This window comes from Acidovorax sp. SRB_14 (assembly GCF_012932145.1).
GTDB lineage: Bacteria > Pseudomonadota > Gammaproteobacteria > Burkholderiales > Burkholderiaceae_C > Simplicispira.
This window is the reverse complement of the sequence record NZ_MWOK01000014.1, coordinates 1-98,458: the sequence shown is the minus strand read 5'-3', so window position 1 is coordinate 98,458 and position 98,458 is coordinate 1. Positions and strand designations below refer to the sequence as shown.

Here is a 98,458-nt window from a genome sequence, read left to right as displayed (position 1 = left end):
GCGCTGCGCCAGACTGCGCACCTCGCTGGCCACCACGGCGAAGCCGCGGCCCTGCTCGCCCGCGCGCGCCGCCTCGACCGCGGCGTTGAGCGCCAGGATGTTGGTCTGGAAGGCGATCGAATCGATCAGGCCGATGATGTCGGCGATCTTGCGGCTCGAGGCCGAGATCTCGTGCATGCTGGCCACCGCCTGCTGCACCACAGTGCCGCCGCGCGTGGCCGTGCCCGAGGCCGACACCGAAAGCTGGTTGGCCGTCTGCGAGGACGACGCCGTCTGCTGCACCGTCACGGTGAGCTGCGACAGCGAGGCCACGGCCTCCTGCGCGTTGCTGGCGGTCTGCTCGGTGCGCGCCGACAGGTCCTGGTTGCCCGTGGCGATTTCCTGGCTTGCAATCGCAATGCTGCCGCTGGCGTCGCGCACCTGCGCGACCAGCGCGCCCAGGCCCTGCTGCATGTCCGACAGCGCACGCTGCAGGTCGGCCACCTCGTCTTTGCCCTGGGCCGCAATCGGCTGCGACAGGTCGCCTCCGGCAATGGCACGCGCCATGCGCTGGGCTTCGACCAGCGGGCGGCAGATCGACTGCATGTTCAGCAGCGTCAGCGGCACCACCACCACCACGGTGAGCAGCACCGCCAGCGCAAACAGCCACAGCGTCTGCACCGACACCGCCCCCTGTTCGGCCACCACCGCATCCACCTCGTTGCGCAGGTCGGCCTGGAGCTTGGCCATCAGCTTGTCGGCCTCGGCAAATTCGGCCACGGCCTTGGCGCTCATGCGGTTGGCAATGGTCGCGGTGTCGTAGCCGCCCGCCTCGAGCTGCCGCGCCACATGGGCGAACTGGTCGCGGTAGGACTGCAGGCGCTGCGCGATGCCGCGCGCCGTGGCGGCATCGGCGGCGTTGCTGGCCTGCACGAAGCGCTCGGCGGTCTTGTCCGCCAGGTCCAGGCCGGCAAGCCACTGCGCATGGGCCTTCTGCACGTGCTCGGGGCGCTCGTACGCGATGATCATGTCCTTCTCGTGCTGGCGCACCGCACCCATGTGCCCGCGCAGTTCACCCAGGTAGCCGACCTTGGCAAACGAGTGCGCGACAAAATCCTCGCTCATGGACTGGATGCGGGACATGCCCAGCATGCCCGCGCCGCCCAGCAGGCTCAGCAGGACCAGCACGACCGCGATGGCCCCCAGCATGCGAAAACGGATGGTGAACTGCCGCATGAGCGCATAAACCGACATGGTGAAACTTCCTCGTGGTAGAGACAAAGCGCCTTGCCGCCCAGCCGGCGGCAAGTGCAACAAAACGTTGCAGTTTGCCAGACCTTTCGCGTGTTCACGTTACGTAGTTGTCACATGCGCCATTTTTTCAGCAGTAGCGCATTGGTCACCACGCTGACCGAACTCAGCGCCATCGCCGCCCCGGCCACGACCGGGCTCAGGTAGCCAAGCGCCGCGAGCGGAATGCCGGCCACGTTGTAGGCAAAGGCCCAGAACAGGTTTTGCCGGATCTTGGCGACCGTGCGGTGCGAGATGTCGAGCGCCGCGGCCACGAGCGCCGGGTCGCCGCGCATCAGCGTGATGCCGGCCGCGTGCATAGCCACATCGGTGCCGTTGCCCATCGCCATGCCGACATCGGCGGCGGCCAGCGCCGGCGCGTCGTTGACGCCGTCGCCCACCATCGCCACCGTGCGGCGCCGGCCACCCTGCCCGGCCTCCCCCTCTCCGTGCTGCAGCGCCCTCACCTGCGCCGCCTTGTCGCCCGGCAGCACCTCGGCGCGCACCTCGTCCGCGGCCGGGTCCAGCCCCAGGCGCCGTGCCATGGCCTCGGCCGCGCCGCGGTTGTCGCCCGAAATCATCACGGTGCGCAGACCCCGGCCGCGCAGCAGCGCCAGCGCCTCGCGCGCGCCGGGCTTGGGTTCGTCGCCAAAGGCCATCAGGGCGCGCACCGCCAGGCCCTGCGCGCTGCGTTCGGCCACCACGGAGACGGTGGCGCCCGCGTTTTGCCAGGCCTGGGCACGCGTGCCCAGCGCGGCCAGGTCCACCCCGAGCTCCTGCATCCAGCGCAGGCTGCCCACCAGGTAGCTGCGCGCGCCGACCTCGCCTTCGGTGCCGCGCCCCGGCACGGCGCGCACCGCGTCGGGCGCTGCCACAGCCAGGCCGCGCGCCTGCGCCGCCTGCACCACCGCGCGCGCCAGCGGGTGTTCGCTGCCGCTCTGCACCGCCGCCACGGCCGCGAGCACGGCCGCCTCGTCGTCCCCACCCTGCTGGCCCGGTTCCACGTGGAACGCGGTCAGACGCGGCTGGCCCACGGTCAGCGTGCCGGTCTTGTCGAAGGCCACCGTGTCGACCTGGTGCGCCAGCTCCAGCGCCTGCGCGTCCTTGATCAGGATGCCGTGCCGGGCCGCTACGCCCGTGCCCGCCATGATGGCCGCTGGCGTCGCCAGCCCGAGCGCGCAGGGGCAGGCAATCACCAGCACCGCCACGGCGCGGACCAGCGCCACCTCCAAGCCCACGCCGGCCCCTGGCCAATACAGCCAGCCCAGCAGCGTGGCCAGCGCCACCAGCAGCACCATCGGCACGAACACGTTCGAGACCTGGTCCACCAGCCGCTGGATCGGCGCCTTGGCGGCCTGCGCGTCCTCGACCAGGCGGATGATGCGCGCGAGCACCGTCTCGGCGCCCACCGCGCGCACCTCCAGCACCACGCGGCCCTCGCCGTTGATCGATCCGCCCGTGAGCGCCGCCCCCGCTTCCTTGGCCACGGGCAGCGGCTCGCCGGTCAGCATCGACTCGTCCACCTGCGTGTCGCCGTCGAGCAGCACGCCATCGACCGGAAAGCGTTCGCCGGGGCGCACCACCAGGCGGTCGCCGACCAGCACCTCGGCCACCGGCACATCGACCTCGCCGCCCTTGCCCAGCAGATGTGCGACATCGGGCCGCAGCCCGTGCAGCGCGCGGATGGCCGCCGTGGTCTGGTGCTTGGCGCGGGTTTCGAGCCACTTGCCCAGCAGCACCAGCGTGACCACCACGGCCGACGCTTCAAAGTACAGGTGCGGCGCCTGCCCCGCGGGCGCCGTGAGCCACAGCCACACCGACAGCCCCCAGCCCGCGCTGGTGCCGATCGCCACCAGCAGATCCATGTTGCCCGACAGCGCGCGCGCCGCGTGCCAGCCGGCCCGGTAGAAGCGCGCGCCCAGGATGAACTGCACCGGCGTCGCCAGCACGAACTGCGCCCAGGCCGGCAGCATCCAGTGCTGGCCAAACAGGTCGCCCAGCATGGGCAGCACCAGCGGCGCCGACAGCAGCAGCCCGAGGGCCACGGGCGCAAAGCCGGCCCAGGGCGAGGCGCCGTCTTCGCGCGCCTGGGCGGCGGCCGGCGTGAGCGGTGCGTAGCCCGCGTTGCGCACGGCGCGGCGCAGCAGCGCGTCGCCCGGCACGTCGCTGCCTGCGGGCACCGCATAGCGGATGCGCGCCGACTCGGTAGCCAGGTTGACCGTGGCGTCCTGCACGCCCGGCACCTTGCGCAGCGCGCGCTCGACCCGGCCAACGCAACTGGCGCAGGTCATGCCGCCGATGGCCAGATCGATTTCTTCGGTGGCTGGGGAAAGCGTGGTGGTGTTCATGGCAGCTACCCTAAACCCTGACGCCATGGCAAGGTCAAGCGCCGGGCAAAAATGGCGGGCCGCTGCCACGGCTTGACCTTGCCATGGCGTCAAGGTTCATGATGCAGCCTGTTCAGTTCCTGTCCCCTCCTCCCATCCTGAAAGGCAAACATGCAACACCAATTTGAAGTCCAGGGCATGACCTGCGGCCACTGCGAACGCGCCGTCACCCAGGCCGTGCAAGAACTCGACCCGCACGCCGTGGTGCAGATCGACCGCGCCCACAACCGCGTGGACATCGACAGCCCCCAGCCCCGCGAGGCCCTGGCCGCCGCCATCGCTGAAGAGGGCTACCAGGTCGCGCCATGACGACCGCCGCCCACGGCTGGCCCGTGCCCATCGGCGTGGCGGCGCAGCGCGCCGGGGTCTCGGCGCGCATGCTGCGCCACTACGAAACCCTCGGCCTGCTGCCCGCCGTGGCGCGCACCGACAGCGGCTACCGCCAGTACACCGAGGCCGACGTGTACACCCTGCGCTTCATCCGCCGCGCGCGCGACCTCGGCTTTTCCATGGACGAAATCGCCACCCTGCTCGGCCTGTGGCAAGACCAGGGCCGCGCCAGCAGCCAGGTCAAGCGCATCGCCCAGGCGCACATCGCCGACCTGGCCACGCGCATCGCCGACATGCAGGCCATGCAGCGTACCCTGCAAGCACTGGTGCAGTGCTGCGCCGGCGACCAGCGGCCCGACTGCCCCATCCTCGACGACCTAGCCACCGCGCCTACATCCAAGCTCGTGCGCCAGCGCGGACTCTCAAAACAATAGCTTGTAGCGCGCGTATATATTGGTTTTCAGATACAAAACTATCTGAAACATAGATACAACAAGCGCAGACAGCTCACTTTTTTGATAGCTCGGTCTTGCACGCGCGCGGCATGACAGGCACATGGCAGACTCGCAGGCTTTCCTCCGCAAACCCTGCCCCGCCCCCCCATGCTTACTGGTGAATTGAGAAACAAGGTCGATCAGGTCTGGAACGCCTTCTGGTCCGGCGGCATCGCCAACCCCATTGAAGTCATCGAGCAGATCACCTACCTGCTCTTCCTGCGCGCCCTCGACAGCGACCAGACCCGCGAAGACAACAAGGCCCTGCGCCTCAAGACCCAGCCCGTGCACCTCATCCCCGCAGGCGTAGACGCGCAAGGTCGCCCGCACGAGAACATGCGCTGGTCCCGCTTCAAAAACATGGCCCCGGCCGAGATGTTTGACGTGCTCAGCAACCAGGTCTTCCCCTTCCTGCGCGGGCTGCAAGCCTCGGGCGGCCCGGCGGCCGAATCGGCCTTTGCACACCACATGCAGGGCGCCCGCTTCACCATCCCCACCGCAGGGCTGCTGGCCAAGGTGGTCGATTTGCTCGACACCATCCCCCTCGACGACCGCGACACCAAGGGCGACCTGTACGAATACATGCTCGGCAAGATCGCCTCTGCCGGGCAAAACGGCCAGTTCCGCACGCCGCGCCACATCATTGAACTCATGGTCGCCCTCACGGCACCCGTGCCGCAAGACACCATTTGCGATCCGGCCTCGGGCACCTGCGGATTCTTGGTGGCCGCAGGCGAATACCTGCGCGCCACCTACCCCGACATGCTGCGCGTGCCGGCGCAAAACGCGCACTTTCACAACGGCATGTTCCACGGCTACGACTTCGACAACACCATGCTGCGCATCGGCAGCATGAACATGCTGCTGCACGGCGTCGAGCACCCGGCCATTGAATACCGCGACTCGCTCTCGCAAGGCGCAGCCGGCGACGCCGAGGCGTACAGCCTCATCCTCGCCAACCCGCCGTTTGCCGGCAGCCTCGATTACGAGAGCACCGCCAAAGACCTGCAAAGCATCGTCAAAACCAAAAAAACCGAGCTGCTGTTTTTGGCGCTGTTTTTGCGCCTGCTCAAAACCGGTGGCCGCGCGGCGGTCATCGTGCCCGACGGCGTGCTGTTTGGCTCTAGCAAGGCGCACAAAGAACTGCGCCGCAAGCTGGTGGAAGAGCAAAAGTTGGATGCCGTCATCAGCCTGCCCGGCGGCGTGTTCAAGCCCTACGCGGGCGTCAGCACCGCCATCCTGCTCTTCACCAAAACCATGAGCGGCGGCACGGACAGCGTGTGGTTCTACGACATGCAAGCCGACGGCTGGAGCCTGGACGACAAGCGCCAACCCCTGCTCGATACAAGCCTTTTAGGCCTGCAGCGCTTTATGGACAAGCGCAGCCAGCTATCAGAAACAGAGCACGCCAAAAACAACCTGCCCGACGTGCTGGAGCGCTGGGGCCAGCGCAACGGCACCGAACGCGACCGCCCCCGCACCGCCCAGAGCTTCTGCGTGCCCAAGGCCGACATTGAGGCCAACGGGTATGACCTGAGCATCAACCGCTACAAGGAAGTGGTGCACGAGCAGGTGCAGCACCGGGCGCCGGGGGAAATCTTGGCGGAGCTGCGGGCGCTGGAGGATGAGATTGCGCGGGGGATGGGGGTGTTGGAGGGGATGTTGAAGTGAGTTTCAAAACCTCTTCACTTGCCTCGTTGTCGTCACTGATAACGAAAGGCACCACGCCAACTACTTTGGGATATGCCCATTCGGACTCCGGCATTCCCTTTCTGCGCGTTCAGAACATTTTCAGCGGGCAAGTCAACTTCAAAGAAGACACGCTGTTCATCGACACAGACACCCATTCCGCTCGGAAACGTTCGCAAATCCAAGGTGGGGATGTACTGGTCACCATCGCTGGGACGATTGGAAGAACAGGCGTTGTGCCTTCGTGCGCACCGGAGATGAACTGCAACCAAGCAGTTGCCATCGTTCGACCAGCACAAGAAATTGAACGTAGCTACCTGCGCCACTGGCTTGAGAGCCAAGATGCGCGCAGCCAGATGCTCGGGTCAACAGTCACAGGCACGATTTCCAATCTCAGCCTGTCGCAATTGGGCGAGCTTCGAGTGCCTTTGCCCCCGCTGGAAGAACAACGCCGCATCGCCGCCATCCTCGACCAAGCCGAAACCCTCCGAACCCAACGCCGCACCGCCCTGGCCCTGCTCGACAGCCTCACCCAGTCCCTCTTTCTCGATATGTTTGGGGACCCGGTGGCGAATCCGAAGGGGTGCGCGATGACGACGAAGACGCCAAGCGCTTTGACGCCCTGCTGCTGAACACCCAGCTGGCTCTGCTGCGCAGCGAACCCGCACTGGCCCGACTGCAAACCAAGGTACAGCAACTGGCAAGCAGCCTGCTGGAGCTGGCCAACGTGCCCAGCGTGCGCGAGCACCTGCTGCTGATCGAAGCCATGGCGGGCGACGAGTGGTGGCAGGACGTGACCCTGCCCATGCTGGAGCAGGCGCGGCGCAAGCTGCGCAGCCTCATCAAGCTCATCGAGAAAAGCGGCCGCAAGGTGTTCTATACCGACTTTGAAGATGCCATCGGCGAAACCGCCGAAGTGGAATTGCCCTTGGTTACCAGTGCGGTGGACTTCGAGCGCTTCCGCGCCAAGGCCAAGGTGTTTTTGCGCGCCCACGAAGACCGACTGGCGCTGCACAAGCTGCGCCGCAACCAGCCCTTGACTGCCGCCGACCTGCAAGAGCTCGAAGCCCTGCTGCACGAAGCAGGAGGCACCGACGAAGATATTGCACGTGCCCGTGCCATCCACGCCAGCCTAGCGTTATTTATCCGCTCTCTGGTAGGCCTGGACCGCGAGGCCGCTACGGCTGCATTTGCCGACTTGATTGCCACGGGCACGGCCAACGCCAGCCAGTTGCAGTTCATTGACGAGATCGTGCAGCACCTGACCGAGCACGGCGCCATGCCAGCGAACCGACTGTATGCCTCGCCATTCACCGACATCCACTCCCAAGGGCCCGAGGGGGTTTTTGACGCGGCGAATGTGGAACGCCTGTTCTCGACGCTGGAGGCATTCGAACTACGCCAGGCAGTAGCTTGATACCGGCATCACAGTCCCCGAAATATCAATCTCAAAACGATATTTACCGACTCATGCCCTGTTTAGTTTCCGACTGAAACGCCCTGAACGTAAATTACGGCGTGCAAACCGGTCACTTTTTGGAGGTGGCTGTTGCCTTGCGCGTCCGAGGTCCCACGCGCGCCACGTCCTGCCGCCGCAGCACGCCCGCGCACAGTGTCGCAATGCACTGCTCGGCAATCTGCTCGGGCGTGTAGTCGCCGCCGCTGTGGTACCAGCGGCCGATCCAGCTGAGCGCGCCGGCGATCACGAACGCCGTCATCTTCGGGTCGCACGGCGCCAGCGACCCCTCGGCCACGCCGGCCGCGACGAGGCGGCGGAACTCGTGGTCGATGGCCGATTTGAGGCGCCGCAGCTCTTTGCGGCTGCCCTCGGGCAGTTCCTCGTCGCCCACGCGGATCAGGCACATGCCGAAATCCATGGTGACGATGTGCGCATAGACGCGCATGCAGGCCATCAGCTGGTCGATCGCCTGGCCGCCGGCGGCGCGCGAGGCCTCGATGCCCGCGATGGTCATCTCCAGACCCTGGCGCACGCACTCGATCAGGATCTGGTCCTTGTTCTTGACGTAGTAGTAGAGCGTGGGCTTGCTCACGCCCAGGCGCGCGGCGATGTCGTCGAGCGAGGTGGCATGGAAGCCGCGTTCGTTGAACAGCTGCGCGCCGGCCTGCAGCACCGCGTCGCGCTTGGCCTGGCGCTGCAGCTCGCGGTCGGGCGCGGGCGCCCAGGGCGAAGCGGGCGGGGGGCGCGGTGCGCGGGGGTTTCGGGTGGGCATGGTGGGGGCGCGTCCGCGGGTAAGTTCCGATGCCCGAGGGCCGGGACAGGACACAAACTCTACTCGTGAGTAAGCAGTTTACGTAAGAGTAATAACCGTCCGGCCCGCACAAACCCTCATACCCGAAGACCGATGGAGACCACCCCCACTGGCAGCCCGGCGGCGGCCCCCCTGCTGCAGGTCGATGGCGTCACGCTGGCGTTCGGCGGCGTGCGCGCGCTCGGCGGCGTGGGCTTTGCGGTGCAGAGCGGCTCCATCACCGCCGTGATCGGCCCCAACGGCGCCGGCAAGACCTCGCTGTTCAACACCATCTCGGGCTTCTACCGGCCCAGCGCCGGCAGCATCCGCTTCCGCGGCCAGGACATCACGCGCGTGCCGGCGCCGCAGCGCGCGAGGCTGGGCCTGGGCCGCAGCTTCCAGAACATCGCGCTGTTCCGCGGCATGACGGTGCTCGACAACATCAAGCTCGGGCGCCACGCGCACCTCCAAACCAACGTGCTCGATGCGCTGCTCTACCTGGGCCGCGCGCGCCGCGAAGAGGCGCAGCTGCGCGCCGACATCGAGGAGCGCATCATCGATTTTCTGGAGATCGACCACATCCGCCACGCCCCAGTCTCGGCCCTGCCCTACGGCCTGCAAAAGCGCGTCGAGATGGCGCGCGCGCTGGCCATGCAGCCGCAGATCCTGATGCTCGACGAGCCCGTGGCCGGCATGAACCGCGAAGAGACCGAGGACATGGCGCGCTTCATCCTCGACGTGCGCGCCGAGTGGGGCGTGACGGTGCTCATGGTCGAGCACGACATGGGCATGGTGATGGACCTGTCGGACCACGTGGTGGTGCTCAACTTCGGCCAAGTCATCGCCCAGGGCGCGCCCGCCGAGGTGCAGGCCGACCCCGAAGTCAACCGCGCCTACCTGGGCTCGGGCGATGTGGGCGACCTGCGCCGCAGGTTCCAGGCCACCGCAGGGGTGCCGTGATGGATTGGGCCTACCTGTTCGAGATCTGCCTCACCGGCCTGTCGGGCGGCGGGCTGTACGCGCTCGCGGCGCTCGCCTTCGTCATGGTCTACAAGGCCACGCGCGTGGTCAACATCGCCATCGGCGAGCTGCTGATGGCCGGCGCCTACCTGTTCTTCACCTTCGCCGCCACGTTCGCGCTGCCGCTGTGGCTCGCCATTCCGGCGGCCGTGCTCGGCTCGGGGCTGCTCGGCGCCGTGGTCGAGCGCACCATGATCCGGCCGCTGCTCGGCGAGCCGCCGATCTCGGTCTTCATGGTCACCGTGGGCCTGGGCTCGGTGCTCGTCGGCCTGGTCGAGCTGATCTGGACCGCCGACCAGCGCCGCCTGCCCGACTTCATGCCGGCGCAGCCGATCATGGTCGGCGACGCCTTCCTCGCGCCCAAGGTGTTCTGGGGCGCCATGATCGCGCTGCTCTTCATCGCCGCCGTGCTGCTGGTGTTCCGCTTCTGGCGCGGCGGCGTGGCGCTGCGCGCCACCGCCAGCGACCAGGGCGCCGCCTACTCGGTCGGCATCAACGTGCCGCGCGTGTTCTCGCTCGCCTGGGTGGCCTCCAGCATGATCGCCGCCGTCTCCGGGATCATCGTCGGCTCGATCGGCGGCATCTCCTCGTCGATGGGCGTGTTCGGCCTCTCAGTGCTCGTGGTGGTGATCGTCGGCGGGCTCGACAGCGTGCTCGGCGCGCTGATCGGCGGCCTGTTCATCGGCCTCGTCGAGGCGCTGGCGGGCAGCTACCTGGGCGGCGCCTACAAGCTGCTGGCCACCTTCATCGTGCTCGTGGTGGTGCTGATGCTGCGCCCCTATGGGCTGTTCGGCACGCGCGACATCGAAAGGCTGTGACCCCGATGCGCGCCCCCTTCCACCGCACAGCACCAGGAGAGCGCTGATGCGCATCGGAACCCTCAAGGAAAGCTACACCGCCGACGCGGCGCTGTTCGACTCGCGCACGCAAAAGGTCTGGCTCGCCGTGGCCGCCGCGCTGCTGCTGCTGTTCCCGTTCATGGCCAGCGACTACTGGATGTACCTCGCGTGCCTGGTCAGCATCAATGTCGCCAGCGCCACCGGCCTCAACATCCTCACCGGCTACACCGGCCTCGTGAGCCTGGGCCAGGCGGCCTTCATGGGCCTGGGCGCCTACACCGTGGCCATTCTGGAGCTGCGCCTGGGCACGCCGTTCCTGCTCAACCTCCTCGCGGGTGGCTTGGTCGCCATGCTCGGCGGCCTGGTGGTCGGCATTCCGTCGCTGCGCGTCAAGGGTCTGTACCTGGCGATCGCCACGATCGCGGCCTCGTTCATCGCGCACTTCCTGTTCGCCAACCTGGCGTTCACGGGCGGCACGGCGGGCCTGACGGTGCCGCCGGCCACGCTGTTCGGCGCGGCGCTGGACACCTCGTTCCGGCTCTACTGGGTGATCGTTCCGGTCACGCTGCTGATGCTGCTGGGTGCGGCCAACCTGTTTCGCACGCGCGTGGGCCGCGCCTTCATCGCGATTCGCGACCGCGACATCTCGGCCGAGGTGCTGGGCATACCGCTGTTGCGCTACAAGCTGCTGTCGTTCGGCCTCTCGTCGTTCTATGCGGGCGTCGCGGGCGGGCTATGGGCCTACTTCTTCCGCGTCGTCACGCCCGAGAGCTTTCCGCTCTTGATGTCGATCTTCTTTCTCGCCGCCATCATCGTCGGCGGCATGGGCACCATCCTTGGCGCGGTGCTGGGCGCGGTGTTCATGACCATGGTGCCCGAGCTGCTCAAGCTTGTCGTCGACCTGCTGCCCGGCGGCACCGAACTGACGGTGTTCCTCTCGCCCGTGCGCACCATCGTCTTTGGCCTGTTGATCATCGGTTTTCTGGTGTTCGAGCCGCAGGGGCTCGCAGAAGTGTGGCGGCGCATTCGCCGCTTTTTCCACCTGTGGCCGTTCCGCAACTAGCGGGGGTGCTGCCGGACATTGACATCGTGACCACCCCAAGGAGACAAGCATGCACAAGACCCTGACCTCCCAGCGCCGCCGCTCGCTGCTGCTGGCCGCCGGCGCCGCCCTGGCCACACCGCTGGCCGCGCATGCCCAGGCCGGCGGCGAAGACATCGTCATCGGCGGCTCGATTCCCATGACGGGCGTGTTCGCGTTTGCCGGCGTGGGCATCAATGCCGGCATGGGCGACTACGTGAAGATGGTCAACGACGCCGGCGGCATCAAGGGCCGCAAGCTCCGCTACGTGCCCGAGGATACCGGCTACAAGGTCGATGTCTCGGTGGCCGCCTACAAGAAGATCACGAGCCAGAACAAGGTCAACCTCTACTACGGCGACTCGACCGCGTTCTCCAAGACCATCAACCCCGAACTGCAGCGCAGCGGCAGCATGCTGATGACCGGCGCCTCGTTCGCCACCGAGCTGAACGACCCGAAGAAGTACCCGCACCAGTTCCTGGTTGGCCCCGACTACACCGAGATGTTCGGCATCCTGCTCAAGCACATCGCCAAGGAGAAACCCGGCGCCAAGGTGGCCTTCGTCTATTCCGACTCCGAGTTCGGCCGCGACCCGATCGAGTCGAGCGAAGCGCTGGCCAAGAAGCTCGGCCTCTCGGTGCCGGTCAAGATCATGACGCCGGCCGGCAGCGTGGACGTGTCCACCGAGGTCATCAAGCTGCGCCGCGCCGCGCCCGACTACACGATCTTCCACGGCTACATCCTCGCGCCGATCCCCGAGTTCATCACCCAGGGCAAGCAGATGGGCATGACCAGCAAGTGGATGGGCACCTTCTGGACCATGGACAGCTCCACGGTCATGAAGATGGGCGAGGCCGGCGACGGCTTCATGGGCGTCATGCCCTACCGCTACTACTACGACACCTCGGCCAAGGCGCCGATGCTCGACAAGATCCGCGCGCTGCGCCCCGAGTACCAAAGCACGGCCTACATCCAGGGCTTCCTCGCCGCGATGCTGTTCACCGAGGCGACCAAGCGCACGCTCGACGCGAACAAGCCGCTCACGGGCGACAACCTCAAGGCCGCGCTCAACTCCATCAAGGACTTCGACACCGGCGGCCTGATCGGCGTGCCGATCACCATCAGCGGCAACTCGATCCCCGTGGGCCGCGTCTACAAGGCCGACATGAAGGCGCAGAAGATGGTTGCGGCCTCCGACTGGATCAAGCTGTAGGCAGCCATGCACGCGCCGCGCACCGACCTCGTCCTCGAAGTCAACAACATCGAGGTCATCTACAACAAGGTGGTGCAGGCCCTGCGCGGCCTGTCGCTGGCCGTGCCGCGCGGCCAGATCGTGGCGCTACTGGGCAGCAACGGCGCGGGCAAATCGACCACGCTCAAGGCGATCTCGGGCCTGCTGGCGCTCGAAGACGGCGCGCTCGAAAGCGGCAGCGTGCTGTTCAACGGCCAGCCGACCGCGGCGCTGGCGCCCCAGCAGCTGGTGCGCCGCGGCCTGTTCCACGTGATGGAAGGGCGGCGCGTGTTCGAAGACCTCACGGTCGAGGAAAACCTCGTCGCCGCGACCTACGCCCTCACCGGGCGGAGCGGCGCCAAGCCCGACTTCGACCTGGTCTACCGCTACTTCCCGCGCCTGCACGAGCGCCGCAAGGGCCTGGCCGGCTACCTCTCGGGCGGCGAGCAGCAGATGCTTGCGATCGGCCGCGCGCTGGTCGCGCAGCCCCAGCTGATCCTGCTCGACGAGCCCTCGCTCGGCCTCTCGCCGAAGCTCGTCGAGGACATCTTCGGCATCATCGCGCGCATCAACGCCGAGCGCGGCACCAGCATGCTGCTGGTCGAGCAGAACGCCACCGTGGCGCTGGCCGTGGCGCACAGCGGCTACATCATGGAAAACGGCAAGATCGTCATCGACGGCTCGGCCGCGCGCCTGGCGAGCGACCCCGACGTGCGCGAGTTCTACCTCGGCATGGGCGGCGGCGGCGAGGCCAAAAGTTTCAAAGACATCAAGCATTACAAGCGCAGAAAGAGGTGGCTCTCGTGAGCCCGCAAGCACTCCCTGACCTGACCCTGCCGCAGATGCTGCGCGAGCGCGCCCGCAGCACGCCCGAGCGCGTGGCCCTGCGGCAAAAAGACTTTGGCATCTGGAAGCCGCTGACCTGGGCCGGCTACCACGAGCGCGCCGGCCATTTCGGCCTGGGCCTGCAGGCGCTGGGCCTGGGCCACGGCGGCCATGTGGGCGTGCTGTCCGAGAACCGCACCGAGTGGGTGCTCGCGCAGATGGGCGCCGGCCTGGTCGGCGCCGTCGCGGTGGGCGTGTACCCCACGAGCCCGTCGGCCGAGGTGGCCTATGTGGTCGCGCACGCCGACATCGAGATCATGGTCTGCGAGGACCAGGAACAGACCGACAAGCTGCTCGAAGCGCTCGACCAGCTGCCGCGCCTGCGCAAGATCGTGGTGATCGAACCGAAGGGCCTGCGCAGCTTCGCGCCCACACAGCGCGGCCTGATCGTGACCTTTGCCGAGGTCGAGCAAGCCGGCGCCGCCGTCGGCCACAGCGCCGCGATCGACGCGGCGCTGGCGCGCCAGACACTCGACGACATCGGCCTGATGATCTACACGTCGGGGTCGACGGGCAAGCCCAAAGGCGCGATGATTTCCTGGCGCAACATGCGCGGCGTGGTGCCGGGCATCGTGGATCGCCTGGGCATCACGGCGGGCACCAGCCACCTGTCGTACCTGCCGCTGTGCCATGTCGCCGAGCAGATGCTGACCACCTTCGTGCCCATCTACACCGGTGCGCAGGTGCACTTCGGCGAGTCGATCCGCACCGTGCAGGAAGACCTGCGCGAGATCGCGCCGACGCTGTTCCTCGGCGTGCCGCGCATCTGGGAAAAGATGCATGCCAGCATCAGCATCAAGCTGCAGGAGGCCGGGGGCCTGCGCCGCCGGCTGTTCGACCGCGCCTTTGCCGCCTGCCAGCCGCTGGCCGAGAAGCCGCGCAGCGCCTGGGGCCTGGCCGAGCGGCTGCGCTTCGCCGCCAGCTACTGGCTGGTGTTCCGCGCGCTGCAGAACTTCATCGGCCTGCGCCAGGTACAGGTCGCGCTCACGGGAGCGGCGCCGATCCCGCCCGACGTGGTGCGATTTTTCCGCGTGCTTGGCGTGCCGCTGATCGAGGTCTATGGCCTGACCGAATCGACCGGCATGGTGCTCGGCCACGACCCACGCCACGTCGCCATCGGCACCGTCGGCATTCCAACGTTCGGCGTCGAGCACCGCATCGCCGCCAATGGCGAGCTGCAGTTGCGCGGCGAGATGGTGTTTGCCGGCTACTACAAGAACCCCGAGGCCACGGCCGAGAGCATCGTGGACGGCTGGCTGCACACCGGCGACGTGGTGCGCGAAGAGCGCGGACAGATCAGGATCGTCGACCGCTTGAAGGACATCATGATCACCGCCGGCGGCAAGAACCTGACGCCGTCCGAGATCGAGAACACCATGAAAGGCAGCCCCTACATCAAGGAGTGCGTGGTCGTCGCCGAGGGCCGCAGGTTCGTCGGCGCGCTGGTGATGATCGACTACGACACGGTCGGCCAGTGGGCCGAGGCGCAGCGCATCGCGTTCACGCACTTCCGCTCGCTGGTCGAGCTGCCGCAGGTGCGCGCGCTGATCGACGCCGAGATCGCGCGCGGCAACCAGCGCCTCGCGCAGGTCTCGCAGATCCGCAAGTTCCATCTTTTACTGAAGGAACTCGACCACGACGACGGCGAAGTCACCGCGACCATGAAGGTGCGGCGCTCGAGCATCTACAAAGCCTACGCCACCGAGATCGAGGCGCTGTACCACTGAGCGCCACGCCGCCCGCCCCGGCGGGCATTTGTCAAAAACAGGAGCACCTGGTGCATGACCTGCAAGCGTTTCATGGCAATCTGTGCCGCAAACGCTTGCCCGGCATGCGCTATGCGCTCCCTTTTCAGGAGTCCTCCATGTCGCCCTCTTCTGCCTCTGCCGCCTCCCCCCTCGACGTCGCGCGCGAGGGCGCCGTCGCCACGCTGCGCTTTAACCGCCCCGGCGCCCTCAATGCGATCGACGTGCCCATGGCGCAGGCGCTGCTGGCTGCCGTGCGCAGCATCGCCGCCGATGCCAGCGTACGCGCCGTCGTGCTGTGCGGCGCCGGCAAGGGCTTCATGGCCGGCGGCGACCTGGCCACACTGCGCGCCGACCCGGTGCAGGGCGCGGCCGACCTGCTCGGGCCGCTCAACGAGGCCGTGCAGGTGCTGGCCACGCTGAACGCGCCCGTCATCGCCAAGGTGCACGGCGTGGCCGCCGGCGCGGGCTTGGCGCTGATGCTGCAGGCCGACTTCGTGATCGCCGCCGAAGGCACGCGCTTCAACCTGGCCTACATCAACCTGGGCACCAGCTGCGACGTCGGCGCCTCGTGGGCGCTGCCGCGCCTGGTCGGCCTGGGCCACGCGCTCGAGATCGCTCTGCTGGGCGACACGCTCACTGCGCCCGACGCGCTGCGCCTGGGCCTGGTCAACCGCGTGGTGCCGGCCGAGCACCTCGACACCGCTGCCGCCGCGCTGATCGAGCGCATCGCCCACGGGCCGACGCTCGCCTATGGCGCGATGAAGCGGCTGATGCGCGCCGCGTTTGACCGCGACCTGGCCACCCAGCTGCAGGCCGAGGCCAGCGCCTTTGCCGGCTGCGCCGCCACGCACGACATGCGCGCCGGCATCGAGGCCTTCTTCGCCAAGCAGCCCGCGCGTTTCGAAGGCCGCTGAGCCGTTTTTCTTTTGTCTCTGCACCGCTACAAGGATCGCCCAATGGCCTTTCCCGACATCTTCATCCTCAGCACCGCGCGCACCGCCATCGGCACCTTCGGCGGCGCGCTCAAGGACGTGCCCAACACCCAGCTGGCCACCACTGCCGTGCGCGCCGCCATCGAGCGCAGCGGCCTCGCGCCCGACGCCATCGGCCACGTCGTGATGGGCAACGTGATCCCCACCGACACCAAGGACGCGTATCTCGCGCGCGTCGCCGCCATCGACGCCGGCTGCCCGATCGAGACGCCCGCGTTCAACGTCAACCGCCTGTGCGGCTCGGGCCTGCAGGCCATCGTCTCGGCCGCGCAGGCCATCGGCCATGGCGACTGCGAGATCGCGATTGGCGGCGGCAGCGAATCCATGAGCCGGGGGCCCTACTTCGACACCGCCGCGCGCTACGGCGCGCGCATGGGCGACGCCCAAAGCATCGACTACATGCTCGGCATCCTGCACGACCCCTGGCAGAAGATGCACATGGGCATCACCGCCGAGAACGTGGCCGAGCGCTACAACATCAGCCGCGAAATGCAGGACCAGCTCGCCGCAGAGAGCCAGCGCCGCGCGGCCCATGCCATCGCCTAGGGGCGCTTCAAGGAGCAGATCGTCCCGGTCGAAATCAAGACGCGCAAGGGCACCGTGCTGTTCGACACCGACGAGCATGTGCGTGCCGGCACCACGCTCGACGTGCTCGCCGGCATGAAGCCCGCGTTTCAGAAAGACGGCGGCACCGTCACCGCCGGCAACGCCTCGGGCATCAACGACGGCGCGGCCGCCGTGGTTCTGGCCTCGCGCGCGCGCGTGCAGGCGCTGGGCCTCAAGCCGCTGGCGCGCCTGGTCGGCTGGGCGCACGCAGGCGTCGAGCCCGCCTACATGGGCATCGGCCCCGTCCCCGCCACGCAAAAGCTGCTGCAGCGCACCGGCCTTAGCGTGCAAGACCTCGATGTGATCGAGTCCAACGAAGCCTTCGCCGCGCAGGCCTGCGCCGTGGTCCAGCAGCTCAGCCTCGACCCCGCCCGCGTCAACCCCAACGCTTCGGGCATCTCGCTGGGCCACCCGGTCGGCGCGACGGGCGCCATCATCACGACCAAGGCGATTGCCGAGCTGCACCGCACGGGCGGGCGCCATGCGCTCGTGACCATGTGCATCGGCGGCGGCCAGGGCATTGCCGCCATCTTCGAGCGCGTATGACACGGGGGAATCGGCGGCCAGGCCAGGTTTTGGTATTTTTGGCCTCCAACCCTTATCCAGTCTTCGCAAGCAGCTACACAATCCATAGCAACACAGGGCCCATTCCATGCTGACCAACCACTTCCTGAACGCCGACGAGCGTGCCGAACTCGACCTGTTCCGGCAATCGCTCGACCGCTTCTGCGACGCCGAGATCGAGCCCCACTACCGCGACTGGGAGCGCGCCGGCCAGGTGCCGCGCGCCCTGTTCGCGCAACTGGGCGCGCAGGGCTACCTGTGCGCCGACGTGCCCGACGCCTATGGCGGCGCAGGCGCCGGCGCGCACTTCTCGTTCGCCGTGGCCGAGGTGCTCTCGCGCCGCGGCTACGGCGGCCTGGTCGGCGGCCTGCAGGTGCACAGCGACATCGTGCCGCCCTACCTGCTCAACTCCGGCACCGAGGCGCAGCGCGCGCATTGGCTGCCGCGCATGGCGCGCGGCGAGGCGATTGCCGCCATCGGCATGACCGAGCCCGGCGCCGGCAGCGACCTCAAGGCCCTGCGCACCACCGCGCGCCGCGTCAGCGACACGCTGGGCGACGGCTACGCCATCGACGGCAGCAAGATCTTCATCAGCAACGGCCAGAACTGCGACCTGCTCGTGCTCGCCGCCAAGACCGACCCCGCGGCCGGTGCCAAGGGCGTGAGCCTGTTCCTGGTCGATGCGACCACGCCCGGCTTCACGCGCGGCAAGAACCTCGACAAGATCGGCCAGCACGCAGGCGACACGTCCGAGCTGTTCTTCCACGACATGCGCGTGCCGGCCGACGCCCTGCTCGGCGGCGTCGAGGGCCAGGGCTTCGTGCAGATGATGCGCGAGCTGCCGCGCGAGCGCCTCATCATCGGCGTGCAGGCCGTGCACGGCGCCAAGGGTGCGCTCGCCGCCACGGTGCGCTACGTGCAGGAGCGCCAGGCCTTCGGCCAGCCCCTGGCCCAGTTCCAGAACACCCGCTTCACGCTCGCCCAGTGCGCCACCGAGATCGCCGCCGCCGAGGCCTTCCTGAACGCCAGCGTGCACGCCTATGAACGCGGCGAACTGACCCCCGAGGCCGCGTCGGCACTGAAGCTGCACACCAGCGAACTCATGGGCCGCGTCGCCGACCAGTGCCTGCAGCTGTTCGGCGGCTACGGTTACATGGCCGAATACCCGATCTCCCGCTTCTGGACCGACGCGCGCGTGCTGCGCATCTACGGCGGCACGTCGGAAATCATGAAAGAGCTGGTGGCGCGGGGCTTGTTGGGGCGGTGAAGCGGCGGCTGGTGCCGCACAGAACCGCCATGCATGATCGATGCACTGCGCATCGCATGGCTCAAACGATATGGGATACGGATTCCAGGGGGCAAGTTCCTCTCTGGATGGACCCTCGAGCGGCGCGCGGCGGTGGGGGATTCACGACCTGTTCAAAGCGGGTCCATGGTGCTACAACGACCCCATGAGGCAGTGAATGCCTTGCAACTTTGCGGCACCGCCCGCCCTGGTGCCGCCCGGGAGGTCGTATGGATGCCATCAGCAACTTTGCCGCACGCTACGTCCACTTGCGCGAAGAGGAAATGTCGATCGACGAATACCTCGCCCACTGCCAACGCGACCCCACGGCCTATGGCAGTTCTGCCGAGCGCATGCTGGCGGCCATCGGCGAGCCCGAGATGGTGGACACGCGCCAGGATCCGCACCTGTCGCGCCTGTTTGCCAACAAGGTCATCCGCCGCTACCCCGCCTTCGCCGAGTTCTACGGCATGGAGGACGCCATCGAGCAGGTGGTGAGCTTCTTCCGCCATGCGGCCCAGGGACTGGAGGAGCGCAAGCAGATCCTGTACCTGCTGGGCCCGGTGGGTGGGGGCAAGAGCTCGATCGCCGAGCGCCTCAAGCACCTGATGCAGAAGGTGCCGTTCTACGCGCTCAAGGGCTCGCCGGTGAACGAATCCCCGCTGGGGCTGTTCGATCCCGTGGAGGACAGCCCGGTGCTGGAGGAACAGTTCGGCATTCCCCGGCGCTGCCTGCAGCATGTGCTTTCGCCGTGGGCCGTGAAGCGCCTCGAGGAGTATGGCGGCGATATACGCCAGTTCCGCGTCGTCAAGCGCTATCCCAGCATCCTGAAGCAGGTGGCGATTGCCAAGACCGAGCCGGGCGACGAGAACAACCAGGACATCTCCAGCCTAGTGGGCAAGGTGGACATCCGCAAACTGGAAAATTTCGCCCAGGACGACACCGACGCCTACAGCTACTCGGGCGGCCTGTGCCTGGCCAACCAGGGCCTGCTCGAGTTTGTCGAGATGTTCAAGGCGCCCATCAAGGTGCTGCACCCGCTGCTCACCGCCACGCAGGAGGGCAACTACAAGGGCACGGAAGGCTTTGGCGCCATACCGTTCGATGGCATCGTGCTCGCGCACAGCAACGAGAGCGAGTGGAAGGCGTTTCGCAACAACCGCAACAACGAAGCCTTCCTGGACCGCATCTACATCGTCAAGGTGCCCTACTGCCTGCGCGTCTCCGAGGAGGTGAAGATCTACGCGAAGCTGATCCGCGAGTCTTCGCTGGCCCACGCCGTGTGTGCCCCCGGCACGCTCAAGATGATGGCGCAGTTCTCCGTGCTCACGCGGCTGAAGGAACCAGAGAACTCCAGCATCTTCAGCAAGATGCAGGTCTATGACGGCGACAGCCTCAAGGACACGGACCCCCGCGCCAAGAGCTACCAGGAGTACCGCGACTACGCCGGCGTGGACGAGGGCATGGCGGGTATCTCCACCCGCTTTGCCTTCAAGATCCTGGCCAAGGTCTTCAACTACGACAGCACCGAGTTGGCGGCGAACCCGGTGCACCTGATGTATGTGCTGGAGCGGCAGATCGAACGCGAGCAGTTCCCTGCGGAGCTGGAGACCAAGTACATCGGCTACATCAAGGAATACCTCTCGCCGCGCTATGCCGAGTTCATCGGCAAGGAAATCCAGACCGCCTACCTGGAGAGCTACAGCGAGTACGGCCAGAATATCTTCGACCGCTACGTCACCTATGCGGACTACTGGATCCAGGACAGCGAATACCGCGACACCGACACCGGCGAGGTGTTCGATCGCAACGCGCTCAATGCCGAGCTCGAAAAGATCGAAAAACCCGCAGGCATCGCCAACCCCAAGGACTTCCGCAACGAGATCGTCAACTTCGTGCTGCGCGCGCGCGCCAACAACCAGGGCAAGAACCCGAGCTGGACCAGCTACGAGAAGCTGCGTCTGGTGATCGAGAAGAAGATGTTTTCCAACACCGAGGAACTTTTGCCGGTCATCAGCTTCAACGCCAAGGCCAGCGCCGAGGATGCGCGCAAGCACGAGGATTTCGTCACCCGCATGGAGGCCAAGGGCTACACCTCCAAGCAGGTGCGCCTGCTGTGCGAGTGGTACCTGCGCGTGCGCAAGAGCAGCTGACCGGCGCGCCGGCACCATGTAACGCGTGGGAGCACAGATGGCACTGCACATCATCGACCGCAGGCTCTCCGGCAAAAACAAATCGGTGGGCAACCGCGAGCGTTTCGTGCGCCGCTTCAAGGAGCAGATTGCCGAGGCGGTGCGCCGCGCCGTGTCCGAGCGCGACATCCGCCACATCGAGCAAGCCGAGAACATCACCATTCCCCGAAAGGACATCCGCGAGCCGGTGTTCCACCACGGCCCGGGTGGCGTCACCGACACAGTGCACCCCGGCAACAGCGACCATGCGCGCGGTGACCGCATCCCCCGGCCCCGGGGCGCCTCGGGCGGGACGGGCTCCCAGGCCAGCGACAGCGGGGAGGGGGAGGACGACTTCCGCTTCACCCTGTCCAAGGAAGAGTTCATGCAACTGTTCTTTGAAGACCTGGCCCTGCCGCGCCTGCTGCGCACCCATATCGCCGACACACCCCAATACAAGACGCGCCGCGCCGGCTACAGCCACGACGGCACGCCGCACAACCTGGCGGTGCTGCGCACCATGCGCGGCGCTCTGGGCCGGCGCATCGCTTTGACCAAGGCGCCGCACCGCGAGCTGCAGAGCCTGCTGGCACAGCTCGATGTCTTGCTGGCCCAGGACGATGGCACCAGCGCGGCCGTGGCCGAACTTCAGCAGCAGATTGACACCTTGAGGGCGCGCATGGGCAAGGTGGCCTTTCTCGACCCCATAGACCTGCGCTTTCGCAACCGCACCAATTTGCCCGTGCCCAACAGCCAGGCCGTGATGTTCTGCGTGATGGACGTGTCCGGCTCCATGGACCAGGCGCGCAAGGATCTGGCCAAGCGCTTCTTCATCCTGCTGTACCTGTTCCTGACGCGCCACTACGAAAAGATCGACATCGTCTTCATCCGCCACCACACCCAGGCTGCCGAGGTCAGCGAGGACGAGTTCTTCCACTCCACCGAAAGTGGCGGCACGGTGGTCAGCAGCGCGCTGGTGCTGCTCGACCAGATCGTGCGCGCGCGCTACCCCGTGGGCGACTGGAACATCTATGTGGCCCAGGCGAGCGATGGTGACAACTTCCCCAACGACGGTGCCAACTGCCGCAATCTGCTGGTCGAAAAAATCCTGCCGCTGGTGCGTCACTTTGCCTACGTCCAAGTGGTGCAGGAGGAGCAAAACCTCTGGAGGGAATACAGCCGGCTGCTGCCGCTGTTTCCCCACTTCGCCATGCGCAAGGCGTCCGAGCCGGGCGAGATCTACCCCGTGTTTCGCGATTTGTTCAAGAAAGAGGGGGTACCGGTATGAACCTCTCCCTGTACCCCGCGCTGGAACGCCGCGTGGGGCAAAAAACCGGGAAACAGGCCGCTGGAGGAGGGCGCCAGCGCGGCGTGCCCTGTGCCCCCCTGTTGGCCGGGAAGCGCCCCATGCACCCCCTTCCCGACCCCAACGACTGGACCTTCGAGCTGATAGAGCGCTACCACGCCGTCATTGCCGCCACGGCCGAACGCTTTGGTCTGGACACCTACCCCAACCAGCTCGAAATCATCAGCGCCGAGCAGATGATGGACGCCTATGCCAGCGCGGGCATGCCGGTCAACTACCGCCACTGGAGCTACGGCAAGGAATTCCTGGCCACCGAGCGGCGCTATCGGCGGGGCCACATGGGGCTGGCCTATGAGATCGTCATCAACGCCAACCCCTGCATCAGCTATTTGATGGAGGAAAACACCACGGCCATGCAGGCACTGGTGATTGCCCACGCGGCCTATGGGCACAACAGCTTTTTCAAGAACAACTATCTGTTCAGCATGTGGGCGGATTCTGGCAGCATCATCGACTACCTGGTCTATGCCCGTGACTTCGTCGCCCAATGCGAGGAGCGTTATGGATGGGCGGCCGTGGAGCAGTTGCTCGATTCCTGCCACGCCCTGGCCAACTTCGGTGTCGACCGCTATTGCCGTCCGTCCAAGAAAAGCCTGGCACGCGAGCGCGCCGAACTCGAGCAGCGTGAAGCCTACGTGCAGCAGCAGGTCAACGTGCTGTGGCGCACCTTGCCAACACGCCGGGGCAAGGACAGCGCGGCACGGGAAACCGAGCGTTTCCCCAAGGAGCCAGAGGAAAACATCCTGTACTTCATTGAAAAAAACGCTCCCCTGCTGGAGCCCTGGCAGCGCGAGATCGTGCGCATCGTGCGCAAGATTGCCCAGTATTTCTACCCGCAGCGCCAGACCCAGGTGATGAACGAGGGCTGGGCCACGTTTTGGCACTACACCTTGCTCAATACCTTGTACGACGAGGGCTGGCTCACCGACGGCGTGATGATCGAATGGCTCTCCTCGCACACCAACGTGATCTACCAGCCGCCCCCCGGTCACCGAGCCTACAGCGGCATCAACCCCTATGCCCTGGGCTTTGCGATGTACCGCGACATCCGGCGCATCTGCCAGAGCCCCAGCGCAGAGGACAGGCTCTGGTTCCCCGACATCGCCGGCGCGCCCTGGCTGCCAGCGCTGCACCACGCCATGCAGAACTTCAAGGACGAGAGCTTCATCGGCCAGTTCCTGAGTCCGCAGCTGATGCGCGACATGCGCCTGTTCGCCATCCACGACGACGCCAGCCAGAGGGAACTGCTGGTCAGCGCCATCCATGACGAGGATGGCTACCGCTTGCTGCGCCAGACTCTGTCGCAGCAATACGACCTGGGGGTTCGCGAGCCCAACATCCAGGTCTGGAACGTGAACCTGCGCGGCGACCGCTGCCTGACCCTGCGCCATACCCAGTACCAAGGCCGGCCGCTGGCCGACGATGCGCTGGAGGTGCTCAAACATGTGGCACGCCTGTGGGGCTTTGGCGTGCAGATCGAAAGCGTCAACGGCGACGGCGAGCTGCCGATGCTGCTGCACCGCGTGCCAGCGCCCCCTATCTGAGGATGTGCGGCAGGCCGCCGAAACCTCTCTCTGCGCCCGCTGTGCTGGGAGGCAGGACAGAAAGAGCCGGCGGAGAGCCGGTGGCACGGGGTGTTGGGCGGCAAGGCGGTCGCTGTCCCGACACGGCCACTGGCGGCATCGGTCTAATTTCCCAAAAGGGACGCCTTCAGGCTACTTGGACGCAGGGACTGCCGCAGCGGGTTTGGAGGTGGTGTGTTCCGTTTGCGCCTCCGTCTTGGCTTTCTTTGCCGCAGCGTGGTGGCCGACAGCGCAACCGGCGGCAGCACCCAACAAAGCGTGGTGACCGGCGACATGCCCTGCCGCGCCACCGACTGCTGCCCCCGTCAGGCACCCTTTGGCCTGGGCCAGGGGTGCGGCAGCCCATAAGGCGGCTGTTGAAGCGGCGATACACACCACCTTCAGCATCGAGAAATTTCTGACCATGGACAATCTCCTTCGCGCAGCCAAAGCGACCGCGAGGTTTCTGGGATTCGCGGCGCAAACCAATGATTCCCGCATGTCCGTGGATGGAGACCCCGTCCTACACAGCACGGACTCTCCGTGCGTTCGGGACCGGCGCCCGACGACCGCATCGATCACGTTGCCGGCGCCCACGCTGCTGTCTCGCGGCGATGGTCCAAAAGACAGCCGTTGGCGCACATGCCAAAATCGCCAAAGCGATAGACGGCGAAAACACACCACGCATCCCCCGCTTCACCCGAGCGGGATGTTCTGCTCCAGCCGCTTGCCCATGCTGATGCGCGGCTCCACACGGTAGCCCAGCGTGGCGTAGAAGCCCGCGACGGCGGCGTTGCCTTCGACGATCTGCAGGTTGACCTTCATGCAGCCGAGCGCGGCCAGCGCCTGCTCGGCGTGGCGGATCAGCGCGGCGCCCAGGCCCTGGCCGCGGTGCGCGGGGTGCACGGCCACCGAATACAGCCAGCCGCGGTGGCCGTCGTAGCCCGCCAGGGTAGTGCCGACCACGGCGCCGTCGCCATCGTCCAGGCAGACGAAGAACAGGCCGTCGCCCAGTGCGCGCTTCTTGGCGATCGACAGCGCCGGTGCGTTGTGCCCGGTCTGCGGGCCAAACACGGTGTTCCAGAGGGCGATCACGCCGGCCTCGTGCGCGGCGTGCAGGTAAGAGCTGATGTGGGGCATGGAGGGCGGGCCGTGTGTACCGAACCAGGTCGGGTTAAGGTGGGGCCACGATAGCTGGGATCAGCGACCCAAGGCTGCGCAAGGAAAGTAGATTGTGGTCTTTTTGGCACCTATCCCTTACCCTGTATGCGCTGGAAGCTATGGAAAACTGAGCAACAAGGCACCGCAAGATGGAAACCACCCCTTCCCACAGCTGGTTCTTCTGGGCCGCGCTGTCGGCCATTTTCGCCGCGCTCACGGCGATCTTTGCCAAGGTCGGCCTCCAGGGCGTGGACTCGGACCTCGCCACGCTGGTGCGCACCGCCATCATTGTTCTGGTGCTCACGGGCTTTGTCTGGTACGCGGGCAAGTGGAGCGATCCGCTGCAGCTGCCGGGCAAGACCTGGGCGTTCCTGACGCTGTCGGCGCTGGCCACCGGCGCGTCGTGGGTGTGTTATTTCCGCGCGCTGCAACTGGGCGAAGCGTCCAAAGTGGCGCCGGTGGACAAGTTCAGCCTGGTGCTGGTGGCGGTGTTCGCCTTTGTGTTCCTTGGCGAGCGCCCGTCGGGCACCAGCTGGCTGGGCATCGCGCTGGTCGCGGCGGGCGTGCTGGTGCTGGCGATCAAGCGCTAGCGCGCCGCCATGGCGCGCCGCGCCACGGTTTTTACAGCGACAGGATCGACACCGACTTGGTCACCAAATACGACTCGAGCGCTTCGGGGCCGCCCTCGGAGCCATAACCCGAGTCCTTGACGCCGCCAAACGGCATTTCGGCCGACGCGGCCGGGCCCTGGTTGACCCAGAGCATGCCCACGTCGAGCCGCTGCGCGAGCTGCTGCGCGGTCTTGATCGACTGCGTGAACGCATAGCTGGCCAGGCCGTAGGGCAGGCGGTTGGCCTCGGCCAGCGCTTCGTCGAGCGTGTCGAAGCCGCGGATCGCGGCGACCGGGCCGAACGGCTCATTGTTGAACACGCTCGCGTCGAGCGGCACGCCGGCCAGGATCGTCGGGGCGAAGAAGTTGCCGGCGCTGCCGATGCGTTCGCCGCCCGTGAGCACCTCGGCGCCCTTGGCTTTGGCGTCCTGCAGGACTTCGGCCAGCGCCGTGAGGCGGCGCGGGTTGGCGAGCGGGCCCATGCGCGTGGCGGCGTCGAGGCCGTTGCCTACCTTCAGCTGTTCGGCGTACCGCACCATGCCGTCGGTGAAGGCCTGGCGCACGCTGTTGTGCACCAGAAAGCGCGTCGGCGAGATGCAGACCTGGCCGGCGTTGCGAAACTTGGCGCCCGCCATGGCCTTGATGGCCGCGGCCACGTCGGCATCCTCGGCGACGATGACCGGCGCGTGGCCGCCGAGCTCCATGGTCGAGCGCTTCATGTGCTGGCCTGCGAGCGCGGCCAGCTGCTTGCCCACGGCCGTCGAGCCCGTGAACGTGATCTTGCGGATGACCGGGTGCGCAATCAGGTACGACGAGATCTCCGCCGGGTCGCCGAACACCAGGCCGACCGTGCCCGCGGGCACGCCAGCATCGACGAAGGCCTGCAGCAGCGCGGCCGGCGCGGCCGGGGTTTCCTCGGGCGCCTTGACGAGGAACGAGCAGCCGGTGGCCAGCGCCGCGCCAAGCTTGCGCACGATCTGGTTGACCGGAAAGTTCCAGGGCGTGAACGCGGCCACGGGGCCGACGGGCTCCTTGAGCACCAGCTGCTGCACATCGAGGCGGCGCGGCGGCACGATGCGGCCGTAGACGCGCAGGCCTTCGTCGGCAAACCAGTCGAGGATGTCGGCGCCGGCCAGCACCTCGCCGCGCGCCTCGGCAATCGGCTTGCCCTGCTCCTGCGTGAGCAGCTGCGCAATGGCGTCGGCGCGCGCGCGCACCAGCGCGGCGGCGCGGCGCATGGTCTGCGCGCGCTCGTGGGCGGGCGTGTTGCGCCAGGCCTCGAAGCCGCGCTGCGCAGCCGCGAGCGCGCGGTCCAGGTCAACGCGGCCCGCGTGCGCCACCTGCGCCATGGCGGCGCCCGTGGCGGGGTTGACGACGTCGATGCGCCGGCCACTCTGCGCGTCCTGCCATTCGTTGTCGATCAGCAGGCGGGTGTCGGGGTAGCTGGCGGTCGGGGCGGTGGTGGAAGTGCTGCTCATGGGACCTCGCGGTGGTGATAGGCGGTGACAGGAAAAAGACCTCGGCGGCGCGCGGCGGCGGGCGGCGAGGCGGCAGGGGTGCCGGCCATTGTGCCGGCGCCGCCATCCCCGCGCTGTAGCGCGCGCGTCAGAACGGCGCGGATTCCGGGTCGGTGTCGGCGGGCGCCGTGGCGGGGCCGGTGACGGTGCGCGGCGCAGGGGCGACGCTGCCGGCGGGGGCGGCAGCCGCGCCGATGCCGCGCTCACTCTCGCCGCCCAGCGCCTCGATCAGGTCGGGGATCAGCCGGGTCAGCTCGCCCGTGGCAATCGCCACGTCGGCGTCAAAGCCGCCGTCGTCCTTGCCCTTTCCGTCCAGCACCGCATCGAGGAACGCGAGCTTCTTGATCTGCAGGCCTTCGGTCAGCAGGAACGACACGCGGTCGTCCCAGCTCAGCGCGAGCTTGGTCGGCAGCTTGCCGGCGGCAATGTGCGCCTGCACCTCTTCGATGTCGAGCGGGTGGCGCGCGTAGCGCACCACGGCTTTTTCTTCGTCTGCGGCCTTGAGCTCGCACTCGCGGTCCACGGTGAAACCCACGGGCGCCTCTTGCGTTGCCAGCCAGTGCGCCATGGCCGCCTGCGGCGAGGTCTGCGTGTCCAGCAGCGACACCGACAGGCCCGGCAGCGCCTCGACCAGCGCCGTCACCACCTCGTCGGCACGGCCCTGGCTCGACGTGTCGAGCACCAGTGTGCGCGCCTCGCGGTCGATCCACACCCACATCGAGCCCTGCTTGGTGAACGCCATCGGCAGCAGGTCGAGCTTGGCCTCGTCCTTGAGTTCCTTGGCTTCCTTCTTGCCCGGCTTGCGGCCGGTTTCCTGCTCGATGCGCGCGGCCTTTTCCTGCACGCGGCGCGCCAGCACCGAGCCCGGCAGCACCTTGGACTCGACCATGAAGCGCAGCACCCACTGCCCGCCCACGGATTCGGCCAGCGGCCCATGCGCCTCGCCGCGCGGCGGCACCCAGCCCCAGGCGCGCTCTTGCGTGGCGCCGCACTCCATGAACGGCGCCTTGGCCAGCGCCTCTTCGATTTGTTCCAGCCCGATCTGCCACTGCGGCGCGATGCGGTACACGATCATGTTCTTGAACACGGACACCCTTTATCTCTGGCGGGTCGGAAAGCAACCCCAAGCGCAGCATTGTCGGTGCAGCCCCCGGGCCGGTCGCACCGGCAGGGGCCACCGGCCCCGCAAAGCACTCTGTTTTTCATAGCTATCAGCGCTTTCTCAACAAGCGCTGGAGGCCGATTTCATGGGAAACACACAGCGCCGCATCAACGGCCGCTTGTCACAACTTTACACAGCCTCACCCATTCCTCATGGGCCCGATACAGAGCGGGAAGACACTGGCCCTCAACCGCTGGCACGGTCGTACCGGCGGGCCACCCATCGAAAGGACTTCCCCATGTCTCGCTTCAACCGCCGCCTCCTCGCCACCGCCGTGGCCGCCGCCATGGCCCTGCCGGTGCTCGCCCAGGTGCCCGCCAACAGCCCGGCACCCGCCCAGGCCGAGACCGCCCCCGCACGCAGCGCGGGTCAACCGATGCGCCCGAACGCCCAGCAACGCGAGCAGATGCGGGAAAAAATGCACGAGCGCATGGCCGCCTTCAAGCAAAAGCTGCAGCTCACCGCCGCGCAAGAGAACGACTGGAACACCTTCACGGCGGCCATGAAACCCGGTGAGCGCACCGCGCGCCTGGACATGCAAGGCATGGGCCAGCTGACCACGCCCGAGCGCATTGACCGCATGCGCGCCATCCGCGCCCAGCGCAGCGCCGAGGCCGACCGCCGCGGCGAGGCCACAAAGGCCTTCTATGCCACGCTGACGCCGCAGCAGCAAAAAACCTTTGACGCGCAAAGCCTGCGCATGGGCGGCGGGCGCGAAGGCGGCCGCTGGCACCACGGCGAAGGGCGCAAGGGCTCCGAAGGCCCTGGCCACCGCCATGGCATGCACCACGGCAAGGCGGGCGGCCCCACCACCCCGGCCCAGGCACCCGCCGCGCAGTAACACGCCGCCCTGCTCTTTCACGGCCCCTGTGCATTCGCTGCGCAGGGGCCGTGCCTTTTGGGCGCACCGCCTCTACACTGGCCTGCACGGGGTGCCCGGTGCGCATCCCGAGGAGTTGCGCCATGGTCCGTGCCTTGTCCTCTCTTGACCTGCCACCAGCCGCGCGCCATGCAGCGGCCCACGCCGCCCACAGGCGGCGGCCGGTGCAGCGGCTCGCGCGCACCGCCGCCCTGGCCGGCGCCATGCTGTCCACCGGCGCCCACGCCCAACTCCTCGAAACACCCAGCGTCTACCTGCAGGCCGGCTGGGCGGGCCACCACAGCGCGTCGCTCACGCTGGGCACCACCCGGCCCTGGGCGGGCTGGGAGCGCCGCACGGGCGCGGGCGTGCTCACCGGCCACTGGAACCTGTACGCCAGCCAGTGGCGCAGCGAGCGCGCCAATGGGCGCGAACACACCACCGTGCTCGGACTGGTTCCGACCCTGCGCCTGCACCCCGGCGGTGGGCGCTCCCGCTGGTTCATCCAAGGCGGCCTGGGCCTGGCCTTGTTCGACCGCCTCTACAGCGCGGGCGACCGCCATTTCAGCTCCCGCGTGAATTTCGACACGCACATTGGCGTAGGTGGCCGGTGGGGCGAACAGGGGCGGCACGAGTGGCTGCTGCAGCTGCAGCACGTGTCCAACGGCGGATTCAAGCAGCCCAACCCGGGCGAAAACTTCCTGCAGCTGCGCTATGCGCGGCATTTTTGACCCCTGTGGATAAACCTGGGGGCAAAAACCGGGGAAACGTGCACTTATCCACAGAAAAATGAAAGTCTCCGCACTTATGCCCAATGCACTTCGGCCATAAGGGAGCCGGGCGCACACGGTTAGACAATGCGCAAGCCCCTGTGGCGGCTGAGGAAAACGAGGTTGTCCACAGAAAAAGCCAAAGCCTACTACTACTACTATTTAAATAGAGTTAGCTTAGAGAACAACTTGGCAACGCCCGCGCCCCCGGTTTTGCGCCGCTCCGCCCCGGCCACGCGGTGCCAACGGACCGCGCGCATGCACTGATCTCCCTTCCTCGCCGCCGAAAACGCGGGCCATTTCACCCTTACGCTATCAAATATGGAGCTTCCAGCGATTGCTGCATCAGGGCCAGAGGCACTTTTTGCCGTTTCAAAGGGCGCAGGTGTGGTTTCGCATAACCCTGGGGACAGTTGGCGCACAACCGGGCACTTGTCCACAGAAAAAGGACCTGGCGCGCACTTGTCCCCGCCCGCCGGACACCGGCCGCGGGGCCCGGCGCACAGCGTTTCGTGCGCGCCATGTGGTTGATTCGCAAAGGGAAAATCAGGTTATCCACCCAAAAACGCAAACCTTACTATTACTACTATGTATTTATAGAAAGAAGAAAGAGATAACCGCCGGCACACAAGGTCCCCGAGGCCGCCCAGCGCAGATTCCCATGGCAGGGATACCCACCGCAGGTGCAAAAGGGGATGAGAAGCACGGTGGCCCGTGGCACGGATTGGGACAATGGGCGCACGAAAGCTGCAGCCAGCGCCTGGGAAGCCCGGCGGCGCGGTCTGCCGACCGGGTCCGCAAGGGCGCCGCGAGCCTTGTCCACAGAAAAACGACCCGGCTCCCGCGCTGCCCGCCGCAGAAAGGGCGCACCAGGGGCCCGCAAACCGCCGCCAGCCGCTTCGGGCAGCAGGGTCAGGGCCCCGGTGGCTGCCCCGGGGGCTGGCGCAGCAGCGGCTCGATCTGATCGCGCGGCAGCGGCGGGCTGAAAAGATAGCCCTGGTAGGTCAGGCACCCGGCGCTCAGCAGCATGTCGCGCTGCTCGGGGGTCTCGACCCCTTCGGCAATGACGTCGAGCCCCAGGCTCTCGCTCAGGGCGATGATGGTGTTGACGATGGCCGCGTCGTTGGGGTCGGTGAACAGGTCGCGCACGAAGCTCTGGTCGATCTTGAGCTGCTCGAGCGGCATGCGCTTGAGGTAGCTCAGGTTGGAGTAGCCGGTGCCGAAGTCGTCGAGCGAGAAACCCACGCTGTAGGCGCGCAGCGCCATCATGGTGGCGATGGTGGCGTCCATGTCCTCGACCCACTGGCTTTCGGTCAGTTCGAGCTTGAGCTTGCTCGACGGGGCCCCCGTCACGGCCAGGACGCGCACCACGTCGTCGACAAAGCTGGGGTGGCGAAATTGGCGGGGGCTCACGTTCACCGCCATGGTCAGGTGGCTCAGCACCGGGTCGCGGTGCCAGCGCGCCAGCAGCGCGCAGGCGGTGTGCAGCACCCAACGCCCCAGGGTGAGGATCAGGCCGGTCTCTTCGGCCAGCGCGATGAACTCGGCCGGCGGCACGGTGCCGCGCTGCGGGTGCTGCCAGCGCACCAGGGCCTCCACGCCGACGCAGCGCCCCTGGTGGTCCACCTGGGGCTGGTAGTGCAGCACGAACTGGTCTTGCGCCAGCGCCGCGCGAAAGTCCGACTCGAGCGCGGCGCGCGCCATCACGACGGCCTGCATCTGCGGGTCGAAAAACCGCAGCGTGTTGCGCCCGGCGGCCTTGGCCTGGTACATGGCCAGGTCGGCCTGCTTGAGCAGGTCGCCCACGCTGTGCTGCTCGCCCTGGAAAGGCGCCACGCCAATGCTGGGCGTGCTGCGGTACTGGTAGCCCGCCAGCGCATAGGGCGCCGACAGCGTGGCCAGGATCTTCTCGCCCACGCCGCGCGCCTGCAGTGCCAGTTCGCGCGGATCGGCGTTGAGCGATTCGAGCATCACCACGAATTCGTCACCGCCCAGCCGCGCCACCGTGTCCATGTGGCGCACGCAGGTGTTCAGGCGCTGGGCGACCTGCTGGAGCAGCAGGTCGCCCTTGTCGTGCCCGAGCGTGTCGTTGAGGGTCTTGAAGTTGTCCAGGTCGATGAACAGCAGCGCGCCGCCCTGCTGGTTGCGCTGGGTGTCGGCCAGCGCATGCTGCATGCGTTCGATCAGCAGCATGCGGTTGGGCAGTCCGGTGAGCGCGTCGTAGAACGCCAGGCGCTGGATCTCGCGCTCCGTTTCCTTGCGTTGCGAGATGTCGGTGTTGATGGCCAGGATGGAATCGGGCTGGCCGTCTTCGCCGCGCACCAGGGTCCAGCGCCCTTCGACGTGCAGCGTGTGGCCGTCGCGGTGTTTTTGCACGAGCTCGCCGGTCCACTCGCCCTGGGCCAGCACCACGCCGGTGGCGCGCTCGAAGGGCAGCGGATCGTCGTACAGCAGGGCAATGATCGACTGCCCCTGCGCCTCGGCCGCGCTCCAGCCGTACATGCGCTGCGCACCCTGGTTCCAGAACCGGATCTGGTGCTGCAGGTCGCGCACCAGGATGGCGTCCTTGGCGTTGTCCAGCAGCGAAGCCTGGCGGCGGATGCGCGCGTCCGCCTGCTGGCGCTCCAGCTCTGCCGCCGCGCGCGCGGCAAAGATCTGCAGGGTCGAGGCCACCAGATCGGTGTTCTGCAGGGGCTCGCGGAACAACACGAAGACCATGCCCAGCACCTCGCCCTGGCTGCCCACCAGCTGCTGGCCGGCATAGGCCTGCGCGCCCACCTGCACGACGACGGGCGCATGCGGGTACTGCTGGGCCAGGTTGCGCTCGACCATGTACTGGCGCTGCGTGAGCAGGGCCATGCTCGGAGCGCCGGCGAGCGGGTATTCGGCATTGGCCTGCAGCTGGCCGTCGACCACGAGCGCCAGCGACATGGCGCGCCGCTCCTGGTCTTCGCGCGCAGGCAGCAGGCGGGTCACGCAGCCGGCCTGGGCGTCCAGGGCCTCGGCCATGTTGCGTGCCAGCTGCACGAAGAACTCGGTGCCCGTGGTGGCCGACACGGCGGCGGCCACCTGCATCACCGAGGCGTGCAGGCGCTGCTGCGCGCGGCGCGTCCGCAGGCCCATGATGCCGAACGCCAGGTCGTTGGCCATCTCCTGCAGCAGGCCCGCTTCCTGGGCGCAGATCTGCAGCACCTCGGGCGCATAGAGGCAGAGCAGGCCGAAGGTGCTGCCCTCGTGGCACAGCGGCAGGCTGATGGCGCCATGGAAGCCGTGCGCGCGCATGGCGTCGAGCGCGCCGGCGTACTGCGGATCGTTCTGCACATCGCGCACGATCACGGCCTGGCCTGTGCGCACCGCCGTGCCGCCCGGCCCGCGCCCGCGCGGATGGTCCTCAGACCACGACAGCTGGAGCGATTCGACGTAGCCCAGATTGATGCCGGCGTGCGCCACGGGTTCGATGCTCTTGTGCACGTCGTCGCGCGCCAAGCCCACCCAGCCCATGCGGTAGCCACCGATGTCCACCGAGATCCGGCACACGGCCAGCAGCAGCTCTGCTTCGGAGGTGGCGCGCACCAGGGTTTCGTTGCAGGCGCTGAGCAGGTGGCGCGCGCGCCCCAGCCGCGCGAGCTCGCGTTCGGCGCGCAGGCGCTCGGTCACGTCGGTCACCATGACCTGCTGCGCCATGCCGGTGTCAAAGGCCACGCTGCGGGCCGACACCTCCACGTCCACCGCCCGGCCGTCCTTGTGCCGGTGGCGGTGCAGCGCGCGCTCGCAGTGCGGCGCTTGCCCCAGGGCCTGCGCCCCGGGATCGAACCACAGCTGGCGCATGTCCATCTGCAGCAGCTCGGCTTCGCTGTAGCCGTACATCGCCACCATGGCCTGGTTGACGGCCAGGATGCGCGGGCTCTCGCCCTGTTCGCAAACCCACATGGGCTGGGGGTGGGCGGCAAACAGCAGCTTGTACTGGGTCTCGGAGGCCAGCAGCTGCGCCGCCATGTGGCGCAGCTGCACCATGGAGCCCACCGACTCGGACAGGATCTGCAGGTGCGCCACGTCGCGCGCGCTGAACGCGTCGGCGTGCGCAGACATCGCCTTGAGCACGCCCACCACCGTGCCGTGGTTGCGCAGCGGCACGGCCAGGACCGAGCGCAGGGCTTCGCGGCCATAGGCACCGCCAAGGTCCCAGCCCGCGGCCGCCGTGTCGTTGCACAGGGCCGTCTGGCCTTCCTGGAGCGAGGCCCACAGCAGGCTGTCGTGCAGCGGCAGCGCAGTCCCTGTGGGGCGCGTGAGCGGACCTGAACTTGCGTGTGACATCAGCCGATCGCCGTGCAGCAGTTCGACCATCACGCCGTCGGCGCCGCTGCTGCGCCGCGCCGCATCGGCCACCACCTGGAGCACCTGATCCAGGCCCAGGTGCGGGGCCGACATCTGTTGCTGCACCCGCACCAGCTCGGCGTGGGTCTGTGCCTCGTGCTGGGCCTGCAGTTCGGCCTGCTTGTGCGCGCCGATGTCGGACATGCCGCCCACCATGCGCACGGCCTTGCCCTGGGCGTCTCGGAGCACGAAACCGCGGTCCAGCACCCAGGTGAAGCTGCCGTCTTCGCAGCGGAAGCGGTATTCGGCCGACCAGTTGCTGTCGGTGCCCTCGATGGCCGTGCGCAGGCTGTGCAACACCGCCGCGCTGTCGTGCGGGTGCAGGCGCGGCGCCCACGACGAACTGTCGGGCGGACGCGCATCGGGCGGAACGCCGAACAGGTATTGCATGCCCTCGTTCCACCACATGGCATCGTTGAGCAGGTCCCAGTCCCACACGGCATCGGCGGTGGCGCGCGCCACCAGGTGGAAGCGCTCGCGGCTCAGGCGCAAGGCCTCTTCCTGGGCGTGCTGCTCGGTCACATCCTGGAAGGCGCCCTGCACCTGGACCACCTGCCCCTGCGCATTGCGCACCGCCTGGCCGACGGCGCGCACCCAGATCTGCGGGCGCCCCGGGAGGACCACGGCGGCGTGCAGGTCGAAAGCGCTGCCACGGCGCATGCAGGCCTGGACGGCGCGTTGCGCCCGGTAGCGGTGCTCGGGCGCAAACAGGTCGAGCGCCTGCGCCAGGGTGCGCACGCTCTGGCCCAGCCCATGGACTTCATCCGACCAGTCCAACGCCATACTGGGCAGCCGCAGGATCCAACCGCCCACGCGGGCCATGCGACCGGCCACGCGCAGGGTTTCCGTCTGCGCCAGCAGCGCCGCCTGCATGTGATCGCGCTCGTGCGCCACCTGCTGCAGCCGGTGCTGCTGGCGGCGCAGCTCCAGCTGCGCCATGGTCTGGGCGGCGAGCGCCTGGAGCAGCGCCACCTGGTCCGCATCGGGGGCCGCGCGGGGCTGCGTGTCCATCACCGCGACGGTGCCCAGCGCCAGCCCCTGCGCATTGACCACCGGCGCGCACGCATAGAAACGGATGTGCGGCGCGCCCAGCACCAGCGGATGGGTGGCAAATACCGGATGCTGCAGGGTGTCCGGAACCACCAGGGCGTCTGGGCCACGCCCGAGCGCCTGCTGGCAAAAATCCAGCGCACGCGCGGACTCGGGCAGCTCCAGCCCGACCACAGCCTTGAACCACTGGCGCTCTGCGTCCACGAAGTTCACCACGGCCATCGGCGTGCCCATCACGCGCGCCGCCAGCTGGGCGATCTGGTCAAACGAGGATTCGGCAGGCGTGTCCACAATGGCGTACGAGGCCAGCGCCTGCAGCCGCTCGGCTTCCGGGGAGGCGGCGGGCGTGGTGTCCATGGTCATCCCTGCGGCAGCGTGCCGCAGGCAACCAAGACGGTCCTGAAGGGTCCGAACATTGGCATCGATCAAGCCCTGGGGGGTTGTGGAACCAAGGGCGCGCGGCGCACGCCATAACATTTTGTAGCAATGCTACACCGGCCCGCCTGTGTTGTGCCTTACAGGCTCACGCGGCAGCGGGTCGATCAGACGCTGCGCCATTGTGTTCTTGCGCACTGCAGGCAGGCGCGTAATTGTGCCGAAGCCGATGGCTGCCGGCGGGGTGGCGGAGGCTGCGAATGTGCGCCCTGCGCCCGACACCCCGCAGCGATGGTGTCGCTGCTGCCGGCCTGACCTATTCCGCGGGCCGGATAAGACGCACGCTCGCATCGCTGGAAGCAAAATCGCCCTCCAGCGCTTGCTGGCAAAGCGCTGGCAGCTATCTTTTTGATTTCTACGCGGAGACCCGGGTGCGCCGTGCACGCACCGCGGCGGCCAGGTGCTCGAGCACCGGAATGGTCTGCGCCATGCTGATGCAAGCGTCCGTCACCGACACGCCGGGCTGCAGGGGCTGGCCTTCGACGAGGTCCTGGCGTCCCTCGTGCAGGTGGCTCTCGATCATCAGGCCGATGATGCGCATATCGCCCGCGGCGATTTGTGCAGCCACGTCGGCCGCCACCTCGATCTGCCGGCGGTGCTGCTTGCTGCTGTTGGCGTGCGAGACATCGACCATCACCTGCGGGCGCAGACCCGCGGCCGCGAGCAGCGCGCAGGCCGCGTCCACGTCGGAGGCGCTGTAGTTGGGCTGTTTGCCGCCGCGCAAAATCACGTGGCAGTCGTCGTTGCCGCGTGTCTCGAAAATGGCCGACTGGCCCATCTTGGTCATGCCCATGAACGCGTGCGAGGCCTGCGCGGCCAAGATGGCGTCGCTCGCCACCTTCACGCCGCCGTCGGTGCCGTTCTTGAAACCCACGGGGCAGCTCAGGCCGCTGGCGAGTTGGCGGTGGCTCTGGCTCTCGGTGGTGCGCGCGCCGATCGCGCCCCAGCTCACCAGGTCGCTGATGAACTGCGGCGAGAGCAGGTCGAGGAACTCCGTGCCCACCGGCAGGCCCAGCGCCAGCACGTCGAGCAGCAGCGCGCGCGCCATCTCCAGGCCCTCGTTGATCGCGAAGCTGCCGTCCAGGTGCGGATCGTTGATGTAGCCCTTCCAGCCCACGGTGGTGCGCGGCTTCTCGAAGTACACGCGCATCACGACCAGCAGGTCGCTCTGCAGCGCGTCGGCCTGGGCTTTGAGTTGGCGCGCGTAGTCGAGCGCCTGGCCGTGGTCGTGGATGGAGCACGGCCCGACGACCACGACCAGCCGGTCGTCCTGGCCGTGCAGCACGCGCGAGAGGGCCGCGCGGCTGTGCTCGACCAGCGCCTGCGCGGTGCCGGGCGCAGGCAGCCACTCCTGCAACAGGGCCGGGGTGATGAGCGGGCGCACGGCCTTGATGCGCACATCATCGATGCGCGTGGTGTCGTGGGTCGAGAGCGCCCGGGGCGCAGCGTGGGTGTGGGGCGTGGTCATGCGCGGATTGTCGCGCGGCGGCGCCGCCGGCGTCCGCCCGCGGCCGGACCTTAGGGCCGGCGGAACGCCGGCCGCTGCGCGGCCCAGTGGCGCGCATTGAGGCGGTCCAGGCGCACCGTGCCGCCGCTCGAGGGCGCGTGCACAAAGCGGCCTTCGCCCACGTAGATGCCGGCGTGGCTGGGCGTGCGGCCGGTGCCGAAAACGACCAGGTCGCCGCTGCGCAGGCTGTCGCTGGCGATCGGTTGGCCCCACTGGTCGAGCTGCGCCACGGTGCGCGGCGGCGCACTGCCGGCGCGGCTCTGGTAGACGTAGCCGATCAGGCCGCTGCAGTCAAAACCCGCATCGGGCGTGTTGCCGCCGTAGCGGTAGGGCGTGCCGACGAGGCCCATGGCGTGGATGGCGATGTCGCTCGCGGCATCGGCCGTGAGCCGGGGGGCGGGCGGCCCGGACGCGCCGCGCGGAGAAAAAGGCGCCGTGCTGCAGCCGCCCACGAGGAGCAGCGCGGCCAGGGCCAGGCAGGGGGATAAACGCATGCCGCAAGGGTAAGGGATGTGTGGGGCCGCCCGCGCTAGCTCGCCGCGACCAGCTGGCCCAGCGTGGCCAGCGCCTGTTCGCTGCGCGCGTCCCAGGCATGGCCGTAGTTCAGGCGCAGGCAGTGCGTGTACGCGTGCTTGGCCGAGAAGATCGGCCCGGGCGCGACGCTGATGCCCAGCGAGAGCGCGCGCCGGTGGATCTCGAGTGCGTTCACGTGGGCCGGCATCTCGACCCACAGGAAATAGCCGCCGGCCGGGCGCGTGGCGCGCGTGCCCGGTGGAAAGTAGTGGCCCACGGCCTGGGCAAACGTCGACTGCTGCGTGGCCAGCGTCTGGCGCAGCTTGCGCAGGTGCTTGTCGAAGCCGCCGCGCTCGAGGTAGGTGGCCAGGCCCAGCTGCGCGGGCGCGGACGCGCTCAGCGTCGTGGTGAGCTTTTGCCGCGCCACGGCCTTGGCATAGCGGCCGGGTGCCGCCCAGCCGATGCGGTAGCCCGGCGCCAGGCACTTGGAAAACGACGAGCAGTGCATCACCAGGCCCTGCGTGTCGAACGCCTTGGCGGGCAGCGGGCGCTTGTCGCCGAAGTACAGCTCGCCGTAGACGTCGTCTTCGATCAGCGCAATGCCGTGCAGCGTCAGCAGCGAGACCAGCGCCTGCTTGTGGTGCTCGGGCATCAGGCTGCCCAGCGGGTTCTGGAAGTTGGTCATCAGCCAACAGGCCTTGGGCCGGTGGCGCACGATGGCGCGCTCCAGCGCGGCCAGGTCGATGCCTTCGCGCGGGTGCGTCGGCACCTCGATCACCTGCAGGCCCATGCGTTCGAGCGCCTGCAGCGCGCCATAGAAGGTGGGCGACTCGACGATGACCGAGTCGCCCGGGCGCGTGACGGCGGCCAGGCACAGGTTCAGCGCCTCCAGCGCGCCGTTGGTGATGACGATCTCGTCGGTGTGCACATGCACGCCGTAGGCCAGGTAGCGCAGCGCAATCTGCCGCCGCAGCGCCGCGTTGCCGGGCGTGAGGTCGTCCACGGTGGTCCACGGGTCCAGCGTCTGCACGGCCGCTGCCATCACCTGGCCCAGCCGCGCCATCGGAAATAGCATGGGGCTCGGGAACGCCGAGCCGAACGGCACCACGTCGCGCGACATGCTCGCTTCGAGGATGTCGAACACGCGCTCGCTGACATCGACTGCGGCCGAGCCGTCGGCCGGCTGCGATGCGAGCTCGGGCTCGGGCGGCACGCGGCGCACGCCCGCCGAGACGTAGTAGCCCGAGCGCTCGCGCGCCCGGATCAGGCCGCGCGCCTCGAGCAGGTAGTAGGCCTGGAACACGGTCGAGGGGCTGATGCCCCGGCTTGCGCTCGTGTGGCGCACCGAGGGCAGGCGGTCGCCGGGCTGCAGCACGCCGGTGCGGATCGACTCCGTCATGTCTTCGGCCAAGGCCTCGTAGCGCTTCATCCAAACTCCTTGTGCATGGGCCCTGCACCCACTGATGTGCTTTTTCCAACGGTCGAGAAAAATTCTGCGATGTGCATCGGTGGCACAGATCCCTGGCGTAGTCTAGGGGAATTGTCAGAAATCGCCAAAAAACGAAAAACTGATCCGGTTTTTTTGTCTTTAACTGGTGCTTATCAATCTGATCCATTGTTCCTACGATGGCCTTTGTCTGATCCACGCGCCGCAGCCCCGCCGGCCTGCGGGCGTCTGCGTCGAGGAAGCCCATGAACCCCACCGGCCTGTTGTTGGCTACTTTCATCCTGTCGATCGCGGGCCTGTTCGCGTTCATCTGGTCGCTGCGCAAAGGGCTGTTCGATGCCGAATACTCGGGCGCGCGCACCATCTTCTCGCCCGGCGAGGTGGGCTGGCCCGAAGAGCCCGCCGCCAGCGCCGCGCAGCAGCACGAGCTGCAGCAGATGGCCGCGCCCCATGCGCAGCCGGGCCTGGCCGTCGGGCCCGCCGACCTGGACGCGCGCGAGGCCGCCGACCGCTCCAGCGCCTTTCCGGCGTTTGTGCTCCTCGCCTGCGCCGTGGTGTGGCTGCTCGCCGGCTCCGCCGCCGGGCTGCTGAGTTCGCTCAAGCTGCACTGGCCCGACCTGCTGACCGACCAGGCCTGGCTGTCGCTGGGCCGGCTGCGCACGCTGCACCTCAACGCCGTGGCCTACGGCTGGGCGCCCATGGGCCTGCTGGGCCTGTCGATCTGGATGCTGCCGCGCCTGCTCAAGACGCCCTTGCTCGGGGGGCGCCTGGCCATCGTCGGCACGCTGGTCTGGAACGCCGGCCTCGTGGCCGGCCTGGGCGCGATCGCGGTCGGCTTCAGCGCCGGCATGGAATGGCTCGAAATCCCGTGGCAGATCGGCGGCCTGTTCGCCGTCGGCGGCATGCTGATCGGCCTGCCGATGGCGCTGATGCTGCAGCGCCGCCAGGTGCACCACCTCTACGTCTCGGTCTGGTACATGGGCGCGGCGCTGTTCTGGTTCCCGACGCTCTACATCGTGGCCAAGATCCCGGGCCTGCACTTCGGCGTCGAGCAGGCGACGATGAACTGGTGGTACGGCCACAACGTGCTGGGCCTGTTCTACACGCCGCTGTCGATCGGCTGCGTCTACTACTTCCTGCCCAAGGTGATCGGCCGGCCGGTGCGCTCGTACAACCTGTCGCTGCTGGGCTTCTGGACGCTGGCCTTCTTCTACGGCCAGGTCGGCGCGCACCACCTGATCGGGGGGCCTATCCCTGAGTGGCTGATCACGCTGTCCATCGTGCAGAGCGTGATGATGATCATCCCGGTGGTCGCGTTCTCGCTGAACCAGCACCTCACGCTCCAGGGCCACTTCAGCGCGCTCAGGCACTCGCACGTGCTGCGCTTCATCGCCTTCGGCGCGGTGATGTACACCATCACCTCGCTGCAGGGCTCGATGGAGGCGCTGCGCACGGTCAACGCCGTCACGCACTTCACGCACTTCACGGTGGCGCACGCCCACCTGGGCATGTACGGCTTCGTCTCGATGGTGGTCTTCGGCGGCGTGTATTTCGCGCTGCCGCGCATCCTGGACGTGCGCTGGCCCCGGCCCGCGCTGATCAGCCTGCATTTCTGGCTGGTGGTGGCCGGCTTCGCGGTCTACATCGTGACGCTGAGCATCGGCGGCATCCTGCAGGGCCTGATCCTGCTCGACCCGACGCGCCCCTTCATGGACTCGGTGGCCGTCACCATGCCCTGGCTGCAGGGCCGCTCGGTCGGCGGCGCGCTGATGACGCTGGGCCACTTGGTCTTTGCCTGGCACTTCGTGCTGATCACCGCACGCTCGGGCGTGCTCACCCATGCGGAGCGCTCGGCGCTGCGCCCCACCACTGCCTGAGGCCATGGAAAACGAAGTCAAACTCGTCAGCGGGGCCATGGTCACGCTGTCGCTCGCCACGGCGGCCATGATCGTCGTGCCCTTCCTGCAGCTCAAGGACGAGCCCGCCCCCCCGGCGCTCAAGCCCTACACCAGCCAGGAGCTGCGCGGCCGCGCGGTCTACATCGCCAATGGCTGCATCGCCTGCCACACGCAGCAGCCCAGCACCACGGGCGCGGGCATCGCCGACGCGCAGCGCGGCTGGGGCCGCGCCTCGGTCGCGGCCGACTACCACTACGACCAGCCGCCGCTGCTGGGCACGATGCGCACGGGCCCCGACCTGTTCAACATCGGCGTGCGCCAGCCCAGCGCCGACTGGCACCTGGGCCACCTGTTCCAGCCGCGCGCCTACGTGCCCGGCAGCAACATGCCGGCCTACCGCTTCCTGTTCGAGATCAAGAACGAGCAGACCGTGGCGCCGGGCGAGCGCGTGATCACGCTGCCGCCCGGCACCGTGGGCTTCACCGACATCGTCGTCGCCCGCCCCGAGGCGCTCGACCTCGTGGCCTACCTGCAAAGCCTGCAGCGCGTCTACCCGGTGCTGACCCCGGCGCAGGCCGAGGCCGCCACCGAGCGCCTGCCCGCCGCGCGCCAGGGCAGCGCGCTGCCCGGCGACGCCGCCGCCCCCGATTCCACCGATGCCCCTTCAGGACCCCGCGATGACGCAACCCCCGCAAACCCGTAAGAGCGAACACGCCGACCCGCACGAGCAGTACAACCCGGTGCCGCGCGTGGTGCTGGCCCTGGTGCTCGCGCTGGTGGTCTGGGCGATCGGCTACATCGTGCTCGCGCGCCCCGACGGCATGGCGGGCCTGGGCGACCAGCGCGTGCCCGTGGCGCTCGCGCCCCAGGCGGCGGACAGCGGCGCGTCGGTCGACGGGCGCCAGCTGTTCGTCGCCAAATGCCAGGCTTGCCACCAGGCCAGCGGCCAGGGCCTGCCCGGCGTGTTTCCGCCGCTGGCCGGCGCCGCGTGGGTCACGGGCGCGCCCGAGGCGCCGCTGCAGATCGTGCTGCACGGCATGACCGGCGCCATCGAGGTCTCGGGCACCACCTACAGCGGCGCCATGCCGGCCTTTGGCGAGCAGATGAACGATGCCGAGATCGCCGCGCTGCTGACGCACATCCGCAGCCAGTGGGGCAACGCCAGCGCCGCGGTCGACGCGGCCACGGTGCAGGCCGCGCGCCAGGCTTCGGCCGCGCGCACCGCGCCCTGGGACGGCGCCGCCGAGCTGCTCACGTTCCTGGGCGCCGCGCCGTGAGGCGCGGCCTCTCCAGGCGGCACGTAGTGCACCCGAAAGGTGAGCACGCTGCGCAGGCGGGAAGAGGGTTTCCGCATGATTTAGACGCGAAAGCACCGCAGAGCCTGCGCAAACTGCTCCTGTTTTAAGAGTTCCATGCCGCCCGTGCCCTCCGCGACCACCCCCCAACGCCCCGGCAGCGGGCGCAGCGTGCTCGCCGCACTGTGCATCGCCGCGCTGGCGCTGGCCGGTTTCGCGGCGGTCACGCACGGCTTTGCGGCGGTCACCTCCGACGGCGTGCGCCGCGCCGACATCGCACGCACGCCGCGCGCACTGCCCGCCCTGACCCTGGTCGATGCGCGCGGCCAGCCGCTGTCGCTGGCCGATTACGGCCGCGCGTCCGACGCCGTGACCTTCGTCACCCTGGTCTACGTGCGCTGCCAGAGCGTGTGCCTGACCAGCGCGGCGGGCCAGTCGTGGCTGCAGGCCGAGGTCCAGGCGCGCCAGCTGCAGGGCCGCGTGCGCCTGCTCACGCTGAGCTTCGACCCCGCCAACGACACGCCCGAGGTGCTCGCGCAGCACGCGCGCCGGCTCGGTGCCGACCCCGCGCTGTGGCGCTTCGCGGGCCTGCGCGAGGTCGGCGATCTGCCGGCGCTGCTCGACCTGTTCGGCACCGTGGTGCTGCCCGACGGGCTCGGCGGCTATGCGCACAACGCGGCGCTGTTCCTGGTCGACCACAGCGGGCGCCTGGTGCGCGCCTACGACGTGGACCGGCCCGACATCGCGCTCGCCGACGTGCTGCGCGCCCTGCCCGGCCCGTCCGGCGCATGACGCTGCGCCGCCGCCTCGGGGCCGCCGCGCGCGACGGCCGCACGCCGGCCGCGCTGCTCGCCGCGCTGGCGCTCGCGCACCCGTGGATGGAGGCGACCATGGCGCGGCACATGGGCCTGCAGCTGCCCCTGCTGTTCGTGCTCGGCTGGTGGGCGGCGCGCTGCGCCGGAGCGCGCCTCGCGCAGGCCGTCTCGCCCTGGAACGCGCACGGCGCCAACGGCCTGTTCGCGGCGCTGTGCACCACCGGCCTGTGGATGCTGCCCGCCGCGCTCGACCTCGCGGTGCTGCACGCCGGCATGGCGCTGGCGAAGGTCGTCAGCCTGGTGCTCGCGGGCCTGCTGGCGGGCCTGTCGTGGACCACGGCCGGGCCGGTGCTGCGCGCGTTCTTTGCGCTCAACGGCTTCTGGATGATGCTGGCCGCCGGCCTGCTCTACCAGGAGGCGCCGCAGCAGCTGTGCAGCGTCTACCTCAGCGACCAACAGGGCGACGCAGGCCGCGCGCTGGTGGCTTGGGCCGCCGTGGGCCTGGCCGCCTGGCTGCTGCAGCTCGGGTGGCAGCTGCACGCCCAGGACGCGCGCGCAGACCGCAGTGCACCCGGCGGCGCCGCCCTGCCGCCGGGACCGCCCACACCGCCTCAGCGCCCGTAGACCAGCACCCGCCCCTTGTAGGCGGCCATGCCCGCTTCGGCAGGGCGCTGCAGGCGCTCTTCGCGCAGGCCAAAGCCCTGCGCCGCCATGCGGCGCGTGAAGGCCGGGCGGTTGCCGCGGTCGGGGTCGATGATCCAGACCTGCCCGCCGGGCGCGGTGTGCGCGCCGATGAAGCGCGCGAGCGTTCCATCTTCGTCGCGCTCGTACAGCAGGTCGCTGCCCAGCACCAGGTCGAACAGGCCCTGCACTTGGCCGGCGGCGCCGGCGTCTGCGGGCACGCCCCACTGGCCGTGGCGGTAGGGCATGGGCGACATCCGGTTCAGGCGCAGGTTCTCGCGCAGGAAGTCGCCGGCCAGCGGGTGGCAGTCGCTGGCTGTCACATCGGCGCCGCGCCGATGGGCCACCAGGCTGGCCAGCGCCAGGCCGCAGCCGATCTCGAGGATGCGCTCGCCCGGCGTGACCGGGTGCAGCGCCATGCGCTCGGCCATGTGCAGGCCCGAGGGCCACAGCAGCCCGAAAAGCGGCCAGGCCGCCGACGAAATGCCCAGGCGCTGCGCCGCGCCCAGCGGGTCGGAAAATTGCTGGTGGTCGCGCAGCGAGCGGATCGCGAGGTTGTCCACGCCGCGCACGGCGATGCTTTCGAATTTGAGGAGGTAGCCGGGCATCAGGCCAGGCGCGGCGTGCGGTGTGCGTGTCGGAGGAGTTGGGACAAGAGGATATGCAATGAAAAGTGGCTCCGGCGCTGGTGCAGCATGCGCTGGCAGTTCACTTTTTTGATGGTGGTGGCACCCAAGATGCGCCCGCTGGGCGGGGCGCATGCCGCAGCCATCTTCGCAGCTTGGGCGCGGCCCGGCGGCGCGCGCCGCGCATGGCGCACCGCCAGCGCGGTCAATCGGGGCGCCGGGGGCCCGGGCTGATAACGCCGGTTCAGGCCGCCGCGGGGGGCACCGGCGCCGCCGCGTGGCGCGCCAGCAGCGCCCCCACGGCCGGCCGCGCGCAGCGCTGCAAGGCCACCAGCAGCGCGTGGTCGGGGGCTGCCACGCCCCAGCGCGTGCGCAGGTCGTGCTGCATGCGCGCCAGCAGCGCGGCGGCCATCTCGGCATCGGCCAGCGCGCGGTGGGCGGCGCCGGTGCGCGGCAGTCCGTGGTAGTCGACCAGTACGCCGAGCCGGTGGCTGGGCGCCTGCGGGTACAGCCGGCGCGACAGCAGCACGGTGCAGGCGAACGGCTGCGGCGCGGGCAGGTCCGCCAGCGCCAGCTCGGCCTGCCAGAACCTGCGGTCGAACGCCGCGTTGTGCGCCACCATCGGCGCCGCGCCGACGAAGCGCGCGGCCTCGCGCACCACCGCGGTCGCTTCGGGCGCGGCCGCGACCATGGCGTTGGTGATGCCGGTGAGCTGGGTGATGAACGGGGAAATCCAGGCGCCGGTCCGCATCAGGCTCTGGAAGCGGTCCACCACCCGGCCGCCCTGCAGCAGCACGATGGCCACCTCGGTGGCGCGTGCGCCCTGGCCGGGCGAGATGCCGGTGGTTTCGAAGTCGATGACGGCGATGGGTGAAGGCATGGCGCCATTGTCCCCGCACGCGCCGGCGGGCGCCCTCCGCGGGCGGCCGCGCGCGGCGCGTCACTGCGCCTTGGGGTGCTCCAGAAAGAAGCGCAGCATCTCGCGCGTCGCGTTCACGCCGCGCGGATCGGTGTGGCTGCCGCGCGCGTCGCCGCCGGCCCAGGCATGGCCGGCGCCGTGCAGCTGCCAGTGCTCTGCGACCACGGGGCCGGGAGCGTGGGCCGGGTCGCCGTCCACGTGTCGGTACACCGTGCGCGTGTAGCGTCCGCCGCCGGGCGCACGCCCGGTTTCCATCGCGTGGCGCACCGGCGTGCCGGCGCGCGTGGCCGCCGCCAGCGCGGCGGCGATCAGCTGCTCGCCGTTGCGCGCGTGCACGGTCTCATCGGCATCGCCGTGGAACACGATGATGGGAATGGCCGGGCCGTGGCTGGGGAGCCCGGCGGGGCGCGCCACGGGCCCCGGCTTGGCGCCGTTGTGCATGGCCGAGAGCGCGGCCATCATGTTGTGTGCGGCGCCGGCCTGCAGGCCCGAATGCACGCCCACCGCGGCGAACAGGTCGGGGTACTCGCGCGCCAGCAGCGCGGCCATGGCGCCCCCGGCGGACAGGCCGGCGACGTAGATGCGCTGCGGGTCGACCGCATGGCGCGCGATCACGTCGTGCACCATGGCCTCCAGCAGGGCCAGTTCGCCCGCGCCGCGCCGCTGGTTCTCGGGGCGGAACCAGTTCCAGCAGCCGTGCGGATTGGCGCTGTGCGGCTGCGTCGGGTAGAGCACCAGCGCGGGGGCCTGCGCGGCGGCCGTGTTCATGCCGGTGCCGGTGGCGAAGTCTTCGGGGTTCTGCGTGCAGCCGTGCAGCATCAGCACCAGCGGCAGGGGCGCGCGGGCGGCCGCGCCGGGCGGAACGTACAAATGGTAGTGGTGCTGGGCGCCGGCGTGTGCGAACGCCACATCGAGGAAGGTGCCCACGGGCTGGGTGGCGTGGCCCGCATCCGCCGGCCGTGGGGGCGTGGAGGTCCGCGCCGTGCCGCGCTCGATGACGACGGCGTCCTCCACGTCGGCGCTGGGCGCGCTGCGCCGGCCCTTGCGCGGCGCGGGCATGTGGGCGCCGGCCGCGGGCAGCAGGCTGCTGTGGGGCGGCGCGCCCGCTGTGGCCGCGTCCAGGGGCGCAGCGCCACCGAGCGCGCGCTGGATGGCGCGCGTGGCTTCACCGACCTGGCCGCTGCGCACGAGGGCGGTGGCGTCGTCGATCATGCTTTGGAGGTTGACATTCCAGTCCATGGCGGGCTCCTTGTCGGTTCAGCCAATGCGGCCGGCCAGCGCGGCCTTGACCGCGGGACTGGCATGGAAAGCGCCGAGCACCGTGACCGACGCAATCGTCGCCTGCGCCAGTGCGGCGGGCACGTCGGCGTCGATGCTGGCCAGGCCGAGCACGCGGATCTCCAGCGTCTCGCCGGCGGCCTGCACGGCCTCGAGGTCGGCGCGGCCAAAGCGCTGCAGGCCCAGCACCAGCATCTTGCGGGCCACCACCTGGCGCACCGCGTCCGCCTGCGTCGACAGCTGGTTGCGGATGGCCGTGCGGATGAAGTCGGTGCGATTGCTGTAGAAGCCCTCGGCCACCAGCAGATCGATGTGGCCGAGGTCGACGAAACCGAGGTTCACGGTGACCTTTTCAGATTCCGCGACCTTGCCGCGGACGCCCGCCAGGGGCAGCACATTGTTCATATAAAACTCCTTGTGCCATCCATATGGATGGTGTGCAGAGTTATTCAAGGCCATGGTGGCAAAAAAATGCCCAAATGGAACCGCGATGGCCACTGCCTTTAGCGGCCGCTTGGGAGTTGGTGTCGAGGAGCCCGTCCGTCCGCCGGAACCCGTCAGCCGGCCTCAGCCGTCCCTGCCCCGAACCACCCGGACCGGCGCCCTGCGCGCAGCCCCCTCGCACGGCCGCCTCAGCTCAGGGCAGGTCGAGTGCTTTGTGCTCGCCCAGCCCGGTGGGCGCTTGACTCGTGACGGCCGCCTTGGCCATCTTGAACAGCTGCACCATCTTGCTGTCGTCGACGTCCCAGTACTCGGCGTGGTCGATCTTGACGACCAGCAGCGCCAGGTTCGGGTCGGTCACGCCATCGGGAAACCAGGCCTTGGCCATGGGCGTCCACAGTTGCTCTTTCTTGGCCTGGTCCTCGCTGAAACGCGCGTGGCCGGACAGCGACACATAGCTGTCGGCGCCCGGGTCGGCGTACGACACGTTGACCTGGCCGTCGGTCTGCAGCTGTTCGTACAGCTCGCCCTGCTTGGGAAGGAAGAAATACAGCTCCGAATGCTCGTCGATCGCCTTGTTTTGCGTCGTCAGCGGATGGGCATGCAGCACGCCGCTGGTGCTGCGGTGGGTCAGCATGCCAAAGCGGATGTCCTTGATGAGGTCCCACAGGGTCTGCTGCGCGGGCTTGTCGTTGCTCATGGTGGGGACTCCAGAAGTTAAATGTCGGGCATTCACTGTAGGTCTGGCCCCCGGGGCGCAGGCGTCGGTAGAGCACGCGGCGCGCTGTGGGGCCTGTCCCACAGCGTGCCTGCCGGTTCCATGGCTTTTGGGGCTCCAGCCCTTGTCCCACAAGCGATGGCAGCTCTCTTTTTTGCGTTCCAGACGGGCGCTCAGGCCTTTTTCAGGAACTCGGATTTGAGCAGCAGGCTGCCCAGCTCGGTCTTGCAGTCCACGTTGTGGCCGTCGGCGCCATCGACGAGGCGGATGCCCTTGACCTTCGTGCCCTTCTTGAGCACCGACGATGCGCCCTTGACCTTGAGGTCCTTCACCAGGATCACGGCGTCGCCGTCCTGCAGCGGGTTGCCGTGGGCGTCGCGCACACCGCCGTCAGCGGCGGCTTCATCGCTGTCGGGCGCGGCCGCCTGCGGCCATTCGTGCGCGCAGTCGGGGCAGATGAAGTGGTCGGCGTCGGGGTAGGTGTTCTCCTGGCCGCATTGCGGGCAGGCGGGGGTGGTGTGGGGCATGGGGTTCCTCTCTCAGTGCAAAAAATCAGGCGGCGGCGCGCTGCACCAGCGTGAACGGCGGCAGGCCCTTGAGCAGGCGCTGGCCATAGTGGGTGCGCGTCAGGCGCCGGTCGTAGCAATAGACGTGCGCCTGGTCCTCCTCGGTGCGGATCGCGCGGCCGGCCCACTGCGCCAGGCGGATCGCCGTGGCCGGCACCACCAGCTCGCTGAACGGGTCGCGCCCGACGGCGCGCAGCCACTCGGCGCGCGCCTCGCCCACGGGGTCGTCTGGCGGCGCGAACGGCAGCTTGGTGATGAACACCGACTCGCACAGCCGCCCGGGCAGATCGAGCCCTTCGCCGAACGACTGCATGCCGAAGATGATGGACGGCTGCCCGGCCGCCACGCGCTCGCGGTGGCGCGCCAGCAGCTGGGTGCGCGGCAGCGCGGTCTGCACCAGCACCAGGGGGCGCATGGCGGTCGGCAGGGCATCGACCGCCTGGCGCAGTTGCTCGCGCGAGGTGAACAGCACCAGCGCGCCGTATTCGACCCGCGCCAGGTCGCCCATCAGCGCATCGACCATTTCGGCGGTGAAGGCCTGGGCGTTCTTCGGGTCGGCATGGGTTTCGGCGGCGATCAGCGTGCCTTGCGCGGCGTAGTCGAACGGGCTCGGCACCTCGAGCGTGGTGGCGGCATCGTCGCCGTACAGTCCCGATTCGCGCATAAAGAAGTCGAAATTACCGCAACTTGTCAGTGTGGCCGAGGTCAGCACCGCGCCGCGCACCGCGCCCCACAGGTGCTGGCGCAGCGTCGCGCCGGGCAGAATGGGGCTGGCGTGCGCCTTGACGACGATGAAGTCGCCGTCGACCTCGAGCGTGAACCATTTCGCGGCCGGCACCGCGCCCTCGGGCGCGTCCTGCAACAGCAGCTGCGCCGTGGCGTGCACGGCTTCGAGCCGCGGCGCGAGCATGCCGATCTGCGCGTACAGCGCCGACAGGCGGCGCGCCTCGTCGGGCTTGTCGCGCATCTCGGCGCGCAGCGCCTTGCTGATCGCGCGCAGGCATTCGAGAAAGCCCGCCGCATGGTGCGCGAGCTGGCCCAGCGGCTCGACCAGCGCCTCGGGCAGCACGCCGCCGGGCACGCGCACGCGAGATGGCATGCGCGCATCGGGCACGCGCGTGCGGCCCGGGCCAGACCCCCAGCCGCTGGGCGGATGGCGCAGCGCCTCGCCATACAGGTCCATCACCAGCCGGGCCAGGTCCTGCAGGCCCTGGCGCAACTGGCTCGCGTGGCGCGGAATGTCGGCCACGTCGCCGACCTCGACCAACTGGCCGATGCGCAGGCCGCGGCTGGCCAGGCGGTCGATCCAGGTCAGGCGACTCAGGTCCATGCTGCAGGCGAACTGGTCGAGCGCCGTGGCCGGCAGGTGGTGCGCCTCGTCGAGCACCAGCAGGCAGTTGTCGAGCTCGGGCAGCATGCGCGCGCCCAGCGACGACAGCAGCAGGTCGTGGTTGGCGACGATAACCTGCGCGCCGACCAGCTCCTTGCGCTTGTCGTAATAGGTGCACTGCGAAAACACCGGGCAGTGCTTGCCGGTGCAGCTCGCGCCCTCGGCTGCCACGGGGCTCCAGACCTCGGGCTCGGGCGGGGTGTCGAGCGTGTCGCGGTCGCCGTCCCAGGCGCCGTGCGCCAGCGCCCGTGCCATGCCGGAATAGAACTGGATGCGCGCCTCGGTCTCGTGCTGCGGGCGCGCGGCGGCGGCCTCTTCGGGGAACAGGTCGTCGTCGGCCTCGTCGTGCGCCTCGCCCGTGCCCGCCAGGCGCTCGAGCTTGAGCTTGCAGACATAGCGCCCGCGCCCCTTGGCCAGGGCAAACTTGAACGGCTGGGGCAGCTGCGCGGCCAGCGCCGGCAGGTCCTTGTTCACCAGCTGTTCCTGCAGTGCCACCGTGGCGGTCGAGATCAGCACGCGCGTGCCGCGCGCGAGCGCCAGCGCGATCGCCGGCGCGCAGTAGGCCAGCGACTTGCCCACGCCCGTGCCGGCCTGGATCACGGTGATCGCGCGCACCGGCTGCGTGTCCTCGTCCTCGGGCTTGCCCAGCTCGGCCGTGCTGAAGGCCTGCGCCACCTGCTCGGCCATGCTGCGCTGGCCGGCGCGGCCGCGGAATCCCTCGGTGGACTGCACCACCGCATCAAACGACTGCAGAGCCGCGTGGGCCCATTCTGTAGAAGACATGGGGCGGGAGTTTGGCATGGCCGCGCAGGGGCTGGCGCCGTGTGGCTTCTGACGAGGGGCCTGCCAGCGTGGCGGGGGCCGTCGCGCGCGCGGGCCACCGGCCTACAGTGGTGGCGGCGCTGGCCTTTTACGATGTTCCGACCATCCCCCTTCCGAGGAGCCGCGCCATGTCGCCGCAAGATCCGCACCGTCCCGCAACGCCCGCACCCGCGCAGCGCAGCGTCGACACCACGCAGAAAACGCCGGACGCGCCATCCGGCGGGGCCGACGCCACGCCCCCCGAAGGCACCCGCCTGCCCAAGCTGCCGCACGAACGCGACCAGTCGGTCGGCATGACCGACGGCATTCCCAGCGCCGACATCCAGCAGGCCTACCGCGATGTGCAACGCGGCCTGGTCGACACCGACGCCGGGCGCGAGGCGCACAACGTCGGCAAGCCCGTGCAGCCCCCCGAGCCCGCCCCACCCGGCACGCCCGGCCCGGTGGAGCCCGACCGCCCGTGAAGCGCCGGCGGCGCGGGCGCACAGCCCGTGCCGCCCGAAGATGCCCGGTTCGACATCCGCCGGCCGTTGCTCCCCACCGCACGCCATGTCGCGGGGCCCGGCGCCTATCCGGGTGCCGGCCGTCGCGCGCTCACATCGCCATCGTGACCAGCATGGCCAGCACCGCCACCGCCATCACGCCGGTGCACAGCCAGCCGAGGGCTTTGAGACCGGCACCCAGCACCAGCGCGCCCATGATGTCGCTGCGCACGGCCATCAGCATCATGACGACCATGATGGGCAGCGAGATGACGCCGTTGAGCACGGCGCTCCAAAACAGGGCCTTGATCGGGTCGATGGACGTCAAGCCCATTCCCACGCCGACCAGCGTGGCCATGGCAATGATGCCGTAGAAGCCTTTGGCGGCCATCGGCTTGCTCTCCAGGCTGCTCTTCCAGTGGAACGTCCCGGCCACCGCGTAGGCGGCCGAGCCGGCGAGCACCGGCACCGCCAGCAGGCCGGTGCCGACGATGCCGACCGTGAACAGCAGAAAGGCAAATTCGCCGGCGATGGGCCGCAAAGCCGTGGCGGCCTGGGCCGAGGTCTGGATGTCGGTGACACCATGCGCATGCAGCGTCAAGGCCGTGGTCAGGACGATGGAAAAGGCGACCAGGTTGGAGAAAGCCATGCCGATCAAGGTATCGAGCTTGATCCGGCGCAGTTGGTCGCCGGCCTGTGCCAGGGTGTCTTTCAGCGCCCGCGCGCGCGGTTGGGCGTGCATTTCCTCGACCTCTTGCGACGCCTGCCAGAAGAACAGATACGGGCTGATGGTGGTGCCGAACACCGCCACCGTGGTGGTGATGTAGTCCTGTTGCCATTGGAGATGCGGCAGGAAGGTGTGCTGTAGCACCGTCGCCCAAGGAATTTTCACCGTGAACACCGTCGCGACATAGGCCAGCAGCACCAAGGTCAGCCATTTGAGCAGCCGCACATAGCGTTTGTAGGGAATGAACACCTGCAACAGCAGCGACAGCACGCCAAAGAAAACCACATACAGGTGCCTGCTGCCACCCACCAGCAGCCTCAGGGCATCGGCCATGGCGGAGATGTCGGCAGCAATGTTGATGGTATTGGCCAGTACCAGCAGCGATACCAGGCCATAGAGCAGCCAGGCCGGGTAATGCCGCCGCACATTGGTGGCCAGGCCGTGGCCGCTGACCCGGCCAATGCGTGCGCTGATCATCTGGATGCCCACCATCAGCGGGAACGTCAGCAGCAGGCTCCACAGCAGCCCATAGCCGAACTGCGCCCCGGCCTGCGAATACGTGGCGATGCCGCTGGGGTCGTCGTCCGCCGCCCCCGTGACCAGGCCCGGACCGAGTTTGTCCAGCCAGGATGCGTCGCTGGCGGTGGGGATCGGCTGCGGATCAGGAAGGCGTGTGTCCGCCATGGCGTGGCTTTCGTGCAGTTGAAGCCCAGGGACTCTCAAGGCGCACGGCGGCAGGCCCCGCGCCATCTCTGCATTGGAGGGACAGCGGCCCGAGATCGCGGTAAGACGCAGACGCCAGCGTGCGTAAGACAAGAACAGACGCGTTCCCACGAAAGTCCGGTGCCGGGCCTCTGGTGCAAGTGCCACTGGGCCCCTGCGCCGCAGCAAGCGCTCACGCCAACGTCCTGGCTATACTGTACGAACGCCCAGCATCGGTGCGCTGGGAGCGTGCAAGCCCCGCAGCGCGGCCACTGTGGCCTCCTCGTGTTTTCCGTTTGTTTGCACCCCGACACTGGCCATGCACCGCCCCTCTCGCCGCCGTCCCGAGTTCGACGCCGCGCGCATGTACGAATACCCGCAGCATTTGCGTGCGGCGCTGGACGATCTGCCCGCCGCGCCCGGCGTCTACATTTTTCATGGACAGGAGGGCGCGCTGCCGCTCTACATCGGCAAGAGCGTCAACCTGCGCTCCCGGGTGCTTTCCCACCTGCGCAATCCCGAGGAGGCACGCCTGCTGCGCCAGACCGTGCGCATCAGCCATATCCGCACGGCCGGCGAAATCGGCGCGCTGCTGCTGGAAGCCCGGTTGATCAAGCAGCAGCAACCGCTGCTCAACCAGAAGCTGCGGCACCACCGCCAGTGGTGCGCACTGCGCGTCCAGGGCAGCCTGCCTGAGGTGGTCTATTCGAAAGACCTCAACTTCGCCACCGAACCCGGCCTGTATGGCCTCTACGCGAGCCGCCATGGCGCCCTGGAGGCGCTGCGCCAGGTGGCAGACGACCAGCGCCTGTGCTACGGCGCGCTCGGCCTGGAAAAGCCCGCTCCGGGCCGGGCGTGTTTTCGGGCCATGCTGCGCCAGTGCGCCGGCGTGTGCCGCGGCGACGAGACGCCCGAGAGCCACCGCCAGCGCCTTTTCACTGGCCTCGAAGGGCTGCGCGTGGCCTGCTGGCCGTACCCCGGGGCGGTCGGCCTGGTCGAAAGGGAGGGGGCCGAGCAGCAGATCCACGTCGTGCGCAACTGGCATTACCTGGGCAGCGCGCAGGACGCTGCCGAGGCCCGACAGCTCGGCCAGGCGGCGCCGGAATTTGATGCGGACGTCTACAAGATCCTGTGCAAGCCGCTGCTCAGCGGCCGCGCCGAGATCATCCTGCTTCAGGCGTGAGGCCGGGGCGCCATGGCAGGCGCCGTCTCCTCTGCGCAGGGTGCGAGCGCTGCCGCACCCTGTCGTGGACGCTGTAGGTTCTCCTTGAGTGGGCTAACGATCGGTAGCTCGGATAAAGCGATTCGTAGGTCTTGTGAGAACAGCGACGGTGCTCATTCTCCGCGTATGGCCAAAAATCATGGCGCTTCTGCGCGCCGGTCACGGCACATAGTCCCACGCCGATGGAGTCGAAGAGGCGCATCGGGTGCACCAAGCACACGACCAGCGGGTTTGCGACCATCGTCATCAATGCCGCGGCCATGGCAACGGCGAGGTAGCGCCAATCGGTCGGCCCGGCCGGCGGCACAGCGCCGATGATGCAGAGGTCGCCCTGCACGCCCGGCCGCAAGCGACCGTGAACGCTATGGCACGGCGCCGAACCGGTCAAGGCCGCGGTCCCTGGCAGCGACGGCACCGCCGATGGCAAAGGCGAACGTGCCCGCCAGATCAAGCCTGGTGAACAGGCGGTGGTCGTTCAGGCCGGCAATTACCAATTCGTGGACGCTCATGTGTTCGTTTCAGGCCGTGGCGCCGGGGGGCACAGCCACGCGGCAGCGGCGGTCAGCATGGCCTGCAAGCCGGTCTCGAGCGTCGGGTGGATCTGCGGCGCGAACTTCGGCGAGTGGTTGCTGGGGATCTTGTTGACGGTCTTTTCCTGTTGGGCTTTGGCATACACCACCGGGTCGGTGCCACCGACGAACCAGAACACATAGGGCACGCCCCAGCTGCGGCCGAAGATGCTGAAATCTTCGCTGGCCGACGCCGGGCTGGGCGCCAGCGAGGCGTTCTTGCCAAACTGCTGGCCGAACGCCTGCGCCACCTTTTGCGTCGCGACCAGGTCGTTCTCGGTCAGTGGGTAGCTGTTGATGGTGGTGAACTCGGGCGGCCGCTCGGCACCGGAGGCATCGCATTCGGCGCAGCAGATGCGGCGGATCGACTTGAGCATGTACTCGCGCGTGTCCTCGCTGAAGGTGCGCATGTTCAGCTTGATGGTGGCATCGTCAGGGATGATGTTTTCCTTGGTGCCGGCCTGCAGCGAGCCAATCGTGAGCACCGCCGGCTCGGTCGGCGCGATCTCCCGCGAGACGATGGTCTGCAGGCGCAGCGTGGTTGCGGCGGCCATGATCACCGGATCGATCGAGGTTTGCGGCTGCGAGCCGTGCGAGCCGCGCCCGAAGAGCTTGATCTTCAGGCTGTCTCCAGCAGAGAGTGTGACGCCGAGACGGTAACTCACGGTGCCGGCCGCACCGACCATCACGTGCTGGCCCAGGATGATGTCGGGTTTCGGAAAGCGGCCTTCGTCCCAATCGCGCACCATGGCGCTCGCGCCCTCGGCTGTTTCCTCTCCTGGCTGGAACACGATCATCAGCGTGCCCTGCCAGGCGGCGCGATTCGCGGACAGGATGCGCGCGGCGCCCATCATCCAGGTCACGTGCATGTCGTGGCCGCACGAGTGCGCGACGCCGACCTCGACGCCGTCCGCGTCGCGTGCCGTCACGCTGCTGGCATAGGGCAGCCCGGTGTTCTCGGCCATCGGCAGCGCATCCATGTCCGCGCGCAGCATCACGGTCGGGCCAGCGCCGTTCTTCATCACGCAGACCACGCCGGTCACGCCGACGTTGCGCGTCACCTCGTAGCCGAGGCCCTGCATCGCGTCGGCGGCGATCTTCGCGGTGCGGACTTCCTGCATCGACAACTCGGGGTGCTGATGGATGTCCTTGTAGAGCGCTTCGAGTTCGCTCATCAGGGCGGGTTCGGCGGAGCCGAGAGCTTGGGTGAGGGCATTCATGACAGCTCCAGAAGTGACGAAGCAAGGTTGACAGAGGTCCGACAGAAAGCGCGCTGGAGGGAATAGTCGGCGCTTGACATGACGGTTGGGGATTCAGGCCGGCGCCTTCGCTCCCTGGGGCACCGTGAGCATGATCGAGAGGATGGCCATCAAGACCATCAGCGCGTTGAAGCCCAGCGCAACGATGGCGGCCTCCCGCACGGCCAGGTTGTCCTGGCGGCCACTGAAGGTGATCACGCCATCAAGCCAGTTCATGCTCGCGCTGTCGTCGCTGAGCGCGGTGAAGATGGCGGCGGAAATCGCCACGCCGAAAGCGGCGCCGAGCGACGAAGCCATCTTGTAAATGCCCGAACCCGACCCCGCCTGGGCCGCCGGCAGGTTCGACAGCGCCGCATCGGTTGACGGGGTGGCATAGAACGCCAGACCGACACCGAACAGCGTGTAACCGACGCTTGCGAGGATCTTGTAGTCCGACAGCAGCAGATTGGCGGGCGACACCAACAGGATCGCCAGGCCCGTGATCAGGCAGCCCCAGATCATCGGCTTGCGCGGGCCGAAGCGTTGCAGCAGCTTCTCGCCCACGCGGATAAAGGCGATGATGGCAATCGCGTAGCCCAGCGTCAGAAATCCGGCCTGCTGGGCGTTCATGTTGCCGCCGAGCTGAACCAGTTGCAGCGAGACGATCAGTGTGCCGGCCGTTCCGTTGATCAGGAAGTTGGAAATCGTCGCACCGGTGTAGGTCGGGTTCTTGAACAGGCTGAAATCAAAGAACGCATTCGATGCCTTGTTCTCGATACGGAAAAACAGCCAGCCGAACGCTGCGGTTATCGCCAGCAGCCCCAGGCCCACCGGGCTGGTCCACCCCAGCTTGTTGCCCTGCGTCACCAGTACCTGCAGTGCCACCATGGTGACCATGAAAGTCAGCACGCCAGTCAGGTCAAACTTGTACCCACCCGTGGTTTCGGCCTTGCTCTCGGGCGTGCCGTGCATCATCCACAGGCCGAGCACGCTCACAGCGATGGCCACCCAGAAGATCGAGCGCCAGCCGAAGTGCTGCGACATCAAGCCGCCGAACAACGCGCACAGGCCGGAACCGCCCCACGAACCAATCGACCACATGCTGATCGCGCGCTGGCGCTCAGGACCATCCCAAAAATCCTTCACCAGCGCCAGACTGGCCGGCATGATGCAAGCGGCCGACAGGCCTTGCAGCGCACGGCCCGCGAGCAGGACCGGTGTTGCCAGTTGACCCTGCGGTGTGATGGCCACCAGCAGCGAGCCGGCGATGCTCAGGTAAAAGCCAATACGGGTGATCTTCAGCCGGCCAATGCGGTCGGCCAAGCCACCCATCACCACGATGAAGATGCCCGAGAAAAGGGAGGTGACGGCCACAGCGACGTTCGTCACGTTCGCATCCATGCCAAGGTCACGGCGCATGTCGGGCGCGATGTTGAGCGTCGTCTGGGCAAACAGCCAGAATGCGACGACGCCCATGATGATGCCGAAAAGAAGCCGGTCGTTGCCCTTGTACGCCACCTTGGGTTGAACGCTGGCATTCATCTCGTTCTCCATTGCGCCTACGAAACCGGGCTTATCTCGACGGCTGCGTCACCGCGAAGCAACGTCCGATCGATCACTGCCGCCGGCAGCGGCGGTCATGCATCGCGCGGCAGCACCGCCATGACGCGCGCGATGAACTGGTGGAAATCGGCCATGTAGTTGCGCAGGAACTCCGCCGTGCCTGCGTTGGTCACGTCGCCATCCTCGGTGATGAGGCCGGGGGTGAAATGGATGTAGGCCTCCGGCGCGTTCATCTGGGGTGCGTTGCAGAAGCCGAGCACACTGCGCAGGCTCTGCTGGGCCACCGCAGTGCCAATGGCGCCGGGCGATGCGCCAATTACGGCGCAGGGCTTGCGCGTGAACGAGTTCTTCCCCCACGGCCGGCTCGCCCAGTCGATGGCATTCTTCAGGCCGCCGGGGATCGAGCGGTTGTATTCCGGTGTGACGAACAGTAGCGCATCGACATCGGCGATGGCCTGCTTGAAGGCGCGTGCCACCGGCGGGTAGTCGGCGTCGTAGTCGTAGCTGTAGAGCGGCAGGTCCTTGATCGGTATCTCCGTGAACACCAGCGCGGGCGGTGCCAATTTCACCAGCGCCTTGGCGAGCTGACGATTGATGGAGGCCTTGGCGAGGCTGCCGATCAGGTAGCCAACTTTGTGTGTAGTCATGCGAACCTTCCTTTCAACACGAGACGTTGATGCGATCGTCCGGCCGGCGCCCGGCTTTCCGCGACAGCGCTTGCGAGAGATGAATCTGTTCCGGCGGACAGATCACGATACGCCTGTTGGCATGGGTTGAACAGGGGCGCACGGCATCAGGCGAACCTGTCCTCGAGGTAGCGACCCGGCCGGGCCATCATCAGTCCACCGACGGCCATGGGCACCACCGTTACGGCATAGACCCAAAGCGCCGCCGTCCAGCTGCCCGTCGCCGCATAGAGCCAGCCGCCCAGCAGCGGGCCCAGCGTGCCGGCGAGGTAGCCGATGCCCATCGCAAAACCGGCGATGGCGGCGGAGCCCATGGTGGTGCGGGTGCGCAGATTGAACATGGCGATTGCGAGCGGAAATGCGCCGCCGGCCAAGCCGGCAACCAGCGCCATGAGCCAAGCAGGTCCAACGCCGAAGATCATTCCTAGGTAACCGATGGGCCCAACCATGGCCAGCAGGATTGCCAATGGAATCGGATTTTTCATCCGGTTGGCAATGAGTGGCGTGATAAAGGCCATCGGAAGCGTCATGAAGGTGTAGATCGAGAAGGCCAGGCCTGCTGCATTCCGGTCCAAGCCCAAGTGCTGTTGCAGGATGGTCGGCAGCCAGGCCAGCATCGCGTAAATATTCAGCGATGCCATGGCGTAGAAAAGTGCTGTGCCCAACGCCACGGGGCTGGTGGCCAACTGGGCCAGGCCGAGCTTCTGTGTGGCGGGTGCGGTGGCAACACCGGCTTGGGCCGCCACGGGCCCGGTGCGCCGAATCTTCAGCAACTGGATGACCCAAGGGACCACGGCGACCAGCGACAACACACCCCATGAAGCCAACGAAGCTTGCCAGCCCAGAGCGTTCGCCACGGGAATGGCCGTCATGGCGGGCAACGTCGCTCCCGCCTGCATCAGCAACGCGAACACCGTCACCATTACCGCCTGCCGGTCTGGAAAATACTTCTTGACCAGCGGCGCGCCCACCACGTTGCCCAGGCCCATGCCGGTCAGCGCAACAATGCTGAGGACTATGAAGACAGCGGGACTGTCGAGGAAGGGGCGGGCCAAGGTGCCTGCGGCAGCCAGCGACACAGCCAGCAAGGCGGTGGATTCGGCACCGATTTTGCGCACGATCACGGGCGCGAGAAATCCTGCTGCGCCGAAACACAGCGTAGGCAGCATCCCGATAAAGGTGGCGCCTGCAGTGCCAATCCCCAAGGCCTCGCGCACGTCGCTGAGCAGCGGAGACAAACCGGTGACAGCATGCCGCAGGCCGATGCCCAGCAGCACGAGTCCGATCAGGACGGCCGCCCGGCCCTTCCACAGGCCTGGGCGCGGCGCAGCCGGGTGGCCGGTTTTGGGGTCAGAGCCTTCGGACGGGGCAGTGACCGTGTGGGCCATGATCAGCCGGCGGTCTTGGAGTCACCATCGATCGGGAACATCTGACCGGAGATGGTGCGCGCGTGCGGGCCCGCAAGGAAGACAGCCAACGCGGCGATGTCAGCCGGATCGATGAATTTCTTGACGGCTTGGTTGGCCATCGCCAAGTCGGTTTCTTCGTCCACGGTGCGTCCGGAGACCTTGGCGCGCCCTTCGAATACCGATTGAAGGCGCGGCCCGTCCACAGCACCCGGATGAATGGAATTGGCGGTGATGCCGTGCGGCCCCAGTTCAAGCGACAAGGTCTTGGTGAAGCCGACCAGCCCCCATTTCGTCGTGGAGTAGGCCACCCGGTTCGGATAGCCGAAACGCCCCGCCAGGGAAGACATCACAAGGATGGAAGCGGCCGGAGATGCTTTGAGCAAAGGGATGGCACGCTGGGTGACCATGAACGTTCCGGTCAGGTTCAGGTTGACGACGGCATTCCAGGTGTCGAGCGGGTAGTCGGCAACAGGCGCCGTGGCCCCGGCGATGCCCGCATTGTTGATGAGCACATCCAGCCCGCCCAACTGTGTCTGCACATTCGCAAACAGAGTGTCCAAGTCCGCAGGCTTGCTGATGTCGCCCACCGTTCCACTGATTGCGGGGTATTGCGTGGTGATTGCCTGCACAGCCTCGGCGTTGACGTCGGCGATGTGCACGCGGGCCCCTTTGGCTGCGAATGCCTTGGCAATGGCCAGGCCAATTCCGCCAGCGCCGGCGGTAATAAGTACGCGTTGGGTCATGACTGAATCTCCTCAGGAGCGTGGAGCAGAGTGCATTCTTGAAATACTCTACGCCGCCCATGAGGGAAAGACAACGCTGCGCATTCGGCGCAAGCTCTTGCGGGGGCCGCATCGGCAAAAGATAGCGCTGTGTCCTCACAAACTGGACCATGGCAGTACCCCTGAAACCGGTCATCGAACCCGGGAGGTCGCTGGCATCTGGACGACGGCAACGCGGCAGAGACCATGAGTTAGAAGCATGGTTGCCACCGACCGGAACCGCTGCGAACCGTGCCTTGATAAGAAGGTCGCTATGCGACCGGAACGGGGCGGTACCGCTAGTTCGCAGCCCGTGAGGATGGCCCTTTGACCTGCGTCGAGCCACGGACCTCGGGAGAGCTCTGTTGACTGGCCGATCCTGGCAGTGCAGCGGTCACTCAGCCAGCGAAACATCCAATGACCGGTAATGGCGGCAGCGGTCATCAATCCGCCAAAACTGGATGACGGCAGCCGGCCTGAAGCAGTCGCTCGCAAAACCCTTCTGGCCGCTACTAGCAAATTGTTAGTCGGGCTCTCTGAATGAGAAAAGCCCGGTAACACCGGGCTTTTCTCATTCGCAAAATTTGAGAAATTTGCAGGATTTTTGAGAACCTACAAAAACGCTCAGACGTCGATGTTGCCAGCGCGCAGCGCGTTGGTTTCGATGAAGTCGCGGCGCGGCTCGACCTCGTCGCCCATCAGCATGGTGAACACGCGGTCGGCCTCGATGGCGTCGTCGATCTGCACGCGCAGCAGGCGGCGCACGGTCGGGTCCATGGTGGTTTCCCAGAGCTGCTCGGGGTTCATTTCGCCCAGGCCCTTGTAGCGCTGGCGCGCGGTGGTGCGCTCGGCCTCGGAGATCAGCCAGTTCATGGCCTGGCGGAAGTCGGCCACTTTCTCTTCCTTCTGGCGCTCGCCCTCGCCGCGCAGCGCCTTGGCGCCTGCGCCCAGCAGGCCGCGGAAGGTGTTGGCGGCCTCGGCCAGCGCGGCGTAGTCGGCGCCGTTGACGAAGTCCTGCGTGAGCACGCTGCTCTTGACGTTGCCGTGGTGGTGGCGGCTGATGCGCAGCAGCGGCTTGTCGGTGCGCACGTCGAATTCGCCCGCCACCTCGGCCGGGATGCCGGTGATGTTGAGCTCGCGCAGCTTGGCTTCGAGCGCCACGGCGCTGGCCTGCGCGTCCTGCAGCGTGTCGAGCTGGAGCGCGACGCCATCGGCCACGGCGCGCAGGGCCTCGAAGTCCATGAAATTGGACAGGCGCGTGATCACGTGCTCGGCCGCCTGGTGCTTGCGCGCCAGCTCGGCCAAGGTTTCGCCCGAGAGCACGCTGGCGCCGGACTCGGCGCTGGTGACGATGCTGGCGTCTTTGAGCGCAATGCGCAGCAGGAAGCCGTCGAGCGCGGCGGCGTCTTTGAGGTACAGCTCTTCCTTGCCGGCCTTGACCTTGTAGAGCGGCGGCTGGGCGATGTAGATGTGGCCGCGCTCGACCAGCTCGGGCATCTGGCGGTAGAAGAACGTCAGCAGCAGGGTGCGGATGTGCGCGCCATCGACGTCGGCGTCGGTCATGATGATGATGCGGTGGTAGCGCAGCTTGGCGACGTCGAAGTCGTCGTTGCCGGTGCTGCCGCCGGCCTTGCCGATGCCGGTGCCCAGGGCCGTGATCAGCGTCAGGATTTCGTTGCTGGTCAGCAGCTTCTCGTAGCGCGCCTTTTCCACGTTCAGGATCTTGCCGCGCAGGGGCAGGATGGCCTGGAACTTGCGATCGCGCCCCTGCTTGGCGGAGCCGCCGGCGGAGTCGCCCTCGACGATGTAGATCTCGCACATCGCCGGGTCTTTTTCCTGGCAGTCGGCCAGCTTGCCGGGCAGGCCCATGCCGTCGAGCACGCCCTTGCGGCGCGTCATCTCGCGCGCCTTGCGCGCGGCTTCGCGCGCGCGCGCGGCTTCGACGATCTTGCCGCAGATGATCTTCGCGTCGCCCGGGCGCTCCTGCAGGTAGTCGGTGAGCAGCTTGCCGACGATGTCCTCGACCGGCGCGCGCACCTCGCTCGACACCAGCTTGTCCTTGGTCTGGCTGCTGAACTTGGGTTCGGGCACCTTGACCGACAGCACACAGCACAGGCCTTCGCGCATGTCGTCGCCGGTCACCTCGACCTTGGCCTTCTTGGCGAAGTCGTTTTCATCGATGTACTTGTTGATGACACGCGTCATCGCGGCGCGCAGGCCCGTGAGGTGGGTGCCGCCGTCGCGCTGCGGGATGTTGTTGGTGAAGCAGAGCACCTGCTCGCTGTAGCCGCTGTTCCACTGCATCGCCACTTCGACGCCGATGTGCGTGCCGGGGATGCCGCCATAGGTTTCGGACGGCCGCTCGCCCGACGCATAGAACGAGTTCGGGTGCAACACGGTTTTACCCTTGTTGATGAACTCGACAAAGCCGCGCACGCCGCCGGCTCCCGAGAAGTCGTCTTCCTTGCCGCTGCGCTCGTCCTTCAAGCGGATGCGCACGCCGTTGTTCAGAAAGCTCAGCTCGCGCAGACGCTTGGCCAGGATCTCGTAGTGGAAGTCGCTGTTTTCCTTGAAGATCTCGGTGTCGGGCAGGAAGTGCACCTCGGTGCCGCGTTTTTCGGTGTCGCCAGTGACTTTCATCGGCGAGACTTCGACGCCGTCGACCTGCTCGACGATGCGGTTCTGCACAAAGCCGCGGCTGAATTCGAGCACGTGCACCTTGCCTTCGCGGCGCACCGTCAGGCGCAGCTTCTGGCTGAGCGCATTCACGCAGCTCACGCCCACGCCGTGCAGCCCGCCCGAGACCTTGTAGCTGTTCTGGTTGAACTTGCCGCCCGCGTGCAGCTCGGTCAGTGCGATCTCGGCGGCCGAGCGCTTGGGCTCGTGCTTGTCGTCCATTTTCACGCCCGTGGGAATGCCGCGGCCGTTGTCGGTCACCGAGATCGAGTTGTCGGAGTGGATGGTGACGACGATGTCGTCGCAGTGGCCGGCCAGCGCCTCGTCGATGGAGTTGTCCACCACCTCGAACACCAGGTGGTGCAGACCGGTGCCGTCCGACGTGTCGCCGATGTACATGCCAGGGCGCTTGCGCACCGCTTCCAGGCCTTCGAGGATCGTGATGGCACCTTCGCCATAGCCTTCGCTGGCGCCCGCCTGGTGGGCATCGATCTTGGGCGCAGCGGCGCCAGCGCCGATTTCTTCGGACTCGGGCAATTGGTTTTCAGCGGTCATGGTCGGCCTTGGCAATGCATGGAAACCATGGGGTTTCCAGATTCTTTGAGAGTCAAAAACGCATCTAACGCAGGACAGGTAAGCGTTAGAAGCTATATATTAGATAGCAGTCAACGGGTTAGATGCGCATCGGCATCACGACGTACTTGAAGCGGTCGTTCTCGGGGATGGTCAGGAGCGCCGAGCTGTTGCCGTCGGAGAGTTCGACCTTCACCATGTCCTGGCCCATGCTGGTGAGCGCATCGATCAGGTAGGTGACGTTGAAGCCGATCTCGATGGCGTCGCCGCCGTAGTCGATGTCGAGCTCGTCCACGGCCTCTTCCTGCTCGGCGTTGTTGCTGGCCACGCGCAGGGTGCCGGGTTCGATGTTCAGGCGCACGCCCTTGAACTTGTCGCTGGTCATGATGGCCGTGCGCTGCAGGCTCGCCAGCAGCGGGGCGCGCCCCAGGGTCACGCTGTTGTGGTGGTTCTTGGGGATCACGCGGTTGTAGTCGGGGAACTTTCCCTCGACCAGCTTGGTGACGAACTCCATGGCGCCAAAGCTGAACTTGGCCTGGTTGTTGGCGAAGCACATCTCGATAGCGCCGTCGGCGTCGCTGAGCAGGCGCTGCAGCTCGATCACGGTCTTGCGCGGCAGGATCACTTCCTGCTTGGGCACCTCGACGTCGAGCGTGGCGCTGGCAAACGCCAGGCGGTGGCCGTCGGTGGCGACCAGGCTCAGCTGCTGGCCCTCGGCCACGAACAGGATGCCGTTCAGGTAGTAGCGGATGTCCTGCACCGCCATGGCAAACGCCACCTGGCCGAGCAAACCCTTGAGCGTCTTTTGCGGCACGCTGAAGGAGGGGCCGAAGCTGGCCGATTCCTGCACCAGCGGGAAGTCCTCGGCCGCCAGCGTCTGCAGCGTGAAGCGGCTCTTGCCGCCCTTGAGCACGAGCTTGTCCTGGCTGGACTCCACGCTCACGGTCTGGTCGCCGGGCATGCTGCGCAGGATGTCGATGAGCTTGCGCGCGTTCACGGTGGTGGTGAAGTCGCCGGTGTCGCCGCCGAGCTCGGCCGTGGTGCGGATCTGGATTTCGAGGTCGCTGGTGGTCAGCTGCAAGGCGTTGCCGGTTTTGCGGAGCATGACGTTGGCCAGGATGGGCAACGTGTGGCGGCGCTCGACGATGCCGGCGACCGATTGCAGAACCGCGAGAACCTTGTCTTGTGTTGCCTTCAGGACGATCATGTCAACCTCTTGTGGATTTTTGGAACGGGATGTGGATGGCGGCATGGGCCATGCCCCCTCGGGCCATCCAATCCGCCATTTTGCCCGCTCGCGGGGCGGGTTCGCGTGTCAAGGGGACGGGCGGCGCCATCGTCAGCCCTTGAGCGTTTGCTCCAGCACGTGCAGTTGCTGGTTGAGTTCGGTGAGCTGCTGGCGCTCGGCCGAGATCTTGCGCACCGCGTGCAGCACCGTGGTGTGGTCGCGCCCGCCAAACAGCTCGCCGATCTCGGGCAGGCTCTTTTGCGTCAGCTCCTTGGCCAGGTACATCGCGATCTGGCGCGGCCGCGCAATGCTGGCCGGGCGCTTCTTGCTGTACATGTCGGCGACCTTGATCTTGTAGTAATCAGCCACCGTCTTCTGGATGTTTTCCACAGAAATCTGCCGGTTCTGGATCGACAGCAGATCGCGCAGCGCCTCGCGCGCGAGCTGGATGGAGATTTCCTTCTGGTTGAAGCGCGAGTACGCGAGGATCTTGCGCAGCGCGCCCTCAAGCTCGCGCACGTTCGAGCGGACGTTCTTGGCGACGAAGAAGGCGACCTCCTCGGGCATCTCGGTGCTTTCGGCGCGCGCCTTGTTGATCAGGATGGCGACGCGCATCTCCAACTCGGGCGGCTCGATGGCCACCGTCAGCCCCGAATCGAAGCGCGAGACCAGGCGCTCGTGGATGTCGGCCAGGCCCTTGGGGTAGGTGTCGCTGGTCATCACGATGTGGCTCTTCTTGGCCAGCAGCGCCTCGAAGGCGTTGAAGAACTCTTCTTGCGTGCGGTCTTTGTTGGCGAAGAACTGCACGTCGTCGATCAGTAGCAGATCGAGCGAGTGGTAGCGCTCCTTGAATTCGTCAAAGGTTTTTCGCTGATACGCTTTAACCACATCCGAGACGAACTGCTCGGCGTGGATGTAGAGAACTTTGGCGTCGGGCCGGTCGGCTAGCAGTTTGTTGCCCACGGCGTGCACCAGGTGGGTCTTGCCCAGACCGACGCCGCCGTAGATGAACAGCGGGTTGTAGAGGTGCCCCGGCATGCTGGCCACGTGCATGGCGGCCGCGCGCGCCATGCGGTTGGCTGTACCCTCCACCAGAGTGTCGAATGTCAGCGCCGCATTGAGCCGGTTGCGCAGGGCGCCCCGCGAGCCGTCGTCGGCCACCGCCGCAGGCTCCGGTGCCTGGGCGGGTGCAGGCGCATTGGCGGGCACATAAGTGCGTGCGCTGGCGGCCCGCTGAGCGAGCGCTAACTCAAGGACCAGGGATTGGCCGTACAAGGACTCCAGCAGGGCAGCGATCCGGCCGGCGTACTGGGCGCGTATCCAGTCGAGTGTGAAGCGGTTGGGGACGTAGAGCGTGATGCGCGAAAAATCTTCCGCGACCTGGGCCGCCAGGGGTTTGATCCAGGTGTTGAACTGCTGTGCGGGCAGGTCTTGGGCAAGTTGTTCTGTGCAGGCCTGCCACAGTGCCTGGCCGGCGTCGGCGCCGGAAGGGGGGGAGGGAGCGCGCGAGAGTTCCTCTGTCATTTCAAGGTTTTTTTGTGGATAGAAGGAACGTTCAAGGCCCCAAATTGTAGCTTGTGAAGGAGTTATCCACAAGCTTGTCCCGTGCCGTGGCGCTGGTTTTTTGCCGATTGGCATGCGCGCCTCATTGCCTTGTGGCAGCAAGCCTGCGATAATTTCGGGTTTCCCTGAATGTGTTCAGGGTAATTGAACCCGGCCCGCGCCTGTGTGCGCCGCTGCACTGTGCCAAGATGCGGCGGCAAAAGGCGGCGATCCAGCGTGCCGGAACTGAACTCTCAAGGAATCATCATGAAACGTACTTACCAGCCTTCCAAGACGCGCCGCGCCCGTACCCACGGTTTTCTCGTGCGCATGAAGACCCGCGGCGGCCGCGCCGTGATCAACGCACGACGCGCCAAGGGCCGCAAGCGCCTGGCCGTCTGAGGCCCGCACGGGTTTTGGCTCGCTCCCCGGTTTATGCCCTCAGGCATCCAGCGGGGGCGCCTCCATGCAGCGGCTGAAAACGCGCCCGCAGTTCCAGGCCGCCATGGCCGGGGGCACTGTGGCCCGCACCGCGCATTTTGCGTTGCACCGGCTGGCGCTGGATGCTGCCGGCGCAGCGCTGCCTGCGTTGGGCACGGCCAGCGGGCCCGCACCCTCGGGTTCTGCCCAGGCCCTGTTTCCTGTCGACGGCATATGGCTGGGTGCGATGGTGCCCAAGCGCTGGGCGCGCCGCGCCGTCACGCGCAACGCGATCAAGCGCCAGATCTATGGCGTGGCCACTGCCCTGGAGCCGCCGCTTTTGCCTGCGGCCCATGTCGTGCGCCTGCGCGCGGCGTTTGACCGCAAGCTGTTTCCCAGCGCCAGCTCCGAGGCCTTGAAGCTGGCGGTGCGCAACGAGCTGCAGCAGCTGTTCCAGCGCGCCGCGCCGCGCGGGGCATCGCCGCAGGCCGGAGCCTCGGCATGATGCGCCGCTTGCTCATCGCCCTGGTCAAGGGCTACCGCCTTCTGCTCAGCCCCTGGCTGGGTTCGGCATGCCGCTTCGAGCCGACCTGCTCGGCCTATTCGCTGCAGGCCCTGGAGCAGCATGGCGCTGCCACAGGCGCTTGGCTCACGCTGGCGCGTCTGGCGCGCTGCCACCCCTGGTGCAGCGGCGGACACGATCCCGTACCCGATGGGCCGCCGCGCGCCAGCCGGTTGTTTTCGCGCCTGTTCTCGCCCGCCACTCCACCCTCCTCACCAAAGAAGTCTTCATGAACGACATCCGCCGCACCATCCTGTGGGTGATATTTGGCTTTGCCATGGTCCTGTTGTGGGACAAGTGGCAGGTGCACAACGGCAAGCAAGCCACTTTCTTCCCTGCCCCCGCTACGACGGCCGCGGCCCCGGCTGCCACGGCGCAGCCCTCCGGTGCTGCGTCCGTGCCGGCGCCCATCGCCGCAGCGCCCACGGCCGCCGTGCCAGGCACTGCGGCCGTGCCCGCCCTGACAGGCGCGCTCGCCCCTGCGGCGCGCGAGCAGGTGGTGGTGACCACCGATGTGCTGCGCCTGACCTTCGACAGCGAGGGGGGCTCGCTCACCCATGCCGAACTGCTCAAGTACGCCGACATGGAAGACAAGTCGAAGAACTTCGAGCTGCTCGACCAGAGCGCCCAGCGCGTGTACGTGGCGCAGACCGGCCTGATCGGCGGCAACTTCCCCACCCACAAGACGGTGATGACCGTGGTGCCAGGTGCGCGCGAACTCAAGGAGGGCGAAGACACGCTGACCGTGCGTTTCGAGTCGCCCGCCATGGACGGTGCCAAGCTGGTCAAGACCTGGACCGTCAAGCGCGGCGCCTACAGCGTGGCCGTGCAGCACGACGTGCTCAACACCGGCGCCGCCGAACTCTCACCCCAGCTATACCTGCAACTGGTGCGCGACGGCAACAAGCCGCCGGGCGAGTCGTCGTTCTACTCCACCTTCACCGGCCCCGCCGTGTACACGCCCGAGAAGAAGTACCAGAAGGTCGAGTTCAAGAAGATCGAGGAAAACAAGGTCGATATCGAGAAGTCCGCGACCAGCGGCTACGTGGCCATGGTGCAGCACTACTTCGCCACCGCCTGGCTGCTGGGCGACGGCATCCCGCGCGACCTGTTCATGCGCAAGGTCGATGCCAACCTGTATTCGGTCGGCATGATCACGCCGCTGGGCCCGATTGCCCCCGGCGCCAGCAAGACGCTCGAGGCGCGCCTGTTCGCCGGCCCGCAGATCGAAAAGACCCTCGAATCCCTCTCCCCGGGCCTCGAACTGGTCAAGGACTATGGCTGGCTCACGATCCTGGCCAAGCCCTTGTACTGGCTGCTCGACAAGCTGCACAGCTTCCTGGGCAACTGGGGCTGGTCCATCGTCGGCCTGGTGCTGCTGCTCAAGATCCTGTTCTACTGGCTCAATGCGAAGGCCTACGCCAGCATGGCCAAGATGAAGGCGATCAACCCCAAGATCACCGAGATGCGCGAGCGCCTCAAGGACAAGCCGCAGCAGATGCAGCAGGAGATGATGCGCATCTACCGCGAGGAGAAGGTCAACCCCATGGGCGGGTGCTTCCCCATCGTGATCCAGATCCCGGTGTTCATCGCGCTGTATTGGGTGCTGCTGTCGAGCGTGGAGATGCGCAATGCGCCCTGGATCGGCTGGATCCACGACCTGTCCTCGCCCGACCCGTTCTTCATCCTGCCGGTGCTCATGACGCTCAGCTCGCTGCTGCAGACGGCGCTCAACCCCGCGCCGCCAGACCCGATGCAGGCCAAGATGATGTGGATCATGCCGCTGATGTTCAGTGTGATGTTCTTCTTCTTCCCGGCCGGCCTGGTGCTGTACTGGCTGACGAACAACATCCTGTCGATCGCGCAGCAGTGGCTCATCAATACCCGCATGGGCGTGCCGCCGCAGTTCAACCTGCCCAAGTTCAAGTGATCGGCCGCTAGAACCCCTTCCAAAGGCCGCGCAAGCGGCCTTTTGCATGCCACCTCTGTATAAAGTCCACCCCCTATGCTCGCGCGCCACACCGACCCCATCGCCGCCATCGCCACCGCCCCCGGACGCGGGGGCGTGGGCATCGTGCGCGTGTCGGGCAAGGGCCTTGCGCCGTTGGTCGAGGTGCTGTGCGGCCGCGCGCTGACACCGCGCGAGGCGACCTACCTGCCGTTCCGCGATGCCGCTGGCGAGCCCATCGACCAGGGGCTGGCACTTTACTTTCCGGCACCGCACTCCTACACCGGCGAAGACGTGCTGGAACTGCAGGCCCACGGCGGCCCGGTGGTGCTGCAGTTGCTGCTGGCGCGCTGCCTGGAAGCAGCGCGCGCCGCCGGCGCTGGCAGCAGCGCCCCGTGCCTGCCCGGGCTGCGCGTGGCCCAGCCCGGCGAGTTCACCGAACGCGCGTTCTTGAACGACAAGATCGACCTGGCCCAGGCCGAGGCCATTGCCGACCTGATCGATGCCTCCACGGCGGCGGCCGCGCGCAGCGCCAGCCGCTCGCTGGCGGGGGCCTTCTCGAAAGAAATCCACCAGCTGCGCGACGCGCTCATCCACCTGCGCATGCTGGTCGAGGCCACGCTCGACTTCCCTGAAGAAGAAATCGACTTCCTGCGCAAGGCGGACGCGCGCGGACAGCTATCCAAATTGCAGCAAACGCTGGCGCAGGTGATGCGGCGCGCGCAGCAGGGCGCGCTGCTGCGCGAAGGCATCAAGGTGGTGATTGCCGGCCAGCCCAATGCGGGCAAGAGTTCGCTGCTCAACGCGCTGGCCGGCGCCGAGCTCGCCATCGTCACGCCGATCGCCGGCACCACGCGCGACAAGGTGCAGCAGACCATCCAGATCGAGGGCGTGCCGCTGCACGTGATCGACACCGCCGGCCTGCGCGACAGCAGCGACGAGGTCGAGCGCATCGGCATCGCGCGCGCCTGGGACGAGATCGCCGCGGCCGACGCGGTGCTGTTCCTGCACGACCTGACGCGCTGCGATGCTATGGAATACAGAGCTGCAGACGCAGTCATAGCAAGCGCTATGGCCGAAAAACTGCCAAAAACCGTGCCCATCATCGAGGTCTGGAACAAGAGCGACTGCGTGCCGCATGCGGCCGTGCCAGAGGCGCAGGCACCCGCGGGTGTGCACCTGTCGGCGCGCACCGGCGAGGGGCTGGAGCGCTTGCGCCGCACCCTGCTGGACGTGGCCGGCTGGCAGGCCGCGCCCGAGGGGGTGTTCATCGCGCGCGCGCGCCATGTCCAGGCGTTGCAGGCTGTGGAGGCGCGCCTGGCCGACGCCGCCACCCAGCTGCTCAGCGACGGCCCCGCACTGGACCTGCTGGCCGAAGACCTGCGGCTGGCGCAGAACGCCCTGGGCGACATCACGGGCGAGTTCTCGTCCGACGACCTGCTGGGCGTGATCTTTTCCAGCTTCTGCATCGGCAAATGAGCGTCGACACACCCGCTGGTCCGACGATGTAAGCAGCGGTAAGTTCTGCTTGCGCATTGGCACCAATGGCGGTAGCGTCGCCGGCTTATGAATGCAGCAACGCCCGCCGTGGCCTCCCCCGACGTCCAAGGCCTGGTCCAGGCCATTGTCCAAGCCAATGCAGAAGACAGCCTGGGCAACCCGCTGACGCCGCAGCAATGGGACACCCTGTCGGCCTACCTGCTGCCGCACACGCTGGCCGCGGGCCAGGTGCTCTTCACCCAGGGTGCGATCGATCGCACCCTGTACCTGGTCGAGAGCGGCAGCCTCAGCGTGCACTGCGAAGACGAGAAGGCGCGGCTGCGGCTGGCCATCGTCGGGGCGGGCTCGGTGGTGGGAGAAGGGGCGTTCTTCTCGCACCGCCCCCGCAATGCGTCGGTCCAGGCGGCCGCGCCCAGCAGGCTTTGGGGCCTGACCGCGCTGCGCTTTTCCGAGCTGGCCAACCGCCAGCCCGCGATTGCCCTGGGCGTGTCCATGGCCGCTGGCGCCGTCCTGGCCAAGCGCCTGGGCAACCGCCGCCGCCGTGTCGCAGCCACCTGAGCGGGCGTGCCGGCTGCCGCGGCGTCCGGTGGCAGGGAGGCGCGCGGTACACTCTTTTGAGAGAGTCACACAGTGCTGACCGAAGAAAGAAAGCCATGTCATTGTTCAGCTGGTTCCTGCGCAAGCCCGCCCCTGCCCCAAAGCGCGCGTCTGAACCGTCAGGCCGGCTGAATGCGGATGCGGCCGTGCTGCCCGAGCAGGCGGCCCAGCGCACGAACGAGCGCATGGAGCGGCGCGAGCTGTTGTACGTGGTGGTGCGCGACGCCATGGTGCGCGCCGGCGTGCTGTCGGCCAGCTACAAGTTCAAGGTGCTGGCGCTCGACCAGCGCGGGCGCCAGTTCCTGGTGATGATGGACTTGGCGCGCGAGTACGGTGGAGAGACCGCGCGCTTGAGCGACATCGAGGCCCTCATCGCCCAGACCGCCAAGCTGCACTACGACATCGCCGTCACGGCGGTCTATTGGCGCATCAACGACCATGTGGCTGCAGGCATTCGCCAAAAGGGCGTTGCACCGCAGGGAGCGGGCCTGCCGGCAGCGCCTCAGCCGCACCGGGGGAGCGCGCCGCCCGCATCCGCCCGCCCTGTCGGCGCGGCCGCGCCGGCGCCCGCCGTGGCCCCGGCAGCGGTGTCGCAAATGCCTGCACAGGCACCCGCCTCCGCTGCCGCAGCACCGGCCCGCGCGGCGGCGCTGCGTTTCGACCCCATCGAAGCCGATGAAGTGGCTGCCTTCAAGCAGGCGCTGGCCGCGGCGGCCCCAGCCCATCCGGCGGTGGCTGCGCCGTCGGGCGTGCCGCTGCGCTCGGGCCCGCGGCGCGCGCCGCCCGGCAATCCGGACTTTGCCGATACGGAAGTGTCCGGCCACAGCGCCCGCAGCCCGGACCTCAGCAGCACCCAGTACGGCGATTTGTAAGCGGACCAGGCCCCGTCGGCGAGCGCTTCAATGGCCGGCGAAGTCCACCAGCGTGAACAGCGGCAGGCCGCTGTCCCGCAGGCGCTGCGATCCGCCCAGTTCGGGCAGGTCGACGATGGCCGCGCCCTCCATGACCGTGGCGCCGAGCTTTTCCAGCAGTTTGCGACCCGCCATCATCGTGCCGCCGGTGGCAATCAGGTCATCGATCAGCAGCACGCGGTCGCCGGGCCGCACGGCGTCGGTGTGCAATTCCACCGTGGCGCTGCCGTACTCCAGTTCGTAGGTCTCTGCCACCGTGGTGAAGGGCAGCTTGCCTTTCTTGCGGATGGGCACGAAGCCGACGTTGAGCTCATAGGCCACTACCGCGCCCAGGATGAAGCCGCGCGCGTCCAGCCCCGCAACCACGTCGGGGCGCAACTGGGGGTCCATGTAACGGTGCACGAAGGCATCGATCAACACGCGGAAGACCTTGGGGTCCTGCAGGAGCGGCGTGATGTCCCGGAACTGCACGCCCGGCGCGGGCCAGTCCGCGACCGTGCGGATGTGTTGGCGAAGGTAATCGTTGACGCTGAAGTTTGGCATGGCAGTCGGAAAAGCGGCGCGCGGCGGTGGTCGCGGCGGATGGAGCACGGGGCAGGGGATACAGCACCCTGGGTGCCGGACACGGCCAGTCAGTGTAAACACCTGGGCGGGGGCTTGCGGGGGGCTCTGCGCGCAGCGGCACTCCGCATAATGGGTCGACACCCATGATGGCAAGGTGCGCGGCACGGCCGCGGCGCACCGCCATTGCATCTACACTGGCCCATGCCTGTTTCTGTACTGCTGATCGAAGGCTGCGAGGACCACGCGCAGGCCGTGGTGCGCGCGCTGGCGGACCCCTGGCTGGGCTGGCGCGTGGCGGTGGCGCCGACGCTGTCCCAAGCCCATGCACTGCGCGAGCAGCACAGCTTTGACATTGTCTTGACCGCGCAGCGCGTCAGTGATGGCACGGCTTTCGATGTGCTGCAGGGCCTGGCCGACCTGCCGGCGCTGATCGTGGTGCCCGAGGGTGAGGAAGCGCATGCCGCCCAGGCCATGCGCCATGGGTTCGGGGACTATGCGGTGCAGGATCCGGGTCATCGCTACCTGCTGGCCCTGCCCGCCCAGATGGAGAGCGTGCTCGAGCGCAGCACCGGCATGCGCACCCAGCGCAATGCCGAGCAGATGCTGGAACGCCAGCACCGGTTGCTGCAGGCCATTTCGCGTGCCCAGGCGCTGTTCATTGCCAGCGCCTCTCCGCGGGCAGCGTTCGAGGCTTTGCTCCAAGAGATGCTGCGGCTCACGCACAGCGCATTCGGCGTGGTCGGGCAGGTGGAGCACGTGTCGGGTGGGGCGCCCCGCCTGCATGTGCACGCCGTCTCGGACCTCGGCGCGCAGGCCCGCGACGGCACGGCGTGGGACCCGCCACAGGCTCTGGTCGATGCCACGCTGCGCAGTGCCACACCGCTCATCCGCAACGACCCCGCCAGCGACCCGGGCGCCACCGGCCGGCCGCCGGGCCAGCCCGAACTCACGGCCTTCCTGGGTCTGCCCATCCATGCCGCCGGCCAGTTGGTGGCCATGGTGGGCGTGGCCAACCGCCCCGATGGTTACGGCAGGGGCGATGTGCATTTTCTGCAGCCCCTGCTCAACACCGTCGGGCAGCTGGAAATGGCGCGGCGCGCCGAGGCAGAGCGCCGCGCCATGGAGGCGCAACTGACACAGACCAGCGCCTTGCTGGCCGAGAAAACGCGGGCGTTGGAACTGACGCTGGGCAGCGTGGCGCAAGGCATTGCCACGGTGGACCAGAGCGGCCGCATCCGCCTGTACAACCAGCGCTACCTCGACCTGTTGGACCTGCCTCGGCCCCTGCTGGAGGCGCAACCACACCTCGACGACGTGGTGCGCCTGCAGATCGAGCGCGGCGACACGGGTGCCGGCTTTGCGTTTGGCGAGCCCGGCCCGCACCTCTGCCCCATGGTGCAAGGCCCGGCCTTGCCACGGTGGTCCGAGATGCGCCCGCTGCAGGTGCAGCACACCCGGACCGGCCACTACCTGGAGATGCGCTTGCGGCGGCTGGAGGGCGGCGGTGGGGTGCTGACCTGCACCGATGTGACCGATTACCTGCAGGCGCAGGCGGCGCTGCAGCAGAGCGAGGCGCGCTGGCGCAGCCTGACGCAGCTCTCGTCCGACTGGTACTGAGAGCAGGATGCCGAGTTTCGCTTTGTGCGGTTGGAGGGCGGCACCCACCGCCACGGGGGCATGGCCGATACCGCGCACTATGGGCTCAGGCGCTGGGAATTGCCCGACAGCCTGGTGCCCGAGGCACAGTGGCAAGCCCACCGCGCGCAGCTGGAAGCGCACGAAGTGTTCCACGATTTCGAGATGCAGCGCCGGGGCGCCGACGGCCATGTCGTGTGGGTGTCGGTGAGCGGCGAGCCCATCCATGATGCGGCGGGGCGCTTCACCGGCTACCGCGGCGTGGCCCGCAACATCAATGCGCGCAAGCAGGCCGAGGCGCAGATCGAGCGCCTTGCCTTCTACGACGAGCTCACCGGCCTGCCCAACCGCCGCCTGCTGCTGGACCGCCTGGACTGCGCCGTGACGGCCTGCACGCGCGACGGCAGCCACGGCGCGCTGCTGTTCCTGGACCTGGACAATTTCAAGGGCGTCAACGACACCCTGGGCCACGAGTGGGGTGACCGCTTGCTGGTGCAGGTCGGCGCGCGCCTCACGGCTTGCGTGCGCGCCAGCGACACGGTGGGGCGCCTGGGCGGTGACGAGTTCGTCGTGGTGCTGCGCGGCCTGCATACAGTCGAAACCGAGGCCGCGGGCGAGGCCGAGGCCGTGGCGCACAAAATGCTGTTGGCGCTCAACCACGTCTACGACGTGCACGGCCTGGAGATGCACAGCACGCCCAGCCTTGGCATTGCGCTGTTCAGTGGCGTTGCGCAGTCGGTGCAGGAGTTGCTCAAACGGGCCGACCTGGCGATGTACCAGGCCAAGGCGCAGGGCCGCAACACGCTGTGCTTTTTCGATCCCGACATGCAGGCTGCGGCGTCGGCGCGCTCGGCGCTCGAGGCCGATGTGCGCCAGGGCCTGCAGCGCGGTGAATTTCTTGTGCACTACCAGCCGGTCGTGGACGCCGAAGGCCATGTGCTCGGCACCGAGGCCCTGGTGCGCTGGCAGCACCCGCAGCGCGGCATGGTCTATCCGGGGGAGTTCATTGCGCTGGCCGAACAGACCGGGCTGATTTTGCCGCTGGGCCGCCAGGTGCTGCGGGCCGCGTGCGTGCAGCTGGCGCAGTGGAACGCTCTGCCTGCCACCGCCCACTGGAGCGTGGCGGTGAATGTCAGCGCCCAGGAGTTCCGCCACCCTGAGTTCGTCCAGCGGGTGCTGGAGGTGCTGCACGACACTGGGGCCCCCCCAGCCCAGCTCAAGCTGGAGCTGACCGAGAGCCTGCTGCTGCACGACGTGGAGGACAGCATCGCCAAGATGCAGGCGCTGCGCACGCGCGGTGTCGGGTTTTCGCTCGATGACTTTGGCACCGGGTATTCGAGCCTGAGCTACCTCAAGCGCCTGCCGCTCGACCAGCTCAAGATCGACCAGAGCTTTGTGCGCGATGTGCTCACAGACCCCAACGATGCGGCAATCGCTTGCACCGTGGTTGCGCTGGCGCGCAGCCTGGGCTTGGATGTGGTGGCCGAGGGCGTCGAGACGGCCGGCCAGCGCGACTTCCTGCTGCGCAACGGGTGCCGGCGCTTCCAGGGCTACCTGTTCGGCCGCCCGGTGCCGGCGCAGGACCTGCGGGTCCGGTAACGCCGGGCCGCGCCCCTGGCGGGGCTTCAACCGCGCAGCAGCTTGTCCTGCGCCCCCGCGAGGGCGCTGGGGTGGCCCGACAGCACCAGCGTATCGCCCTCGGCCAGCACCGTGTCGTCGCTGGGCAGGCCCATGCGGCCGTTCCCGTGGCGCAGGTTCACGACCTGCACGCCGATGGCGTGCAGCGCCAGCCGCCCCAGCGGCTGGCCCAGCGTTTGCGCGCCGGGGGGCAGCGTCACCGTCGACAGGCGCGCCTGATCGCGCTCTTGCACGGTGTCGTCGTCGGCACCGTGGAAGTAGCCGCGCAGCAGCTGGTAGCGTGCGTCCCGCTGGTCCTGCACCAGGCGGATGACGCGGCGCATGGGCACGCCCACCAGCGCGAGGGCATGGCTGGCCAGCATGAGCGAGCCTTCGATGGCCTCGGGCACGACCTCGGTGGCGCCGGCCGCCTGCAGCCGGTCCAGGTGCATGTCGTCCTGGGTGCGAACCACCACCGGCACCTGCGGCGCATGGGTGCGTGCATGGGCCAGCACCTTGAGCGCCGCGGGAATGTCCAGGTAGGTCACGGCCACGGCACTGGCGCGTGCCAGGCCCGCGGCCATCAGGGCCTGCAGCCGCGTGGCGTCGCCATAGACCACCGAATCGCCCGCGGCTGCGGCCTGGCGCACGCGGTCGGGGTCGAGGTCGAGCGCCATGTACGGGATGCCTTCGCGCTCCAGCATGCGCGCCAGGTTTTGCCCGCAGCGGCCATAGCCGCAAATGATCACGTGCTTGCTTGAGTCGATGGATTTGCGCGCGATCGCCGTCATCTGCAGCGACTGGTGCAGCCAGTCGCTGGCGACCACACGCATCACGATGCGGTTGCTGTACAGGATCAGAAAAGGCGTGGCCAGCATCGACAGCACCATGGCGGCCAGGACGGGGTTCATGAGCGCCGGCCGGACCAGGCCGTGGTCTTGCGCGAGGGACAGCAGCACGAAACCGAACTCGCCCGCCTGCGCCAGGTACAGGCCGGTGCGCATCGCCACGCCGGGCGTGGCGCCCGTACCGCGCGCCAGCGCCCAGATGATGAGCAGCTTGAGGCCCAGCGGCACCACCAGCAGGCCCAGCACCAGCGCCCATTGCTCCAGCAGGATGTGCCAGTCCAGCATCATGCCGATGGTGATGAAGAACAACCCCAGCAGCACGTCGTGGAAAGGCCGGATGTCGGTGCCGACCTGGTGGCGGTACTCGGTCTCCGACACCAGCACGCCGGCGATGAAAGCCCCCAGCGCCAGGCTCAGGCCCGCCAGCTCGGTCAGCCACGCCAGACCCAGCGTGATCAGGAGCAGGTTCAGCATGAACAGTTCGTCGCTCTTGCGCCGCGCCACCAGCGTGAGCCACCAGCGCATCACGCCCTGGCCGCCGGTCAGTAGCACCGTCACCAGCACGATGGCCTTGAGCAAGGCCAGTCCGAGCGCGCCCAGCAGCCGGTCGGGGGACGAACCCAGGGCCGGAATCAGCACCAACAGCGGCACCACCGCCAGGTCCTGGAACAGCAGGATGCCGAGAATGCGCCGGCCGTGGTCGCTTTCGAGCTCGGCGCGCTCGGCCATGAGCTTGACCACGATGGCCGTGCTGCTCATGGTCATGGCGCTGGCCAGCGCCAGCGCCGTCTGCCAGCCCATCTCCCAGACCCCGCCCAGAAACGCCGCCAGAGCCAGCGCGCCGCCGAAAGACACGGCCATGGTCAACACCACCTGCGCCAGGCCCAGACCGAAGACCAGGCGGCGCATGGCGCGCAGCTTGGGCAGGCTGAACTCCAGGCCAATGGCAAACATCAGGAAGACCACGCCAAACTCGCCCAGGTGGCGCACGCTCTCGGAGTTCTGCGCCAGCGCCAGCGCGTGCGGCCCGATCAGCACGCCGGCCGCCAGATAGCCCAGCATGGGCGGCAGCCGCAGGCTGCGGCACGCCACGACACCCAGCACTGCAGCGAGCAGATACAGCAGGGTCAGGGCGAGCGAGGACATGCCTGCATGCTAGCGGAGCGCCAGGGGCGCGGCCGATAGAATCTGCCCATGCATCCTGCCCCTGGCGCCACCCGCCCCTTCCATGCCGACCAGGCCTTGCGCCTGGCCCGCGAGACCTTTGATATCGAAGCCGCCGCGCTTTTGGGGCTGGGCCAGCGCCTGGACGCGCGGTTTACCCAGGCGGTGCAGAAAATCCTGCAGACGCGCGGCCGGGTGGTCGTCATGGGCATGGGCAAAAGCGGCCATGTCGGCCGCAAGGTGGCGGCCACGCTGGCCTCCACCGGCACCCCCGCGATGTTCGTGCACCCCGCCGAAGCCAGCCACGGCGACCTGGGCATGGTCACCGCCAACGATCTGGTGCTGGCCCTCTCCAACAGCGGCGAGAGCGCCGAGTTCAATGCCATCCTGCCCCTGCTCAAGCGCTTGGGCGCGCCGCTCGTGGCCCTCACGGGGCAGATGCAATCGACGCTGGCACGCCACGCCGATCTGGCCTTGGACTGCAGCGTGGAGCGCGAGGCCTGCCCCCTGAACCTCGCGCCCACGGCCAGCACCACCGCGCAGCTGGCCATGGGCGACGCGCTGGCCGTCGCGCTGCTCGATGCCCGCGGCTTTCGCGCCGAGGACTTTGCGCGCTCGCATCCGGGCGGCGCGCTGGGGCGCAAGCTGCTCACCCATGTCAGCGACATCATGCGCGCCGGCGAAGAGGTGCCGCGCGTGGCGCCGCAGACCGGTTTCAGCGCGCTCATGCGCGAGATGAGCGCCAAGGGCCTGGGCGCCGCCGCCGTGGTGGATGCCGAAGGCCAGGTGCTGGGCATCTTCACCGATGGCGATTTGCGCCGCCGCATCGAGGCCGGCGCCGATCTGCGGGGCGCCACCGCGGCCGATGTCATGCACCCGCGTCCGCGCACCATCTCCCAAGACGCACTGGCGGTGGACGCCGCCGAAATGATGGAAACCCACGGCATCACCAGCGTGCTCGTGCTCGGCGACGGAGGCCGCCTGAGCGGCATCGTGCACATTGGCGACCTGATGCGCGCCAAGGTGATCTGAGGAGCGCCCCGCATGGCCCCGGCCCTCCAGTTTTCTCCCGAGCTGCTGCTGCGCGCACAGGGCGTGCGCGTGGCCTTTTTTGATGTCGACGGCGTGCTGACCGACGGCGGACTCTACTTCAGCGAGGCCGGCGAGACGCTCAAGCGTTTCAACACGCTCGACGGCCACGGTCTCAAGCTGCTGCAGAAAGCCGGCATCACCCCGGCCGTGGTCACCGGGCGCGATTCAGTGCCATTGCGCCTGCGCCTGCGCGCGCTGGGCGTGGAGCACGCTGTTTTCGGTACCGAGGACAAGCGCCCGGCCGCCGAGCAGATCCTCGCCACGCTGGGCCTGGACTGGACGCAGGCGGCCGCCATGGGCGACGACTGGCCCGATCTGCCCGTCATGCGCCGCAGCGCCCTGGCCTGCGCGCCGGCCAATGCGCAGGCCGAGGTGCTGGCGCAGGCGCATTTCGCCACGCGTGCGCGTGGTGGCGATGGCGCGGCGCGCGAGTTCTGCGATCTGTTGCTGGTGGCCAGCGGCCGCTACGCCGCGTTGCTGGCGGACTACTGCACATGAGCGGCGGGTTGCGCGGCGGCTGGGAGCGCGTGTCGATCTACCTTCCCGTCCTGCTGATGGGCTTGCTGGCGCTGGGCACCTTGTGGCTGGTGCGCAATGCGCCAGCGCCCCAGGTGCCTCGGGCCGAGGCCGCCCCCCGGCACGAGGCCGACTATTTCATGCGCGGTTTTTCGGTCAAGAACTTCGACGTGACCGGGCGCCTGCAAAGCGAGGTGCAGGGCGCTCTGGCGAGCCACTACCCGGACACCGACACGCTTGACATCGACCAGGCGCGCATGCGCTCGGTCACGCCCGACGGGCGGCGCACGGTCGCCACCGCGAACCGGGCCTTGAGCAATGCCGACGGCTCGGAGCTCCAGCTGTTTGGCAACGCCATCGTGACGCGCGAGGCCCTAGTGCCCACGTCGGGCGCCGCGCTGCCGCGGCTGGAGTTTCGCGGCGAGTTTCTCCACGTCTGGCCGCAGACCGAGCGTGTGAGCTCCAACCAGCCCGTCACGCTCACGCGCGACCAGGACCAATTCACCGCCGACGCCATGGAGTACGACAACCTGGAACAGGTGCTGCAGCTGCGTGGGCGTGTGCGCGGCGTGATCATGCCGGCGCGCTGAGCTGCCGCCATCCCATGCCGCACCGCCCCTTGGTCTTCATCACTGGCGCTTCCAGCGGCATCGGCCAGGCGCTGGCCGCCCACTACCACCAGGCTGGCTGGCGGCTAGCGCTGGTGGCGCGCGGCACAAATAGCCTCAAATCCTGGGCAAACGCAGGTGGGTTAAGCGCTGATAGCTATGAAATTTACAGCGCGGACGTGGCCGTGCCCGACAGCATCGCGGCCGCCGGGCGCGCCTGCCTGGAGCGCCAGGGCATCCCCGATGTCGTGATCGCCAACGCTGGCATCAGCATCGGCATGGACACCGCGGTGCGCGAAGACCTGGTCGTGATGGAGCAGCTGTTTGCCACCAACACCATCGGCCTCGCGGCCACATTCCATCCTTTCATTGAGGCGATGGTGCAGCGCGGCAGCGGCACCCTGGTGGGCATGGGCAGCGTGGCCGGCATCCGCGGCCTGCCCGGCCATGGCGCCTACTGCGCCAGCAAGGCCGCGGTCATCAGCTACTGCGAAAGCCTGCGCGGCGAACTGCGCAGCGCGGGCGTGCGGGTGGTCACGATTTGCCCTGGCTACATCGACACGCCGCTGACGCGGCAAAACCGCTACGCCATGCCGTTTCTGATGGCGCCGCACCACTTTGCCCGCAAGGCGTTTGCCGCCGTGCAGGCGGGCGTGAGCTACCGCGTGATCCCCTGGCAGATGGGCGTGGCCGCCAAACTGCTGCGCATGCTGCCCAATGGCGTCTTCGATCGCCTGCTGGCCGGGCGGCCGCGCAAGCACCGCCAAGGGCCGGACCGCTAGGGGCCCCTGGGCCGCGAACGCCCGGCAAAAAGGCTCCCTCGGGAGCCTTTGTGTGGTGTCGGGAGCGCAGGCGGTCAATAGTTGTTGCCACCGCCGTAGCCGCCCCCGCCCCCGCCCCCGCTGCGGCCACCGCCACCGCGCGGGCCCGTGCCGTATGGGCTGCGAAAGCCGCCATCGCTGCGGCCGCCACCGTAGCCGCCGCCTTCAGTGCGACCACCGCCATAGCCGCCCCCTTCGCCGCTACGCCCCCCTTCGCGGCCGCCACCGTAGCCGCCCCCACTGCGGGCACCGCCGTAGCCGCCGCCGCCAAAACCGCCGCTGCGCGGAGGACGCGGCTCCATGGGGCGTGCCTCATTGACCACGATGCTGCGACCGCCCAGCGACTGGCCGTTCATGCCGTTGATCGCGGCCTGGGCTTCGGCATCGCTGCCCATCTCCACAAAACCGAAGCCCTTGGAGCGACCAGTGTCGCGCTCCATCATGACCTTGGCGCTGGCCACGCTGCCAAACTGGCCAAACGCCTGCTCCAGATCCATGTCGCGTACACCGTAGGGCAGGTTGCCTACATACAGTTTGTTGCCCATGCCGGGACTCCTCAAAAACACATTGACAAAGCGATGGAGCCCCGAAAACGCAACCAGCCCGTCTGAGAAAGCTCTATGCGTGCAACTGAAGGATCACCGCAAACACTTGGCGGGGTTCTCCCCCCGCCAGCGCATTATGTTCCCGACAATTGGACAAAACGCAAGGCTTTTCGCGTCCTGCAGAGAAGGTGTTGCTCGCAGACAAAAAGAAAAAAGGGACCCGAAGGTCCCTTGTTTGCAGCCTGGCAGGCGCATTGCCTGCTGGCGCTGTGCTGGCTTAGTAGCTGCTGCGGCCACCGCCGTAGCCACCACCACCGCCGCCGCCGCTACGGCCACCGCCGTAACCGCCGCCGCCGCCACCACCACCGTAGCCGCCGCCACCACCAGCGCCGCCGCCGAAGCCGCCGCTGCGGGGAGCACGGGGCTCCATGGGACGGGCTTCATTGACCACGAGGTCACGGCCGCCAAAGTTTTGACCATGCACGCCTTGGATCGCGGCCTGTGCTTCGGCATCGCTGCCCATTTCGACAAAGCCGAAGCCCTTCGAACGGCCGGTGTCACGTTCCATCATGACCTTGGCGCTGGAGACAGAGCCGTACTGGCTGAAGGTTTGTTCCAGATCGCTGTCGCGGAACGTGTAGGGCAGGTTGCCCACGTAAAGTTTGTTGCCCATAAAGGACTCCTGAAAAAACATGAAAACGCGATGGAGTCCGACGCAATCAACAAACCTGTGACGACTTCAAAGACGCGAAACTGACCAATCACCGCTAACTATCTGCTTCCCTACGAAAGCAGAAAAGCGAGTTCATTATCAGGCAATTTCTGGAATGCCCAGATATTTATTTTGCAAGCATGGGCAAAGGCCGCCAAGCCGCGGTCATTTATGTGAATCGGTGGCGATTTAACAACTCTGCCGCAGCCACAGTATGATGACGCCGTCTTTGGGGAGTAGCCGGCCCATGCGTGCGTGCATGGGGGCAGTTGTCAACACACTTGGGGCCCCATGCCCTATGGCAGCTGCAATCTTCGGATTGGCGAGACCATTGACCGCACACCGTCCATTTGGCCGGAGTCGGGGTGCGGTCAATGCGTTCATCCACTGTCCGGCCGGATAGAAAAATTCTCCACCATGGAAGCCTTCCTCGTCTCCACCTCCATCGTTGCCCTCGCCGAAATGGGCGACAAGACCCAGCTGCTGGCGCTCGTGCTGGCCGCACGTTTTCGCAAGCCCTGGCCGATTGTTCTGGGCATTTTCGTGGCCACCGTGCTCAACCATGCGCTTGCTGGGGCCGCCGGCGCCTGGGTCACCACCGTGCTTGGACCGCAGGTGCTGCGCTGGGTGCTGGGGGTGTCGTTCATCGCCATGGCCGTGTGGATGCTGATCCCCGACAAGCTCGAGGACGGTGAAACGGGGGCCGCACCGCGCTGGGGCGTGTTCGGCACGACGGTTGTGGCGTTCTTCCTGGCCGAGATGGGCGACAAGACCCAGATCGCCACCGTCATGCTGGCCGCGCAGTACAGCGCCTGGGTGTGGGTCGTCGCGGGCACCACGCTGGGCATGATGCTGGCCAACGCGCCGGTGGTCTGGCTGGGCGAGCGCATCACGCGCCGCGTGCCGCTGCGCACGGTGCACGGGGTGTCGGCGCTGATCTTTCTGGTGCTCGGTGTGCTGGCGCTCACGGTGCCGGCCTGAGTCCGTCGGCCCCGGCCACTTTTGCTATAGTGGCTGACGCGCCGATTTGCCACAGCTTGCGGGCGCTTTATAAATCCTGCTAAAGACAGACCGACACCAGCACCCGGCCGCGTTTTTAGCGTTGCCGGGTTTTTTTATGTCGTTCATTGCCACCCCCCAGTTTTTGCATTTTCCGCAGGCCTTGCCGCTGCAAAGCGGCGCTTCCATCCGCGACTACACCCTGGCGTTCGAGACCTACGGCACGCTCAACGCCGATCGTTCCAATGCGGTGCTGGTCTGCCACGCGCTCAACGCCTCGCACCATGTGGCGGGCGTGTACGAGGGCCAGGACAAGAGCGAGGGCTGGTGGAACAACATGATCGGGCCGGGCAAGCCGCTCGACACCCGCCGTTTCTTCGTGATCGGCGTGAACAACCTCGGGTCGTGCTTTGGCTCCACCGGCCCCATGCACACCCACCCCGACACGGGCCAGGTCTATGGGGCCGACTTTCCCGTCGTCACCGTGGAGGACTGGGTCCATGCCCAGGCGCGCTTGCTCGATCAGTTGGGCATCGAGCAGCTCGCGGCGGTGCTGGGCGGCAGCCTTGGCGGCATGCAGGCGCTGAGCTGGACGCTGCAATACCCCGAGCGCGTGCGCCACGCCGTGGTGGTGGCCAGCGCCCCCAACCTCACCGCCGAGAACATCGCCTTCAACGAGGTGGCGCGCCGCGCGATCGTGACCGACCCCGACTTCCACGGCGGCCACTTCTACCGCCATGGCGTGGTGCCCAAGCGCGGCCTGCGCATCGCCCGCATGATCGGCCACATCACCTACCTCTCCGACGATGTGATGAACGAGAAATTCGGGCGCCAGCTGCGGGAAGGCCTGGACCTCAAGTACTCGACGCAGGACATCGAATTCCAGATCGAAAGCTACCTGCGCTACCAGGGCGACAAGTTCAGCGAGTATTTCGACGCCAACACGTATCTGCTGATCACGCGCGCGCTCGACTACTTCGACCCGGCGCGCGCGCACGGCGGCGACCTCACGCAGGCCCTGGCGCGCGCCACGGCCAGGTTTCTGCTCGTGAGCTTCACCACCGACTGGCGCTTCTCGCCCAAGCGCAGCCGAGAAATCGTCAAGGCGCTGCTCGACAACCGGCGCGACGTGAGCTACGCGGAAATCGACGCGCCGCACGGACACGATGCCTTTTTGCTCGATGACGCCCGCTACATGGGCGTCATAGGCTCATATTTCGATAGCATTGCAAAGGAGCTGGCATGACCGAGAAAGCCACCATGCGGGCCATCGCCGCCCTGGTGCCGCCGGGCTCGCGCGTGCTCGACCTCGGCTGCGGCGACGGCGCGCTGCTCGACTACCTGCAGCGCGAGCGCGCATGCAGCGGCTACGGCGTGGAGATCGCCGACGCCAACGTGCTGGCCTGCGTGCGCCGCGGCGTCAACGTGATCCAGTTCAACCTCGACGAAGGGCTGGCGCTGTTCGAGGACAGCTCGTTCGACGTGGTGCTGCAGATCGACACCCTGCCGCACCTGCGCAACGCCGAGGTCATGTTGCGCGAGACGGCGCGCGTGGGGCGCGCAGGCATCGTCGCGTTCCCGAACTTCGCGCACTGGCCCAACCGCCTGTCGGTGCTGCGCGGGCGCATGCCGGTCACGCGCCGCCTGCCCTACCAGTGGTACGACACGCCCAACATCCGCGTCGGCACCTACAAGGACTTCGAGGTGCTGGCGCACAAGAACGCGCTGCGCATCCTCGATGCCTTCGGTCTGCAGGACGGCCGGACCGTGCGCGTGTTGCCCAACGCGCGCGCGGGCACGGCCGTATTCCACTTCGAGCGCGGCGGCGCCTGAGCGGTGTCGCCAGCCAGGCGGCCGCGGTGTCACTTCGCCTTGCCGTGCGGCAGCCCTGGCGCCTGGTGCATGCGCGGATGGGAGCCGGGTGAGGCCAGCTCTAGAATCGCGGCCATGACATTTCTTGACATGCTGCACGCCGCATCCACGCACAACGGCTCGATGCTGTGCGTCGGCCTGGACCCCGAGCCCACGCGCTTTCCTGCCGCCCTGCGGGACGACCCGCGCAAGATCTACGACTTTTGCGCCGCGATCGTGGACGCCACCGCCGACCTGGTGTGCGCCTTCAAGCCGCAGATCGCCTATTTTGCCGCGCACGGCGCCGAAGACCAGCTCGAACGCCTGATGCAGCACATGCGCTGCAACGCACCCCGCGTACCCGTGATCCTCGACGCCAAGCGCGGCGACATCGGCTCCACCGCGCAGCAGTACGCGCGCGAAGCCTTCGAGCGCTACGGCGCCGACGCCGTCACGCTCTCGCCCTTCATGGGTTTCGACTCGGTCGAGCCCTACCTCGACTACCCCGGCAAGGGCGCCTTCCTGCTGTGCCGCACCTCCAACCCCGGCGGCGACGACCTGCAGAACCAGCGCCTCGCCAGCGTCGCGGGCCAGCCGCTGCTGTACGAACACGTGGCGCGCCTGGCGCAGGGGCCGTGGAACCGCAACGGCCAGCTGGGCCTGGTGGTGGGCGCCACCTACCCCGCCGAGATCGAGCGCGTGCGCGCCATTGCGCCGACGCTGCCGCTGCTGATTCCGGGCGTCGGCGCGCAGGGCGGCGATGCCGTGGCCACCGTCCAGGCCGGCTGGCGCCCGGACGGCCCGATCATCGTCAACTCCTCGCGCGCCATCCTGTACGCCAGCAACGGCGCCGACTTTGCGGCCGCCGCGCGCCGCGAGGCCCTGAAGACCCGCGACCTGCTGCAGGCCGCGCGCCCCGGCGCCTGAGCCGCGCCCTCCCCGGCCACCCGACTGCCCGATGCAGCTCAAGTGGCTGGAAGACTTCATCGTGCTGGCGCGCGAACGCAGCTTCACGCGCGCGGCCGAGCTGCGCCATGTCACGCACCCGGCGTTCGGCCGGCGCATCCGGGCGCTCGAAGCCTGGGCGGGCACGCCCCTGGTCGAGCGCCAGGGCGGGCCCGTCACGCTGACGGCGGCGGGGCGCAGCTTTCTGGACTCCGCCGCGCAGATGGCGCGCAACCTCGACCAGTCGCGCGAAGAGCTGCAGGACCTGGCCGGGCGCCAGGGCCGCACCGTGGCGCTGGCCACCGGGCGCACGCTGGCGCGCACCGTCGTGGCCGACTGGCTGGTGCGCCTGGCGCCCGTGCTGCAGGGCGGCGAGCTGCGCATCCTGACGCGCGCGCTGGCCGACACGGTGGCGATGCTCGAGAGCCACGAGGCCGACTTCTCGCTGGTCTACGACCACCGGGCGCTGGCCATTTCGCTCGATGCGCGCCAGTTCGCCCATGTCACCGTGGCCTCCGACCGGCTGGTGCCGGTGTCGCGGGCCGGCGCCCAGGGCACCGCCCTGCACCGCCTGGGCAGCGAGCACGCCGTGCCCTATCTGGCCTATGCGCCGCAGCTCGCGCTGGGCAGGCTCGTCGAAGACCACCTGGCCCACCACCCGCAGGCGCCGCGCCTGCAGCGCCTGGTGGAGTGCGACTCGGCCGACGCGCACTATGAATACGCGCGCAAGGGCCTGGGCGTGGCCTGGCTGCCATGGTCGATGGTGCACGCCGACTGCCACGGCGGCCACCTGGTACTGGCCGGCGGTGAGGGCCTGGAGGTGCACTTCGACGTGCGCCTGTACCGCCCCAAGCGGCGCCTGTCGCCGCTCGCGGAGACCGTCTGGAAAGCCATCGCGGAGCGCTGAGCGCGGCAGGGCGCGCGGTCGAAACGGCACGGCCGCGTGCCACTTCGGCACCGCCGCAGGGGTGGCCCGTTCGCACAATGGGGCGCACACCCACAAGGAGACCGCGAATGAACCGACCCCACGCACTGCGCCGCGCCACCGTGCTGGCCGCCCTGGCCCTGCTGGCCAGCGGCTTTGCCAGCGCCCAGGACGCGCCCTACCCGAGCAAGCCCATCACCATCGTGGTCGGCTACCCGCCCGGCGGCAGCACCGACCTGACGGCGCGCACTGTCGCCACCGAGCTGGGCCAGCGCCTGGGCGTGCCGGTGGTGATCGAGAACATCGGCGGTGCCGGCGGCGCCATCGGCGCGCAGAAGGTGGCCAGCGCCGCGCCCGACGGCTACACGCTGCTGGTGGGCGCGAGCAACGAGATCGCCATCAACAAGCTGGTGACGAAAAAGGTCAAGTACGACATCCAGGACTTCACCGCCATCGGCCTGATCGCCACGCAGCCGCTGGTGCTGGTGGCCTCGACCCAGGCGGGGCCGAAGACGGCGGCCGAGTTCGTGCAGAAGGTGTCGCAGAACCCCGGCAAGTTCAGCTACGGTAGCTCGGGCGTGGGCACCTCGCTGCACCTGGCTGGCGAAATGGTCAAGCAGCAGGGCAGGCTGTTCATGACGCACATCCCCTACCGCGGCGTGGCGCCGCTGACCAACGACCTGATGGGCAACAACATCGAGTACGGCGTGTTCGTGCTCTCCAGCGGCCTGCCGCACATCAAGAGCGGCAAGGTGATCGCGCTCGGCACGACCGAGGCCAAGCGCGCGCTGCAGACGCCCGACATTCCGGCCCTGGCCGAATCGCCGCAGTTCAAGCACCTCGACATCGGCGTCTGGTTCGCGCTCATGGCGCCGGCCCACCTGCCCAAGCCGGTGCAGGAGAAGATCAAGAAGGCGCTCAACGACACGCTGCAGTCGCCCGACTTCCGCAAGAAGCTCGAGGCCAGCGGCTCCACCGTCTCGGCCACCCACGTCGACATCGACCGGTTCCTGGCCGCCGAAGTGGCCAAATACCAGAAGATCGTCGCCTTTGCCAAGATCGAAGAATGAGCGCGCCGTCCCTGGCTTTTGACCTGCCCGCGCCCGACCTCGCCGCCTGGCGCGACGGCAACACCGGCACCGAGGGTGTCTGGCACTTCGACTCGGGCCGGCCCGGCCGCCGCGTGCTGCTCAGCGCGCTGGTGCACGGCAACGAGTTGTGCGGCGCCTGGGCGCTCCAGGGCCTGCTCGAAGCGGGCCTGCGCCCGCAGCAGGGTGCGCTCACGCTGGCGTTCTGCAACCTCGGCGCCTTCGACCGCTTCGACCCCGCGGCCCACGACGCCGCGCGCTTCACCGACGAGGACCTGAACCGCCAGTGGCTGGACGCGCGCATCGATGCCGGCGACACGCGCGAGCGCCGCCGCGCCGCGCAGCTGCGCCCCTTCGTCGCCCAGGCCGACTGGCTGCTCGACCTCCATTCGATGCACGAGCCCTCGGCGCCGCTCTTGCTCACCGGCATGCAGCCGCGCAACCTGGAGCTGGCGCGCACGCTGCGCAGCCCCGAGCACATCGTGGTCGATGCCGGCCACCAGGACGGCGTGCGCATGCGCGACTACGGGCGCTTCGGCCTGCCCGACGCGCAGGCGCCGGACACGCGCTCGCTGCTGGTCGAATGCGGCTTCCACGGCGACCCGGCCAGCCGCGCCGTGGCGCAGGACCTGTGCGTGCGCTTCATCGCCGCCTCGGGCGTGGTCGACGCCGCCGAACTGGCGCGCCGGCTGCCCGGCTGGCGCCAGAGCGACGCGCCGCGCCAGTGGGCGCTCGAAGTGACCGGCGCGGTCGTCGCCCGCAGCAGCGGCTTTCGCTTCAACGCGCCGTTCACCGGGCTGGAGGTGATTGCAAAAGCCGGCACCGTGATCGGCGACAACGACGGCGAAGCCGTCGCCACGCCGTACGGCGACTGCGTGCTGGTGATGCCGTCCACGCGCCAGGCGCGCGCCGGCGTCACGGTGGTGCGCTGGGCGCGCCGGCGCCTGCTCTGAATCGCAGTCAAAAAAGTGAGCTGCTTGCGCACGCCACACCTTGATTGGAGGCATATTTCTATCTGAAACATATATGGAGCCGGCGCAGAAAGCTCCTGTTTTTGATGAATTAAGCGGACTCCGAGGCCGATGGCTGCCGATGGACCCGGACGCCAGGCAGGCTGCGCGCAGGGGCATGGCGCCGTCCCACGCGGCAGTAATATGGGCGTTCCGCCGCACGCCGGGACGGCCGCGGTGGTATCGGCAGCAGGGAGGCGCAGATGGAATCCACGGCCCAGGGCAAGACCGCCTTTGTATTTGCCGGCGGCGGCAGTTTCGGCGCGATCCAGGTCGGCATGCTGCATGCGCTGGTGGCCCATGGCGTGCAGCCCGATCTGGTGGTGGGCGCCTCGGTCGGCGCCATCAATGGCGCGTATTTCGCGGGCGATCCGACGCTGGCCGGTGTGGAGCGGCTGGAGGCGCTCTGGTGCAATCTCAAGCGCAGCACCCTCTTTCCCATGACTTTCAGCCGCCTGGCCGGCCTGTTTTCGCGTTCGCCGGCGCTGGTCGATGCCAGCGGGCTGCAGGCCTTGATTGCACAGCATTTGCCCTACAGCCGGTTGGAGCAGGCGGCGCTGCCGATGCATGTGGTCGCCACCGAGCAGCTGCACGGCCATTCGGTCTGTCTGTCGTCGGGGCCGGCCGTGGAGGCGATCCTGGCCAGTTGCGCGATCCCGGCGATCTTTCCGCCGGTGCGGGTGGGCAAGGATTACCTGATCGACGGCGCGATCGCCGGCAACACCCCGGTCATGGCGGCGGTGGCGCTGGGGGCGACCCGGCTGGTCGTGCTGCCCACCGGCTATGCCTGCGCCTTGAGCGCGCCGCCGGCCAGCGCCATCGCCAGTGCGCTGCACGCGCTCAACATGCTGATCGCGCACCAGCTGGTGCAAGACCTGGAGTTGCTGGCCGATCGCTTCGAGGTGCTGACGGTGCCGCCGCTGTGCCCGCTGGCGGCCTCGGCCTACGATTTTTCGCGCGCGCACGAGCTGATAGAGCGGGCCAAGAAAAATACCCGGCGCTGGCTGGAGGGCGGCGGCCTGCAGCGGCCGGGCGTTCCGGGCGCGCTGCGACCGCATGTGGATTGAGACGGGTCCAGCCCATCAAAATGCCTTGCATGGGGGCGGATTCCCATGCATTGCGCGTGCAGGCACCGGCTCTGAATTCAAAAAAGTGAGCTGCTTGCGCTCGCCATACCTTGGTTTCATGCACATTTCTATCTGAAACAGAGATGAAGCCGACGCAGGCAGCTCCTGTTTTTGATATGCACCCCGCGCCGTGCCGCTACCGGGCGCCCCAGCGCGGCCCCAGCACCACGCACAGCAGGGCCAGCACCACGCAGGCCACGCCGGCCCACTGCCAGGGCGTGACCACCTCGCCCAGCACCAGCAGGCCCGCCGCCAGCCCGACCACGGGCACGCCCAGGCTGAACGGCGCCACGCGGTTGGCCGGGTGGCGCGTGAGCAGGCGCGTCCACAGACCATAGCCGAGCACGGTGGCGGCCCAGCCCAGGTAGGCGACCGACAGCCAGCCCAGCAGCGGCACGCCGGCCCAGGCCGCGCCCTGCAGCCAGCGGCCGGCGTCGGGATCGAGCCAGGCCGACAGCGCCACAAAGGGCAGCACCGGCACCAAGCAGCTCCAGACCACGAAGGCCAGCGGGTCGTAGCCGGGCGCCTTCTGGTTCACGAGCCGCGCCACGATGTTCGAGCCCGCCCAGGAGCTGGCCGCGCACAGCGTCAGCAGCAGGCCGGCCAGCGTGGTGTCGGCCGCGCCCGCGCCGCTGGCGCCGAGCTGGCCCAGGGCAAAGCACAGCAGGCCCAGCGCGGCCAGGCCCATGCCCCACTGCAGCGGCCGGCCGGGCCGCTCCTGCAGCAGCGCGAAGCCAAACAGCGCCGTGAAGAACACCTGCGTCTGCATCAGCACGCTGGCCAGCGCCGCCGTCATGCCCACCTGCAGCGCCACGAACAGAAAGCCGAACTGCCCCAGGCCCTGCAGCAGCCCGAACAGCACCACCCAGCGCCAGTGCACGCGCGGCGCGCGCACCAGCAGCACCAACGGCAGTGCCGCGCACAGGTAGCGCGCCGCCCCGAGCTGGAAAGGCGTGAAGCTGCGCAGCCCCCACTTCATGGCGACAAAGTTCAGCCCCCACAGCACCACGACGGCCAGCGCGGCCAGCAGATCGCGCGCCGACATCGGGGCCTGGGCCGCCGCGCGGCCGCTCATGGGCGGGCGTCGGCGGTGGGCGCGGTGTGCGGCAGGCAGGGCAGGCGGCAAGGGGAGGAGCATGGCAGGGCGGCGCGTGCGGCGCGCCGGCAACAGGGCGGAGAAGCGCCATTATGGCCAGACGCTTGCCGGGCGCTGGCGCCTGCGCGGTCCCGTCCGCGACCGCCCGCCGCGGCCGGATTGACGTGCGTCAATGCGGCCGCGGGGCGCAGGCGTACATTCGCGCTGTTTACATTAAGTTGCACTTCAAGCGGGACATGGACGGGCGGTTCTCCACCGCGCCTTCCGCTCGCCGCCTGGAGGCTGACCCTGTCCATGCCTTTTCTCCATCGCCTCCACCTGCTGCAAAAATTCCTCATCCTGGGGGTGATCGGGCTCATGATGAGCGTGCCGCCCACCTGGGTGGCCGTGCGCCAGGCGCTGGACGACATCGCCCAGGCACGGCGGGAGGTGCAGGGCGCAGCGCCGCTGCGGGCACTCAACGAGGTGCTGCAGCTGCTGCAGGTGCACCGCGGCCTCTCGGCGGCCATGCTCGGGGGCAACGAGGCACTGGCCGCGCGCCGCCCGGCCGTGCGCGACGCGCTCGCCAGCGCTATCCGCATGGTGGATGCGCGCCTGGCCGCGGCCCCCACCCCGGCCGCGCCGCTGGCCCAGTGGGCGCAGCTGCGCCAGCGCTGGCAGGCGCTGGAGCCGGCGGTGGCCGCGCGCCAGCTGCCGCCCGCGCAGAGCATGGCGCAGCACAGCGCCCTGATCGCCGCCGTGATGGAGCTGAGCGAAACCCTGCTGCATGCCTACGGCCTGCAGACCGACCCGCACGCCGACACGCACGCCATCATCCAGGCCGCGCTGGTGCACGCGCCGATGCTGGCCGAAAAGCTCGGCGTGATGCGCGCCCAGGGCACGGGCTTCCTCGGCCAGGGCGAGCTGCCGCCCCAGGGGCGCGGCCAGTTGCTCGTGCTGCAGCAGCGCGCGGCCGAACTGCAGAGCCAGACCTTTCGCAGCTTTGCGCGCGCCGGGGCCGCCAACCCCGCGCTGGCCCAGGCGCTGGGCACGGCGCAGCAGAGCGTGCAGGGCCAGGTCGACGCCGCCCTGCAGCTGGCCGAGCGCGAGCTGCTCGCCGCCGAGGTGCTGCGCTTGGCGCCGCACGCGTACTTCGACGCCTTCACGCGCAGCATCGACGCGCTGTATGCCTTCAACGGCCAGGCGCTGGAGCGGCTGGGCGACACCTTGAACGCCCGCGCGGCCTCCCTGCAGCGCGACCTGTGGCTGCTCGTCGTGGCGCTGGCCGGCACGCTGGCGCTGACCTGCGCGCTGGCCCTGGTGTTCGTGCGCTCGATCACCGAGCCGCTGGCCCAGGCGGTGCAGCTGGCGCGCGCCGTGGCGCTCGGCGACCTCGGCGGCACCGCCCTGGTCCATGGCACGAACGAGGTCGGCCAGCTGCTGGCCGCCTTGCAGCAGATGCGCGAGCAGCTCATGCGGGTGGTGCGCAACGTGCGCGGCGGCGCCGAGAGCGTGGCGATTGCCAGCGTGCAGATCGCGCAGGGCAACACAGACCTGTCGGCCCGCACCGAAAGCCAGGCCAGCGCACTCGAGCAAACGGCCGCCTCCATGGAGCAGCTCAGCTCCACCGTGGCGCAAAACGCCGACAGCGCGCGCCAGGCGAGCGCGCTGGCCGAGAGCGCCAGCACCGTGGCCGTGCAGGGCGGCGCCGTCGTGGGGCAGGTCATGGAGACCATGCAGGGCATCAACGAGGCGTCGCACAAGATCGCCGACATCATCGGCGTGATCGACTCGATCGCGTTCCAGACCAACATCCTCGCGCTCAACGCCGCCGTCGAGGCGGCGCGCGCGGGCGAGCAGGGCCGCGGCTTTGCGGTGGTGGCCAGCGAGGTGCGCTCGCTCGCCGGGCGCAGCGCCGAGGCAGCGCGCGAGATCAAGGCGCTGATCGGCGCGAGCGTGGCGCGCGTGGAGCAGGGCAACGCCCAGGTCCACCGCGCGGGCGCCACCATGACCGACGTGGTGGGCGCGATCCGCCGCGTGACCGACATCGTGGGCGAGATCAGCGCCGCCAGCCGCGAGCAGTCGCTGGGCGTCTCGCAGGTGGGCGAAGCGGTCACGCAGATGGACCAGGTGACGCAGCAAAACGCCGCCCTGGTCGAAGAGATGGCCGGCGCCGCCAGCAGCCTCAAGGGCCAGGCCGAAGACCTGGTGCAGGTGGTGTCGGTGTTCCGCCTCGAGGGCGATGGCGCTGCGGTGGCCCCTGGGGCCGCAGTCGGCCCCAGGGTGCTACAAATTCAATAGCTTTCGGCGCTGGCTGCACCAGCGTAAAACCGCTTTTTGGTCTAAATGCCGCGCCCCTGCGCCAGGTAGCGCGCCAGGTAGCGCCCGGTGTGGCTGGCCGGGTTGTCCGCCAGCATCTCGGGCGTGCCCACGCCCACCACGGTGCCGCCGCCGGCGCCGCCCTCGGGCCCCATGTCGATGAGCCAGTCGGCGGTCTTGATGACGTCGAGGTTGTGCTCGATCACGACGATGGTGTTGCCCGCGTCGCGCAGCTGGTGCAGCACTTTCAGGAGCAGGTCGATGTCGGCGAAGTGCAGGCCGGTGGTTGGCTCGTCGAGGATGTAGAGCGTGCGGCCGGTGTCGCGCTTGGAGAGCTCCTGCGCGAGCTTGACGCGCTGCGCCTCGCCGCCCGAGAGCGTGGTGGCGCTCTGGCCCAGGCGGATGTACGACAGCCCCACCTGCAGCAGCGTCTGCAGCTTGCGCGCAATGGTCGGCACATCGTGGAAGAAGGCGTACGCGTCCTCCACCGTCAGGTCCAGGATCTGCGCGATGTTGCGGCCCTTCCACTGCACTTCGAGCGTCTCGCGGTTGTAGCGCTGGCCGTGGCAGATGTCGCAGGGCACGTAGACGTCGGGCAGGAAGTGCATCTCCACCTTGACCACGCCATCGCCCTGGCAGGCCTCGCAGCGCCCGCCTGCCACGTTGAACGAGAAGCGCCCCGGCCCGTAGCCGCGCTCCTTGGCGGTGTTGACCTCGGCCATCAGCTCGCGGATCGGCGTGAACAGGCCGGTGTAGGTGGCGGGGTTGCTGCGCGGCGTGCGGCCGATGGGCGACTGGTCGACGTTGATGACCTTGTCGAAGTACTCGATGCCGACGATCTCGGCGTGCGCCGCCGGCTCGTCGTGCGCGCGGTAGAGCTGGCGCGCCACGGCCTTGTGCAGCGTGTCGTTGACCAGCGTGCTCTTGCCCGAGCCCGAGACGCCGGTCACGCAGGTGAACAGGCCGACGGGGAAGTCCACGCTGACGTTCTTCAGGTTGTGGCCCGTGGCGCCGACCACGCGCAGCGCCTGCAGCGCGCCCTGGCGCGCGTGGTGCTCGGCCAGGCGATCGGCGCGCCGTTGGCTCGCTTCGGTGGCCGGAAAGCGCGACTTGCCCGCCGGGGCCGGTGCCGGTGCGGCCCGCGCCGGCAGCCAGGGCGTGCGCCGCGCGGGCACGGCGATCCGCAGCGTGCCCGCCAGGTACTGGCCCGTGAGCGAATCGGGGTGGTCGCGCACCTCGCCGTACGTGCCCTGGGCCATCACGCGCCCGCCGTGCACGCCCGCGCCCGGGCCCATGTCGATGATCTGGTCGGCCGCGCGCATCATGTCCTCGTCGTGCTCGACGACGATCACGCTGTTGCCGATGTCGCGCAGGTGCTGCAGCGTCGCGATCAGGCGGTCGTTGTCGCGCTGGTGCAGGCCGATGCTGGGCTCGTCGAGCACGTACATCACGCCCGTCAGGCCCGAGCCGATCTGGCTGGCGAGGCGAATGCGCTGCGCCTCGCCGCCCGAGAGCGTCTCGGCGCTGCGGTCCAGGCTCAGGTAATTGAGGCCCACGTCGTTGAGGAACTGCAGGCGCGTGGCGATCTCGCGCACCACCTTGTCGGCGATGTCGGCCTTGGCGCCCGACAGCTGCAGCGCGGCAAACCAGGCGTGCGCCTCGCTCAGCGTGGCGTGGCTGATGTCGAAAATCGCCTTCGCGTCTGCGCCCTCGCCCAGCTTCACGTGGCGCGCCTCGCGGCGCAGGCGCGCGCCGTGGCAGTCGGGGCAGGGCTGGGTGCTGCGCAGGCGCGCCAGGTCCTCGCGCACCACGGTGGAGTCGGTTTCGCGCCAGCGCCGCGCCATGTTGGGCAGGATGCCCTCGAACGGGTGGTGCTTGACGAGCGGCTTGCCCTGGTTCGGCCCGCTGTCCACCAGGTAGTGGAAGGCGATGTCCTCGTCGCCCGAGCCCTGCAGCACGGCGCTCTGCACCTTCTCGGGCAGGCTCTCGAAGGGCGCCTCGATGTCGAAGCCGTAGTGCCGCGCGAGGCTCTCGAGCAGCGCGAAGTAGTGGGCATTGCGCCGGTCCCAGCCCTTGATGGCGCCACTGGCCAGGCTCAAGCCCGGGAAGGCGACGACCCGCGCCGCATCGAACACCTCGCGCTGGCCCAGACCGTCGCAGACCGGGCACGCGCCCAGTGGCGAGTTGAACGAGAACAGGCGCGGCTCGAGCTCGGGCAGCGAATAGTTGCAGACCGGGCAGGCGAACTTGCTGCTGAACAGGTGCTCGGCGCCGCTGTCCATCTCGAGCGCCAGCACGCGCCCGCCGGCTTCGGCGCCGCCCACGCCCTCACCGACCCGCAGCGCGGCCTCGAAGCTCTCGGCCAGGCGCTGCTGCAGGTCGGAGCGCACCCTGACGCGGTCGACCACGACGTCGATGTTGTGCTTCTCGGCCTTCTTGAGCGCCGGCAGGTTGCCGTGCTCATAGACCTGGCCATCGACCCGGAAGCGCACATAGCCGCGCGCCTGCATCTCGGCAAACAGCTCGGTGAACTCGCCCTTCTTCTCGCGCGCCACGGGGGCCAGGACCATCAGCCGCGTCTCGGGCGGCAGCGCCAGCACCGCGTCGACCATCTGGCTCACGGTCTGCGACTGCAGCGCCAGGCCGTGGTCGGGGCAGTAGGGCGTGCCGGCGCGCGCGTAGAGCAGGCGCAGGTAGTCGTGGATCTCGGTCACCGTGCCCACGGTGGAGCGCGGGTTGTGGCTGGTGGCCTTCTGCTCGATGGCGATGGCGGGCGAGAGGCCCTCGATCAGGTCCACATCGGGCTTGTCCAGCCGCCCGAGGAACTGGCGCGCATAGGTCGAGAGGCTCTCGACATAGCGGCGTTGGCCCTCGGCATAGAGCGTGTCGAACGCCAGGCTGGACTTGCCCGAGCCCGACAGACCGGTGACCACAACCAGCTGGTTGCGCGGGATGTCAAGGTCGAGGTTCTGCAGGTTGTGCGTGCGCGCGCCGCGGATGCTGATGCGCGCCTGCTGGCGCAGCACCTGGGCCAGCGGACGGCCTTCGGGCAGGGGTGGGGCGGCCGCGGGGCGGGGGGGGACGGGAGGGTTCACGGTGGGCGCGCGCCTGGGCTGGGGGAAACCCCCCATGATAGCCAGGGCGGCGGCCGCAGCGGGCCGCGGCCGCCGCCCTGGATCGCGCACAATGGGCGTTTTTGTTGCCAACGCCGCCCCGCGCCCCAGGCGCTGCCCCGCGTCTCCGAGCCCACCGTGCCCCCATCGACCCGTGTTTCCACCGCCGCGCCAGCGTCCGCGCCGCCCGCCCCCCCATCCACCGCCATGACGGCGCTGGAGCGCCGCTCCAGCGTCTCGCTGGCGCTGATCTTTGCCCTGCGCATGCTGGGGCTGTTCCTCGTGCTGCCGGTGTTCGCGCTCGAAGCCCGCAAGTACCCGGGCGGCGACGATCCGGCGCTGGTCGGCCTCGCCATGGGCATTTACGGCCTCACGCAGGCGTTCCTGCAGCTGCCGCTGGGCATGGCCTCGGACCGCTTCGGGCGCAAGCGCGTCATCGTGCTCGGCCTGCTGGTGTTTGCCGCAGGCAGCCTGCTGGCGGCGCTGGCCGACACGCTCACCGGGCTGCTCGTGGGCCGCGCGCTGCAGGGCGCGGGCGCCGTGTCGGCGGCCGTCACGGCCCTGCTGGCCGACCAGACGCGCGACGCGGTGCGCACCAAGGCCATGGCGCTGGTGGGCGGCAGCATCGGCCTGATGTTTGCCCTGGCGCTGGTCGCCGCGCCGCTGCTGGCCGCGCACATCGGCCTGGCCGGTCTGTTCGCGCTGACCTGCGCGCTGGCGCTGGGCGGTGCCGCCGTCGTCGTCTGGTGGGTGCCGCCCGAGCCGGCACAGCATGCGAACGCGCCGCGCGGGCGCATGGCCGACGTGTGGAAAAACGCCGACCTGCTGCGCCTGAACCTGGGCGTGTTCGTGTTGCACACCGTGCAGATGGCGATGTGGGTGGCCGTGCCGGCGCTGCTGGTGCAGGCGGGCCTGGCCAAGGGCCAGCACTGGCAGGTGTATTTGCCGGCGGTGGTGCTGTCCTTCGTGTTCATGGGCGCGCTGTTTGCGCTCGAGCGGCGCGGGCGCCTGCGCGGCGCGCTGCTGTTCTCGATTGCGCTGGTGCTCGCGGTGCAGGCCGGCCTGGGCTGGCTCGGCTGGGACGCGGCCAGTGGCCAGGCGCCCGCGCTGTGGACGCTGGGCGCCCTGCTGTTCGTGTTCTTCTGCGGCTTCAACGCGCTCGAGGCCAGCCAGCCCAGCCTGGTCTCGCGCATGGCGCCGGCCGCGCTGCGCGGCGCAGCGCTGGGCACCTACAACACGCTGCAGTCGCTGGGCCTGTTTGCCGGTGGCGCGCTCGGCGGGGCGCTGCTCAAGTGGGCCGGCGCGCCGGGCCTGTTTGCCGCGACCGCGCTGCTGACGGCGCTGTGGCTGGTGCTGACCTGGCCGCTCAAGCCCGTGGCGCGCGCGCCGCATTGACCGCCCGGACCATGCCCTGGGTGGCGGGGATCTTCCCGCCCTTGCGGCACAATCGGGCGTTTGGCGCGCGCACAGCGCCACCCAACTTCGAGGTAGAGCAGCATGGCATCCATCAACAAAGTCATCATCGTCGGCAACCTGGGGCGCGACCCGGAAATGCGCACCTTTCCCAGCGGTGACGCGGTGGCCAACGTGACCATCGCCACCACCGACAAATGGAAGGACAAGGCCAGCGGCGAAATGCGCGAGGCCACCGAGTGGCACCGCGTCGTCTTCAACGGGCGCCTGGCCGAAATCGTCGGCCAGTACCTGCGCAAGGGCTCGCAGGTCTACGTCGAAGGCTCCTTGCGCACGCGCAAGTGGACCGACCAGGCCGGCGTCGAAAAATTCACCACCGAGATCCGTGCCGACAACATGCAGATGTTGGGCGGCCGCCAGGGCATGGGCGGCGCAGCCCAGGGCGGCGGCTACGACGACGGCGGCTACGGCGGCGATGCGGGGGGTGGTGGCGGCTACGAGGCGCCGCGCCGCGCCGCGCCTGCGCCCGCCGC

81 protein-coding genes, 3 pseudogenes and 1 riboswitch are annotated in these 98,458 nt (G+C 68.3%); of the genes and pseudogenes, 50 read left to right on the top strand and 34 right to left on the bottom strand.

Annotated elements, in window-relative coordinates; genetic code table 11:
• Positions 1-1,233: methyl-accepting chemotaxis protein (locus tag B2J86_RS12360; protein WP_173025743.1), on the bottom strand; the 1,233-nt coding region annotated here is incomplete at its 3' end.
• Positions 1,234-1,343: 110 nt separating this feature from the next.
• Entirely contained in the window at positions 1,344-3,617 is a 2,274-nt protein-coding gene (locus tag B2J86_RS12355) for a cation-translocating P-type ATPase (RefSeq protein WP_173025742.1), read from the bottom strand.
• Between the two features lie 150 nt (positions 3,618-3,767).
• On the opposite strand from B2J86_RS12355, the gene B2J86_RS12350 reads away from it, so the two are divergent.
• From B2J86_RS12350 to B2J86_RS12330, 5 genes are all read left to right on the top strand, one after another.
• Positions 3,768-3,965, top strand: a complete 198-nt coding sequence (locus B2J86_RS12350) for a heavy-metal-associated domain-containing protein (RefSeq protein WP_169168919.1) — start codon at positions 3,768-3,770, stop codon at positions 3,963-3,965.
• Positions 3,962-4,420, top strand: coding sequence for a Cu(I)-responsive transcriptional regulator (gene cueR, locus B2J86_RS12345; RefSeq protein WP_216842384.1), 459 nt, complete (start codon positions 3,962-3,964; stop codon positions 4,418-4,420). Before B2J86_RS12350 ends, cueR begins: the two co-directional genes overlap by 4 nt.
• A 168-nt stretch (positions 4,421-4,588) precedes the next feature.
• Entirely contained in the window at positions 4,589-6,151 is a 1,563-nt protein-coding gene (locus B2J86_RS12340) for a class I SAM-dependent DNA methyltransferase (protein WP_173025741.1), read from the top strand.
• Positions 6,148-6,801, top strand: a complete 654-nt coding sequence (locus tag B2J86_RS18005) for a restriction endonuclease subunit S (RefSeq protein WP_216842383.1) — start codon at positions 6,148-6,150, stop codon at positions 6,799-6,801. Before B2J86_RS12340 ends, B2J86_RS18005 begins: the two co-directional genes overlap by 4 nt.
• On the top strand, positions 6,753-7,586 hold the full coding sequence (locus B2J86_RS12330) for a type I restriction-modification enzyme R subunit C-terminal domain-containing protein (protein WP_371736485.1): 834 nt from the start codon (positions 6,753-6,755) through the stop codon (positions 7,584-7,586). The genes B2J86_RS18005 and B2J86_RS12330 overlap by 49 nt, the downstream gene beginning before the upstream one ends.
• A 112-nt stretch (positions 7,587-7,698) precedes the next feature.
• Here the strand turns inward: B2J86_RS12330 and B2J86_RS12325 are convergent, their stop codons facing one another.
• A complete protein-coding gene (locus B2J86_RS12325; RefSeq protein WP_173025740.1) occupies positions 7,699-8,400 on the bottom strand; it encodes a TetR/AcrR family transcriptional regulator in 702 nt (233 codons plus the stop codon).
• 132 nt (positions 8,401-8,532) lie between these two features.
• On the opposite strand from B2J86_RS12325, the gene B2J86_RS12320 reads away from it, so the two are divergent.
• From B2J86_RS12320 to B2J86_RS12265, 12 genes and pseudogenes are all read left to right on the top strand, one after another.
• Positions 8,533-9,378 (top strand): ABC transporter ATP-binding protein, encoded by an 846-nt coding sequence (locus B2J86_RS12320; protein WP_173025739.1) that lies wholly within the window; start codon positions 8,533-8,535, stop codon positions 9,376-9,378.
• Positions 9,378-10,256 carry a branched-chain amino acid ABC transporter permease gene (locus B2J86_RS12315; protein WP_173025738.1) on the top strand — a complete coding sequence of 293 codons (879 nt, stop codon included), beginning with the start codon at positions 9,378-9,380 and terminating at the stop codon, positions 10,254-10,256. The genes B2J86_RS12320 and B2J86_RS12315 overlap by 1 nt, the downstream gene beginning before the upstream one ends.
• 46 nt (positions 10,257-10,302) lie before the next feature.
• Entirely contained in the window at positions 10,303-11,340 is a 1,038-nt protein-coding gene (locus B2J86_RS12310) for a branched-chain amino acid ABC transporter permease (RefSeq protein WP_173025737.1), read from the top strand.
• Between the two features lie 49 nt (positions 11,341-11,389).
• Positions 11,390-12,571 carry an ABC transporter substrate-binding protein gene (locus B2J86_RS12305; protein ID WP_173025736.1) on the top strand — a complete coding sequence of 394 codons (1,182 nt, stop codon included), beginning with the start codon at positions 11,390-11,392 and terminating at the stop codon, positions 12,569-12,571.
• Between the two features lie 6 nt (positions 12,572-12,577).
• Positions 12,578-13,396 (top strand): ABC transporter ATP-binding protein, encoded by an 819-nt coding sequence (locus B2J86_RS12300; protein ID WP_173025735.1) that lies wholly within the window; start codon positions 12,578-12,580, stop codon positions 13,394-13,396.
• Between the two features lie 35 nt (positions 13,397-13,431).
• Positions 13,432-15,201 carry a long-chain fatty acid--CoA ligase gene (locus tag B2J86_RS12295; protein WP_173025746.1) on the top strand — a complete coding sequence of 590 codons (1,770 nt, stop codon included), beginning with the start codon at positions 13,432-13,434 and terminating at the stop codon, positions 15,199-15,201.
• Positions 15,202-15,338: 137 nt separating this feature from the next.
• The gene (locus B2J86_RS12290) at positions 15,339-16,136 is read left to right on the top strand and encodes an enoyl-CoA hydratase/isomerase family protein (RefSeq protein WP_173025734.1); all 798 of its coding nucleotides are present in this window, start codon (positions 15,339-15,341) and stop codon (positions 16,134-16,136) included.
• 42 nt (positions 16,137-16,178) lie between these two features.
• Positions 16,179-17,366 (top strand): annotated as a pseudogene (locus B2J86_RS12285) (acetyl-CoA C-acyltransferase family protein).
• A 106-nt stretch (positions 17,367-17,472) separates the two neighbouring features.
• Positions 17,473-18,651 (top strand): acyl-CoA dehydrogenase family protein, encoded by a 1,179-nt coding sequence (locus B2J86_RS12280; RefSeq protein WP_173025733.1) that lies wholly within the window; start codon positions 17,473-17,475, stop codon positions 18,649-18,651.
• 248 nt (positions 18,652-18,899) lie between these two features.
• Positions 18,900-20,822 (top strand): PrkA family serine protein kinase, encoded by a 1,923-nt coding sequence (locus B2J86_RS12275; protein ID WP_169168931.1) that lies wholly within the window; start codon positions 18,900-18,902, stop codon positions 20,820-20,822.
• Between the two features lie 37 nt (positions 20,823-20,859).
• The gene (locus B2J86_RS12270) at positions 20,860-22,128 is read left to right on the top strand and encodes a YeaH/YhbH family protein (RefSeq protein WP_173025732.1); all 1,269 of its coding nucleotides are present in this window, start codon (positions 20,860-20,862) and stop codon (positions 22,126-22,128) included.
• On the top strand, positions 22,125-23,750 hold the full coding sequence (locus B2J86_RS12265; RefSeq protein ID WP_169168933.1) for a SpoVR family protein: 1,626 nt from the start codon (positions 22,125-22,127) through the stop codon (positions 23,748-23,750). The genes B2J86_RS12270 and B2J86_RS12265 overlap by 4 nt, the downstream gene beginning before the upstream one ends.
• Positions 23,751-23,921: 171 nt before the next feature.
• On the opposite strand, the gene B2J86_RS12260 is transcribed toward B2J86_RS12265, so the two are convergent.
• Both B2J86_RS12260 and B2J86_RS12255 read right to left on the bottom strand, forming a co-directional pair.
• Positions 23,922-24,194 (bottom strand): hypothetical protein, encoded by a 273-nt coding sequence (locus tag B2J86_RS12260; protein ID WP_206042539.1) that lies wholly within the window; start codon positions 24,192-24,194, stop codon positions 23,922-23,924.
• Positions 24,195-24,464: 270 nt separating this feature from the next.
• Positions 24,465-24,908, bottom strand: coding sequence for a GNAT family acetyltransferase (locus tag B2J86_RS12255; protein ID WP_169635601.1), 444 nt, complete (start codon positions 24,906-24,908; stop codon positions 24,465-24,467).
• A 170-nt stretch (positions 24,909-25,078) separates the two neighbouring features.
• Between B2J86_RS12255 and B2J86_RS12250 the strand changes: the two genes are divergently transcribed.
• Positions 25,079-25,519: an EamA family transporter gene (locus tag B2J86_RS12250; protein WP_169168935.1), complete on the top strand. Its 441-nt coding sequence runs from the start codon at positions 25,079-25,081 to the stop codon at positions 25,517-25,519.
• A gap of 31 nt (positions 25,520-25,550) precedes the next feature.
• Here the strand turns inward: B2J86_RS12250 and B2J86_RS12245 are convergent, their stop codons facing one another.
• Both B2J86_RS12245 and B2J86_RS12240 read right to left on the bottom strand, forming a co-directional pair.
• Complete coding sequence (locus B2J86_RS12245; RefSeq protein ID WP_173025731.1) at positions 25,551-27,017, bottom strand: NAD-dependent succinate-semialdehyde dehydrogenase; 1,467 nt, start codon at positions 27,015-27,017, stop codon at positions 25,551-25,553.
• 127 nt (positions 27,018-27,144) lie between these two features.
• The gene (locus tag B2J86_RS12240; RefSeq protein ID WP_173025730.1) at positions 27,145-28,143 is read right to left on the bottom strand and encodes a recombination-associated protein RdgC; all 999 of its coding nucleotides are present in this window, start codon (positions 28,141-28,143) and stop codon (positions 27,145-27,147) included.
• 313 nt (positions 28,144-28,456) lie between these two features.
• On the opposite strand from B2J86_RS12240, the gene B2J86_RS12235 reads away from it, so the two are divergent.
• Both B2J86_RS12235 and B2J86_RS12230 read left to right on the top strand, forming a co-directional pair.
• Positions 28,457-29,059, top strand: coding sequence for a Spy/CpxP family protein refolding chaperone (locus B2J86_RS12235; protein WP_169168938.1), 603 nt, complete (start codon positions 28,457-28,459; stop codon positions 29,057-29,059).
• Between the two features lie 122 nt (positions 29,060-29,181).
• On the top strand, positions 29,182-29,808 hold the full coding sequence (locus B2J86_RS12230; protein ID WP_254068082.1) for an acyloxyacyl hydrolase: 627 nt from the start codon (positions 29,182-29,184) through the stop codon (positions 29,806-29,808).
• Positions 29,809-30,759: 951 nt separating this feature from the next.
• Here B2J86_RS12230 and B2J86_RS12225 read toward each other — a convergent pair.
• The 4 genes from B2J86_RS12225 to B2J86_RS12210 all read right to left on the bottom strand — a co-directional run bounded on the left by B2J86_RS12225 (position 30,760) and on the right by B2J86_RS12210 (position 39,155).
• Positions 30,760-35,628, bottom strand: a complete 4,869-nt coding sequence (locus B2J86_RS12225) for an EAL domain-containing protein (RefSeq protein ID WP_173025729.1) — start codon at positions 35,626-35,628, stop codon at positions 30,760-30,762.
• Positions 35,629-36,061: 433 nt separating this feature from the next.
• Positions 36,062-37,174, bottom strand: a complete 1,113-nt coding sequence (locus B2J86_RS12220; protein ID WP_169635606.1) for a 3-deoxy-7-phosphoheptulonate synthase — start codon at positions 37,172-37,174, stop codon at positions 36,062-36,064.
• A 50-nt stretch (positions 37,175-37,224) separates the two neighbouring features.
• The gene (locus tag B2J86_RS12215; RefSeq protein WP_173025728.1) at positions 37,225-37,707 is read right to left on the bottom strand and encodes a C40 family peptidase; all 483 of its coding nucleotides are present in this window, start codon (positions 37,705-37,707) and stop codon (positions 37,225-37,227) included.
• A 35-nt stretch (positions 37,708-37,742) separates the two neighbouring features.
• Complete coding sequence (locus B2J86_RS12210) at positions 37,743-39,155, bottom strand: PLP-dependent aminotransferase family protein (RefSeq protein ID WP_173025727.1); 1,413 nt, start codon at positions 39,153-39,155, stop codon at positions 37,743-37,745.
• Between the two features lie 263 nt (positions 39,156-39,418).
• On the opposite strand from B2J86_RS12210, the gene B2J86_RS12205 reads away from it, so the two are divergent.
• From B2J86_RS12205 to B2J86_RS12185, 5 genes and pseudogenes are all read left to right on the top strand, one after another.
• On the top strand, positions 39,419-41,050 hold the full coding sequence (locus B2J86_RS12205) for a cbb3-type cytochrome c oxidase subunit I (protein ID WP_173025726.1): 1,632 nt from the start codon (positions 39,419-39,421) through the stop codon (positions 41,048-41,050).
• 4 nt (positions 41,051-41,054) lie between these two features.
• Positions 41,055-41,657, top strand: a pseudogene (locus B2J86_RS12200) (cbb3-type cytochrome c oxidase subunit II); the annotation flags it as partial.
• 91 nt (positions 41,658-41,748) lie between these two features.
• Positions 41,749-42,348, top strand: a complete 600-nt coding sequence (locus B2J86_RS12195) for a cytochrome c (RefSeq protein WP_169635611.1) — start codon at positions 41,749-41,751, stop codon at positions 42,346-42,348.
• A gap of 135 nt (positions 42,349-42,483) precedes the next feature.
• Positions 42,484-43,158, top strand: a complete 675-nt coding sequence (locus B2J86_RS12190; RefSeq protein WP_173025724.1) for an SCO family protein — start codon at positions 42,484-42,486, stop codon at positions 43,156-43,158.
• Positions 43,155-43,805, top strand: a complete 651-nt coding sequence (locus B2J86_RS12185; protein ID WP_169635613.1) for a hypothetical protein — start codon at positions 43,155-43,157, stop codon at positions 43,803-43,805. Before B2J86_RS12190 ends, B2J86_RS12185 begins: the two co-directional genes overlap by 4 nt.
• On the opposite strand, the gene B2J86_RS12180 is transcribed toward B2J86_RS12185, so the two are convergent.
• The 7 genes from B2J86_RS12180 to dinG all read right to left on the bottom strand — a co-directional run bounded on the left by B2J86_RS12180 (position 43,793) and on the right by dinG (position 50,583).
• The gene (locus B2J86_RS12180) at positions 43,793-44,470 is read right to left on the bottom strand and encodes a methyltransferase (RefSeq protein WP_169635614.1); all 678 of its coding nucleotides are present in this window, start codon (positions 44,468-44,470) and stop codon (positions 43,793-43,795) included. The two genes, B2J86_RS12185 and B2J86_RS12180, sit on opposite strands and share 13 nt — an antisense overlap.
• Positions 44,471-44,732: 262 nt before the next feature.
• Positions 44,733-45,368, bottom strand: a complete 636-nt coding sequence (locus B2J86_RS12175) for a PolC-type DNA polymerase III (protein WP_173025723.1) — start codon at positions 45,366-45,368, stop codon at positions 44,733-44,735.
• A gap of 60 nt (positions 45,369-45,428) precedes the next feature.
• Entirely contained in the window at positions 45,429-46,646 is a 1,218-nt protein-coding gene (locus B2J86_RS12170) for a PHB depolymerase family esterase (protein WP_173025722.1), read from the bottom strand.
• Between the two features lie 18 nt (positions 46,647-46,664).
• Positions 46,665-47,090 carry a CopG family transcriptional regulator gene (locus B2J86_RS12165; protein WP_169168666.1) on the bottom strand — a complete coding sequence of 142 codons (426 nt, stop codon included), beginning with the start codon at positions 47,088-47,090 and terminating at the stop codon, positions 46,665-46,667.
• 232 nt (positions 47,091-47,322) lie between these two features.
• On the bottom strand, positions 47,323-47,826 hold the full coding sequence (locus B2J86_RS12160; RefSeq protein ID WP_173025721.1) for a pyridoxamine 5'-phosphate oxidase family protein: 504 nt from the start codon (positions 47,824-47,826) through the stop codon (positions 47,323-47,325).
• 191 nt (positions 47,827-48,017) lie between these two features.
• Positions 48,018-48,371: a zinc ribbon domain-containing protein YjdM gene (locus B2J86_RS12155; protein WP_173025720.1), complete on the bottom strand. Its 354-nt coding sequence runs from the start codon at positions 48,369-48,371 to the stop codon at positions 48,018-48,020.
• A gap of 25 nt (positions 48,372-48,396) precedes the next feature.
• Positions 48,397-50,583 (bottom strand): ATP-dependent DNA helicase DinG, encoded by a 2,187-nt coding sequence (gene dinG / locus B2J86_RS12150; protein WP_173025719.1) that lies wholly within the window; start codon positions 50,581-50,583, stop codon positions 48,397-48,399.
• A 167-nt stretch (positions 50,584-50,750) separates the two neighbouring features.
• Between dinG and B2J86_RS12145 the strand changes: the two genes are divergently transcribed.
• Positions 50,751-51,086, top strand: a complete 336-nt coding sequence (locus tag B2J86_RS12145; RefSeq protein ID WP_173025718.1) for a hypothetical protein — start codon at positions 50,751-50,753, stop codon at positions 51,084-51,086.
• 130 nt (positions 51,087-51,216) lie between these two features.
• Here B2J86_RS12145 and B2J86_RS12140 read toward each other — a convergent pair whose 3' ends face one another.
• A complete protein-coding gene (locus B2J86_RS12140) occupies positions 51,217-52,515 on the bottom strand; it encodes an NRAMP family divalent metal transporter (protein WP_173025717.1) in 1,299 nt (432 codons plus the stop codon).
• A 337-nt stretch (positions 52,516-52,852) separates the two neighbouring features.
• Between B2J86_RS12140 and cho the strand changes: the two genes are divergently transcribed.
• Entirely contained in the window at positions 52,853-53,716 is an 864-nt protein-coding gene (cho, locus tag B2J86_RS12135; RefSeq protein WP_173025716.1) for an excinuclease Cho, read from the top strand.
• Between the two features lie 401 nt (positions 53,717-54,117).
• Here the strand turns inward: cho and B2J86_RS12130 are convergent, their stop codons facing one another.
• The 9 genes from B2J86_RS12130 to dnaA all read right to left on the bottom strand — a co-directional run bounded on the left by B2J86_RS12130 (position 54,118) and on the right by dnaA (position 65,982).
• Positions 54,118-54,264 carry a TRIC cation channel family protein gene (locus tag B2J86_RS12130; RefSeq protein ID WP_173025715.1) on the bottom strand — a complete coding sequence of 49 codons (147 nt, stop codon included), beginning with the start codon at positions 54,262-54,264 and terminating at the stop codon, positions 54,118-54,120.
• Positions 54,261-55,544 carry a M20 family metallopeptidase gene (locus B2J86_RS12125; RefSeq protein WP_173025714.1) on the bottom strand — a complete coding sequence of 428 codons (1,284 nt, stop codon included), beginning with the start codon at positions 55,542-55,544 and terminating at the stop codon, positions 54,261-54,263. Before B2J86_RS12125 ends, B2J86_RS12130 begins: the two co-directional genes overlap by 4 nt.
• Before the next feature lie 93 nt (positions 55,545-55,637).
• Positions 55,638-57,104 carry an MFS transporter gene (locus B2J86_RS12120; RefSeq protein ID WP_169634995.1) on the bottom strand — a complete coding sequence of 489 codons (1,467 nt, stop codon included), beginning with the start codon at positions 57,102-57,104 and terminating at the stop codon, positions 55,638-55,640.
• Between the two features lie 95 nt (positions 57,105-57,199).
• Positions 57,200-57,772 (bottom strand): NADPH-dependent FMN reductase, encoded by a 573-nt coding sequence (locus B2J86_RS12115; protein ID WP_169168676.1) that lies wholly within the window; start codon positions 57,770-57,772, stop codon positions 57,200-57,202.
• A gap of 146 nt (positions 57,773-57,918) precedes the next feature.
• On the bottom strand, positions 57,919-59,199 hold the full coding sequence (locus B2J86_RS12110) for a CynX/NimT family MFS transporter (protein WP_169168677.1): 1,281 nt from the start codon (positions 59,197-59,199) through the stop codon (positions 57,919-57,921).
• 2 nt (positions 59,200-59,201) lie between these two features.
• Complete coding sequence (locus tag B2J86_RS12105) at positions 59,202-59,963, bottom strand: SDR family oxidoreductase (RefSeq protein ID WP_173025713.1); 762 nt, start codon at positions 59,961-59,963, stop codon at positions 59,202-59,204.
• Between the two features lie 642 nt (positions 59,964-60,605).
• Positions 60,606-63,212 (bottom strand): DNA topoisomerase (ATP-hydrolyzing) subunit B, encoded by a 2,607-nt coding sequence (gyrB, locus tag B2J86_RS12100; RefSeq protein WP_169168679.1) that lies wholly within the window; start codon positions 63,210-63,212, stop codon positions 60,606-60,608.
• 118 nt (positions 63,213-63,330) lie between these two features.
• A complete protein-coding gene (gene dnaN, locus B2J86_RS12095) occupies positions 63,331-64,437 on the bottom strand; it encodes a DNA polymerase III subunit beta (protein ID WP_169168680.1) in 1,107 nt (368 codons plus the stop codon).
• A 132-nt stretch (positions 64,438-64,569) separates the two neighbouring features.
• The gene (dnaA, locus tag B2J86_RS12090; RefSeq protein ID WP_169168681.1) at positions 64,570-65,982 is read right to left on the bottom strand and encodes a chromosomal replication initiator protein DnaA; all 1,413 of its coding nucleotides are present in this window, start codon (positions 65,980-65,982) and stop codon (positions 64,570-64,572) included.
• A 285-nt stretch (positions 65,983-66,267) separates the two neighbouring features.
• Here dnaA and rpmH point away from each other — a divergent pair, with 285 nt between their 5' ends.
• The 7 genes from rpmH to B2J86_RS12055 all read left to right on the top strand — a co-directional run bounded on the left by rpmH (position 66,268) and on the right by B2J86_RS12055 (position 71,899).
• Positions 66,268-66,402: a 50S ribosomal protein L34 gene (gene rpmH / locus B2J86_RS12085; protein WP_005798102.1), complete on the top strand. Its 135-nt coding sequence runs from the start codon at positions 66,268-66,270 to the stop codon at positions 66,400-66,402.
• A gap of 64 nt (positions 66,403-66,466) precedes the next feature.
• Entirely contained in the window at positions 66,467-66,925 is a 459-nt protein-coding gene (locus B2J86_RS12080) for a ribonuclease P protein component (RefSeq protein ID WP_169168682.1), read from the top strand.
• Entirely contained in the window at positions 66,922-67,215 is a 294-nt protein-coding gene (gene yidD / locus B2J86_RS12075) for a membrane protein insertion efficiency factor YidD (RefSeq protein WP_169168683.1), read from the top strand. Before B2J86_RS12080 ends, yidD begins: the two co-directional genes overlap by 4 nt.
• Positions 67,212-68,912: a membrane protein insertase YidC gene (gene yidC, locus B2J86_RS12070; RefSeq protein ID WP_173025712.1), complete on the top strand. Its 1,701-nt coding sequence runs from the start codon at positions 67,212-67,214 to the stop codon at positions 68,910-68,912. Before yidD ends, yidC begins: the two co-directional genes overlap by 4 nt.
• Before the next feature lie 75 nt (positions 68,913-68,987).
• Positions 68,988-70,409: a tRNA uridine-5-carboxymethylaminomethyl(34) synthesis GTPase MnmE gene (mnmE, locus tag B2J86_RS12065; RefSeq protein ID WP_169168685.1), complete on the top strand. Its 1,422-nt coding sequence runs from the start codon at positions 68,988-68,990 to the stop codon at positions 70,407-70,409.
• A gap of 87 nt (positions 70,410-70,496) precedes the next feature.
• The gene (locus tag B2J86_RS12060) at positions 70,497-70,988 is read left to right on the top strand and encodes a Crp/Fnr family transcriptional regulator (RefSeq protein ID WP_173025711.1); all 492 of its coding nucleotides are present in this window, start codon (positions 70,497-70,499) and stop codon (positions 70,986-70,988) included.
• A 95-nt stretch (positions 70,989-71,083) separates the two neighbouring features.
• A complete protein-coding gene (locus B2J86_RS12055) occupies positions 71,084-71,899 on the top strand; it encodes a hypothetical protein (protein WP_169635008.1) in 816 nt (271 codons plus the stop codon).
• Positions 71,900-71,926: 27 nt separating this feature from the next.
• On the opposite strand, the gene B2J86_RS12050 is transcribed toward B2J86_RS12055, so the two are convergent.
• On the bottom strand, positions 71,927-72,481 hold the full coding sequence (locus B2J86_RS12050) for an adenine phosphoribosyltransferase (protein WP_169168688.1): 555 nt from the start codon (positions 72,479-72,481) through the stop codon (positions 71,927-71,929).
• Positions 72,482-72,703: 222 nt separating this feature from the next.
• On the opposite strand from B2J86_RS12050, the pseudogene B2J86_RS18435 reads away from it, so the two are divergent.
• Positions 72,704-75,736, top strand: a pseudogene (locus B2J86_RS18435) (EAL domain-containing protein).
• Between the two features lie 26 nt (positions 75,737-75,762).
• On the opposite strand, the gene B2J86_RS12040 reads toward B2J86_RS18435, so the two are convergent.
• Positions 75,763-77,748: a monovalent cation:proton antiporter family protein gene (locus B2J86_RS12040; RefSeq protein WP_169168690.1), complete on the bottom strand. Its 1,986-nt coding sequence runs from the start codon at positions 77,746-77,748 to the stop codon at positions 75,763-75,765.
• Between the two features lie 48 nt (positions 77,749-77,796).
• Between B2J86_RS12040 and B2J86_RS12035 the strand changes: the two genes are divergently transcribed.
• Genes B2J86_RS12035 through B2J86_RS12020 form a run of 4 tightly spaced genes read left to right on the top strand, consistent with a single transcriptional unit; the run spans position 77,797 to position 80,764 of the window.
• Positions 77,797-78,798 (top strand): SIS domain-containing protein, encoded by a 1,002-nt coding sequence (locus tag B2J86_RS12035; RefSeq protein WP_169168691.1) that lies wholly within the window; start codon positions 77,797-77,799, stop codon positions 78,796-78,798.
• A gap of 12 nt (positions 78,799-78,810) precedes the next feature.
• Complete coding sequence (locus B2J86_RS12030) at positions 78,811-79,356, top strand: HAD family hydrolase (RefSeq protein WP_169168692.1); 546 nt, start codon at positions 78,811-78,813, stop codon at positions 79,354-79,356.
• The gene (gene lptC, locus B2J86_RS12025) at positions 79,353-79,964 is read left to right on the top strand and encodes an LPS export ABC transporter periplasmic protein LptC (protein ID WP_169168693.1); all 612 of its coding nucleotides are present in this window, start codon (positions 79,353-79,355) and stop codon (positions 79,962-79,964) included. The genes B2J86_RS12030 and lptC overlap by 4 nt, the downstream gene beginning before the upstream one ends.
• A 14-nt stretch (positions 79,965-79,978) precedes the next feature.
• The gene (locus B2J86_RS12020) at positions 79,979-80,764 is read left to right on the top strand and encodes an SDR family oxidoreductase (protein WP_173025710.1); all 786 of its coding nucleotides are present in this window, start codon (positions 79,979-79,981) and stop codon (positions 80,762-80,764) included.
• 74 nt (positions 80,765-80,838) lie between these two features.
• On the opposite strand, the gene B2J86_RS12015 is transcribed toward B2J86_RS12020, so the two are convergent.
• Positions 80,839-81,348: an RNA-binding protein gene (locus B2J86_RS12015; RefSeq protein WP_173025709.1), complete on the bottom strand. Its 510-nt coding sequence runs from the start codon at positions 81,346-81,348 to the stop codon at positions 80,839-80,841.
• 277 nt (positions 81,349-81,625) lie between these two features.
• Entirely contained in the window at positions 81,626-82,021 is a 396-nt protein-coding gene (locus B2J86_RS12010; protein ID WP_169634989.1) for an RNA-binding protein, read from the bottom strand.
• Between the two features lie 258 nt (positions 82,022-82,279).
• A riboswitch (yybP-ykoY riboswitch) is annotated at positions 82,280-82,460 on the top strand.
• Positions 82,461-82,477: 17 nt separating this feature from the next.
• On the opposite strand from B2J86_RS12010, the gene B2J86_RS12005 reads away from it, so the two are divergent.
• From B2J86_RS12005 to B2J86_RS11970, 8 genes are all read left to right on the top strand, one after another.
• Positions 82,478-83,041 carry a TMEM165/GDT1 family protein gene (locus B2J86_RS12005; RefSeq protein ID WP_173025708.1) on the top strand — a complete coding sequence of 188 codons (564 nt, stop codon included), beginning with the start codon at positions 82,478-82,480 and terminating at the stop codon, positions 83,039-83,041.
• A 136-nt stretch (positions 83,042-83,177) separates the two neighbouring features.
• Complete coding sequence (locus tag B2J86_RS12000) at positions 83,178-84,305, top strand: homoserine O-acetyltransferase (RefSeq protein WP_173025707.1); 1,128 nt, start codon at positions 83,178-83,180, stop codon at positions 84,303-84,305.
• Positions 84,302-84,892, top strand: coding sequence for a methionine biosynthesis protein MetW (metW, locus tag B2J86_RS11995; RefSeq protein ID WP_173025706.1), 591 nt, complete (start codon positions 84,302-84,304; stop codon positions 84,890-84,892). Before B2J86_RS12000 ends, metW begins: the two co-directional genes overlap by 4 nt.
• Before the next feature lie 114 nt (positions 84,893-85,006).
• On the top strand, positions 85,007-85,837 hold the full coding sequence (pyrF, locus tag B2J86_RS11990; protein WP_173025705.1) for an orotidine-5'-phosphate decarboxylase: 831 nt from the start codon (positions 85,007-85,009) through the stop codon (positions 85,835-85,837).
• 31 nt (positions 85,838-85,868) lie between these two features.
• On the top strand, positions 85,869-86,762 hold the full coding sequence (locus tag B2J86_RS11985) for a LysR family transcriptional regulator (RefSeq protein WP_173025704.1): 894 nt from the start codon (positions 85,869-85,871) through the stop codon (positions 86,760-86,762).
• 107 nt (positions 86,763-86,869) lie between these two features.
• A complete protein-coding gene (locus tag B2J86_RS11980) occupies positions 86,870-87,850 on the top strand; it encodes a tripartite tricarboxylate transporter substrate binding protein (RefSeq protein ID WP_173025703.1) in 981 nt (326 codons plus the stop codon).
• Positions 87,847-88,821, top strand: coding sequence for a succinylglutamate desuccinylase/aspartoacylase family protein (locus tag B2J86_RS11975; protein WP_173025702.1), 975 nt, complete (start codon positions 87,847-87,849; stop codon positions 88,819-88,821). The genes B2J86_RS11980 and B2J86_RS11975 overlap by 4 nt, the downstream gene beginning before the upstream one ends.
• A 260-nt stretch (positions 88,822-89,081) precedes the next feature.
• Positions 89,082-89,945, top strand: a complete 864-nt coding sequence (locus B2J86_RS11970; RefSeq protein ID WP_169168704.1) for a patatin-like phospholipase family protein — start codon at positions 89,082-89,084, stop codon at positions 89,943-89,945.
• Between the two features lie 196 nt (positions 89,946-90,141).
• Here B2J86_RS11970 and B2J86_RS11965 read toward each other — a convergent pair whose 3' ends face one another.
• Positions 90,142-91,080: an EamA family transporter gene (locus B2J86_RS11965; RefSeq protein WP_169168705.1), complete on the bottom strand. Its 939-nt coding sequence runs from the start codon at positions 91,078-91,080 to the stop codon at positions 90,142-90,144.
• 315 nt (positions 91,081-91,395) lie between these two features.
• Here B2J86_RS11965 and B2J86_RS11960 point away from each other — a divergent pair, with 315 nt between their 5' ends.
• Positions 91,396-93,381, top strand: coding sequence for a methyl-accepting chemotaxis protein (locus B2J86_RS11960; protein ID WP_173025701.1), 1,986 nt, complete (start codon positions 91,396-91,398; stop codon positions 93,379-93,381).
• 41 nt (positions 93,382-93,422) lie between these two features.
• Here B2J86_RS11960 and uvrA read toward each other — a convergent pair whose 3' ends face one another.
• Positions 93,423-96,530: an excinuclease ABC subunit UvrA gene (gene uvrA / locus B2J86_RS11955; RefSeq protein WP_173025700.1), complete on the bottom strand. Its 3,108-nt coding sequence runs from the start codon at positions 96,528-96,530 to the stop codon at positions 93,423-93,425.
• A 189-nt stretch (positions 96,531-96,719) separates the two neighbouring features.
• Between uvrA and B2J86_RS11950 the strand changes: the two genes are divergently transcribed.
• Together B2J86_RS11950 and ssb are read left to right on the top strand one after the other, a co-directional pair.
• Entirely contained in the window at positions 96,720-97,907 is a 1,188-nt protein-coding gene (locus tag B2J86_RS11950) for an MFS transporter (RefSeq protein WP_173025744.1), read from the top strand.
• A 102-nt stretch (positions 97,908-98,009) separates the two neighbouring features.
• Positions 98,010-98,458, top strand: a 449-nt coding sequence (gene ssb, locus B2J86_RS11945) for a single-stranded DNA-binding protein (protein WP_173025699.1), incomplete at its 3' end; no start/stop codon positions are given.

Bases quoted from the DNA above. Each gene is read 5' to 3' on its own strand.
- B2J86_RS12355 (WP_173025742.1), bottom strand. From the start codon at position 3,617: ATGAACACCACCACGCTTTCCCCAGCCACCGAAGAAATCGATCTGGCC.
- B2J86_RS12350 (WP_169168919.1), top strand. From the start codon at position 3,768: ATGCAACACCAATTTGAAGTCCAGGGCATGACCTGCGGCCACTGCGAA.
- cueR (WP_216842384.1), top strand. From the start codon at position 3,962: ATGACGACCGCCGCCCACGGCTGGCCCGTGCCCATCGGCGTGGCGGCG.
- B2J86_RS12340 (WP_173025741.1), top strand. From the start codon at position 4,589: ATGCTTACTGGTGAATTGAGAAACAAGGTCGATCAGGTCTGGAACGCC.
- B2J86_RS12325 (WP_173025740.1), bottom strand. From the start codon at position 8,400: ATGCCCACCCGAAACCCCCGCGCACCGCGCCCCCCGCCCGCTTCGCCC.
- B2J86_RS12320 (WP_173025739.1), top strand. From the start codon at position 8,533: ATGGAGACCACCCCCACTGGCAGCCCGGCGGCGGCCCCCCTGCTGCAG.
- B2J86_RS12315 (WP_173025738.1), top strand. From the start codon at position 9,378: ATGGATTGGGCCTACCTGTTCGAGATCTGCCTCACCGGCCTGTCGGGC.
- B2J86_RS12310 (WP_173025737.1), top strand. From the start codon at position 10,303: ATGCGCATCGGAACCCTCAAGGAAAGCTACACCGCCGACGCGGCGCTG.
- B2J86_RS12305 (WP_173025736.1), top strand. From the start codon at position 11,390: ATGCACAAGACCCTGACCTCCCAGCGCCGCCGCTCGCTGCTGCTGGCC.
- B2J86_RS12300 (WP_173025735.1), top strand. From the start codon at position 12,578: ATGCACGCGCCGCGCACCGACCTCGTCCTCGAAGTCAACAACATCGAG.
- B2J86_RS12295 (WP_173025746.1), top strand. From the start codon at position 13,432: ATGCTGCGCGAGCGCGCCCGCAGCACGCCCGAGCGCGTGGCCCTGCGG.
- B2J86_RS12290 (WP_173025734.1), top strand. From the start codon at position 15,339: ATGTCGCCCTCTTCTGCCTCTGCCGCCTCCCCCCTCGACGTCGCGCGC.
- B2J86_RS12280 (WP_173025733.1), top strand. From the start codon at position 17,473: ATGCTGACCAACCACTTCCTGAACGCCGACGAGCGTGCCGAACTCGAC.
- B2J86_RS12275 (WP_169168931.1), top strand. From the start codon at position 18,900: ATGGATGCCATCAGCAACTTTGCCGCACGCTACGTCCACTTGCGCGAA.
- B2J86_RS12270 (WP_173025732.1), top strand. From the start codon at position 20,860: ATGGCACTGCACATCATCGACCGCAGGCTCTCCGGCAAAAACAAATCG.
- B2J86_RS12265 (WP_169168933.1), top strand. From the start codon at position 22,125: ATGAACCTCTCCCTGTACCCCGCGCTGGAACGCCGCGTGGGGCAAAAA.
- B2J86_RS12260 (WP_206042539.1), bottom strand. From the start codon at position 24,194: ATGGTCAGAAATTTCTCGATGCTGAAGGTGGTGTGTATCGCCGCTTCA.
- B2J86_RS12255 (WP_169635601.1), bottom strand. From the start codon at position 24,908: ATGCCCCACATCAGCTCTTACCTGCACGCCGCGCACGAGGCCGGCGTG.
- B2J86_RS12250 (WP_169168935.1), top strand. From the start codon at position 25,079: ATGGAAACCACCCCTTCCCACAGCTGGTTCTTCTGGGCCGCGCTGTCG.
- B2J86_RS12245 (WP_173025731.1), bottom strand. From the start codon at position 27,017: ATGAGCAGCACTTCCACCACCGCCCCGACCGCCAGCTACCCCGACACC.
- B2J86_RS12235 (WP_169168938.1), top strand. From the start codon at position 28,457: ATGTCTCGCTTCAACCGCCGCCTCCTCGCCACCGCCGTGGCCGCCGCC.
- B2J86_RS12230 (WP_254068082.1), top strand. From the start codon at position 29,182: ATGGTCCGTGCCTTGTCCTCTCTTGACCTGCCACCAGCCGCGCGCCAT.
- B2J86_RS12225 (WP_173025729.1), bottom strand. From the start codon at position 35,628: ATGGACACCACGCCCGCCGCCTCCCCGGAAGCCGAGCGGCTGCAGGCG.
- B2J86_RS12220 (WP_169635606.1), bottom strand. From the start codon at position 37,174: ATGACCACGCCCCACACCCACGCTGCGCCCCGGGCGCTCTCGACCCAC.
- B2J86_RS12215 (WP_173025728.1), bottom strand. From the start codon at position 37,707: ATGCGTTTATCCCCCTGCCTGGCCCTGGCCGCGCTGCTCCTCGTGGGC.
- B2J86_RS12210 (WP_173025727.1), bottom strand. From the start codon at position 39,155: ATGAAGCGCTACGAGGCCTTGGCCGAAGACATGACGGAGTCGATCCGC.
- B2J86_RS12205 (WP_173025726.1), top strand. From the start codon at position 39,419: ATGAACCCCACCGGCCTGTTGTTGGCTACTTTCATCCTGTCGATCGCG.
- B2J86_RS12195 (WP_169635611.1), top strand. From the start codon at position 41,749: ATGACGCAACCCCCGCAAACCCGTAAGAGCGAACACGCCGACCCGCAC.
- B2J86_RS12190 (WP_173025724.1), top strand. From the start codon at position 42,484: ATGCCGCCCGTGCCCTCCGCGACCACCCCCCAACGCCCCGGCAGCGGG.
- B2J86_RS12185 (WP_169635613.1), top strand. From the start codon at position 43,155: ATGACGCTGCGCCGCCGCCTCGGGGCCGCCGCGCGCGACGGCCGCACG.
- B2J86_RS12180 (WP_169635614.1), bottom strand. From the start codon at position 44,470: ATGCCCGGCTACCTCCTCAAATTCGAAAGCATCGCCGTGCGCGGCGTG.
- B2J86_RS12175 (WP_173025723.1), bottom strand. From the start codon at position 45,368: ATGCCTTCACCCATCGCCGTCATCGACTTCGAAACCACCGGCATCTCG.
- B2J86_RS12170 (WP_173025722.1), bottom strand. From the start codon at position 46,646: ATGGACTGGAATGTCAACCTCCAAAGCATGATCGACGACGCCACCGCC.
- B2J86_RS12165 (WP_169168666.1), bottom strand. From the start codon at position 47,090: ATGAACAATGTGCTGCCCCTGGCGGGCGTCCGCGGCAAGGTCGCGGAA.
- B2J86_RS12160 (WP_173025721.1), bottom strand. From the start codon at position 47,826: ATGAGCAACGACAAGCCCGCGCAGCAGACCCTGTGGGACCTCATCAAG.
- B2J86_RS12155 (WP_173025720.1), bottom strand. From the start codon at position 48,371: ATGCCCCACACCACCCCCGCCTGCCCGCAATGCGGCCAGGAGAACACC.
- dinG (WP_173025719.1), bottom strand. From the start codon at position 50,583: ATGTCTTCTACAGAATGGGCCCACGCGGCTCTGCAGTCGTTTGATGCG.
- B2J86_RS12145 (WP_173025718.1), top strand. From the start codon at position 50,751: ATGTCGCCGCAAGATCCGCACCGTCCCGCAACGCCCGCACCCGCGCAG.
- B2J86_RS12140 (WP_173025717.1), bottom strand. From the start codon at position 52,515: ATGGCGGACACACGCCTTCCTGATCCGCAGCCGATCCCCACCGCCAGC.
- cho (WP_173025716.1), top strand. From the start codon at position 52,853: ATGCACCGCCCCTCTCGCCGCCGTCCCGAGTTCGACGCCGCGCGCATG.
- B2J86_RS12130 (WP_173025715.1), bottom strand. From the start codon at position 54,264: ATGAGCGTCCACGAATTGGTAATTGCCGGCCTGAACGACCACCGCCTG.
- B2J86_RS12125 (WP_173025714.1), bottom strand. From the start codon at position 55,544: ATGAATGCCCTCACCCAAGCTCTCGGCTCCGCCGAACCCGCCCTGATG.
- B2J86_RS12120 (WP_169634995.1), bottom strand. From the start codon at position 57,104: ATGAATGCCAGCGTTCAACCCAAGGTGGCGTACAAGGGCAACGACCGG.
- B2J86_RS12115 (WP_169168676.1), bottom strand. From the start codon at position 57,772: ATGACTACACACAAAGTTGGCTACCTGATCGGCAGCCTCGCCAAGGCC.
- B2J86_RS12110 (WP_169168677.1), bottom strand. From the start codon at position 59,199: ATGGCCCACACGGTCACTGCCCCGTCCGAAGGCTCTGACCCCAAAACC.
- B2J86_RS12105 (WP_173025713.1), bottom strand. From the start codon at position 59,963: ATGACCCAACGCGTACTTATTACCGCCGGCGCTGGCGGAATTGGCCTG.
- gyrB (WP_169168679.1), bottom strand. From the start codon at position 63,212: ATGACCGCTGAAAACCAATTGCCCGAGTCCGAAGAAATCGGCGCTGGC.
- dnaN (WP_169168680.1), bottom strand. From the start codon at position 64,437: ATGATCGTCCTGAAGGCAACACAAGACAAGGTTCTCGCGGTTCTGCAA.
- dnaA (WP_169168681.1), bottom strand. From the start codon at position 65,982: ATGACAGAGGAACTCTCGCGCGCTCCCTCCCCCCCTTCCGGCGCCGAC.
- rpmH (WP_005798102.1), top strand. From the start codon at position 66,268: ATGAAACGTACTTACCAGCCTTCCAAGACGCGCCGCGCCCGTACCCAC.
- B2J86_RS12080 (WP_169168682.1), top strand. From the start codon at position 66,467: ATGCAGCGGCTGAAAACGCGCCCGCAGTTCCAGGCCGCCATGGCCGGG.
- yidD (WP_169168683.1), top strand. From the start codon at position 66,922: ATGATGCGCCGCTTGCTCATCGCCCTGGTCAAGGGCTACCGCCTTCTG.
- yidC (WP_173025712.1), top strand. From the start codon at position 67,212: ATGAACGACATCCGCCGCACCATCCTGTGGGTGATATTTGGCTTTGCC.
- mnmE (WP_169168685.1), top strand. From the start codon at position 68,988: ATGCTCGCGCGCCACACCGACCCCATCGCCGCCATCGCCACCGCCCCC.
- B2J86_RS12060 (WP_173025711.1), top strand. From the start codon at position 70,497: ATGAATGCAGCAACGCCCGCCGTGGCCTCCCCCGACGTCCAAGGCCTG.
- B2J86_RS12055 (WP_169635008.1), top strand. From the start codon at position 71,084: ATGTCATTGTTCAGCTGGTTCCTGCGCAAGCCCGCCCCTGCCCCAAAG.
- B2J86_RS12050 (WP_169168688.1), bottom strand. From the start codon at position 72,481: ATGCCAAACTTCAGCGTCAACGATTACCTTCGCCAACACATCCGCACG.
- B2J86_RS12040 (WP_169168690.1), bottom strand. From the start codon at position 77,748: ATGTCCTCGCTCGCCCTGACCCTGCTGTATCTGCTCGCTGCAGTGCTG.
- B2J86_RS12035 (WP_169168691.1), top strand. From the start codon at position 77,797: ATGCATCCTGCCCCTGGCGCCACCCGCCCCTTCCATGCCGACCAGGCC.
- B2J86_RS12030 (WP_169168692.1), top strand. From the start codon at position 78,811: ATGGCCCCGGCCCTCCAGTTTTCTCCCGAGCTGCTGCTGCGCGCACAG.
- lptC (WP_169168693.1), top strand. From the start codon at position 79,353: ATGAGCGGCGGGTTGCGCGGCGGCTGGGAGCGCGTGTCGATCTACCTT.
- B2J86_RS12020 (WP_173025710.1), top strand. From the start codon at position 79,979: ATGCCGCACCGCCCCTTGGTCTTCATCACTGGCGCTTCCAGCGGCATC.
- B2J86_RS12015 (WP_173025709.1), bottom strand. From the start codon at position 81,348: ATGGGCAACAAACTGTATGTAGGCAACCTGCCCTACGGTGTACGCGAC.
- B2J86_RS12010 (WP_169634989.1), bottom strand. From the start codon at position 82,021: ATGGGCAACAAACTTTACGTGGGCAACCTGCCCTACACGTTCCGCGAC.
- B2J86_RS12005 (WP_173025708.1), top strand. From the start codon at position 82,478: ATGGAAGCCTTCCTCGTCTCCACCTCCATCGTTGCCCTCGCCGAAATG.
- B2J86_RS12000 (WP_173025707.1), top strand. From the start codon at position 83,178: ATGTCGTTCATTGCCACCCCCCAGTTTTTGCATTTTCCGCAGGCCTTG.
- metW (WP_173025706.1), top strand. From the start codon at position 84,302: ATGACCGAGAAAGCCACCATGCGGGCCATCGCCGCCCTGGTGCCGCCG.
- pyrF (WP_173025705.1), top strand. From the start codon at position 85,007: ATGACATTTCTTGACATGCTGCACGCCGCATCCACGCACAACGGCTCG.
- B2J86_RS11985 (WP_173025704.1), top strand. From the start codon at position 85,869: ATGCAGCTCAAGTGGCTGGAAGACTTCATCGTGCTGGCGCGCGAACGC.
- B2J86_RS11980 (WP_173025703.1), top strand. From the start codon at position 86,870: ATGAACCGACCCCACGCACTGCGCCGCGCCACCGTGCTGGCCGCCCTG.
- B2J86_RS11975 (WP_173025702.1), top strand. From the start codon at position 87,847: ATGAGCGCGCCGTCCCTGGCTTTTGACCTGCCCGCGCCCGACCTCGCC.
- B2J86_RS11970 (WP_169168704.1), top strand. From the start codon at position 89,082: ATGGAATCCACGGCCCAGGGCAAGACCGCCTTTGTATTTGCCGGCGGC.
- B2J86_RS11965 (WP_169168705.1), bottom strand. From the start codon at position 91,080: ATGAGCGGCCGCGCGGCGGCCCAGGCCCCGATGTCGGCGCGCGATCTG.
- B2J86_RS11960 (WP_173025701.1), top strand. From the start codon at position 91,396: ATGCCTTTTCTCCATCGCCTCCACCTGCTGCAAAAATTCCTCATCCTG.
- uvrA (WP_173025700.1), bottom strand. From the start codon at position 96,530: ATGGGGGGTTTCCCCCAGCCCAGGCGCGCGCCCACCGTGAACCCTCCC.
- B2J86_RS11950 (WP_173025744.1), top strand. From the start codon at position 96,720: ATGACGGCGCTGGAGCGCCGCTCCAGCGTCTCGCTGGCGCTGATCTTT.